Source organism: Macrococcus equipercicus (assembly GCF_004359525.2).
In the GTDB taxonomy this organism is placed as follows: Bacteria; Bacillota; Bacilli; order Staphylococcales; family Staphylococcaceae; genus Macrococcus; species Macrococcus equipercicus.
Genome location: NZ_SCWC02000007.1, coordinates 1 through 85,746, shown reverse-complemented (window position 1 = coordinate 85,746; position 85,746 = coordinate 1). Strand labels below are relative to the sequence as shown.

Genomic DNA, 85,746 nt, shown 5'->3' with positions numbered 1-85,746 from the left:
AATATATATAATATGACTAAAATTAAATATTAAATATGTTGATATTACTGATTTATAAACATAATTTTAACTTTTAAAGTATGTTAAAAAGTTAAAAACAACCTCATGACAAAACAGCCGGATCATTGAAAATCCGGCTGTTCAGTATTTGTCAGTTCATCCAGCAGCACATGTAAAGCGATTGTTTCAGCGCTGCGTATGTTCTGCCCTGACCAGTTGCTCATATATTCTGAGTTATTCTGAACTTTTGCTGCTGCCCTTATATCAGCTGTCATCTGATTCATTAGCGGATAAGGAACAGCCGGCTGCTGCATCAGTTTATTGCGGATGCCTCGGGCTGACTTCCCTGTAATAGCAGTGGTTACTACTGCTGCAGTTTCGTCGGCGTTATTAATCGCTTCTTTATGAAGGGGGTGCGCACTGCTTTCATAAGTGTTGAGGAAGCGGGTACCGATTTGAACATAATCCGCCCCGAGCATTTTCGCGGCTGCGATTCCCCGGCGGTCAGCAATACCGCCCGCTGCAATGACCGGAATGCTGACGGCATCTGCCGCCTGTGGAATAAGACTTAGCAGACCGATGGACGGCTGCTTGAGGAAGCCGCCTTGATGTCCGCCGGCCTCGTACCCTTGCACTGTCACATAGTCCATACCGTGTTCTTCGATAATAAGCGCTTCCTTGACATTTGTCGCTGTGCCGATCACTTGTATGCCGGCGTCTTTCAGCTGTAAGATCAGCTGCTTATCCGGACAGCCGAAAGTAAAGCTGACTACCGGAACATTCATCTTGATGCAGAGCGCAGCATAGTCTTCGATAGACAGCTCACTGGAAAATTGGATATCCGTCACTTCCGGAATGTTCAATATCCGGCGGATGTCGTTAAGCGCGTCGTTCACAGCTGTTATATTATCCGGGACTTCAGGCGTGCGCTGATGCGCAAAAATATTGACGGCATAAGGTCGAGCGGTCCTGAATCGCACCTCTTCAATCTGACGAGCCAGCGTATCAAGAGAAAGGCCGCCTGCAGCTAATGAGCCGAGACAGCCATAATTTGACACTGCAGCCACAAATGCAGGGCTGATAATGCCGCCTGCCATCGGTGCCTGAATGATAGGGAAGGTGATGTCAAGCATAGGAAAACACTCCTTTAAGCGCCTGTAATACCCATTTCGGTATACATACGGATGAGTTTACGGTCTCCATCAATGGTCTTGAACGTTAAAATAGTCAGTGAAGAATCTTCAAGCAGATTATAGTGGTCATCCTCACGGTAAATCCGAATGATGACAATGTTATCTGTCCCGCGCTCTGTCTTGTAGAGAACATCAAAACGCCATTCCTGCTGCTCTTTAAAACGCTCATTAAACACATTGATGATCTGGTCATAATTGTAGATGAGTTCTTCATGAGTGGGAAGAACAAAACTTGCCTTTAATTCTGGCGAGAGTATAGTCTTGATAGTTTCTATATCTTGGTTCTGCCATGCGGCTAATAGACGGACATGTGCCAAGTCATTCACGTTCCTTTTCAGCAATTTGGTTGATTGTGATTTATTATAGCATGAACTAAAGAGATAAACATTTCTTTAATAGAATTTAATATGATAATATAGGATTATCAGATGATAAGAGGTGAAATGAGAATGAAGAGTTTATTAAAAGGATTATTTTTCATCGTATTTCTATTGGCAATCATTATAACAGGTGGAGCAGCTGTATTATTTACGCGTTTTAAAGCTGACTTTGAAGATATTGAGCGTCGTACTCAGGATATTATCGCTAAAATTGAATCAGAAAATGTCTAGAACTTACCATTATGGTGAGTTCTTTTTTATTAAGTGAATTGAGGAGGCGGCCGTTTGGCAGTGACATTGTCGGATGTATCTCTAATAGAAAAGGCACTTGACCAGCTGGTGAAGTTGATGAGTCTGAAACATCCTTGTATTGAAGACATTGTGATTGGTTGTCAAAGAAAACCGGAAGATTATGCGGTGGCACTGTCTATTAAGGAAGCATGGGAACAGCGAGGCGGTTTTAATAGTGAAGGCGGCACAGTGCTTGATATTGTGTGCTGGAATGAGCAGTCGAGTTCGTTCAATAAGTATTGCAGTCGTATTGCCCGGCACCATCCCGATGCTTTTGTGGTCGTCGGGATGACAGCGGGTTTTAAGGAGATCAATAGGCGTCTTCATAAGTGCTCTGAGCTGACAGCTGAGCAGACTTACGTGCTCGGAAATAGAGACGGGTCACTGGACTCATTGTTTTTTCACCAATTAACGGGCGTCAGCTGGACCGGAGAAGCGTGGAGAATGTCACAGCTCCAAACTATTACATAAAGGCAGTCACCTGACGGATGACTGCCTTCTATTACGGCGATGAGGCATAAATAGCAGCACTAGTCCGGTGACGATCATTATATAGGCTGCGTTCAACGGCAGCGGATTTTCTCCGGCGGCCGGCAGTACTGCTGAAGATGATTCTTTCTGCTCATGTGCGTCTTCAGTTGAGGCATCGTGTGAGCTGCTTGTTCTGTTACTGCTCGTCTCTAAGGTTCTCGTGTCAGCAGGAAGCTTGAAACCATCAGGTCCGCTTTCAACCGGCAGCTGAGGCGGCACTTGATCTGCATAGCTGCTAACTTCAGTCTTAACGTCTTCAGCAGGCTGATGCTCATTGATGATTCGGCTGACCGGATCTTTAGAGCTAGAATTAGTCGTGGCTGCAGATACAGTCAAGGGCAGGGTGACAAAGAAAAGGGTTAATATAAAAGTTCGTAAAAAAATTTTCATTTCGCTTCTCCTTTGCAGTTGATTAAACTTATTATGACATATAATAAGCTGCTCCTCTATGATGTTGACGATAATTATCAATATCTTAACAGCTGTCACATGGAATTCATTGTTTCTTCAAGATCAGGAAGCTATGTAAAAATAATTAAAATTTATATAGTATTAACTGGATATAGTGAAGCAAATCTTGAAGCAGCAGCACTTAAAATCAAAAAATTGTCGAACTTGTCTAAAATTTAATGTATGATGATAAAAATGCTGCAGAAACCATATAAAGCTGCAATAGTGAGATATCAGTAAAGTAGGTGATGGGAATCAAGATTATTATGCTGGATGATCAGGAAATGGTGGGACAGGGAATCGCACATCTACTGTCAGCTGAAACTGATATAGATGTGCTGAAAGCATTCTCGGAACTTCATCATCTGGAATATTATATAGAGACATTATTACCTGATATTGTGCTCTGTGAAGCGAAAATCAGCGGAATAAACATGCTGCTCAATTTGCGGGCGCTCGTCGATAAATATGACAAAACGCGCTTTATCATATTGACGGGCTACGACATAGAAGAATATAAGGCAAGAGCATATGATAACGGGGCAGTGGCCTTTATTTTGAAAGAAGAATCCGCCGATTATTTAATTGATTCGCTGAGGAAAGTCTATTACTTCAACCGCAACCTATTGACCGAGATCAAGCCGGAATATCAGCTCCTGACTGTCCGTGAGCGGGAAATACTCGCACTGGTTGCGCGGGATATGACAAACAAGGAAATCAGTGAAGCGTTGTTTGTCAGCAAACGTACGGTCGAATATCAAGTGTCCAGCCTGATCCGTAAGCTTGAGGTGGAATCAAGAGTAGGGGCAGTGATTAAAGGATTGAAGCTCGGCATCATCGAAGAAGATATAAGGATGTAGATGTTTATAGAGATAACAAAGAACCCGGACCGGGTTCTTTGTTATGACTGATTACAGCTGGAGCGAGAGATTGATGACATCGATGAAAGAAACAAAGCACAGCTGCTGGTTATCCAGATTGACACCGATAATCAGCATAGCCCAGTGGTCGATTTTTTCGACGGTAAGTTGCAGCTGCTTAATATAGCCGTCGTGATAAAACTCAATCAGCAGTGGACAATGACGGTGCAGCGCTTCCTGTAATGTGCGGTTGAGCTCTTCAAGCCGGTCATCACAGAGCACCGGCCGTTCTACTTTGTGCTGCTGCTCAAGCTGCTTTTTAATATCCGCATACTGTTCAGGCATCGTCGCAAAAGGCGCCCATTTGATCATGCCGCGTCCCAAAGGAATATTCGGATTCAATTGACTCCGCTCGATGTTACGGTAATCAGTCTCACCATAAACAGGATGAATCATAACATCACTTCTTTCGTGGATGTAACCTCATTATAAGAACATATGTTCGGTATTTCAAGATATTTAATGATTAGTTATCTTTTACAGTTATAACTTCATAAGTGCACAACAAAAAATAGACTGCGGAAAACCTTGTTGTATCAAGGTTTTCCGCAGTCTTTTTATGACGGGGTCTGCTGCTTGAAAAAGTTTGAGTGAATAGAGAGATAAAGCAGCAGCATGCCAATCAGACCAAGAGAAATGACGTAGACCGACATCATTGTGCTGTTCAGCACAGTACCGACAATGAGACCGGAACTCGCCACAAGGCCGGCACCACTATAGCCGAGTGAACCGAAGGCGATATAGCTTGCCCGCTTGTCCTCCGGCATCAGCTTAGCCTGAAAGACCGAGAGAATCGGTGTCTGCATCAGTTCACCGATAGTCGCGATAAGAACGACAAGCAGCAGCAAGTACCAATTCGTCAAATGATGCGCCAGACCATAGCCGCCTGTGTACATGAAAGCACCGAGCATAAGTACAGCAAGCTGATTGCTCTTTTCGGTCACTTTAGCGACTAGAAAAGTGATGGATACAACAAGCAGCGTGTTCTCGATAAGCATCAAACTCATCATCCGGACGCCGTCGACATGTATGCCGAGCAGATTGACCGGCTTAAATTCATCATGCAGCCGGACACCGATGTAGTTCGTCAGCGCAAACTCTGCTGAAAAGATAAAAACGGCTGCCATCGTGAAGAAGACGAATCTTGTATCTTTTAATGCCGCTTGGTAGTTGCTCAAGAGATCCCGCATCCAGTGGGTTGTCACTGCTCTTGGGGCGCGGTCAGTTGTCGGATCGATTAAATACTTCTTAAAGATGAACGTGTTGATGAGCATAATGACAATAATCAATATGAACAGCATCAGGCGGTGGTCCCTGTAGAACAGACCACCGATCGCTGTACCGACAGCAGTCGCTAAGTTATTTGCCCAGTACGTCGTCACGTAGACTGATTTGCGCATGTCTTCAGTCGTTGAATCAATGATCAAAGCTTCAAGTGCCGGGAAGACCATCGCATTGCTGATAGCTGTCAGCATGAACAGAATGGCGACAACCCATGGCATATTGACATGAGGATGGATGAAGATGGTCATTAAGATCATAATGACCGCAAAAATCATCTGACCTGCTAACAGCTGGCCTTTTCTGCTGAAGCGGTCAGCAAAGTAACCGCCGAGCAGGTTGCATAGTAAACCGAAGATGACGTTGATCGATAATAACAGCCCTGATGTAACTTTACCGAGTTCGTCAGCGATATACAGCACCATAAAAGGCATCACACTCATACTCGCTGCATGGTCAAAGAAACCGCAGCAAATACGAAGTTTAACATTGGAAGGGAACTCAGAGAATTTCATGGTGATAGTCCTCTATTTTCATAAGATTAGTTACATTATAATCTAAATATTTCAAAAATAATACAGCTGTTGCAGTGTGGCCGCTCTTATTCGATGTATACTTCGTCCCAGTTGTAGAAACCGTGCAGGACGATGCGTGCACTGTGCAGCTTTTGAGGGACGTACAGCGTCTTCTGATTATTGAACAGCGGGATAAGAAGATGACGTTTTTCCAGTGCGCGGTCAACGATAATATGGCGCCGCGACCAGGTAGCTGTGGGGCTTGTGATATAGCTCTCGAATATATCTTTTAGTGCCGGATACTGCGCAGGCAGGTGATGCTGCATCGCTTTATGCTGAAAGAGCAAGCTGAAATATTCGTAGTGCTCTGCACCGTTTAAGAAAGCCCCGTGCAAATAATAGTCTGCTGAATAATCAAGTCTGGAATGAATCGCCTCGTCAATCGTGACAGGGATAAGCTCTACTTCAATATGATGCCGTTTCAGCAGCTGCCTGACATCGTTCATCAGCTTCCTGATATAGCTCGGATAAACAAGACGAACAGTGAACCCGGATGTCAGTTCAGGTGTCCGGCTGAAGTAACGTGACTGTTTCAGAATAGTGGGTGCAGCCTTGGCGATGTTCTTTCGTTCGGACGTCTGACGTAAATACGTCTGCATGATGTAATGGGTGGTTTCCCGCTGTGCTTGCGTCAGCCGGTTATCCCGCAGTGACAGCATGTAATAAAATCCGTCTGTTACAGTGTGAGCGGTGAGCTGGTCGCCGGCCGGCAGGGAGAATTCATCGTGCTTCTGGTCAGGGATATAGATCATCTCTACTTCATCGAGAAACGGACGCAAGCCGTAATAATTATCAAATGCCTTCAGGATGGAATGCGTGTCCGTGTTCTTGTGAATATAAAAAGGGCCGGTGCCGATATAGCTTTCATCTGCCACTTTATAAATGCTTAAGTTAAGTGTCGATAGAATATCCAGAATGTAAGGACAGTCAGTGAATGACAGTTTGAGCTGATAGTTATTGATAGTCTCAATCGAGTGAAGCGGATCAAGTAAGCCGTGCATATAAGAAGAGGACTTCGCCGTCTTCAGACAGTCACTGACATCGAGTGCTGTCAACAGCTGACCGTCGTGAAAGCGGATGTTCTTCCGTAAATAAATGACAGCTTCAGTCTCCGTCACATGAATATGATGAGCAAGCTGATAATGATAACGGCCTTCTTTAAATTCGACGAGCGTATCATAGAGGTTGCTCAGTACATTAAAGCTGTTAATATCATTCGCAGCGAGCGGATTAAGGGTTAAAGGGGCATAGCGCTTTTTGATGATCAGCCTGTCATTGTCTTTTCTGTCTATACCGAGCAGCTGATTAGCCTGCAGCAGCAGCGACTGTTTCGATGTTTCAGACCAATCCCACGTCAGATAGTGGACGACTTCATCAAGCGGCTCCGTGCTGAATAATGATGTGACTTGCTGGAAATAATGGTCATCGATATTTAACTGCCAGTCAATTTCTGTCATATGGCCGCGGCCTCTGCCACTTGTATAAGTGAGGAACTGCTCAGCCTGCCATCTTTTTAAACTGCGTGCTAAATGTTTCTGGCTGATTTTCAGCTGTTCACTGACTGTCTTCTGGTTGATTGACGCTTTGCTGAGATTATAAAAAGAGAGTAGTAATGATTCCATGGTCACCTCTAAAAGTAGACTGAAATAAAATATTGTCCATTTTTAATTAATTCAGTCTACTTTATCATAAAGTTAAATATAACAGAAGAGGTGAAGGATATGAGGATCAGAGATTTACCGCTTAATATTCATTTGAGGTTGTGGGGGTCGTTCGTCAACCGTTGTACTTACAGTGCGACATTACCATTTTTAGCGCTTTATTTAACGGATCAGGTCAATGCTTCATTCGCCGGACTGTTCCTGGCAGTAGGTGTGTTTGTTCAGTTTGCGAGTAATATATGGGGCGGTTATTTTGTTGACCGTATGCCCCGCAAGAAGATGCTGGTTTTCGGCGCAGTTCTCGAAGCGGCAGCACTTGTGTTAATGTGGGTCACTGTTCTTCAGTCCTGGCTTGTATTATTTCTCGCGTCATATGTGCTGTTTACGATTTTCAGTGCGTTCAGACGGCCTGCCATGAGTGCAATCGTCCAGGATTCAGCGACGCCGGAAAACAAAAAGCTGCTGTACCGCATGGATTACTGGCTGATTAACCTTTCTCTTGCGGTCGGCGCCTTGCTCGGCGGCCTGCTTTACACCACTCATAAAGAGTGGCTGTTCTTTATGACTGCACTGGCCGCATCGATACTCGCTGGCCTATATGCAAAGTACATCGAGGAGACGAACAGCTTCATACGGGAGAAGAAGCATCACAATATTTTTAGGGATCTGCTGTCTGCCTACAGTACTGTATCCCGCGATAGACGTTTTGTCATCATGGTCATCGGCGGCATGCTGCTGGCGACTGTTGAACTGATGACCAGTACTTACGTTGCTGTCAGGCTGCACCAGTCGTTTGCGCCGATTAATCTAATGGGGTTCAGCATTAACGGTGTCCGCATGTTCACGCTGATCAATATGACCAATACATTGACAGTGGTCAGCTGCTCATTGCTGGTCGGCAAATTTGCGGAACGTTTCCCGGTCAACCGTATACTATTGGCAGGGCTCGTTGTTTATGGATTAGGTTATGCGCTGCTGACAGCTGCGAATTTATGGTGGCTGATTATCGTTGCGATGCTGATCGCGACATGCGGGGAGATGATCTATGCACCAATTAAAAGCGCTGAAACGTTAACGCTTATTCCGAAGAATCAGCGGGGGTCCTATAATACATTCAGTTCTTTCACATATAGCGGTGCCCAGCTGCTGTCAAATGGTTCACTCATTATCGGCGCTTATTTAAATCCTTATGCCATGAGCTTCGTCGTCTTCTTCATCGTCATGCTGGGCAGTGTGTTCATGATGAGCAGCTTGTTCGGCACGCACTATAAAAAAATCCCTGGATAGCATCCAGGGATTCTTCTTGTTATTTAGTGATGGCAAGCATCAGTTCGCGTGCGACTTTTGCCGCGACTGCATTGGATACGCCTGATGCATCGTATGGTGGAGAGAGCTCCACGATGTCTGCTGCGACGACATTCAGCTGTTCAAATACTTTGAATGCCGGCTGCAGTTCCTTGTATGTCAAGCCGCCCGGTTCCGGTGTGCCAGTGCCCGGGAAGATAGACGGGTCAAGACAGTCGAGATCTATTGTCACATAGACCGGTGTGTCTTTTAACAGGGCCGGCAGGTCTTTCAGTGTATCGATAGAGAATTTCTCGAGTGTTGTATGAGCATCACTCCAGTCGAACTCTTCTTTCGTGCCTGAACGGATGCCGTACTGATAGATGCGGCCGTCGCCTGTGATGTCGTGAATGCGGCGCACGACTGTCGCATGACTGAGCGGCTCACCCATATAGTCGTCGCGCAAGTCCGTATGTGCATCGAGCTGCACTAATACGACATCTGGATATTTCTCGTGGACAGCACGGAACGGTCCGAGCGTCACTAAATGCTCGCCGCCGATCATAAACGGCAGTTTGCCGGCAGTCAGAATCTCGCGTGCTGTTGCTTCTAATTCATCCAGCACTTTCACTTTATTGCCGATTGTGATGTCAACGTCGCCTGAATCCATGATGCTGACATCTTCTAAGTCTTTATCAAGATAAGGACTGTAAGTCTCAAGGCCGTATGACTCAGAACGGATGGCATCCGCTGCGAAACGTGTGCCTGGACGATTGGACACAGTGCCGTCAAATGGTGCGCCGTAAATCACCGTTGATGCTTCTTCGAATGATGCCTCGCAGCTCATATAGACATGCTTATTCGGCTGCATCTTCAAGCATCTCCTTGACGAATGTCGGCAGGGCGAATGCGCCTGTATGAATATCTGTGTTATAGTACTTTGTTTTAAGGCCGAGTTTATTCCATGCATCTAAATCGGCATCTTTCAATGGATCGTATTTCTTGGATGCGAAGCCGAACAGCCAGTGACCTGATGGATAAGTCGGCATATGGAACTGATACACACGTGTGATCGGGAATAAACCTTTAATTTTTGAATGTGCACGTTTCATTTCGTGTGCGTAGCTTGGGTAATACGGTGACTCATGCTGGTTGATTAAAATACCGTCGTCAGTCAGCACACGGAAACAATTGTTGTAGAAGTCATGAGAGAACAGACCTTCGCCAGGACCGATCGGGTCAGTAGAATCCACAAGAATCAAGTCATAGTAGCCGTCTTCTTTGTTCTTCACGTAAGCAAGGCCGTCTTCAAATAATAAGGTTACACGTGGATCTTCCAGTTTCCCTGCAGTAATCGGCAAGTACTCCTGTGACAGACGTACAACGCGTTCATCAATCTCAACCATATCGATCTGCTCGATAGATTCGTAACGTGCCAGTTCGCGCACTGTACCGCCGTCGCCGCCGCCGATGACAAGCACTTTTTTGATATTAGGATTTGTCGCCATCGCCACGTGCGTAATCATATCGTGATAAACGAACTCATCTTTTTCGTTGACCATCATTAAGCCGTCCAGCGTAAAGAATGTACCGAATTCTTCAGATTCAAAGAAATCAATCTGCTGGAAAGGTGACGTTTCAGTATGAAGATGTGATTTTGTCTTGATTGAAAATTTAACATGGTCTGTGTGATTCTCTGTATACCAAAGGTCTAACATAATAATCCTCCTTATTTAACGTCTACTTCAACAGGTTTGAATGATTCTACAACGATTTCACCTTTAGAATATTTGTGGATTTTATCAGCCATACCGCGGCCGATTTCATATGAGTCAGAAAGTTCGGCTTTTAATGCTTTCTCTAAGTAATCTTCTGCTCTCCACGGGTCTACTGTGTCGCCGCATGTGAAGACGTCAACAGATGCATAGCCGTATTCAGGCCATGTGTGGATGGTTAAATGAGATTCTGAGATGATGACAGCACCTGATACGCCGTACGGATTGAATGTATGAAAACAGCTTTCAACGATTGTTGCACCGGAGACACGTGCTGCTTCGTTCATGATTGCTTCGATTTTATCGTGGTCTTTTAAAATATCCTTGTCACAGTTGTAGTACTCGATTAATACGTGTCTTCCTAAAGTCGTTAATTTCATAATATTATTTTCCTCTTTTCTCTATGATATAAACTTGATTTGAATTTTCAGTGCCGATTTTGATGATCGGCTGGTTGTTGATGAACTGCCAGTAATCAACGATGTCCTGGCTGATGCGTTCGCCTGCCATGACGATCGGTATGCCCGGCGGATAAATCATCAGTGATTCTGCGCAGATTTCTCCGACAGCATCTTCGATATTGACTGGATATTTATCCGCATACAAGACTTCCCGGAGCCCCATCGCCTGCTCGGGGATGGATAGCTGTTTGAGCACCGGCGAGTGGACTTCCCGCTCTGCCTGGTGATGAAGCCGGCTGATGGACTGCAGCGCCTCGAGCAGACGTTCCAGCACCGCCTCGTTATCAGCGATAGAGACAATTCCCATGATTAAGTTCGGTTCAGCGAGTTCCATCTGGATGCTGTAATCGCTTCTCAGTAGTTTGTACACTTCAAATCCAGACAATTCAATGGTTGAATCAATGTAGATAGTCAGCTTGGATTCATCAAGCTGCTGATGATAAAGGTCTTTGAATGCTTTGCCGTCCAGCATATGAAACCCTGGAATGTCATTGACAGCCTGCTTGAACTTCTGGAGAGAAATCATTAACTGCTCAAACTTCTCCGGGCCGTTCAGCGCCAGATTTTTACGTGCGATGTCGAGTGACGACATGAGCAGGTAAGACGCGCTCGTTGACGTCAGCATGTTGATGACACTTTTCACTTTGCGCTTATCCACTAAATCTCCTTGGACGAGCAGTGCGCTTGACTGAGTGAACGAGCCGCCTGTCTTATGAAGGCTGGTCGCTGCCATATCTGCGCCGGCTTCCATGCTGGAAATCGGCAGATGCGGCGAAAATCTGAAATGCGCACCATGTGCTTCGTCTACAAGCACCGGCATGCCGTGTGCGTGCGCAAGCTCTGTTATCGCCTGCAGATCACTGACAGCACCAAAGTAAGTCGGATTCATAATGAAGATAGCGCGCGCATCCGGATGTTTATCGATAGCGGCTTTGACATTGTCATAGCTCAAGTTGTGGGCGATACCGAACTTAACATCGAATTCAGGTGAGACATAGACAGGTGTGACATCAGCCAGTGCCATCGCATTCAGGACTGATTTATGGACGTTACGCGGAAGAATCAGTTTATCACCGGGTCTGCAGACCGCAAGAATCATCGTCTGAATGCCTTCTGTCGTACCGTTGACTAAAAAATGAGCCTCATCTGCTAAATACAAGTCAGCAAGCAGATTTTGTGCCTCCTTGATGACGCCTTTCGGGTTATCGTAATTGTCCAGCTGCGGCATGGAGTTGACGTCGTGCCTTAATGTAGAACGGCCGTAATAGTAAAGTTCCGACTGCTCGTCCAGACCACGTTTATGACCCGGCACATCAAAGCTTGTGACATTTTGGGCTTCGTATAATTTTAATGCATCAAACAGCGGGGTAGCATGATGTTTCGTGCTGTCAATTGCTGTCAATGGCTTGATTTCTGATCGTTTAATCAATTTTGCACCCCACAATATTAGGTGAATTGTAAAATATAGTAATACTTAACCAGAGGTTTTATATATCTGTTAATTTATTTTTACCAAACAAATTGTAATGTATTACTAAACTATTAGCAAGAAAAAATTTCATTTTGCATATGTTTTTTTGAAGCGGGAATAGTCTGATAGAATGTAGAAAACAAGAGGGGGATAATTATGAATACTATCGGCTATATTGGTTCTTATACAAAAGGCGAAGGCAAAGGAATTTACCGTTTTACAGTGAACGAAGAAGCAAAAAAAATCGAGACAGTGGAGACGGCTTTTGAAGTGCCTGCGTCTACTTATGTCGTCAAACATGGAGACTATTTATATGGCATTAAGAAAGAAGATGACAAAGCAGGTGTCGCTGCTTACAAAATCGGAGAAGAAGGACAGCTTGAATACATCAATGACTGCCGTGAATCAGCAGAAAGCGGCTGTCATATATGGGTGACTGACGACGGTAAATATTTGATGGAAGCAGTATACGGGGCAGGAGAAGTACGTCTGTACAGCCTGCAGCCGGAAACAGGCGAAGTGCTGCAGCTGATTGATACAGTCGTGCAGGACGGGAAAGGACCGAATGAGGACCGCCAGGATAAGGCCCATACACATTTCATCCAGCAGACGCCGGACTTGAAGTATGCAGTGGCGATAGATCTCGGTGCTGATGAAGTCATCACGTTCAAGTTCAGTGACAATGGCTTTGAGAGAATCCGCGCATTAAAGCTGCCGGCAGGCGTTGGTCCAAGACATTTGACGTTTAATGAGAACGGGCAGTATGCGTATTTATTCACTGAACTGAGCAACGATGTATTCGTGCTTAACTATAATGACGGTACATTTGAAGTGCTGGAGCAGCATCATGCGGTGCCGGCTGACTTCTCCGGCAATACGCAGGGTGCAGCTATCCGCATGAGCCGTGATAACAAATTCGTCTATGCGTCTAACCGGGGGCATCAAAGTATCGCTGTCTATAAAGTGGAAGAAGACGGCGCTAAGCTTTCTCTTGTAGAAATTACGGACTGCGGCGGTGACTGGCCGCGCGACTTCAACATTACGCCGAGCGACAAGTTTTTAGTATGTGCGCACGAAGTGAGCGGTAATGTCTCACTGTTTGAACGAGACAGCGCGACAGGCAGATTGACATTGCTTGAAAATGACAAGCAGGCGGCAGAAGGTGTCTGCGTACAGTTTTTGTAAGGGGCCGTGGTCATGAAAACAGCAGTCTATCAGATGACAGTCATACCGGGGCAACCTCGAGAGAACTTGAAGAAAGTGGCGGACTGGCTGAATCGGCTGCCGGAAGATACAGATGTCGCGGTGCTTCCTGAAATGTGGAACACTTCTTACACGCTTCAGCAATTAGCCGATTTGATTGATGATGAAGGCAGCCTTGAAATCAGTGCACTCCAGAACATCGCCCGGCTGCGGCGCTTGAATATTGTAGCGGGCTCAATCGCAGTGAAGCATGGTGATAAGTTCCGGAACCGGGCCGTTGTCATTGACCGGCACGGCCATATCATTTATCACTATGACAAAGTCCATTTAGTACCGTTGCTTAATGAACCTGAATTTTTAGAAGCGGGAGACGAATTCAGCACCTTTAAGCTGGATGATCAAAAGATGGGACTCATCATCTGCTATGACCTCAGATTCCCGGAGATTACAAGGAAGCTCGCGCTTGACGGTGCAGAAGTCATCTATGTCGTAGCCGAGTGGCCGCTTGAGCGCATTACTCATTTCACGGCGCTGCTGAAAGCACGGGCGATAGAGAATCAATGCTATATCGTCGCATGTAACGCGTCCGGCGAATGTGAAGATACAGTATTCGGAGGACAATCAATGGTGGTCAGTCCGTCGGGCGCTGTAATAGTGGCAGCGGATATTGACGAAGCAACGATAACAGCTGACATCGACATAGAACAGTCCGAAGCGATTCGTCAGGCGATACCGATACTTAAATCACGCAGAACTGACTTATATTAAGAAGTAGAACCGCTCCTCATGATGAGGGGCGGTTTTTTTGTGGAGTTACGACCGATAACTGAAGAATATCGGTCATAACTCCAAGAAACCCTGTGATTTTGCAGAGTTATGACCGATAAATCCGGAATATCAGTCATAACTTCGCCTACTATTTAAGGATGTACTGACGGTTTTTGTTGGCACCGCTTGTATGGCACAAGTCAGCCATGATTCTTCTAACTGTCTGCTGAGGTATGCCGCTCCATCTGCTGACTTCAGCGGCTGAGAGCGCATCGTTTTTAAGGAGGAACATTTCTTTTATTAATGCCAATAAAGCAGTTTTATTATCCACGCGATAGCGGCAGTTAATGCAGCTGATATATCTTTTCTTGCAGTCAGGAATCATCGACAGCTGCCGGCACTGTTCACAGCGTATACCTTGCCTGTAGTCCTCAAATGCATAGTAATGAATCCGTTCCTTGACCAGCTCATTCCTATGGCAGGCTTTAATTTTGTCAGCAATCGTCACGTGTTCTTGTGAAGGTCTAATTGTGTGAATGTACTGCACGACTTCCTGCACTTGATGAGGAAGCAGCACTTTGTCAGGCACATGAGCGTCAGGCAGTTCATATTGATGATTCACAAATAATACTCTGCTCACTACTTTCATCTGAATAAGCTGAGACTTCAAAAATTCTTCTAACTTATAGTGCGCTTTATTCAACTGTGACAAAACATCTGCATGGACGTAACCTTGCTGTGAGACGAACTGCTGGTTGACTAGCTTGTAAGATCCCGTAAAGTTCTTCACATCAAAATGATAAACGATTCTTTTATCGAAAATGAGAAAGTCATACTGACTGCCTTTCCGGTAATCAAGACTGATATCCCATAGTTTCACGCCGGCAGAAGTTTTAACGAGCTCGTAAAAATACCGTTCTCCTTCCTGACCTCTTAAATAATTGAATAATTGATGCCGGTCATAGTCGTTCAAAGCTGTACGGTGCTCAGCGGCAAGTAGAAACTGCTGATAGCGAGTCGGTTCGTGCAGTTTAATGAACATATCTTCACCCCGCTATCACTATAGTGGCGACGACTTCAAAAATCAAAAAGCAGAAAATGACGAAAACCTCCGATCAGCCTGCAGAAATTCATGAAAAACAGTGATTTCGTCATTTTCAGTAAAGATTTCATCGATTTTCACTAAAATATTTAATTATACCATGTTTTAATATTAAAATGCGGAAAATTTCCAAATTGGCAACTTTTAAATTTTACGCCCTATAATTTGTTATTATAGAAATTTTTACAAAAAAAAACTACCGGTCAGTCGGTAGTCGCTTCTGTGCTTATTTATAGAACTGTCTGATGTACTTAAACTTGCCTTTATAAGGCGGGAACATGAGCCCCGTTTCGAGCTTCGTGCCTTTTGTCATATAGGCTTTCTGGTGGCTGAACAAGTCATAAGAATATTTGCCGTGATAAGCCCCGATACCTGAAGCACCGACGCCGCCGAACGGTAAATATGGATTGGAGACGTGCATCAGTGTGTCGTTAATGCAGCCGCCGCCGAATGACAGACGTTTGAACACGGTCTTGACGAAGTCACTGTCCTCACTGAAAATATAGAGTGCGAGCGGCTTATCATAGCTGCGGATGATATCAAACACTTCATCGCGCGAATCAAAAGTGATGATCGGCAGCAGTGGACCGAAAATCTCTTCTTTCATCACTTCATCGTCAAGCGTGACATCATCGATCAACGTCGGTTCAATGTAGCGTTCTGCTGCCTCTGTCCTGCCGCCTGAAACGATCCGTCCTTCAGCTGATGCAAGTATTCCGCTCAGCCGTCTGAAATGATTGTCATTGACGATCCGGCCGAAGTCCGCGCTTTCTGCCGGATTTTTGCCGTAAAACTCTGCGATTGTCATCCGCATGGCCTCAATGAACTTATCTTTGACTTTACGGTCGATTAAAATATAGTCCGGTGCGACACATGTCTGCCCGGCATTCATAAATTTCCCGAATGTAATGCGTTCTGCTGCTACTTTGATGTTCGCCGTCTCATCGATGATAGTCGGGCTTTTGCCGCCGAGTTCGAGAGCGACCGGTGTTAAATGTCTGCTTGCTGCTTCATAGACGATTTGGCCGACTCTTGTGCTGCCGGTGAAGAAAATGAAATCAAACTTTTCCTGCAGCAGGGCAGTCGTCGCTTCTTTCTCGCCGAGTACAGTCATTACATAATCCGGCGGAAATGCTGCAGCGATAATCTCGCTGATCACCTGGCTTGTATGCGGCGTCAGTTCAGATGGTTTGACGACAGCACAGTTGCCGGCAGCGATTGCTCCGATTAATGGTTCCATGACCAGCTGGAATGGATAGTTGAACGGTCCGATAATCAGCACGGTGCCGAGCGGTTCACGCATGACAAAGCTTTTCGCAGGGAACTGCAGCATCGGCGTCGTGACGGTTTCTACTTTATTGTACGTTTTAATTTCTTTTAAGAACATGCTGATAGATTTCAGGATGATGCCGATTTCAGATGCATAGCCTTCGACTTTGCCTTTTCCGAGGTCCTGGTTCAGCGCCGTTAAAATATCGGCTTCTCTATGCTGTATTTCTTTTTTCAGTGCTTTCAGCTGCTTCTTTCGGAACTTAATTTCTTTCGTTGCATCAGTATAAAAAAATGTATTCATTGCCTCGACTTGTGCTTTATAAGTCATCCCATTCACTCCATTCGCCTTTGTCTTCAGTGTACATCAAATTAAAACATGTTAAAATTAATATAGCTTAAAAAGAGGTGACGACATGAGATTTGGTATAGTAGGCACTAACTGGATTACTGACCGGCTGATTGAAGCAGGTCAGACAACAGCAGAATTTGAAGTGACAGCAGTCTATTCAAGAACAAAGGAAAAAGCCGATGACTTCGCTGATAAACATCATATTGAGTATCGATTTGATAACTGGGAGGCGTTTCTTGCGAGCGATACATACGAAGCAGTGTATATTGCAACACCGAACTTACTGCACGCCCGCCAGTCGATAGATGCGATGAAGCACGGCAAACATGTCTTATGCGAAAAGCCGCTGACATTAACTGTCGCACAGGCAAAAGAGATGTTCCAGACAGCCCGCGACAATAACGTTATATTGATGGAAGCAATGAAATCAACAGAATCAGCAGCATTCAGAAAGCTTGAAGAGTGGATTCATGAAATCGGCTTGATCCGTCGTGTGAACTTCCACTACAATCAATATTCTTCGCGTTATGACAAACTGAAAGAAGGTATCATTGAAAATGCCTTCAAACCGGAGCTTGGTAATGGCTCATTAATGGATCTCGGCGTCTATACAATTGCGCCGCTCGTCAAACTGTTCGGCGTACCGGATACGCTGCATGCAGCAGCTGAAAAACTGTCGACTGGAGCCGACGGACAGGGGACAGTGCTCTGCCAGTACAGCGACATGACGGCAGTGCTCAGCTTCAGCAAAATTGCCGACAGCTATATGCCGTCAGAAATTATCGGTGAGGCAGGCATTATAACGATTGATAAGATTTCTGCTCCCAGTCATATCGTCAAGATGACTAGAGCAGGAGAGACACTCGAAGAATTTACGCATAGTGCACCACCGATGTCATACGAAGTCGCGAACTTCACGGAGGCGTGCAAAACGATGAAGCTGACTAATAACAACGAGCAGACCAGTCTTGACACGCTGCGCGTCGTAGAAGCAGTGAAAGAGCAGATTGGCCTGGCATTTTAATGGGAGGTCGCAGTGTGATAACTAACAAAGCATGGATGTTTTTAGTCATCGGCGGTCTGATGGAAGTCGTCTGGGCGGTAGGGCTGAAATACGCACACGGTTTTACCAGCATACCGTGGACTATTTTTACGCTGGCCGTCATGGCCGTGTCATTTTATTTCTTCGCCTATAGTCTGTCCAGGCTTGAAATCGGTACAGCTTACGCCATCTATACTGGAATCGGTGCTGTCGGTACAGTGCTGTACGGTTATCTTTTCCTTAATGAAGGCATGAGTCTGTTAAAAGCACTGCTTCTTATGACGCTGATCGGTTCCATCATCGGGCTGAAGCTTGTGGAAGGAGCTGAATCAGAATGAGCTGGATCACATTGATCGGTGCGGGTATCATGGAAGTATTGATGGTCATTGCGCTGAAAAACAGTAACGGCTTCAGCAATAAAAAATGGAGCGCCATCTGGTTTCTGCTCAGTCTGACAAGTCTGTTTCTGCTGTCGCTTGCTATCAAGGAGATTCCGCTCGGGACCGCGTACGGAGTATGGACCGGTATTGGAGCTATGGGAAGCGTAGTCGTCGGTATGCTGTTCTTCCAGGAGAAAGTGAGCCTGCAGAAAATTATATTGATTACATTGATTATCATCTCGATAGCCGGCTTAAAGCTAGTATGAAATATTGATTATTCTGATAAATAATGCTATTATATAAGTGCCATTTTTTCATTCTTGTAAATAAAGCGCCCAGGCAGCTGCCTGGGCGCTTTATTTACTATCTTTTCAGGACATCATGCGTTGATAAGTCCCGTTCCATAACGATCATCGCATAGGAACAGACGGGAAGAATCTTCTTGTTTTCCTGGCGGGCGTAAGCCACTACGCGGTCGACCAGCTGCTTTGCGACTCCTTGGCCGCGCAGCGATGGATCGACAAATGTATGATCAATCACTAATGTATCACCTTGCGGCACAAAAGTGATCTCCGCTTTGAAAGAAGAGCCTTCGCCGATATAGAAACGATTGTCACCTTGTTTAATATCCATGACTAACCTCCTGATTATGACAGTACATCAGTTAATTGAGGAACTACTTGTTTTTTACGTGATACGACACCTTTAAGGAGCGCTGTATTTTTATCAAGTGCAACATTGAATGCCTGCTCTACAGCTGCCTGTTCCTGGCCGAGCGCCAGCACTTTTGAATCAGAGTTGATGATGTCTGTGACCACTAGGACGAATAGATCATAGCCGTGCTGTGCTGTTTCAGCGTTGATGGCATTTTCGAGTTCTTCCTGACGGGCGAACACCTCGTCGATATCGACAGTATTCACTTGTGCGACACGTACTTCTTTGTCACCCATTGAGAATGATTTCGCATCGATGTTCAATAATTCTTCAACTGTTTTATCCGCAGTAGAAGCACCGGCTTTTAGCATTTCGAGGCCGTATTCTTCTTTGGTGATGCCTGCAATTTTCTCAAGTTCTGCTGCTGCCTGCACATCTTCTGCTGTACATGTCGGTGACTTGAACAGCAATGTATCAGAAATAATGGCAGATAACATTAAGCCGGCTATTTCAGGTTTGATCTCAATGCCGTTCTCTTTGTACATTTTGTTCAGAATAGTTGCTGTACAGCCGACCGGTTCTGCCCGGTAATAAAGCGGCGCTGCAGTTTCGAAGTTGGAAATACGATGATGGTCGACTACCATTAATATCGTCGCTGATTCAATACCTGGTGCTGACTGCTGGAATTCGTTATGGTCAACAAGGATGACTTGTTCACCTTCTATTTTGTCGATTAACCGCGGCGCAGCGACATTGAACTGGTCAAGTGCGTACTGCGTTTCAGCGCTTACTTCGCCAAGTCTCACCGCTTCAACATCTTTACCGGCAGCTGTCTGAAGGTCCTGCATCACAAGAGCTGATGTAATCGTGTCTGTATCAGGATTTTGATGTCCGAAAGTCAAAATTTTAGTCATTGTTCTTCTCCTATTCCTTTAACAAGATAAATATAGTTTATCATGACTCACTATGAACCGTCATGCCGAGTGTGTTTCTGAAGTGAGAGAGTGCATAGCGATGGCCTTCTTCATTGAACGACTGCACGGCTGCTGCATCGACTGTCATGTCGTAACCAAGATTATAGCCGTCCACAGCCGTATGAAACACACAAATATCTGTACATACACCTGTAATTTCAATCGACTGAATACAACGCTCAGCCAGCAGCTGATGTAAGTTAGTGCCTGCAAATGCACTGTAGCGGGTTTTGTCGATCCATATCACGAGCGGGTTATCTTTATTCGCGTCATAGACTTCTTTGACACGTCCGTATAGTTCGCGGCCTGGTGTGCCGGCGATGTTATGCGGCGGAAACAGTTTTGTTTCCGGATGATAAGGGTCATTGTCGTGGTGCAAGTCCATCATGATGAAGACCGGACGTGCTGCCGCGACGTAATCATTGAATTTGTCGGCGATAGCACGATCAATCGACTGACCGGGTCTGCCGCAAGTCAATTTGCCGTCATCAGCGACGAAGTCATACGAATAATCAACGATCAGCAGTGCTTTTTCCATGTAATCATCCTCCAGTTGGGTATATAACAGTAATATCAATTTCATTATATAGGATATGTAGGTGTAAATCGTGAATAAAATTAAAAATACAATTAACGTAAGAAAATACGGTGCCACAGGAAAGAATGTTCTGCTCGATACACTCGGCATTCAGCTGGCGCTGAACCGGGCGAAGAAAGGGCCGGTTACCGTATACATACCGGCCGGTACTTATTATATCGGCAAGGAACTGGTCATTTACGCGCATACGACTTTGCTGCTGCATAAAGATGCCGTGCTCAGACGGATGAGTCCATTTGCAATGCTGAAGAACGGACTGAAAAGTGAAGGCTACAAGGGCTATGACGGCAACGGTCATATTACCATTAAAGGTGGAACATTTGATCAGTACGGGCATGTGTTGAACTATAATAACACGATTATGTCGCTCGGCCATGCAAGAGAGATATTAATAGAAGACGTCACTTTCAAAAACGTTGTGCAGGGCCATGCCATCGATGCGTGTGGGATTGACGGCTTTGAAGTGCGTAACTGTAAGTTCCTCGGTTTCCGCGATGACACTGGGACACGGGCATTTTCAGAAGCCGTCCAGATTGACCTGCAACTGAAAGACTCATTTCCGAAGTTCGGTGAATACGACGGCACACCAACGAAAAACGTCATTATTTCAGGCTGTTATTTCGGCAATTCCGATGAACCGCTGATGAAGCCGTGGAACCGTGCAATCGGTTCGCATGCAAGCCGCTATGAGATTTATTACGAGAATATCTTTATCGAGAACAATACATTTGATAAGATGGGTGACTATGCGCTGACGTTCCTGAAAAGCAAAGTGCTGCGTATTACCGGCAATACATTCAATGACTGCGAAGGCGGTGTCCGGTATCTTGCAGTCAATAAAGGCAAATATTCAGTGGACGCTGATGGCATTGACCAGGGTGTTCAGGCGGGAGAGATGACGATGATTGACAATAATCACTTCCATTCCATCAACAGCAAGTATGCCATTCTGTTTCAAAGCTATGAAGGCGTCCATAATAAAGACATCTTCATCATTGATAATACGTTCAGTGAAGATGAGAGCTGCCGCGTTAAAATCGGTTTCGCTAAAGGGGTCATCTGTGCGCAGAACAGCCATCTGAAGAAACTGAAAAAGCAGGAAGTAGAAGATTTCTACGACGAGCTTACAGAGCGGCAGGAAAGTCACGGAGAGAAATAACGCTTAGTGACAAACTAAAAAAATCTTTGGCTGCGCGCTGCAGGCAAAGATTTAATAATGACACCGATTATGATAGTTACTGCTCAAGCTGCTGCAGAAATGGGCAGCTTTTTTTGCTGCGGTAATAGAAGTTAGGGTTATTGTACGTATTATCATAACCTTTATGGAAATTATGGACGAGCGACGGCGAGATGGGCGGAATGAGCCATGTCCAGTCTCCCGTGACTTTGCGCCCTTCTGCCAGTTCATTCTGTTCAAACTTCTCGAACTGCCTGCTCGCTGTATAGTGGTCGACGATTGAAACACCGGCTGTCTTAAAGGAGTGATAAACTGCATAGTTGAGCTCAACGAGTGCTTTGTCACGCCAGTAAGTGACAGTCGTTGAACGGTCGAGCTGAAAGGTATCAGCGATTTGCTCAAGCAGGTCATAGCGATAAGTGTCAAGCAGGTTGCGGCTTGCAATCTCAGATTCCATATACCAGCCGTTAAACGGCGCGCATGAATAAGTGATGCCGCCGATACGAAGATCCATCGCTGAAATCATCGGTACAGCGTACCATGTTAAGTTGAGCTTCGAGAACGCCGGATAAGCCGGATGAACAAGCGGCACTTCCATAATGACATCCGCCGGAATTTCAAACGTCTTCAGTTCTCCGTCATAGCGGTAGAGCAGCGGAAGGATATGAGAGCGGTCGGCTGTCAGCCGTTCAACCTGCTGTTTGAGCGGCCCTGCTATAGGGTCATCTGCATATCTGACAAGCTGGTCATTGACGATGACAAACGGCGCATCAGCCGCCTTCCCTTGAGGGAAAATAGTAATAGTCGGCCGGATTTTACCACTGTTCGTCGCATAATCAATATGATGGACGACAGCATCCAGCAGCTCTTCTTCAGCCGTCAGATGTCTTTTGTCGAGGACATGGAGCTTATCCCAGAACAAGCGGCCGATACAGCGGTTGCTGTTACGCCAGGCGACTTTCGCTCCGTAATCAAGTTCCTCGAACGTATGGTGATAGGTGCCCGTCGCTTTGATTTCTGACTCAATGCTGTGCAGCCGTTCTGCTGTAATGGTATATGGAATATTCAGTTCACGGTGCATAAGTTCTATAAATTCAACAGCTTCTGCATACAAAAAAATCACCTCTTAATATCATCATAGCATGAAGGAAATTAAGAGGGATATGAAGTTTGTTACCTTTTATTTAACTTTATCGCGAATTTCTAATGACTGGTCGTTTACGCTGTCATAATGACTGCGCCAGTCAGTTACAATACGTGCAAGCTGATTCAGGTTTTCCTCGGTCGAGATAGAATAGCGGACCACTTCCTTTAACAGCGCATCATCAGGATAAGTTCTCGGCAGGAAGCCGTGCGACTCGATGTAGCGGCCGAGTGATAAGGCATTCTCACCATACGTCATAATGAAGTTAGTGTGCGATGGAATGACATTGATGACATCCGACTGATTCAGGAAGATAGCCTGGAGCTGTGCCGCCCGGGCGCGCTGATAAGCGAAGAACTCATCAAGGCTCGGCTGATCACGTAGTAGATGAGTGGCCAGCTGCAGACTGAGTGTATTGATCGGATAAGGATGATGGATGCTGTTCAATAGGGCAATAGTATCAGGGTGAGTGATGACAATACCGATTCTGAGACCGGCGAAACCATAAATCTTGCTCATCGTCCGCATCTGAATGACGTGTTTACCGGCAGGCACTGTGTAAGGCTCACTGAACTCGATGTAGGCTTCGTCGAGCACGAAATAGCCGCCGAGCGCTTCCATTTTGTCGCTGCACTGCTGGATGAAGTCATCGCTGAACAGTGCACCGGTCGGATTGTTCGGCTGACTCAGGATGAAGAATGACGGCTTCAGGTCATCCATTGCTGTCAATATTTTAGTGAGATCAAAGCTGAAATCTTCTTCACAGTTAACATAATGAATCGGACGTTTAAGCTGCGCCGCGTAATCGGTATACATAAAGAAATCCGGATTGATCGTCAGCACGGGACCATCGCCGAGCGCAATCATGCATTTCTGTATCCATTCATCAGAACCATTGGCTGCTGACAGCTGGTTTTTGTCAAAGCCGTTATAAGTGGCATAAGCCTCCAGAAATTCATCGTATTCATCATCCGGATATTCAAAAAACCTGGAATTGACGACGATTTCCTTTAAAGTCTCATCTGTGAAAGCACGGATAGGACTTTCATTTTTGTTGATTCTGATCAATTAAGCCACCCCTTTAAAGTACTGAATTATCTGAAAATTAATATACCATGCTATGTATTATGACGCAATGCCCTGTGATGTTTTTTTAATGAAGAGAAATGTAGCGGCGCTTGTCATGAGAATCAACAGGCCGACAAGTACAAAGTAATACTGATTGCCGGAATAATGGATCATCATACCGCCGATGATAGGACCGGTAATACTGCCTGCACTGAACGCCATGCCGCACATCAAGTTGCCGGCAGGCATCAAATGACTCGGTGTGATGTCGGCCATATAGCTGACGCCGAGGGAGTACAGCGAGCCGACAAATACACCTGCGAGAAAGAAAATCATTATCATCATCCAGCTGCTGCCGATGAACAAGTCGGCACTGATAAAGGTCAGTCCGCCGAGCAGTGTCAGCACCACCATGACATGACTGCGCTGATATTTATCGGTCAGCCCGCCGATCGGCACTTGAAACAAAATTGAACCGAGGCTGAAGGCCGGCAGAATCAGTGTGATATCGCTGAGTGTCAGCTGATTTTTCAAGGCGAACACGGGAAAGTTGCTGTTCAATGTGCTTTCAAGCAGCCCGAATATTAACGGAAAGATAAAGGCAATCCACGACACTTTAATGACTGTCCCGAAGTTGTTGAGTGTCGAGCTGAACGAAATCGCCCGTTCGTCAGACGGCGGGAAACTGTTTTTCAAATTGAACGTCAACAAGAACGCACAGAGCGTCATGACGGCACTCACTAAAAAAGGCAGCGCTGCATGATACTCGACAAGCTTCGCCAGCAGCGGTCCGAGCATGAAGCCGAGAGAGAAACTGAGGCCATAGACGGCCATCGTCTTCCCGAGCTTATGCTTCGGTATGATTTCTGTCAGCCATGACTGCGTTGAAAAGTGAAGCGTGTTATCACCGATTCCGACAATCAGACGCAGAATAAACCAGACCGTCATTGAATTAAAGACGGGGAACAGGACAAGCGACAAAAAGACGAGCAGCCCGCCGCAGACGATGAGCGTCCGGTAGCCGAATGTCCTGAGCAGCCCTTCCAGAAACAGCGAGGCTGCAAACACGCCGATATAGAGCGAAGTGGCATGCAGGCCGTTAATGTGGCTCGGCACATGTTCCCGCTCAAAAATATAGGCGATGAGCGGCAGCAGCATCCCTTGCGACAAGCCTGATATCGACACGACGATAGTTAAGACAACAATAAGTTTTTTCTGTTCCATAGCGTTCTCCATTTTCTGTTAATAGCTTTAGTGTAGCATTATATTCCTCGGATTTTGAATTTAAATAGGGTATGTTAAACTAAATATATCAAAAGTAAATGAGGGATTGAGATGTTTCTAAAAGAAGACGACAGTTTAATGCTACATACTGATTTGTATCAGATTAATATGGGAGAGACATACTGGTTTGATGGTATCCACGAAAATACAGCGGTATTTGACGTGTATTTCCGCAGCATGCCGTTTGATTCAGGTTATGCAGTGTTCGCCGGGCTTGAACGTATTATTGAATATATTAAACGTCTGAAGTTCTCGCCGTCTGATATCGATTATTTAAGAGAGCAGGGCTTTCAGGAAGATTACCTGAGCTATTTAAAGGAACTTCGCTTTACCGGCAATATCCGGTCGATGCGTGAAGGAGAGATCTGTTTCAACAACGAACCGCTGCTGCGTGTCGAGGCGCCGTTAATTCAGGCGCAGCTGATTGAGACAGCGGTGCTGAACATCATCAACTTCCAGACATTGATAGCGACTAAGGCGAGCCGCATTAAACAAGTCGTCAAAGATGAGCTTGTCATGGAATTCGGTACACGACGTGCCCAGGAGATGGACGCGGCGATCTGGGGAGCGAGATCGGCTTATATTGCAGGCTTTGACTCAACGAGCAATGTCAGAGCAGGCAAACTGTTCGGCATCCCGATCTCAGGAACGCATGCTCATGCGATGGTCCAGGCCTATGATGACGAATATATTGCTTTTAAAAAGTATGCAGAGCGCCATAAAAACTGCGTCTTCCTCGTCGATACATTCCATACATTAAAGAGCGGTGTCCCGAACGCGATTCGCGTTGCAAAAGAGCTCGGCGATAAAATCAACTTCGTCGGTATCCGTCTCGATTCAGGAGACTTGAGCTATTTGTCAAAAGAAGCGCGCAAAATGCTCGATGACGCAGGATTTAAAGATACTAAAATCTTCGCTTCCAATGACCTTGATGAAGAGACAATCATCAGTCTGAAGCAGCAGGGCAGCAAAATCACGGCGTGGGGAATCGGTACGAAGCTGATCACCGCTTATGACCAGCCGGCGCTCGGTGCCGTTTACAAGCTTGTTGCTATCGCTGACGATAACGGCGTGCTGCAGGACCGCATCAAAATCTCTAATAACGCTGAAAAAGTGACGACGCCCGGTAAAAAGAACCTTTACCGCATCATCAACAATAAAACCGGCAAATCTGAAGGAGACTACATTACACTTGACCATGAAAATCCTTCAGCAGAAGCAGAACTGAAAATGTTCCATCCTATCTTTACTTACAAGAAAAAACGGGTAAAGGATTTTACGGCAAAAGATCTGCATGTCGATATCTTCAAAGAGGGCGAACTTGTTTACACGACGCCGCGTCTTGACGAAATCGCAGCATACCATCTGGAGAACCTGGAGTTAATCTGGGAGGAGACAAAGCGCCATTTGAATCCGCAGGAATATCCTGTTGATTTAAGTACAGCATGCTGGAACAACAAAAATGACAAAATACACGAAGTATCTAATAAAGTAGAGGACGTGGAATAAATGACATTACAAGAAACTATCATTCAGGAACTGCATGTAAAACCTGAAATCAATCCGGAACAGGAGTCACGTGCGATTATCGACTTCCTGAAGACTTATATGAAGCAGTACGGCTTCTTAAAATCAATGGTGCTCGGCATCTCCGGCGGCCAGGATTCAACGCTTGCCGGTAAACTTGCGCAGCTGGCTGTCAATGAACTGAACGAGGAAGGCGGCGATTATTCATTCATCGCTGTCCGTCTTCCGCACGGTGTGCAGAAAGACGAGCAGGACTGTCAGGATGCACTTGACTTCATCGGTGCATCACAGGAACTGACGGTCAATATTAAGGCGAGCGTCGATGAAAGTGTCAAAGCACTGAAAGAGGCAGGCATTGAGCTCACAGATTTTCAAAAAGGTAATGAGAAAGCACGCGAACGTATGAAAGTCCAGTATTCTATCGCTGCAGCGAACAGCGGCATTGTACTTGGCACAGATCACGCGGCAGAAAGCATCACCGGCTTCTATACTAAGTATGGTGACGGCGGCGCTGATGTACTTCCATTGTTCGGTCTGAATAAGCGGCAGGGCCGGGCTATACTGAAACAGTTAGGCTGTCCGGAGCATCTTTACAATAAACAGCCGACCGCGGATCTTGAAGAAGACAAGCCGCAGCTGCCGGATGAAGTGGCGCTCGGTGTCACTTATGAAGCGATTGACGATTACCTGGAAGGTAAAGAAGTGACAAGTGAAGCGCGTGAAACCATTGAAAAGCATTATCTGAAAACACAGCATAAACGCATGATGCCGATTTCCAGATATTCGTTTGATGAATTAATCAAGTAATATTGCATCCTCTTCGATTGTTTGATAGAATTCGTTAGTACTTGAGGAGGTGCGCCCTTGTTAGATAATCCATTAATCATGATAGCTGTCATCTTTTTAATCAATGTCATCTATGTGACATGTCTGACGATGAGAATGATCTTGACGCTTAAAGGTTACCGCTATTATGCTGCAGGCGTTTCGGTCATTGAAACAGTAATTTACGTAGTCGGTTTAGGGCTTGTTCTGAACAGTCTGGACAAAATAGAGAACGTACTTGCTTATGCGATTGGTTTCGGTGTCGGCATTATTATCGGTATGAAACTGGAAGAGTGGATTGCTTTAGGATATATTGTGGTGAATGTAACAACAGCGGATTATGAGAAAGACATCCCGAGAAAACTGCGCGATCTTGGTTACGGTGTGACGCACTATGCGGCGAACGGCCGTGATGGTCAGCGTATGGTGATGCAGATTTTAACGCCGCGTAAATATGAACTCAAACTGATGGACACTGTGAAGACGCTTGACCCGAAGGCATTTATTATCGCTTATGAACCTAAAAATATTCATGGCGGGTTCTGGGTAAAAGGTTTACGCAGCAAACGGTTGAAAGCCTATGACACAGATGAAGTTTGAAGTGAGAGAACATGAGACGCTTGCAGACTGCCTTGCCCGTATGCGGGAGGCGGGCTATACGCCTGTCAGACGTATGGAGAAACCTATCTTTCACGAAACAAAAGATGGTGAAGTGGCAGTGCTGAAACAGCAGATTGTATTTGTCGGCCGGAAGATAGAAGAATAACAACAGGTTCAGTGATATACTATTGCTGAATCTGTTTTTTAGTTATAATAACGTACATTTTTAAAATTATTGTATTTAATGTACGGTTTTTTGTTATAATGAAGAAGACAAATTAACCATGATAGGAGCTTAATTTATGATCGAGCGTTATTCCCGTAAAGAGATGGCAAGTATTTGGAGCGAGCAGAACAGGTTTGAAGCATGGCTGGAAGTAGAAATACTGGCATGTGAAGCATGGAGTAAATTAGGTTATATTCCTGAAGAAGATGTGAAGTTGATCCGACAAAATGCACGTGTGGATGTGGAACGCGCAAAAGAAATCGAACAGGAGACGCGTCATGACGTCGTGGCATTTACCCGTCAAGTGAGCGAGACGTTAGGTGAAGAACGGAAGTGGGTGCACTACGGACTGACAAGCACAGACGTCGTTGATACGGCGCTGAGCTATGTCATTAAACAGGCGAATGACATCATCGAGAAAGATTTAGAACGTTTCATTGAAGTGCTGAAGCAGAAAGCGCTGAAATATAAGAATACATTGATGATGGGACGCACACACGGCGTCCACGCAGAACCGACGACGTTCGGTCTGAAGATGGCGCTCTGGTACATGGAAATGCAGCGTAATCTTAAGCGTTTCAAAGAAGTCCGTAAAGAAATTGAAGTCGGTAAGATGAGCGGTGCTGTCGGCACATTTGCGAACATTCCGCCGGAAATTGAAGCATACGTCTGTCAGGAACTCGGTATCGGCTTCGCTGAAATTTCTACGCAGACGCTGCAGCGTGACCGACATGCTTACTACGTGGCGACGCTTGCACTGATTGCGACGTCACTTGAGAAATTCGCAGTTGAAGTACGTAACCTGCAGAAAACAGAGACGCGTGAAGTAGAGGAGGCATTCGCAAAAGGTCAGAAAGGGTCATCCGCGATGCCGCATAAACGTAATCCGATCGGGTCAGAGAACATCACAGGGCTGGCACGTGTCATCCGTGGTTACGTGACGACTGCCTACGAAAATGTACCGTTATGGCATGAACGCGACATCTCACATTCTTCAGCAGAACGCATCATGCTGCCGGACGTGACGATTGCGCTTGATTATGCGCTCAACCGTTTTGCGAATATCATTGAGAACTTAACTATTTATGACCATAATATGAAACGCAATATGGATAAAACATTCGGCCTCATCTATTCACAGCGCGTGCTGTTGACATTGATTGACAAAGGCATGGTCCGTGAAGAAGCGTATGACTTAGTGCAGCCGAAAGCAATGGAATCATGGGAGACAGAAACACCGTTCAGAGAACTGCTTGAACAGGATGACAGAGTGACATCCCTGTTATCAGAGGAGGATCTTGATGACTGCTTCGACGAGACGCATCACTTGAATCAAGTTGATACGCTGTTTAGACGTGCAGGATTAGAATAAGAAATGGCAGCACACTGGCGGCAGTGTGCTTTTTTACCGGCGGTTAACAGAAAAATTTCCAGACTTTAATGATTTAATTCGACAAATTGCCTGAAACATGAGAAAATTATATATCGATATACGAAGCAATTTGGTATAACATGTTAAACTGTACTTTAATAGTTTAATGCGTTAATATATCTATATAACAGTTCAAGGGGTTGAAGTAATGCAGATAGAAAAATTAAAGGGCAAGCGTCTTGATGATTTATTTGATGCAGTTCTTACACTTAAAACGCGTGAAGAATGCTATGAGTTCTTTGATGATTTATGTACAGTCAACGAAGTTCATTCACTTTCACAGCGGCTGCAAGTAGCGATGATGATCAAGCAGGGTCATACTTATGCGGTCATCGAAAAGGAATCCGGCGCTTCCACTGCGACGATTTCCCGTGTCAAACGCTCACTGCAGTGGGGAAATGATGCTTATTCAATGGTCATCCAGAGAATGAATGATGATAAACAAGATGAACAGACAGCACACCAGGAAGAATAACAGGGAATACTGAATCAATTTGATTCAGTATTTTTTTGTCTTATAATAATAGGGAAATGAGGGTTAAGATGAAAAGATTATTGACTACAGTGACCGCTGTCCTGTTTCTTGCAAGTTGCAGCACGAAGCCGGTTAAGACAGAATTAACACCATCAACAGACAGCGCGCTGCACTCACTGCCGCTGAAGAAGCTCGCTTCTTTTGGTCATGTGAGAACGGTAAAAGACGGTGTCACATACATCGATGGTATTTTGATTGTTAATAAGCAGATTGCGCTGCCGCCTACTTACGCGCCCGGCGAAAATCCAGCAGCGAAGCAGGCTGTGGAACGGTTGATGGCTGCAGGTAACAGCGGCGGCCTGCAGTTTGTGATTCGCAGCGGCTACCGCAGTTATAGTGAGCAGCAGCATCTTTATACTGAATATGTGGCACGCGACGGTCAGCAGGCGGCTGATCAGTACAGCGCAAGGCCTGGCCATTCTGAGCATCAGACCGGTCTGACGTTCGATATCGGCAGTGTGGCATCAGTCAATGATTTCACAGTGTCATTCGGTGATACGCCGGAAGGTGCCTGGCTGCAGCAGCATGCCCATGACTACGGATTTATCGTCCGTTATCCGGAAGGGAAGACATTTATTACGGGTTATCAGTACGAGCCGTGGCATGTCAGATATGTCGGTACAGCGCTCGCTTCAGAGCTGTATAAGAACAATGAGACACTTGAAGAATATTTAGGGCTGTATAAGAAGAAAAGTCAGTGAGCAGTCACTGGCTTTTTTGTTTCTACAGCAAAGAAATGCACTAAAAATGCTATAATTATAAATATATCAAAAAAGGAGTAGTTCCATGTATGAAGTGAAAGATTGGGAACATGTTTTTAAACTGGATCCTGCCAATGAAATCGATGACAGCACGCTGCAGCAGCTCTGTGAATCAGGTACAGATGCGATTATTATCGGAGGGACTGATAATGTCACGCTCGATAATGTGCTGGACTTGATGTCTAGAGTAAGGCGCTATACAGTGCCCTGCGCGCTTGAAATATCAAATCTGGCAAGCGTCATCCCGGGCTTTGACCGCTACTTAGTGCCCGCTGTCCTCAACAGTCCGGACGTGACGTTTCATAACGGCATGCTGCTGGAAGCGCTCAAGCAGTATGGTCATATGATTGACTTCGATGAATTCACAATGGAAGGCTATATCGTGATGAACAAAGAGAGCAAAGTAGCCCGGCTGACGGCAGCTGATACGACACTTGACGCAGATGATATATACGCCTACGGGCAGATGATCAACCATTTCTATAAGTTCCCGGTCTGCTATCTGGAATACAGCGGAACTTATGGTGATGTCACACTGCTGAAGACGTTGAAGTCAGCTTGTCCCGACACACGACTCATTTACGGCGGCGGCATTGAGAGCCTGAACCAGGCGCTTGAGATGAAGCAGTATGCGGATACTATCGTTGTCGGAAATATTATATATAAAGACTTAAAGCGCGCACTTGAAACAGTGAAAATCAAAGCACAGAAAGGATAACTGATAGTGAACGAATTATTGAAGAGAATGAACGAGGAACAGCGGGCAGCCGTGCAGACGACTGAAGGACCGCTGCTGATCATGGCAGGTGCCGGCTCCGGTAAGACACGCGTGCTGACGCACCGCATCGCCTACTTGATCAGAGAGAAATCAGTCAATCCTTATAATATACTGGCGATCACATTCACGAACAAAGCAGCAAAGGAAATGAAGGAGCGGGTGGAACAGCTGATCGGCGCTGAAGCAGAAGCAGTATGGATCTCAACGTTTCACTCCATGTGCGTCAGAATACTGAGACGCGATATTGACCGTATCGGTATCGAGCGTAACTTCACCATACTTGACCCGACTGATCAGCGCTCTGTGATGAAGGAAGTGCTGAAGCAGGAAAATCTGGACCTGAAAAAGTTTGAGCCCCGCTCACTGCTTGCCCAGATCTCAAACTTGAAAAATGAACTGAAGACACCGGATGACGCAGAACGTGAAGCGAATGATTATATGGCGCTGACAACTGCGAAAGTCTACAAACGCTATCAAAATATTCTGCTGAAAAATCATGCGCTTGATTTCGATGACCTGATTATGACGACACTGCAGCTGTTCGAGCGCATCCCTGAAGCGCTTGAGTATTATCAGAACAAGTTTCATTATATTCACGTCGATGAGTATCAGGATACGAACAGAGCGCAGTACATGCTCGTCAAGATGCTCGCCGAAAAATTTGAGAACTTATGTGTCGTCGGTGATTCTGACCAGTCGATATACGGCTGGCGCGGCGCGGACATTTATAATATTTTAAGCTTTGAAGAAGACTACAAAAGTGCAAAGACCATCTTCCTTGAACGCAATTACCGGTCGACGAAAAATATTCTGCATGCAGCAAATGAAGTCATCAGAAATAACACAGAGCGGAAACCGAAAGCATTATGGACGGATAATGAGGACGGCAGCAAGATTCAATATTTCAAGGCCATGTCTGAACGCCATGAGGCAGAATATATCGTCGCCGAGATCCAGAAAAAACAGCGCGACCATTATCAGCTGAGCGATATGGCGATTCTTTACCGGACGAATGCACAGTCGCGTGTGCTGGAGGAGACGCTCTTAAAATCCAACATCAACTATACGATGGTCGGCGGCACGAAGTTCTACGAACGGAAAGAGATTAAAGATATTTTAAGTTACTTACGGCTCGTCGCTAACAGCAATGAAGATATCAGCTTCACACGTGTCATCAATACACCGAAGCGCGGCGTCGGCCCAGGAGCACTGGATAAAATAGCGGCGTACGCAACAGCTAACGGCCTGAGCTACTTTGACGCGCTGGCAGAAGTTGATTTCATCGGACTGCCGCGTAAGACGACAGAAACACTCGTAAAGTTTTACGAAATGATGGACGGCTTTATGAAACAGCAGGAGTTTCTGTCAATTACAGAGCTTGTCGAGCAGATTATGGAGAAGACAGGCTACACTGATATGCTGAAGGCGGACCGGACGCTAGAGTCGCAGTCGCGCCTTGAGAACTTGGAGGAGTTTTTAAGCGTACCGCAAGATTATGAGAAGCTGACACCGATTGAAGAGCAGTCACTTGTCAACTTTCTGACCGACTTGTCACTTGTCAGCGATGTAGACAATGCCGATATGGGGACAGGCATCACACTGATGACGATGCACTCGGCTAAAGGTCTTGAGTTCAAAGTTGTGTTCATCGCCGGGCTTGAAGAAACCATCTTCCCGCATTCAAGAAGTCTCGCGGATGACAGCGAGATGGAAGAGGAACGGCGGCTGATGTATGTAGCTATTACAAGAGCGGAAGAACATCTGCATATGTCGCATGCCGACAGCAGAACATTATTCGGCCGCAGTCAGTCCAACCGGAAATCACGCTTTCTTGATGAGATTCCGGCGGACTTGCTGGAAGGGCATAAGCCGCGTCCTGTTTTCGGCACGAAAAGAAGTGCATCAAGCAGACCAGCTGCATCCGGCCAGACATATAATATCGGTGATAAAGTCATCCACAAATCGTGGGGAGAAGGGCTCGTCAGCAACGTCACGGAAAAATCCGGTTCTCTTGAACTGGACATCATATTTAAATCGGTAGGCATGAAACGACTGCTCAGCCAGTTTGCACCGATCGAGAAGAAGGAGTAGGCCATGCAAAAAAGAGTAGATGAGTTGCATCAATTGCTGCACCAGTATAATTATGAATATCATGTACTTGATCAGCCGTCTGTCCCTGACAGTGAATACGACAAGCTGCTTCACGAGCTCATCGCGATTGAGGAAGAGTATCCAGACTTGAAGACGGTCGATTCACCGACGGTACGTGTCGGCGGCACACCGGTGTCTGCCTTTGAAAAAGTGCGTCATGATACACCGATGCTCAGTCTCGGCAATGCTTTCAATGAAGAGGATTTAAGAGCGTTTGACAAACGCGTGACCGATAACGTCGGGCAGGTTGAATATATGGTTGAACTGAAAATTGATGGTCTTGCTGTATCGCTGAAATATGAGGACGGCGTATTCGTTCAAGGGTTGACGCGCGGCGACGGCACGACAGGTGAGAACATCACAGACAACTTAAAGACGATCTACGCCATTCCGCTGGTCATTAAAGAGCCGCTGACTGTGGAAGTGCGGGGTGAAGCCTACATGCCGCGTCAGTCATTCCTGAAACTCAACGAGGAAAAAGAACGGCGCGGTGAGCCGCTTGCAGCGAACCCGAGAAATGCTGCTGCGGGTTCACTGAGACAGCTGGATTCCAAGCTTGCGGCAAAGCGTAAGCTGGATATCTTTCTTTACAGCGTCAATGATTTACGGGAACTGGATGCTGCCTCGCAGAGTGAGGCGCTGGATACACTTGATAAAATCGGTTTCAAGACGAACCACGAACGCAGACTATGCGCCTCTATTGATGAAGTACTGGACTATATCAGCCGCTGGACGAAAGAACGCAATCATTTAAGCTATGATATCGATGGCATCGTCATTAAAGTCAACAGTCTGACGAAGCAGGAAGAACTCGGATTTACAGCGAAATCTCCGCGCTGGGCTATCGCCTATAAGTTTCCGGCTGAAGAAGTGATCACGAAGCTGAACGATATCGAACTGTCTGTCGGCAGAACCGGGGTCGTTACACCGACCGCTATTCTTGAACCGGTTAAAGTTGCAGGAACAACTGTCGGCCGTGCTTCACTGCATAATGAAGATTTAATCCACGAGAAAGATATCCGGATTGGTGATGACGTCGTCGTCCGTAAAGCAGGAGACATCATTCCTGAAGTCGTGCGGCCGATTCTTGACAGACGGCCTGCTGACGCTGAACCTTATCACCTGCCGGATAACTGTCCCGCATGCGGCCATGCACTCGTCCGCCTGGAAGATGAAGTGGCGCTCCGCTGTATTAATCCGACATGTGAAGCCCAGCTCATTGAAGGCGTCATTCATTTCGTCTCAAGGCAGGCGATGAATATCGAGGGCTTAGGCGAGAAGATTGTCGCCCAGCTGTTTGAAGCAGGACTCATTAAAGATGTCGCGGACATTTATTACTTGAAGCGGGAAGATCTGCTGCCGCTTGAGCGTATGGCCGACAAAAAAGTTGATAAGCTGCTCGCTGCAATAGAAGCATCCAAGGAGAATTCACTTGAGCGGCTGCTGTTCGGTCTCGGCATCCGCCATCTTGGCACAAAGGCAAGCAGTATTCTGGCGGCGCAGTATAAGACGATGGACAAGCTGATGACGACTTCTGAAGAACAGCTGACAGCCGTTCACGATATCGGCCATAAGATGGCTCAGTCACTCATGACTTACTTGAACAATGAAGATATTCAGGCGCTGATTGAAAAACTGAATGCAGCAGCTGTCAATATGACGTATACTGGTGCTACGATAGATGAAACAGCTTTTAACCCTGAATTTCAGCACAAGACCATTGTACTGACGGGTAAACTCTCTATCATGACGCGGACAGAAGCGACCGAACAGCTGACAAAGCTCGGTGCGAATGTCACAAGCAGTGTCACTAAGAAGACCGATTTAGTCATTGCGGGTGAAGATGCCGGAAGTAAGCTTGAGAAAGCTGAAAATCTTGGCATTGAAGTGTGGACTGAGGAACAACTGATCAATAAACTACAGGAAATGAATTAAGGAGCCTATTATGAAGAAAGTATCAATTGTCATGCTCTCAGCATTGCTGCTGGCAGCCTGTGGCTCAACTAATGATACGGCGCAACAGAAGGATGAGAAGCAGATTGCGACAGATGCCCGGATTTCAGGAGATTACTACCGGACACTGCTGCCGTTCAAAGAAAGCCAGGCGCGTGGTTTGACAAGTGCAAACATGGCGAATGCCTATAATGGTGATGCCTTTGAATCAGGTCTGTTCAGCATCAGCAGACGCGTGTTCTCGCCGGACGATTACTTGTTCCGCGACGGGCAGCTGCTGACGAAAAATGCCGTTGAAAGTTATCTTGAGCCGCAGTTTACGAAAGAAGAAATAGATGCGATGGATGAAGATACGCGCATAGAACGCAATGCCTATGCTAACTTCGGTCTGAATCCATCTCATCACGGTGAGACGGACCCTGAGAAAATCGCCGAGAATTCGCCGGCCTACTTATCTCACCTGCTAGAACAGGATTATTATACGAAGAAGGACGCGAAGAACGAGAAGATCTCCGGCATGACAATTGGTCTTGCGATGAACAGCGTCTATTATTACCAGAAAGAGCAGTACGGTGAGATATACAGTCAAACGCTCGATACAAAGCTCAGTGAAAAGAAAGGGAAGGAAATGGCGGAGGAAATTCTGTCACGACTACGCGCGAAGTCTGAATTGAAAAATATTCCGATTATATTTGCGATTTTTATGCAGAGTTCAGAAGAAAGTATCGTTCCTGGAAACTTTGTAGCGTATGCTGTCAGCGATAAAGGCAGTCAATCTCTAGAGAAGTGGAAAGACGTCAATGAAAAATATGCACTGCTGCCGTCAAGTGATGCAGAAGAACTGAACAAGAAATTGAACAATGATTTCAAGCAGTTCAACGACTCTCTGCAGAGCTTCTTCCCGAACTTCACACAGGCCATCGGCACCGGTCACTTCGTTAATGATAAAATAAAAGAAGTGACAATCAATGTCCCGCTTGATTACTATGGCAAAGCTGAAGTAGTCGGCGTGACGCAGTATATCAGTGACTTATCCACGAAGTATTTTAGTGGTGTTGACAATCTGGAAATCTCAATTGTCGACAGTGATAAACCGCTGGCACTGATTACAAAGAAGAAAGATGATAAAGAACCTAAAATTCATGTATATCAGCAGTAGAACAAGATCAGCTCATTGCAGCTGATCTTGTTTTATAACTATAAATTGATCTTTCTCATGTTGAGCTTCTCTTCTTTTTTGATGAAGAGAAACTGTTACAGTGGATTTACTCGGTCAGTAACAGAAAAAAGCACGCTCCTTTATGGAACGTGCTTTTATTATCGCTGTGGTTATCTTGAATCAGCTTCTGACGATACGTTTCATTTCATCGAATTCATCAAGCACACGCTGTTCCGGTTTGATTGTCAGCATACTCACTAAAATAGTGGATAATAAGCTGATGACGAAGCCCGGGATGATTTCATAAAGATCAAATATTGTCGCATGGTGAGGTGCGGATTTCATGACGATCCAGAAGATGACCGTCAGCGAGCCGAGAATCATCCCGGAAATAGCGCCTTCTTTTGTCAGGCCTTTCCAGAATAATGACAGCAGTACAAGTGGTCCGAATGCGGCACCGAATCCTGCCCATGCATTACCGACTAAGTTCAAAATGGTGTCATTTGGATGCCATGCGATGAATCCGGCAATTAGCGCGACGAGGAGTACTGACAGCCTTCCGACAAGCACGAACTCTTTCTCGCGGGATTTATCCTGAATGTTTGTCTTGCGGAACAGCATATAGAAATCCTGTGTCAACGAACTGCTCGTTACAAGCAGCTGTGAAGAAATAGTGCTCATGATTGCTGCTAAAATAGCAGCGAGGAAAAATCCTGCGATCAACGGATGGAACAAAATCTGACTCATTACAACGAAGATGGTCTCTGGGTTATCCAGTTTCTGGCCGGATTCGTGGACGAATGCGATACCGATCAGACCGGTCATACAAGCGCCGATAAGTGACACGGCCATCCATGAAATCCCGATGCGGCGTGCTGCCGGCAGCAGTCTGTGCGATCTGATAGACATAAAGCGGACGATGATGTGCGGCTGACCGAAGTAACCCAGTCCCCAGGCAAGCAGCGAGATAATGCCGATTGTCGTCGTTCCTTTGAACCAGTCAAGGTTCGTCGGTTTCAAGTCAACGACAGTATCAAATGTATCAAGGCCATTTAATTTGAGCAGGGCGACGATAGGGACGATAACAAGTGCAATCAACATGATGACGCCCTGGAAGAAATCCGTCAGCGAAACCGCAAGATAACCGCCGAACAGCGTATAAAGAATAACGATGCCTGCTGTTAGAATGAGACCCCAGTGATAGTCAAGGCCGAACGCACTTTGGAACAGTACACCGCCTGAGACCATACCGGCCTGTGTATATAGAGTGAAGAAGACGACGATGACAAGGCCTGAAATGATTTTCAGCATCCGTGTATGGTCGCTGACACGTTTCTCGAAGAAGTCGGGAATAGTGATGGCGTTGTCAGCAAGCTCTGTATAAACTCTGAGCCTCGGTGCGACAAGTATATAGTTCAGCCATGCGCCGATCGTCAAGCCGATCGCAATCCATGTGGCAGATAGTCCTGTCGTATAGACAGAACCCGGTAGGCCCATGAGCATCCACCCGCTCATGTCAGCTGCCCCGGCAGACAATGCTGTGACTAGCGGCCCGAGACTTCTGCCGCCGAGCATGTACTCATCAAGCGTGCTTGTCGACTGTTTATAGGCATAGTAGCCGATGCCGAGCAGGATTAAGAAATAGACAGCAATCATGACATACGTCATCCAAGTGGCTTCAATCTTGACATTTTGAAAAGTAGAAGCGAGTATCATAAATGTTCCTCCTTTAATTTTATGAATAATTATAATACTTATGTACTAATTATATACCGCGTTAAAGCGTTTTCATATATCTTTTTTAGTTTCTTTAGATTTTTATATAGAAATTTGATAGAATTTATAGATGTTATATACGTTTAGGAGGATAAACATGACGACCATATTAAATGATCAAGTAAAACACGTGGCCCATCTGGCGCGTCTTGCTATTAATGAACAGGAAGCGGAAAAATTCAGCACCCAGCTGGAAGCGATTCTTAATTTCGCCAATCAGCTCGAAGAAGTAGATACAGAAGGTGTTGCGCCGACATTCCACGTACTGGATCTGCAGAACGTACTGCGTGATGATGTGGCGCATCACAGCTTGACACAAGAAGAAGTACTGAAGAATGCGCCGGTCAAAGAAGACGGCCAGTTCCGTGTGCCTTCAATTTTAGGAGGAGAATAAAATGTCGTTAAGATATGAATCGATTGAATCATTGTCTCAAATGATTCAGAACAAAGCGCTGAAACCGTCAGAGCTTATCGCTGACACATTCAAAAATATTGAACAGGATGACGCGAAGATCCAGTCGTTCCTTGCACTTGATAAAGAACAGGCGATGGCAAAAGCTGCAGCGCTTGATAATGAAACACCATCCGGCCGCTTATTCGGTATTCCGATGGGTATCAAAGATAACATTGTCACTAAAAATGTTGAGACCACTTGCGCAAGTAAAATGCTGACTGGCTTTACTCCGGTATACGATGCAACTGTTATGCAGAAATTAAATAACGAAAACGGGATACTAGTCGGGAAGCTGAACATGGATGAATTCGCGATGGGCGGTTCTTCAGAGAACTCATTCTATAAGAAGACGGTCAATCCGTTTGATCATACAGCAGTGCCGGGCGGTTCATCAGGCGGCAGTGCAGCAGCAGTGGCAGCGAGCCTTGTGCCGTTCGCACTTGGTTCAGATACAGGCGGCTCTATCCGCCAGCCGGCATCATACTGCGGCGTTGTCGGCATGAAGCCGACCTATGGCCGGGTCTCACGTTACGGCCTTGTCGCTTTCGCTTCATCACTTGATCAGATCGGTCCGATCACGCGCAATGTTAAGGACAATGCGACTGTACTTGAAATCATTTCAGGTGTCGACAAAATGGATTCAACAAGTGCACCAGTAGATAATGTCGACTTTACATCAAATCTCGAGAAAGATTTGACGGGCCTGCGTGTTGCTGTACCGAAAGAATATTTAGGTGAAGGTGTCCAGGCAGAAGTAAAAGCAAGCGTAGAAGCAGCAATCAAAGAATTAAGCGCACTCGGTGCAGTCGTTGAAGAAGTGTCGCTGCCTAACTCTAAATACGGAGTAGCAACTTACTATATTCTTGCCTCTTCAGAAGCTTCAGCTAACTTAGCGCGTTTTGACGGTATCCGTTACGGCTATCAGGCAGAAGGTGCGACGAACTTAGAGGAACTGTACAAGAAGACGCGTCAGGAAGGTTTCGGTGATGAAGTCAAACGCCGTATCATGCTCGGGACTTATGCGTTAAGTTCAGGCTATTACGATGCTTACTACAAAAAAGCACAGAAAGTAAGAACATTGATCAAGCAGGACTTCGAGAAAGTATTCGCTGACTACGATATCATCGTCGGACCAGTAGCACCGACACCAGCATTCAATATTGGTGAGCAGATCAATGATCCGCTGACTATGTATGCCAATGATATTTTGACGATTCCAGTTAATTTAGCCGGCCTGCCATCAATCTCTGTACCTTGCGGCGAACATAACGGTCGACCAATCGGACTGCAGATCATCGGTAAACCATTCGATGAACAGAAAGTCTACAATGTCGCTTATCAGTACGAACAAAAATTTAACTTAACAGACCGTTATCAAACGTTATAAGGAGACGATGATATGCATTTCGAAACAGTAATCGGACTTGAAGTCCACGTTGAATTAAAGACTGAATCCAAGATGTTCTCCAGTTCTCCTGCACACTTTGGTGCTGAACCGAACACAAACGTCAGCGTCATCGACCTCGGCTATCCGGGCGTCCTGCCGGTCGTGAATAAAACGGCAGTCGACTGGGCGATGCGTGCTGCGATGGCGCTCAATATGGATATCAGAACAGAGACAAAGTTTGACCGCAAAAATTATTTCTATCCGGATAATCCGAAAGCTTATCAAATTTCACAGTTTGATGAGCCGATCGGTGAGAACGGTTATATTGATATTGAAGTGAACGGCGAGACAAAACGTATCGGTATCACACGTCTTCATATGGAAGAAGATGCTGGGAAACTGTCCCATAAAGATGGTTATTCATTAGTTGACTTGAACCGGCAGGGTACACCGCTTGTTGAGATTGTCTCTGAGCCGGATATTCGTACGCCGGAAGAAGCGTATGCTTACCTTGAGAAATTAAAGGCGATTATCCAGTACACAGGCGTCTCTGACTGTAAGATGGAAGAAGGCTCACTGCGCTGTGATGCCAATATTTCGCTGCGTCCTAGAGGGCAGGAAGCATTCGGTACGAAAGCGGAGCTCAAAAACTTGAACTCATTCAACTACGTCAGACGTGGACTTGAGCACGAAGAGAAACGGCAGGCAGAAGTATTGTTGTCCGGCGGAGAAATTCTGCAGGAGACACGCCGCTTTGACGAGTCGACCGGTAAAACGATTTTAATGCGTGTTAAAGAAGGGTCTGATGACTACCGTTACTTCCCTGAACCGGACTTAGTGCCGCTCGTTATCGACGAAGAATGGAAAGAACGTGTACGTGCTTCTATTCCTGAACTGCCGGATGTACGTAAAGCAAAATACGTCAGCGACTATGGTCTGCCGGCATATGATGCCCACGTCTTGACACTGACAAAAGAAATGTCCGACTTCTTTGAAGAGACGATCAAACTGGGTGCTGATGCGAAGCTCACTTCCAACTGGCTGATGGGCGGCGTGAACGAGTACTTGAACAAACAGCAGAAAGAACTAGGCGCGACCGCATTGACACCGGAAAATCTTGCTGAGATGATCAAACTGCTTGCTGACGGCACGATTTCAAGCAAGATTGCCAAGAAGGTCTTCCAGGAAACTGTTGAATCTGGAAAAGCACCGAAAGTCATCATGGAAGAGCAGGGATTAGTACAGATTTCTGACCCGGCACAGTTAACAGCGCTGGTGAATGATGCACTTGACCAGAACCCGCAGTCTATCGAAGACTTTAAGAACGGTAAAGGTAAAGCGATGGGCTTCCTGGTCGGTCAGATCATGAAACTGTCGAAAGGTCAGGCGAACCCGCAGCTCGTCAACCAGCTTCTTAAGCAGGAGCTTGAAAAGCGCTGATCGTCAATTAATCAATGATCGTTATATAAAAACCTTCGATTCTCATAGCGATGCAGCTTCTTAGAAGAAGTCAGCATTACATGAAAATCGAAGGTTTTGTTGTCTTACAGCATAATTTCTTCAGTCTGCTCAATGAGCCGGTTGAGTCGATGCGGCTGAAAGATAATATATGATAGATCAGTTTCTGCAAATATGAAATCACGGTCGTCAGCCCACTGGCTATAATAATAATGCTTCAAATGATGGAAAAGTTCTTCCCGTGATTCAGCCATATATTGTTTATATAAGCATTCCATTCGACTCACTCGAAAGATTACGTCGGTATATGTCACAAGTCGTCCTCCTTTGAAGTAGCTGTTGGCGTCCATATCGTTAACAGTAATTGTATATGATAAGAATAAACATGGCAACCCAAAGTGCAGGAATATTCAGATAACTTATTCGCTTTATATTTCCTGCTGCGCCGTGTATATTGAAAATAAAGCATGATAGGAAGAGAGGGATTCTAATGGTAGATATACACAACCATATTTTGTTCGGCATTGATGACGGGGCTAAAAATACTGAAGAAGCTCTTGAGATGGCCCGGACTGCTGCAGCGAACGGCATCACGGATATTATTGCGACGCCGCACCATAAAATTGGCGTCTATGAAAACTACGGACCGAAAATCATCGAACTTACTGACCAGGTCAATAACTTGATACGGTCACATCAAATACCGGTCACTGTCCATCCGAGTCAGGAAATCAGAATTTACGGTGACGTCATTGCAGATCTGAAAACCGGAAAAGCACTGCCGTTGATGAAAGACGCACCTTACGTCCTGATTGAACTGCCGACACAGGAAGTGCCGGTTTATACAGAGCAGCTGTTCACTAACATGGCGCTGGAAGGCTATGTGCCGGTCATAGCACATCCTGAGCGTAACAGTGAACTGCAGAAGAATCCGAATAAACTTGCGTCATTAATTGAGCTCGGAGCACTGTGCCAAGTGACGGCAGGTGTCGTCGTCGGAAGGCTCGGAGATTATTCCCAGTCAGTCGCTCAGCAGATGATGAAGCATAAGATGATTCATTTCGTGGCAAGTGACGCCCACAATGTAACAGGCCGGAACTTCTTTATGGATGAGTGCTATGAATATATAGAGGGTCAGTACGGGATTGACCAGGTCAACTATTACAAGGAAAACGCCCGGAAAGTGCTGAACGGTGAAAAGATACGCTACGTCAGCCCGCTTGAAGTGCAGGCCGGCCATTTAGAGAGACAGAAGAAAAAGAAAAAATTTCTAGGATTATTTTAAAAGTGAAGTTTTTGCTGAAAGGCATAGATTTGATTATAAAAACCAGATTCCAGGATGTCCTGGAATCTGGTTTATTTGTTGAATAAGTGGTCAGTTATGGCAGTCGACCAGCGCTTAATACCGCGACTAGTCAGTAACGCGCTTGCTGTATTGTAGTCATCCGTGATGCTGTCATCAGTCGGCCACTCGCCAGCTTGACTGACATAGTTGAAGTTGTTGCCTTTATTGCTGAGATAATCAGCTTCTGCCTGCTGGTAGTCAGCAAATGCGGGATCATTATAAATCGGTCTCGTGCCGATGATCACAACAGGAATATCATGCTGTTCGACGGCATCATTATACATTGTTTCTAGAGCTGCCAGATGAGCGTTCACTGGAATATTTTCGTAGTAATCATTGATTGTCAGTGCATCGAGTAGAATTAAGTCGGGCTTTTTCTCATAGGCTGCTGCTAAGCTTGCGGCAGTTGACGCCCCTGAAACTTCCACAGCATTGATAGCGAGCTGTTTGTCGGCTGCTTTCTCCAGGTCATCTTTGACGCTTGTGTTATGTTCAGATGTCTGGTAGGGTGTCGCTACTAATGTGATCGTCATCTTCCCGCCGTCTTTAGTCTTCTTATTATAGAGCTGTTGAAAGGCATCGTCTTTGAACAGGCTGCCGGCTGATTTAGCAGCTGCTTGTTTTTTAGGTGCTTTCTTGCTGACTGACTGAGTGCTCACGTTGTTTGCTGCAGCTGAATCAGTTACTTTTTGCTGCCAGTAAATGTAGCCGAATGCAATGAGTGCAAGAGCAATCACCACATAGAGCCAGAAAAGTAAGTTTTTCATTGATGCCTTTCCTCCCGACATGATGGTCAATAATTCAATTTTAGCAAACGCAGGAAAAAATTTATACAACTATATTGGCTTTAACAAATAATTTACAACGCCTTGACAGCATGTTTAGCATTTTCATAACGAGGTATTAGTTATTGTCTAGTCCGCTGTAAATGGATTTTTGTTGAAAATATACACAATCTTAATAGAATATTTACATTTATTGTGATAGAATAGCGGAAAAGTAGAGACATACCAAAAGTGGAGGATTTATATGATTGATTATACCCCGTGGAATGTCACAGATTATCATAAAATATTTATAGCTGAAGCTAAGCAGCTGATTGAGATTTTCCGAAATGAGATTGTTGAGATCCACCATGTCGGCAGCACTGCCGTCCAGGATATGCCCGGCAATCAGTCGATGGATATACTGCCTGTCGTCAAAAACATCGATAAAATTGACCAGTATTCAGAAGCGATGACTCTTGCCGGCTATCGCGCGGCAGAGCTGTCCATCTGCGCAGACGAACGCTGCAAATCATTTACGAGAGAAATCGATAATCTGACCCGTGTCATCATTATGGTTGAAAAGACTAATTATGAAGTGGTCGACAGAAGGCTGGCAGTAAGAGATTATTTAAGGGTGCATGCTGATATTAGAACGGCATATGCCTTAAAAGAGAAGCTTGCCTTTCAATACAGCGATGACTCGCCGGACTATCACACTGCAAGGAATGAGTATGTCTCATCTCTAGAACGGGATGCCATCAGCTGGTACCAATCAATGAAACGTTAAAACCCGCATGCGGGTCTTTTTTTTTCTAAAATTGCATAATTGAATAAATTAGGTACAATGATGATAACAATAAAATGTGAAAGAGTGATATAAATGACTGGGCTGAATATAGCGAAAAATAGTAGTGATATTGCTTTAAATCTTAAAATGGCCAATCGCCACGGTTTGATTGCCGGAGCAACAGGGACAGGCAAAACCATTACTTTGAAAGTAATGGCTGAACAATTCTCAAAGGCCGGTGTACCGGTATTCCTGGCTGACGTTAAAGGCGACCTTGCAAGTCTCGCTGAAACGATGACAGTCACTGATAAGATTCAGGAGCGGCTGGATACTCTTCAGCTGATTGATTATCAGCCGCAGCACTTTCCTGTCAGATTGTGGGATGTCTTCGGTAAAAACGGCACACCTGTCAGAGCGACAATCACTGAAATGGGGCCGCTGTTATTGTCACGGCTGCTGCTGCTCAATGACACGCAGGCAGGGCTGCTTAATATGGCCTTTAAAATCAGTGATGATAAAGGACTGGTGCTTCTTGATCTGAAAGATTTACAGGCACTGCTGCGGCATATGGCGGACAACAGCAATGATTATATAAGTCAGTACGGCAACATTTCGAAGCAATCAATCGGTGCGGTTCAGCGTAAGCTGCTTGAGCTTGAAAGTCAGGGTGCCGCTCAGTTCTTCGGGGAACCGGCTTTGAAGCTGGAAGATTTCATGGCGAAGGTCGATGGTAAAGGCGTCATCAATGTTCTGCAGGCGGGCGACCTCTATATGCAGCCGCTGCTTTACACGACATTTCTGCTCTGGCTGCTGACAGAGTTATTCGAAGTGCTGCCGGAAGTAGGAGATCTGGATCAGCCGAAGCTTGTCTTCTTCTTTGATGAGGCACATTTATTGTTCAAGGATGCCAATCAAGCATTTATCACGCAAGTAGAACAGGTGGTACGTCTGATCCGTTCAAAAGGAGTAGGCGTCTATTTCATCACTCAAAATCCGGTCGATCTGCCGGATGAGGTGCTCGGTCAGCTCGGTAACCGCGTCCAGCATGCATTGCGTGCCTTTACGCCGCGCGACCAGAAAGCGGTCAAAAGCGCAGCTGAGACGTTCAGACAGAATCCGGACATTGATGTGGCGTCTGCTATCGGTGAGCTGAAGACAGGAGAGGCCCTGATCTCATTTCTGAATGAAGAAGGTCAGCCGATGATCGTCGAACGTGCATTCATAAGACCGCCGGAAAGTAAGATCGGAGTGATTGAGCCCGATATTGCAGCCGCACTGCTGAAGGCGAATCCGCTGCATGCCGTCTATAATCAGACACTCGACCGCGAAAGTGCGTACGAACTGCTCAAGCAGAAGTTCGAAGATGAGCAGGAGGCGCCGAAAGTCACAGCGAAAAAAGCAAGACCGCAAAAAGAAAAACCATCTGAACTGCAGCGCGTAGCGGCATCTGTGCTGACGAGTGTCGGCAGGCAGATCGGCCGCGAAATTGTCAGAAATATTTTCGGTGGACGCAGACGATGAACAAAAATTTGGTTTATATCGCATTGATTGCTGTCAATTTAGTGCTGATCACGCTTTTATTTATGCAGCTGACTGAAGGCTGGATGCATAAGCTGCTGCAAATACTGATTGTAGTAGTTACTTTCACATTGTTCAGAATGTATGTAAAAGAGCGGGAGTTCATTAAAGAAAATAAAGAAGATGGAGAAAGATAATGAGAAAAAAAGCAAGAATCATCTATAATCCGACATCTGGCCGGGAACAGTTTAAAAAAGCACTGCCGGATGTGCTGATTAAACTGGAACAGGCAGGCTTTGAGACGAGTGCTCATGCGACGACAGCAGTCGGCGATGCAACAGTGGCGGCAAGAGCTGCGTTAAAAGAGGAGTTCGATCTGATTATTGCAGCGGGCGGAGACGGGACATTGAACGAAGTCATTAACGGTGTGGCTGAACAGGACAACATTCCTGACATCGGCATTATACCGATGGGAACCGTCAATGACTTCGGACGAGCGCTTGTGATCCCGAAAGATATTATGGAAGCGGTGGACGTCATTATTGACGGTGAGACAGTGCCGGTCGATATCGGCAAGATGAATAACCGCTACTTCATCAACATAGCAGGCGGCGGTAAGATCACAGAGATCTCATACGAGGCACCGAGCAAGCTGAAGACGATGATCGGGCCGCTCGCCTATTACGTCAAAGGGCTTGAAATGCTGCCTGAGATTAAAGCGTCAGATGTACGCATTGAATATGACGGAGAAGTATTTACCGGAGAAGTCATGCTGTTCTTGATCGGACTGACTAATTCAGTCGGCGGCTTCGAGAAGCTGGCGCCTGAAGCATCGATTAACGACGGCTACTTTACAGTGCTGTTCCTTGAGAAAGTGAATATCGCGGAGTTCGGCCATATATTTACGCTTGCAACGAGAGGAGAGCATTTAAAGCATCCGAAAGTTCATTATGTGAAGGCGAAAGATGTGAAAGTATCGTCATTTGAGAAAGTGCAGCTGAATGTGGACGGTGAGTTCGGTGGCATACTGCCGGCGCACTTCATCAACCTTGAGCGGCACGTCAATGTCTTCAGTCCGCTGGAAAGACTGGAGAAGGAGAATAATGTGCAGAAGAAAAATGAAATCGACGGCCAGTATCAGAAAGAAATCCGAGACAGTAGTCTAACCGGACAGTAATCGGCGTATAGCCGTAACAGTTCGTTAACAAAACAGCCTCCCATCTTAAGCTGCAAAGATGGGAGGCTGTTTTTAAGTTTAGCTGGCAATCCACTAGTTTATTATGACTCTGTTATATTTCGTCAGTAAATTCTGCCGCCAGTTCATCATATTCCCAGTTACGGTGTGATGGATAGAGCGACAGTCCGCCGTCAGAAACGATAGTCTGTCCGGTGATGTACTTAGATTCCTTACTTGCGAGGAAAGCAGCGATGTTAGCCATCTCTGCCGGCTCAGCAACATAACCCATCGGCACAAAGTCCTCTGCGCCTTTTTTCTTTTCTTCAGTATCGAAGTTTGCCGCATTGATCGGTGTATCGACAGAACCCGGCGCAATATTGTTCACGCGGATCTGCACGCGGGCGTATTCCATCGCTAAACTTTGAGTGAGGAGTTTGACGCCGCCCTTACTCGCACAATACTGGGCGTAATGCGGCCATGGAATAATTTCGTGGACGCTTGAAACATTGATGATGTTCCCTTTATATTTCTGCTTCATGAACTGCTTGATCGCTTCTCTGCAGCCGATAAATGTACCGCGGAGATTGACGTTCATGACTTGATCGAATTCTTCCGTCGTCATCTCATGGCTGACGATATCTTTTTGGATGCCGGCATTATTCACCATGACGTGCAGGGCACCGAACGTATCGATCGTTTCTTTGAACATCGCCAGAAATTCTTCTTCTTTTGTTGTGTCAGCTTTGATGGCAATTGCTTCTCCGCCCTGTTCTTTAATGGCCTTCACCATTTCTTCCGCAGCTTCAGAACCTGAATGATAGTTGATTGCTACTTTCATGCCTTCTGCGGCAAAACGCTCAGCAATCGCTTTACCGATACCAGAAGAGCCGCCTGTGACGAGCGCTACTTTATCTTTTAAGTCATTATACATATAACTACACTCCTTTTAATCAGTCTAGCTTCCATATACCCATATCGCTCCCGTGTAATCTATGTGACAATGAATTCATGTTGGAATAAAATAGAATAGAAAGGTGGAGACCGATGACAGACTATCAATTGATGATTTTAGGAACGACAGATGTTCATGCTCATATCAGCTTGTATGATTACTTTATGGACCAGCCGCAGGAAGCGAATGGGTTCATACTTGCAGGCAGTAAAATTAAAGCATTGAAGGCACAGAATGACGGACGTGATATACAGACTATTGTCGTCGATAACGGGGATGTTCTGCAGGGCAATCTTGTGGCGGATTATGCGGTGGGTAATAGACCCGCCGTACATCCGGTGATCAATATCATGAATGAAATCGGCTATGATGCGGGGACGTTAGGCAACCATGAGTTCAACTACGGGCTCGATTTCTTGTTCGACACGATGGCACAAGCAAATTTTCCGGTCGTGAACTGCAACGTTAAAAACAGCGCAGGAGAATACATTTTCAAGACGCATACAATTATCAGCAGAACATTTGCTGACGGCAGGACCGTTAAAGTCGGCGTGATCGGCGTTGTACCGGAGCAGATCTTGATATGGGATAAAGCCATCCTTGATGGTCAGTTGATAGTGGATGATATGTATGAGGCTGCTGGACACTGGGCAGGACAAATTAAGGGCCAGTGTGATATCATCATATGTCTATGTCATTCAGGTTTCGATCCGTCGCAGGGAGAAATACCGGGCCTTGAAAATCAAGTCCATCTGATCAGTACGATTGCTGATATTGACGCCATGATCTTCGGTCATACGCATCAGCAGTTCCCTGGTGGTGACTACAGTGCTGTAGACTACGTCGATGCTGAAAGAGGGACGATTAACGGGACGTTTGCCGTTCAGCCGGTTTCTTTCGGCACGCATTTAGGCGTGATCCAGCTGACGCTCACTTACGGTGAAAACGGCTTTACTATTAAGGACGGGAAGAGCGAAGTCATCGGACTGAAAGGTGAACCTGTTGAGCCGCAGCTCGCTGCAGTCAATGAGCGCACGCATCATGACGTGCTCGCGTTCATCAACAGTAAAGTCGGCTGCACAAGTCATGAGATAGAAAGTTTCTTCAGTCAAGTCGCGCCGAGCAGAGCAGTGGAACTGATTGCTAAAAGCACACGCTCTGCCTTCTCCGCGCGCGTTGGTACAGCCGGTATGAACATTATATCGACATCAGCACCATTGAAGGCAGGGAGAGACGGTGGCGACGACTACGTCATGGTGAAGCCCGGTGATATAACATTGAAAGATGTGATGAGCATCTACCGTTTTCCGAACAAGCTGACGGCGCTCAATGTACCGGGTCGTCTCCTCAAAGAATGGCTCGAGTGGAGTGCCTCTGCATTCAATACGGACGGCGCGCCATATTTACTGAAGGAAAATCAGTCGATAGCGCCTGGTTTTCCGAGCTACAACATGGATCTGTTCTATGAGCTGGACTACACGATCAGCCTTGCACAGCCGCCACGCTATAATCATGCCGGCATAAAAATCAGCGACTCAGAAAGAGTGACAGCCGTCACTTATCAAGGCGCGCCGCTTGATGACGAAGAGATATATATAGTGCTGACCCATGACTACCGGGCAAACTTCACGCCTTTTCTGAAGGATGATGCGGTCTCGGTCGTTCCGCTGGATGACATTGAAGTGCGGGATGCGGTCAGCCATTACGTGAAAACACAGGGCGTTGACTTCACGCCGCATATACCGTTTAAACTGCTTGAGGACGGCCGCTACTTGATCAAGACAAGCCGGCATGCACAAACAGTGGCAGCCCATTACCCCGTCACGCTGAAGTCACAGCTGGCAGACGGCTATGCTTTATTTGAAATAGATACGAAAGAATTGAGGACATAATGAATAAAAACGATATATTGACAGGACGTGTCATTGATTACACCCATGAAGGCAATGGTGTCATCAAGTTCGACGGTTATCCTATATTTGTACCTAACACAGTCAAAGGTGAAAAAGTGACAGTTAAAGTCATAAAAATGAGCAAAGGCTTCGGAATCGGCAGGCTGGTTTCCATTGTCGAAGAAAGCCCGGACAGAGTGACACCGCCGTGTATTTACTATTATCAGTGCGGCGGCTGCAACATTCAGCATTTATCTTATGACGCCCAGCTGCAGATGAAAGAAGAGCAGGTCAGAAATCTCATCCGCAAAATGACGAAGCTTGATATCCCGGTGCGCCCGATCATCGGCATGGAAAATCCATGGCGTTACCGCAATAAAAGTCAGCTTCCTGTGAAACGGGAAGATGAGATAGTGACCGGTTTCTACAGACCGCGTTCACATGACATCGTCCCGATTGAAGAATGCATCATCCAGAAGGAAAGTCACGATGATATCATGAATGAGCTGCGGCGGCTGCTGAACGAACTGAACGTCAGCATTTATGACGAACGGCGTCATAGCGGTAACTTGAGACACATTGTCATCAGAAGCGGTACGCGAATCGACGAGACGATGCTTGTCCTCGTGACGAAAAACAGTCGTCTTGAACAGGCTGATGTCATCGCAGAGCATATGATGACGAAATTCCCGGCTATCGTCAGTGTCAGACAGAATATCAATCCGGAGCGGACGAACGTCATTATGGGCAGCAAGTCAAAGACAATCAGAGGGAAAGATGAGATACAGGATCAGCTGGCTGAACTCAAATTTGAGATATCAGATATGAGCTTCTATCAGGTCAACCATGAACAGACCGAGAAGCTCTACCAGCAGGCGCTTGACTATGCCGAACTGAACGGCCGTCAGAATGTCATTGACTCATACTGCGGTGTCGGTACCATCGGCTTATTTATGGCAGCGCATGCTGAACGCGTATATGGCGTGGAAATCGTCGAGAAGGCCATCAAGGATGCAGAGAAGAATGCAGCACTGAACGGCTTATCGAACACGCATTTTGAGGCAGGTAAGGCAGAGGACATCATCATCAAGTGGCAGCAGCAGGGCGTGAAGCCTCACGTTGTCATGATTGACCCGCCGAGAAAGGGCTGTGATCCACTCTTCATCGATACATTGAAAGCACTGAAACCAGAACGTATTGTCTATGTCTCCTGTAATCCTGCGACATTGATGCGGGATATTCAGAGTCTGGCAGAACTTTATATCATCGATGAAATGACACCTGTTGATATGTTCCCGCAGACAACGCATGTCGAAGCGGTCTGTCGGATGACGCTCAAGGGATGATGCTATGGAAAGAAGAATACTCCATGTCGATATGGATGCCTTCTATGCGCAGATAGAGCAGCGTGATAATCCTAAGCTTCAGGGCAAGCCGGTCATTGTCGGCGGTAAATCAAGCTCAAGAGGTGTAGTCGCGACGGCGAGCTATGAAGCGAGAAAGTTCGGGGTGCATTCAGCCATGCCGATGAGCCGTGCCCACCAGCTCTGTCCGGACGGTTATTATGTCAGGCCGCGGTTTGATGTTTACCGCGATGAATCAGAGAAAATCATGGCGATATTCAGAAGTTACACTGAGCATGTGCAGCCGGTCGCTTTTGATGAGGCGTATCTGGATATCACGCATCTCGTGAGACGGGATATGCCGGCATCACGTATTGCGGCGTTCATTAAACGCGATATTTTTGAAGCGACCCGTCTGACATGTTCAGCGGGCGTCTCCTATAATAAGTTTCTCGCTAAACTGTCATCTGGAATGAATAAGCCGGATGGTCTGACGATTATCCATCACGGGAATGTCCATGACATATTGATGAAGCTGCCGATTGGTGCTTTTCCGGGCGTCGGCCGTGTGACTGAGGAGAAGATGAAGCAGGACGGCATTCACACCGGACTTGACCTTTATCAGCTGACAGAACGTGAACTCATCAAACGGTTCGGTAAGCGGGGGCCGAGACTCTATGACTATGCACGCGGTATTGATCATTCGACAGTCAAAGCAGAGCGCATCAGAAAGTCGATCGGCAAAGAGACGACGTTCGCTGTCGATAAAAACGATGATGATGAAATACTCGGTATCATCCGTCAGCTCTCACAGCAGGTGAGTGACAAGCTGAACCGCTACGGTCTGACAGGCGATGTAGTCACTGTGAAAATGAAAGAGTCTGACTTCCGCTCGACATCCAGACAGCTGAAGCTGCCTTACCGAGTGTCCGATACTACAGATATTTACAATGTATGTTATGATTTGTATACTGCATTAAAACATCCCGACCGGCCGATACGTTTAATCGGTGTTACAGTCGGGAATTTAGAAGAACGTCAGTTCATGAACATGACAATTTATGATTTTATTTGAGGAAACGAGTGATGAGTATGAAATTCAAGTTTTCTATTATAGGAATCACTGCCGTGCTGATAGCGATGTTCATAAAGAACACCATCGACAACGGCTTTGAGCCGCTGAAGCTTCTCGCTATTGTGTTAATAGCAGGGCTGTTGTTCTGGATTGACCAGAAACTGGAACGTCCTGTATCCCGAACACGCATCAAGGACAATATGAGAAACAGGAAGTAACTACTGATAAAACGTAATCAGCTGCTTCAGTTTGTCATCACTGAGGAGTAATATATCCTGACCGGAGGCAATCTTATTTTTAATGATTGTCTCCTTTTTTGATGGTTGATTGCTGCGCTGTCTGCCGAATATAAATATATCGACCGGCTGCTCCAAATCAAGTTCAAACGTGCCGCCGTGGTCAACGATATACTGGACGATGTCTTTGCGTTTCATGTGAAGCGTTCCTGTAATGGCCACTTTTTTGTCGTGGAAAGGATGCGTCATATCGAAGTCACTGCTCGAAGGTTTAATGCTTTTGAGCTCCTTATTGTAACGGTCAAGCTGTGATGCTTTGTTTTTCATGGAAGATAAATAGGACCCGTTCTTTTTCAAGTAATCGTCCAGTGATGGATATGATTTCAATAATCTGACTGTGATCATAGCGCTCGCTTTAGCATCGTTCAGTGCATGGTGATGACCATGGAAGTCAAGGTTATAATAAGCCATCATATTCTTCAGACTGTAGCTGTGATTTTTAACAGTCTTCCTCGCCATATTGCATGAGCAGAAATATTTCAGCGTCGGCATATCAAGATTGTAACGTTCGATGGATGCATAAAGCACATTCATATCAAAGCGTGCAAAGTGAGCCACGACCGGCAGCTCGCCGATGAAGTCAAGCATATGCTGATAGACTTCCGGAAACAACGGTGCATCTGTCACGTCTTCAGGTTTAATGCCATGTACCGCGATGTTCCCTTTTGAAAAATAAGTTTCGGGGTTCACTAGTGTATAGAAAGTCTCAGTCATCATATTGTCCTGCACTTTGACCATGCCGACGCTGCATATGCTCGCCGGCTGCCCGTTCGCTGTTTCAAAATCCAGTGCGATAAATTCAGTCATTGTCGTTGCCCCCTTCATACTACTTATTCTACAAAAAAAAGAAGACAAACGCTTTAAATACGTTTGTCGTCAATCAGTACTTCACATGAGCAGGCAGGATTTGTATCGCAAGTATTGCACTTGCCGGCTTTTGATTTGTTGAAGAACTTCACTAAAGTATAGATGGCATAGCCAAAAATCAATGCAAAGAGCAGTATATTAAATAGTAAAGCCATGTCTTTTCCTCCTAGAACAACATATTTCCGAGCTGGTAGACAATAAATGTCAGACTGTAAGCGGTAGCGAGTGGATAAGCGACTGCAAGTGCCGTCCATTTCCATGAGTAAGTCTCTTTACGAATTGCAGCTACTGTTGACAAGCATGGAATATAGAGCAGTATAAACAGCATAAAGGCATAGGCTGACACCGGTGTGAACTGTTCATGAATGACTCCGATCAATGCATTGTCTTTCACCGCATAGATGATGGCCATCGCACTGACGACTACTTCTTTTGCGAGGAAGCCGGGAATTAACGTCGCGCCTGCCTGCCATGTCCCAAAGCCAAGAGGGAGTAACAGCGGAGCGAGCAGGCCGCCGATCATGCTTAAGTAACTGTGATCGATATCGACGCCGAAGCCTGCTGGTCCTGCATAGTTAAGCAGCCAGATGAGCACGGAACCACCGAATATAAAAGTCCCTGCTTTCTTGATGAATCCTTTTCCTTTTTCCCAAGTGCTGCGCCATAATGTCTTTAAAGAAGGAAGGCGATACGGCGGGAGTTCGATGACAAAGATCGATGTATCTTTGCTCAGTAACGTCCGTGACAGTATAAAGCTGACAATCAGTGCGACGACTATGCCGATGATGTACAGACTCAGTACAATCAGTGCCTGATTCTCCTTGAAGAATACACCTGCGAACAAAGCATATACAGGCAGCCGGGCGGAGCAGGACATAAACGGTGCAATCAGTATCGTTGTCAGCCGTTCTTTCTCTTCCTCGATGCTGCGTGCCGCCATAATGCCTGGCACATTGCAGCCGAAGCCGATAATCATAGGGATGAAGGATTTACCGTTCAGTCCGAACATCTCCATAATCCGGTCCATGATCACTGCGATTCTTGCCATATAGCCGGAATCCTCAAGCAGTGAGATGAAGAAGAACAGGACGAGTATTTGCGGGACGAACACGAGCACGCCGCCGACACCTGCGATGATCCCGTCTGTGACGAGATGCTGCAGAAAAGGGACGATGCCGAGTGACGACATCACTGACTGAGCGAAATCTGTCAGCGGTCCGCCGAAAAAGCCGTCCAGCTTGTCTGATAAAGGTGTACCGATCCATGTGAAAGTCGTCTGAAAGATAAGCCACATTAAAAATAAGAAAATAGGGATACCGAATATTTTATGTGTGACGATTCTGTCGATCGTCTCAGATAAATAACTGGTCCGGTTCTCAGGATAAGTCACTACATCAGTCAGCAGCTCACTGATGAAATTAGTCCGGGCCTGCTGAATATAATATTTGATTGAGCGGTCCAGGGAGTTTTGCAGCGCTGCTTTGATGCTGTCACTTTCTGCAGCGATTGCAGGGCCGATATAGTCGATCACTGACGGATTTTCAAGCAAGTACTGCAGCGCAAGAAATCGCTTGTGCTTCTGGTGGATGGACAAGCTGCTGAACAGTGTCACTAGCTGACTGACTGCGGATTCAATGCGCTTGTCATAATTGATTTTTAGCGGACGGGCAGTCGACAGCTGAGCATCGCCGAGTGCTTTCAGTACTTCATCAGAACCTCTGCCCGTTCTTGCGACAACCGGAATAATAGGTGTTTTCAGCTTGCGCATCAGTTTTTGAGTGTCGATACGAATACCGCGCTTGCTGGCAACATCGACCATATTGAGTCCGATCAACAAAGGAGAGCCATACTCCATCAGCTGGATCGTCAGCAGCAGATTACGCTGCAGCTGAGCGGCATCTACTATATTGATCATTCCGGAGAACGATTCATGCAGCAGAAAATTAGTGACGACTGTTTCGTCCTTTGAAATCGGCAGCAGATCATATGTACCGGGCAGATCGACGAGCTGGCCATAGTTTTTCTTCAGCCGGCCAATTTTCTTCTCGACGGTTACACCGCTCCAGTTACCGACATATTCATAAGAACCGGTCAGTGCATTGAACAGTGACGTTTTACCGACGTTCGGATTGCCTAAAATACAGAATGAATTAGTCATGATTGAGCTCCAGCATAATCTTGCACGCATCACAGTTTCTGATGCAGATGTGCTGACCGTTCATATCCAGCGTACACGGCCCTTTGAACAGGCTTTTCTGACGGACTTTGATCAGGCTGCCTTCTGAGAAACCAAGTGCATTCAATCGGTGGAGCATATGATGATCAAGTATCATTGATTTAATTTTATAAGTCGTACCTAACTGAGCATTTGCTGCATGAAGCATGCGGACACCTTCTTAATTTGTATTGATTATCATTCTCAATTACATAATAACACGGTCTATACATCTCATCAATAAAGTAGCACAAAAATTTATCACAACTTCGTGACAACGGCCAGCCAGCAATAAAACAGTGATACAAAGTTAATCAATTTAATAGGTTCGGTATAATATTTAGCAATGGCTTAACTATGGTATAATGAATTGTTAATCAAGGAGGTTGTTATGAGAACTTTTTCAGCTAAATTAATCGCAAAAGCAGCAAGACGCGCAAGCATCGCTGCCGGTAAACGCGGGACGGATCTGCCGGGTCAGCTGGCGCGTAGAATTGATCCGCATATTTTACGCAAACTCGCATCATCAGTCGATGCCGTAGTCTTTATTTCAGGGACGAACGGTAAGACGACGACATCGAACTTAATCGGTCACACTTTAAAAACTAATCATATTCAGATTGTTCATAATACAGAAGGTGCCAATATGGCAGCCGGTATCACATCAAGTTTTATCGTCCAGACAAAAAGAAATACAAAGCTCGCCATTATAGAAATCGATGAAGGGTCAATTCCACGTGTATTGAGCGAGATGACACCGACTATGATGGTGTTCACGAACTTCTTCCGCGACCAGATGGACCGTTTCGGTGAGATCGATATACTGGTCGATGGTATAGCGGACCATATTAAAGGTAAAGGCATCAAGCTCCTCCTGAATGCTGACGACCCATTTGTGTCACGTCTTAAAATAGCAAGTGACGACGTTGTCTATTACGGCATGAAAGCAGGCATCCATCATTTCGAGGAAAGCACGATGATTGAAAGCAAGTACTGCCCGAACTGCGGCAGACTGCTCGATTACAGTGCCATTCATTATAACCAGCTGGGTCATTATACTTGTGACTGCGGCTTTAACCGTGCTGTGCCTAAATATGAAATCGAAGCACTTGCTGAAAATCCGTATTTAGTGCCGGTTATTAACGGCGAGACATTCAACATGAAGCTTGCCGGTGACTTCAATGTCTTCAATATTATTGCGGCCTACAGCGTCCTGAAAGAACTGGGCTTAACTGATGAAGCCATCAGAAAAGGATTCGAAAGCTATGCATCGGACAACGGCCGCATGCAGTACTTCACGAACGGCCGGAAAGAAGCGATCATCAATCTCGCTAAAAATCCCGCTGGACTGAATGCCAGTCTGTCTGTCGGAGAGAAAATTGAAGGACAGAAGAGCTATTTAATCAGTCTGAACGACAATGGAGCCGATGGACGGGACATTTCCTGGATCTGGGACGCTGACTTTGAAAAACTGGAACGTCAGACGATCAGCCGGATTTACTGTACAGGTAACCGGGCGGAGGAACTGGCAGTAAGACTGAAATACGCTGAAATTAATGTGCCGGTCGAAGTCATCAGGGATATTCCGGCTGCAACAAAAGCGGCGCTTATGGATGACGCCTATACCGTATGTATACCGAACTATACATCACTCGAACCGATGCACCGTACACTGACAAACTTCTTTAAGGAGGGCAACTAATGTCTTCAATCAATGTTTATCACTTTATGCCTGACAAACTCAATTTATATGGGGATATCGGAAATATCATCGCGCTTAAGAAACGGGCGAAATGGCGTGGTATTGACGTCACAGTCACTGATGTCAAAGAGACGTCTGGACTCGCTGTCAGTGAAGCGGATATTTTATTTATCGGCGGCGGCAGTGACCGCGAGCAGGCAATCGCAACACAGGAACTATTCCGCATTAAAGATGAGTTCAAGGCTGCTATTGAAGACGGCGTGCCGGCACTTACTATTTGCGGCGGCTATCAGTTTTTAGGCGAGAAATATGTGACGCCTGATGGTCAGGAGCTGCCGGGCCTGAATATTCTTGATTTCTATACAGAATCGAAGAAAGAACGGCTGACAGGCAACATCGTCATAGAGTCAGAGACATTCGGCCGCATTGTCGGCTTTGAGAACCACGGCGGCAGAACGTATCATCCTTACGGGACGCTCGGAGACGTCATCGCAGGATACGGCAACAACGATACCGACAAAAAAGAAGGACTGCATTATAAAAATCTGCTCGGCACTTATCTGCACGGGCCGATTCTGCCGAAAAATCATGAGATCACTGACTACCTGCTGCAAGCTGCGTGTGACCGTAAGAACATCCCGTTTGAATCAATCGGCGACAACAGTACAGAAGAGAACGCAAAAAATGTCATTATTAACCGCCTGCTCAGTGAGAAGTAAGGTGGACACAAAAGAACGCCTTGACCAGGAGCGGTCAAGGCGTTTCGTCTGTCTGGTAATCGGCGTGCTGTTCTGTCAGCAGTTTCTGAATCATCAGCAGCTCGTATATGTAATGACTTTTCAGCTGATTGTCATCAAATTCTGCCAGGTGCTTGACACTTGACTTGAATGTCGACAAGGCAGTTCTCGGCACCGGCTCATGCTGCTGCATCGCCATGATAATATCCGTATACGCCTGCCGCTCTTCTGCATGAAAATCAAATGCTGTTTCCTGCGGCATATAGATCATGTTGGTCAGATGAATGATATAAAGCCGGTTGAACTGCAGTCGTTTCTCAAGCGTCATCATCAATTTCTTTCTGTTGATATCGCTCTGATGATACTGAAATTCCTCGTGTTCATATTGGATCAGCTGCTCTATTTTAGTGATCATCTTGCTTATTTGAATCAGCTTTCTGACGCTGTCCTTCGAGTGGTAATGACCGATTAAAACTTCTTTTCCCCGGGTGATGAATAACTGCTGCAGTTCGCTCTCGACATTGTTGATCAACGTTTCAATCTGCAGCTGATACTTCGGCGGCAGCACGAGGAAGTTGACAAGCCCTGCTGTCGTTAGACCGATCGTCGTTGTCACTAGTCTTGAGAAGAAGTTGAAGACGAAGTCATCATGGATGTTCGGAATCATGGCAGCAGCAGTCAGACTGGCGACAAGCATGCCGTCATGCAGCTTGAGCTGATAGCAGATGACAATTGTCAGGGTTGCAGCAATGCTGTATGCTAAAGGTGATTCGCCGAGGAAATAAGCGCTGGTCACTGCGATGAATGCCCCGAGTATAGAAGCAGGAAACCTGATGAACGCTTTTCTGAGCGACGCTTTAGCTGTCGGTTCGATGGAAACAAGCGATGCAATAACAGCGAATGTAGCCGGCAGATGAAGCAGCTGGCAGAACAACGCCGTCAAAAATGTCGCAAGACCCGTCTTGATGATCCGGGGACCGATAATTTGTTTTGTCCATTTCATGAGCTCGTACCTATTCGTAGTTTTTTATTAGTATAACATTAATAATTTGTTATAATGAACTATCATAACTAATTGAAAGAAGAGATAATTGATGATCGTAAAAACGAACGAAGAACTTGAGAAATTAAAGGTAATCGGTCAGATTGTCGCAGAAATCCGCGATACGCTGAAGGAAAAAACAGTTCCTGGCATTACGACTAAAGAACTGGACGATATCGCAGGAAAGCTATTTGATAAGCTCGGTGCAAAATCTGCACCAATTACCGAATACGAGTTTCCGGGCTACACATGTATCAGTGTTAATGAAGAAGTGGCTCATGGTATTCCGGGCAGCCGTGTGATCAATGAAGGCGACCTCGTCAATGTTGATGTGTCAGGCTGCAAGGATGGCTATTATGCAGATACAGGCATTTCATTCGTGGTCGGCGAAAGCACAGACCCGCTCAAACAAAAAGTGGTCGATGTGGCCTTGATGGCGTTTGAAGAAGCGATGAAGAAAGTGAAACCGGGCACAAAGCTCAGCCAGATTGGTCGTGCGGTGAATGCGACGGCGAAGAAGAACGATGTCACTGTCATCAAAAACTTGACAGGCCACGGCATCGGCAGAAGTCTGCATGAAAATCCTAAGCATATCTTGAATTACTACGACCCTTTTGAGAAAGAACTGCTGAAAGAAGGCATGGTTCTTGCAGTAGAGCCGTTCATTTCATCAAAAGCGACACTGGTAACAGACGGTAAGGATGAATGGGCCTTTGAAACAAGTGATAACAGCTATGTCGCACAGATTGAACATACCATTGTTGTCACTGAACAAGGTCCCCTGTTACTCACTGAGCGCATCTCCGACTAAAGTATGAGATAAAAATCGTTCCTGAGACGTTTCACGTCATCAGGAGCTTTTTTTATAGTAGAAGATATAGTAAGGAGATGACGAGATGGAGCGACTGAAATCTTATTTAAAGCAGACCGTGAAGAAAAGCGTGAGGCATAGTCTATATTTAAAGTTAAAAGAACTGCAGCAGAGACTGACTGAACTGAATGTGATGAAAGCGATGAAACGTGAAGAACATAGACGTCTGACTGAAGCCTATGACAGCCAGCTAGCTGTCATTGATTCAGAGGACGGCAGCATGCGTGATTTCCGTACGAACCGCTATGCAGCAATCGACGCTTTGAACAAGATTGACGATGAGCTGCAGCAGATTGAAGCATCGCTGCAAATGCTCGACCACATGAAAGAAGAGACAGAATATGAGATAATGATGATTAGAAAACTGAAGGGGAAAGAAGTGAGTACGTGAAGCAATTAGTATCAACAGAAATATTAATCAGCTTTTTAATCCTGCTGCTGTTGTCTAACTTATACTATATCTTTTTTATCAAGACAGGGATGCTCCTCGTACTCGTGCTCGGGGGGCTGCTGATTTACATCAGTCAGTATTTCAGGAAGAAGCTGAGAGGGCTTGTGCTGTTCTGGAGCGGTCTTAGCCTTTTGCTGTTCGGACTGCTGTCCAACCCTTATACACTTATTGTATTGTTCAGCTTTCTCGTCATCATTGCAGTGCGCTATGCGATTACGAAAAGAAAGCCGGTTCATGTGATTGTCACCGCTGATAAAGATGTTCATGTCTACGGGCAGAAGTGGTTCAATACACAGGAGACGCCGAAGACCGTTTACCGCTTTGATGATATTCATCTTCAGCATGCAGTCGGCGATGTGACGATTGATTTGACGAATGCGGCGAACTTGCAGCAGGAAAATTTAATAGTCGTCAATCATATGATAGGAAAGACGACGGTCATTGTGCCGCATCATTATCAGACTAAGATTGATTATTCAGCACTGTATGGACAGCTGAAAGTAGATCATGAGTTCACGAGACGCGCCAAAAATGAGCGCTTGACTTATATTTCTGAAGACTATGAGAACGGCGTCGCAGTCAAAGTCATCGTCTCATCTATTGTCGGTGATCTGGAGGTCGTGCATCGATGAATAACTATACGCGAATGATTGGTGTCATGCTCATCCTTGTTTATTCTCTCGTCTTTATCTTTTATATACTTGACCGTATTTTTACAAATATCATTTATTTCCAGGGGATGCTGTATACACAGATTATCGGTGTCCCGGCATTTTTATTTCTCAATATCGTCGTTATTCTGGCATGCATTGTTATGGGGTCACTCACTGCTTACAAGCAGAACGAGCAGCTGGCATGGATTAAAGGGCAGATGCAGGCTGTTGATTTCGGCGAACCGCTCGATGACAATGAGGAGATGATGATGCAGCCGGAAATATATGAACTGTTTCAGACCATCGTCAAGCTGAATGAGTCAGTCCGGACTATCAAGCATCAGAATCAGCTTGTCACAACAGGTGTCAATGAACAGATTGTCAAAAAAATTGTCGAGGAAGAACGGCAGCGACTCGCCCGTGACCTTCATGACTCCGTCAGCCAGCAGCTTTTTGCAGCGAGCATGATGTTGTCTGCCATTAAAAACCACCCGCTTGATGAACAGCCGGCAAAGCAGGTCGCCATACTCGGGAAAATGCTGCATGAAGCGCAGCTTGAAATGAGAGCGCTGCTGCTGCACTTAAGGCCGCTCGCGCTGCAGAATAAGTCGCTCCGTGCCGGAATTCAGGACCTCATCTCTGAGTTGAAGAAGAAAATACCGCTTACTATACGAATGGATATAGCGGATATCACGATGTCTAAAGGCGTAGAAGACCATCTGTTCAGAATTACACAGGAGGCTATCTCCAACACTTTACGGCATGCGCACGCCAGCCAGCTGGCTATAGAGCTGTTCCAAGTCGGGGATAGTGTGATTTTAAGATTGACTGATGACGGCAGGGGCTTTGATATGTCACAGCGCGATGAATCACGCTACGGCATCAATACAATGAAGGAACGAGCGGTAGAGATCGGCGGCAACTGTCAGATCATCTCTGCTGTTAAGAGTGGTACAAGAATAGAAGTCAAAGTGCCATATACAGGAGGAGAGACATCATGAGAGTATTGTTTGTAGATGATCATGAGATGGTTAGAATCGGGATATCGAGTTTTCTGTCCACGCAAAGTGACATTGAGATTGTCGGTGAAGCAGGGGATGGCATAGAGGGGGTCGCGCAGGCGGAAGCACTGAATCCAGACGTCATACTGATGGATATGGTGATGGATAAGATGAACGGCATCGAAGCGACTACTATTATTAAGAGCAGATGGCCGCAGATTAAAGTCGTCATGCTGACGAGCTTCATCGATGACCAGGAAGTGTATGCAGCGATTGATGCCGGTGTGGACAGCTATATATTGAAGACATCGAGTGCCGATGCTATCGCAGAAGCAGTCCGTAAAACATACAGCGGAGAATCGGTGTTTGAAGCGGAAGTCATGACGAAGATGCGCAACCGGGTGAACCAGAGAGCGGCACTGCACGAAATGCTGACCGAGCGTGAGATGGAGATTCTTATGCTCATTGCCAAAGGCTATTCAAATCAGGAGATTGCCGATGCCAGCCATATCACAATCAAGACAGTGAAAACCCATGTCAGCAATATTTTGAGTAAACTTGAAGTGCAGGACAGAACACAGGCTGTCATTTATGCTTTCAAGCATCATCTCGTAGCACAGTAGAATAACAATAAACCGCTGAGATTTCTCAGCGGTTTATTGTTATTTAATCACTTTATCATAGCCATTTTGAATTAAGTCAAGTTCACCGGTATGTGGATCAATGACTAATCCGTGTACAGGAACTGATTTATCAAACAATGGATGATTGTAAATGAGCTCAATGTTATTATTAACATTTTCTCTGACATCTTTAAATCCTTCAAGGAAATGATGAATATCAATACCTGAATGTTCCAGCGTATGAAGGACTTCTTCTTTAACGCCGCGTGACTTCATCGTCGTAAGCACTGCATCTACATCAAGGTTACCCATGCCGCAGTCTTTATGGCCCATAATAATTATTTCTTCAGCCCCTAATGCATAGATGCCGACTAACAGGCTCCGCATGGTTGCGCCGTATGGGTGAGTGATAGTAGCACCGGCATTTTTGACGATTTTAATATCGCCGTTTTTGAAGCCTAATGCTTTAGAAGATAATTCGACTAACCGTGTATCCATACAAGTCAGGACAACAGCTTTCATCGATGGAACTTTTGAAGTTTCAAATCCTTCATAGTCTTTGTTTGCTACAAATTGTTTATTGTAAGAAAGTACGTCATCAAGTAATGTCATAAGTTCCTCCTAGTTGTTCATACTGCTTGTTTTACCCGTCTTATTCTGGTGGAAGATTGCATTGATCTGTGCACCGATGATAATGATGAAGCCGGTCAGATAAAGCCATAACATCAACACGATAACGCCGCCGATGCTGCCATATGTTTTAGAGTAGTTAGCAAAGTTACTGACATATACTCCAAAAAGAGCGCTGGCACCAAGCCAGACAATGGTTGCAAACAACGCACCGGGTAAGACAGATTTCCATCTAAGTTTAACATGTGGTGCTATAGCGTACAAGGTCATAAAGACGACAAAAGTCACGATTAAAGGAAGGACAACCTTAATCACATTAAATATCCATTTGAACTGACTCTCAAGACCAAGTTTACCGAATAAGAAGTTGCCGATCTGCTCGCCGAATACTGGTAAGGCAAGTGTGATAGCAAGCACTAAAATCATGACGACAGTGAATAAGACTGATAACAGCTTTGCAATAATAGGGTTTCTGCCGTCTTCTACTTCGTAAGCCACATTGAACGCATTCATTAAAGCAGTCATACCGTTTGAGGCTGACCATAAGGCAGCGATGATCCCGAATGACAGCAGACCGCCTGAACTGCTCTTCATTACATCTCCGACGATCCCATTAATCATCTTAGCAGTATCACCCGGCGCGTTTTGAGAAATAGCGTCAGTAATTGTCGTCTGGTCAACATTAAATAATGGAATCAACGTTAATAAGAAAATAAGCAGTGGGAACAACGACAGCAGAAAATAGTAAGCCAGCTGTGCTGCTAAGCCTGATGCATCGTCTTTGCCGATACGGTAAAGTAACTTCTGAAAGAAATTTCCGTCTTTTTTGTATTTTGCCGGTTTATTGATTTTAGAGACGTGGAGTTCTTCGTCAGATTTTTTCGGTTCCTTTGACTGGAACTCCTGTGTCGCTACATAGTTTTCCTCCAAATGACTTGACTCAGACGGATGGGCCGTCTGAGTCAAGTATTTAGAGGAGCTTTTTTGGTCTTTCGCCAAATGACTCACTCCTTATGCTATTAAGTTATTGTTGATTATTTATTGTTTGATTTATGCTGATCAAACGTTTTATTATTGTTGTTGTTATTATTGTTATTGTTATTTTTATTAGAGTTAGTATTGTTGTTATCATTATTTTCAGGTTTAGTCTGCTTTAAAGCATCGCTTAAGTTGTTAACGCTGGCATCGCCGTTACGTAAGCTGACTACTAAGTCTTTCGCCTGAATTAATGCTTTTTCGAGTTCTGGGTTATTGCGGCGGATTTCTTCCACCTGGTCTTTCCAGTAAAGGAACTCATCTTTGATGTTCAATGCTTTATCTTTAACACTTGATGGATTTTTAGTCACTTGGCCTACGTTGTTAACTTGGCCTTTTACTGAGCTGCGTGTTTTTTTGTCTAATAGAGCAACAGCGGCACCAATTGCTGCACCTGCTACTACTGCTGGGACTAATTTGTTATTCATGTTGAATCTCCTCCTGGATAAATGTTTTGTGTTGTTAATGTATGTATATCCACTATCATATATGGATAAACTTCTTTTCGGCAAGAAAATAATTAAAATGTTTCAAGACAGATGTAGTTTTGCTAGAATGAAGTAGAATTCACACTGAACAGAAAGGACTATACAATGACTAAAGAAGAAATGTTGAACGCTATTGCCGGTAAGTTGAAGCTGGTTAATATCGGTGTCATAAAACCTGAAAGTATTGATGACGCAAAAACAGATGAACTGCAGGAACTCTATGAGATGGTCATGAAACGCGATAATATATCACCAAGCGAAATGACAGCTATTACAGAAGCTTTAGGTAGTTTAAGAAAGTAAAGGGGAGTTTTAAGAATGATAACCAAGCGGGATGAGAAGTTACAAACATATGCACGTCTGCTGGTCAATGTCGGCATGAACGTTCAGCCGAAGCAGCGTGTTTATATTAGAGCGACAGTAGATGCGGCAGAATTTGTCCATTTAGTAGTAGAAGAAGCGTACAAAGCAGGATCGGAAGATGTTCATGTGGCTTATAGTGATGACCGGCTGTCGCAGCTTGCTTTCCAGTACCGTCCACTTGAAGTGATTACTAATTTTCCGGATTATGTAGTAGACGAACGGATGGACTATGCAAAAGACGGGGCAGCACAGCTGGCACTGATCTCTTCAAGTCCTGAAAGTCTAAAAGATGCAGATCCTGAAAAATTAGCAGCAAACATGCGTGCTTATGGCACAGCTTTCAAAGAATATATGAAGATGATGCAGTCTGATCAGTTCGCATGGACGGTAGCAGCTTATCCTTCTTATGAGTGGGCGCAGCTTGTGTTCCCGGAACTTGACAAGGAAGCAGCGTTCGACAAGCTGCTTGAACTGATTTTATATACAGTGCGTGCAGACGTTGAAAATCCTGTCAAGGCATGGGAAGCACATAACGAGAACCTTCATCTTAAGGCCGATTACTTAAATAAGAAAAACTACAAAGCGCTTAAATATACGGCGCCCGGCACAGACCTTACAATCGGACTGCCGGAAGGTCATATTTGGTGCGGTGCTTCTTCTGTCAGCGCGGCAGGTATCGATTTTATGGCTAACATGCCGACGGAAGAAGTGTTCACAGTTCCACATAAAGATGAGGTCAACGGCACGGTCAGCAGTACGCTGCCGCTCAGTTACGGCGGCAATATCATCGATAATTTCGTGCTCACTTTTAAAGACGGCAAAGTAGTAGATTACAAAGCGGAGACTGGAGAAGACATACTGAAAGGTCTGTTAGAATCCGACGACGCTGCCGCTTATTTAGGAGAAGTTGCTTTAGTACCACATGATTCACCGATTTCTAACAGCCAGGTGCTGTTCTATAATACGCTGTTCGATGAGAATGCTTCATGCCATTTAGCGCTCGGTTCTGCTTACCCGTTCTGTCTTGAAGGCGGCAAGTTGATGTCTGATGATGAACTGACAGCAGCGGGACTGAACAACTCAATCACTCATGAAGACTTCATGATCGGCAGTGCTAAAATGAACATCAGCGGAATTACAGCTGAGGGCAATGAAGAACCAATCTTCATCAACGGGAATTGGGCGTTTTAATTTAAAGTTAAAAATGATATGATAATAGCTGTAGATGAACAGGAGGATAAATAATGGCTGAAAATCCAATGATGTCTGAACCAATGATGTGGTTTGTAGTATTAGCTTTCCTCTTCTCAATGTTTGTATTCGGTGGAGCGTTGATGTATTTCCTGCGTCATGCGTTCGTTTCATCAGAAGCTGAGAAAATTGACACGCCTGAAGAAGCGCTTGAGAAGAAAGTCTTTGCAGACGACATGTATTAATAAGAATGACAAAAGAGATAGTCCGCTATCTCTTTTTTTATGTCTTTATTTAAATACATCATGTAAAATAGAAGTAATATAAGGGATAAGGGGATCAAGTTATGACAGAAAGACAGCGAAAATCCATGTCCGAATCACGGACCATTAAAACACAGCAAGTATTTCCGACAGATACGAACCATCACAATACATTGTTCGGCGGCAGACTGATGGCGATGATTGATGACGTAGCAGCGATTGCCGCGACAAGACACTGCGGCCGCTCAGTCGTCACTGCCTCGACCGATTCAGTCGACTTCATCAAACCGATCCGTCCGGGCGAGATTGTCTCATTAGTGTCATTAGTGACTTACACAGGCAATTCATCGCTTGAAGTATGCGTCAAGATTATTGCTGAAAATGTGCTTGAGCAGACGAAACAGCTCGCCGCTATCAGCTTTCTGACATTTGTCGCGCTGGACGAGAATAATAAGCCGGTGCAGGTGCCGGAAGTGTACGGGGAGACTGAAGATCAAGTCTGGCTGAATGAAACCGGTAAGGAAAGAGCACAGAAGCGTAAAGAACGTGTGACGCAGAGTAAAGAGCTGCTTAATTTCTTTGCCACGAAATTATATGTTTAACTACTGCCCGGCAGTTTGAGCTGTTCATAAGAGATGACTTGGACGATTGTCCGGGCCGTCTTTTTTTACTGATGGTATGATCCCCGTTCGTGTGTCAAACAGAATAAGATTGAAAGTGATGGCTATGTGGTACATAATAAAGGACGACTAAATAAAAGATTGAAAACTGGAGAGATGAAGATGGCTAATGAATCATTAAATGAAATTAAAGAGAAGTTAACGGATTTTATTGAAGAGATTGAATCTGTGAATCCTGAAACAACGGATCTTGCTGATATCGATGAGTGGCTTGCAATCCTGGATCAATTGGAACAGAAAGTGAAGTCAATTAAATCTTAAGGAGTAATACATGGCAGATATCAATGTAAAAGTAGGACAGAAGTTCCCGCTGACAATTAAACGGCTCGGCATTAACGGAGAAGGCGTAGGGTATTACAAGCGTAAAGCAATGTTCGTTCCTGACGCTCTGCCGGGTGAGGTAGTGCTTGTGCAGGTGACACGAGTCAACACTAAGTATCTCGAAGGTAAAATGCTGAAAATTAGAGAGCGTTCAAAAGACCGCGTGAAAGCCCCGTGCCCTGTGTTTCATCTGTGCGGTGGCTGTCAAATCCAGCATTTAAGCTATCCGGCACAGCTGGAATACAAGCAGCAGATTATTAAAGACTCGCTCGACCGCTACGCCGGGCATATACCGGAAGATAAAGTGAGTCCAGTCATCGGTATGGCAGAACCATTCAGATACCGCAATATGAACTTATTCCCTGTCGAAAAATCAGGACGGACCATACGTGCCGGACTCTATAAGGAACATTCCAATACATTGATTGATATCGATGACTGCATCGTGCAGGACAGCCGGACAATGGCAGTGACTAATGAAGTCAAGCGGATTATGAGCGAACTGAATATTGATGTCGCTAAAAATCCGCAGCGGGAAGACGGTGTCCGTTTTATCGTGACGCGTATCGCGAAAGAGACCGGTGACATTCAAGTGGTGATTGTGGCGACAACTGCTTCACTTAATAAGCTGGATATGCTTGCCGAACGCATTATGCGCATTCCAGGCGTGAAAAGTCTGGCGCTGAATATTAACGCTGACAAAGAATCCCGCGTTCTTGGGCCAGAGACGCTGATTATTAAAGGTGAACCGACGATTCGTGAGCTGCTCGCGCATTTTGAATATGATTTGACGCCGGAAGGATTTTTCCAGATCAATACAGAACAGAGCACTGTATTATACAAAGCGATTAAAGACGCAGCAGCTTTAACAGGAACGGAATCAGTGGCTGACCTTTTCTGCGGCACAGGGGGCAGCGCGCTCTGGCTTGCGGAGCAGGCAGAAGAAGTGCGCGGCGTCCATGTGGACGATGCAGCAATCATTAATGCGGTCTATAATGCAGCACTGAATAATATTGAAAACTGCAAGTTTGAAGCGGGTGAGCCGCTTGATAAGCTGGAAGAGTGGATTGAGGAAGGGTTTTATCCTGATGTTATCACTGTCAATCCGACAAGAGCCGGCCTATCATTCGACGAATTAGATGCATTCAATGATATCAAGCCGAAGACATTAATCTATATCAGCAGAAATCCATCATCTCTTGCTAAAGACCTCGCGCATTTGACGAAAGCATTTACAGTAGACTTTATTCAGCCGGTTGATATGTTCCCGCAGACTGTCCAGGTCGAAATGGTCGTCAAATTCAGCAGAAAAAAACGGCTCGGCTAAACGTATGTTTTATGACATGGCAGACGGGTAAATAATACTATCACTACTTATAGGAGGAATTTATTCATGACTAAGAAAGTAGCAGTCGTATTAGATAATTTGTTCGAAGATGTTGAGTATACAAGCCCGGTAGAAGCACTGAAAGGCGAGGGCTATGAAGTAGAAGTCATCGGTAAAGAAGCAGGTACAAGCGTCAAAGGCAAAAAAGAAAACACAGAAGTTCAGATTGATAAAGGAATTGCTGATGTTCAAGCGTCTGATTATGACGCATTACTTATTCCGGGCGGTTTTTCACCTGACCAGCTGCGCGGCGATAAAGAAGGACGTTTTGGACAGTTCACGAAAGAATTCTTTGCAGCTGACAAACCGGTGTTTGCTATTTGCCACGGTCCGCAGTTACTCATTGACACAAATGAGCTGAGCGGCCGTAAATTAACAAGTTATCTGTCAGTACGTAAAGATCTTGAAAATGCAGGGGCAACAGTAGTCGACGAATCAGTAGTAGTTGACGGTAAACTTGTCACTTCAAGAACGCCTGATGACCTGCCTGATTTCAACCGTGAATTATTAGCACAGCTTAAATAGCATCTTATAATAAGAGCCGTCACGGCTCTTATTTTTATTGAAGATATCCCGGCTTATTCTCTCTACGGCTTAAGTCTGATTTATTGTGTTCCCGAGTAATTAACGTTCCTTCGTGCGGTTATATTTGTTACTATTTAATCAATATACAAAGGAAGGAGAAAGTTGATGAGAAGGAAAAGACGCGGCTGCGGCTGTTTGTTTTTATTCGTTCCTATTTTAGTCATCGCGTTAGTTCTCGGTTTTTATTACTATCAAGGCATGAAAGTTAATATCGATTCACTGCAGGACATTCAAAATGAAAAAACATATGTCGCTGCTTCAAATATGCCCGACTACGTTAAAAATGCTTTTATCGCAGTTGAAGATAAACGGTTTTATCAGCATGATGGTGTCGACTGGCTCGGGACAGGTCGTGCGCTTGTCATATCGCTGAAAAATGGGGAAGCGTCTCAAGGAGGCAGTACTATTACTCAGCAGCTGGTCAAAAATTATTTCTTTAACAATGAGAAATCCATATCCCGTAAACTGAAGGAGATTGTCGTTGCAAAACGAATTGAAAATAACTACTCAAAAGACCAAATTTTGAGTTATTACTTAAGTTCTATCTACTTCGGTGATAATATTTATAATATAGAGCAGGCCGCTAACACATATTTTGGCACGACGACCTATATGAACGGCTATCTGCCTCAAATTACAGTGCTGCAGAGTGCGATTCTTGCGAGCGTCATTAACGCACCGAGTAATTACCATGCCGAGAACTTTGCGGCAGATACTGCACTGCAAACACGCACAAAGAACACGCTGGACAAGATGCTTGAGCAGAAGTTAATCACACAGATGCAGTACGACGCAGCAGTAGCAGGCATCCCGGTGAACTGATAAAGGGGAGAATCAATGAAGATTACGATGATAGAAGTCCAGAAAAACAACAAGGACCGCTTCAACCTTTATATTGATGGTAACTTTCATATGGGAATAGACAGTGCGACTTATGTCCACTTCAATTTAAGAAAAGACGATGAAGTAACAAAAGAACGCCTTGCGGAAATCAAGCTTTATGATGATTACCGCAGGGCGATTAATCGTGCTATCGGCTATCTGTCGTTCAAGAAACGCACTGAAAAAGAAATTCGCGATTATTTGCTGAAAGATGAAGTGCCGGAAGAAACCGTTAGTCAAGTACTGAAATACTGCTATGATAATGGTTATATCAATCACGATGATTACGCCCGGAGTCTGATGAACACGATGATCAACACAACGGACAAAGGACCGGATATCTTTAAGCAGAAGCTGTTTGAAAAAGGGATTGAACGCGATTTGATCGACGCGTACTATGAGTACTATACAGAGCAGATGGATGAGGAACGGATGACCGGGCTTATCCAGAAACAACTCGATAAACATGCGCGTAAGTCATCGAAGCGGCTGGCTGAACAAAAAACAATACAAACCCTTGTCCAAAAAGGTTATAATTTGAATATCATAATCCCTTATATGAAAGAGATATCATATAACGGGGACCGGGATGTCATGCACAACGAACTGGAGAAGCAGGTCGCAAAATGGTCACGTAAAGCTTCCGGCAATGAACTGAAACAAAAAGTCATTACAGCGATGATGCGTAAAGGGTTCTCATATGATGAACTATTACCGGCGCTGAAGGAAAGTGGTATAGCAGATGAGTGAAGACAAAAAATTAGTTGAAATGACGGCGCACGAACTACGTGAAGTCATTGCGCACTATCGAGAGCAAGCACGAAAAGCTGAAACGATGGGTGTCATCAATGAATACGAAGTATATCAGCGGAAGGCACTGATTGCAGAAAGTTATTTAGTTGATCCAGACCTGGTCACAATCGGCCAAGTCTACCGGTTGATCGGTATTGAAGATCATTACTTCAAAGTAGAACGTATTAAAGGAATATTTGCATGGGGATTCAGATTAAACGGCACTTCCAGTGAAGAAGGCATACCGCTGGCCCTGCTGCAGCTGAAAGAGTAAAGGAGCAACGATATGTCCGGTGAGATACTTGTCAGACTGGTTAACGTAACTAAATATTTCAGGGACACAGCAAATATGAGCCCTTTCAGAAGGCTGCATAACAAGGAACAGCGTTATGTGGAAGTCAACAATGTGACCATCCATTTATACCGTGGTGAAACGCTAGGTATCACTGGACTGCCGGGATCCGGGAAATCAGTCATCGGCAAACTGATCTCCAAAGTCATTGAGCCGTCAAGCGGAAAAGTCCGCAATGACTCGCCGACGTTTCTGGCGAGCCATAATCACCGGTTCACAGGGCGGCATTCACTGAATCAGATGATTGAAACGATTTTACTGTCATATAATGTGCCGCTGACAGATTTTCCTGACAAGATAGGGCAGATACTCAGTTATGCTGAACTGCAGGATAAGTCGAAATCACCATTCGATCAGCTGACAGTAAGTGAGAAGTCACAGCTGTTTATAGCGCTTACTTATTTCCTGAAACCTGAAGTGGTGATTTATGATGAACTATCCCGGCATTTAACGCCATTGTTCAAAGAGAAGTTCAGAACCGTGATTGATCTGTTGATGATGGAGAACAAAGCAGTCGTCCTCATTGAAGACGAACTTAAGTTAATCGAAGAGAAAGCGAACTATATGACGTGGATCAGCCATGGTCAGGTGAGGAAGTCGGGGAAACCGGAAGAAGTCATGCCGGTTTATGAGAATTATTTGTCACGTTATAACGAATCACTTAGGACAAAGAACGGAGAGCTGTTTGACCTTGATTACAAGATGCAGCGGCAGGCTGTCGGCAATGAAGAAGCGATGCGCCGCGTATCCAGGCACTCCAAAAGTCTGCTCGATAAAGATGTCAAGAAACTGCTGCTCACAACACTTGTGGTCATGACGCTATGCCTCATTATGTTTATCCTTGTATGGCAGCAGGTGGCTTATGAGCCGAAGACTGAAATGAAGGACGAAACGGCAATCGTCAAAAAGAAAGAAGCGTTTACCGATAAATATGCCTTTGTGGTAGTCGAAGCGGATAATCAGCCGATTATTTATCAGAACAGGCCGGTCGTCAAAGTTCCTGCCGGTACATTGATGGAAGTCACCGGATTCAATGATACTGATTACCGGATCTCCTACGGCGATAAAGCAATGACGATGAAGCGGAGCCATATGCTTTATATTAATCCGGCAGCCTTATATGATGAGCATGACTTTGATGAGCTGAGCGACTATATGTATAGTAACTATGCGAACTTCAAGGATTTCTTTAACAGCTATCTCGGTAAAAGTCATGCGACGATCAATAAAGAGCTGTATCCGGAATCCAGTGACCGGTTCCGCATTAAGCTGACAAAGAATGATATTTTCCTTCACTTCAATGATGCGAATAAAATGACGGGCATCAGCTTCCCGATGCTGAAGGCCGATGAACTGAAAAAGAAATTTAATATTAAGGACAGGCAGTGGATTGTCAAAATCGGCGATGCCTATGCGGTAGCTGATTTTGAACGTAAGCAGTGGCTGTATTTTAAGATGTAGGTGAATTGAATGAATGAAGTGATAAATTTAGTTAAATATGTTCCCTATATGCTGAGAAACATCTGGATAGAACTCCGTTATCATCTGCAGCAGTATATTATCTTTCTGTCAGCCAATATGATCGTCATTGTGCTTGCACTTCTGCTGCTCAACTTAATGGGCAGCATGCCGATTGACCGGTCGACACGTATTTTTCAGCTGAGCGGCTATGTCATGCTGTTATGGATAGCAGGATCGATCATCATCTCGAACTTAATACTGCCGAGAAAAGGATTTATCCTTAATATCACGAACTTACCGGTCTATGTGCTCGTCAATATACAGATCATTAATTTTTTCTTTACTTTTTTAATCTCGTTTCTGCTGCTGCTGGTCATCAAATCAATCAGCGGCATACAGCTTGAAACAAGCTGGCTCGGCGTCGTCTATTTTATCGCGCTAACGTATTTACTGCTCATGCCGGTATGCATTTTGGTCAGTCTCTTTAGACAGAAACCGGTCATCATCGGCAGTGCTATAGCCGTGCTCTTTTTAACACTACCAATACTCTGGGTGCCATCTATGATGCCGACTGGACTGCTCAACATACTGAAGCTGAATCCCTTTTATTTTTTAGTGAACGGCTTTCAGGAATCAGTCGTCCTCGGCACGTCGGCATTTTATAATTATCCGAATCATCTGCTGTTCATTTTTGAGCTGGTGCTCATCTACTTATGGACCGGCTATTTCTACAAGCTGATGAAAGATGAGATCAACATGAATAAAACCAATTGATAGTAAACGAAAAGCCAGATGGAATAATCATTCCATCTGGCTTTTTCAGTGCCGGGCATTCAGCTGGATATTACTTTTGATGACGCTTTGTTTCAGTTTGTCCTGCAGTTTTTTCTCTGAGAATACCCAGCCGGTATAACTATGGGTCACGTTATACTCATGGTCCAGATTAAGGATAGCGACAAAAGAATAGTGACCGTTCTTTAAATAACGCAGATCAATCAATCTCAGTTCATAGCCGAACGGCTGCTCGATAAATGTCCAGCGGTAAATAGAGCTGAAGCTTCGGAAAGCTACTAAGTTCGGATCATCCTTCGCATGAATCATCACTTCGTCCGAAGGATAGGGCTCTCGCTTGAACTTATCACTGAAGTTCACGGTTGTCCCGTAGCTGCGGCCGATGTAGTCAAATTTATCCGTCTGGATGCCGACGCGCCATTCATAGAACTGGGCCGTTGGAGCGACGAACACTTTTTGTACGGTTTCGTGCGTCGCTATTAATTTCATCGCACGCTTCTTAATCATTTGCTGAAGATTTCTTCTAATGATATAGTAAATGACTAGTATTAAGAAGATGATAACGAATGTATAGAACGGAGGGCCTCCCCATGCCCAGATGACGCATCCTGCCAGCAGCAGGGAGAAAATAATCGGGTCGAATGTATTGATGATACCAATCTGAATCCATTCTTTCGAAATAGGTCTTAATGCCTGCGTGCCGTATGAGTTGAATATATCAACGAAAACATGAAGAAAGACGGCGAACTGTGTCCATGCCCATAAATGCATGACATTGATGTTGTGGTTAAAGCAGTAAAGAATTGCAGTTATAAGTACCGGCCACATGAAAGTGAAAGGAATGGAGTGTGTGATCCCTCGGTGATGGGTAATATAGACGGCATTGTTTCTTAACTTTAAGACAGTGTCAATGTCTGGTATTTGAGAGCCGGCAACAACAGCGGTCACGAATACAGGATAGTGGGCTGCAGCTGCGGGATCTATTGTAGCGAGCCCCGCGAGTGCTGCACCCATTGCGAAGTGTGTTGCAGTATCCATACTACCCCTCCTTTCCTATCATTATAATCGAATATATACGTATAAATAAATATTTAGACTTAGAGGTGAAGTTATTGTATAAGATAGAGACATTCTCACATAATCTGCTGGACTGGTTCCATAACAACAAGCGGTCTATGCCGTGGCGTGAGACGAATGATCCATATAAAATATGGCTGTCAGAAGTCATGCTGCAGCAGACACAAGTCGTCACTGTGAAAGGTTACTACAACAGATTCATCGAACGGTTCCCGACGATGACGAGTCTTGTAGCAGCAGATGAAGACGAAGTGCTGAAATATTGGGAAGGACTCGGCTATTATTCGCGGGTCCGGAATTTCCAGGCAGGTGTGCGCGAAGTGCAGGAGCAGTACGGGGGTGTCGTGCCGAAAGACGGCGATGCTTTCTTAAGCTTGAAAGGTGTCGGCCCGTATACACGCGGGGCTGTCATGAGCATCGCCTATAACTTGAAGTATCCGGCAGTAGACGGCAATGTCTACCGGGTATTCTCAAGACTTGATGATGATGCGACTGACATCGCTAAAAGTACGGCAAGAAAACATTTTGAAGCAAAAGTGATGGCCGTGATGCCGGATGCGGCAGGAGATTTCAACGAAGCACTGATGGAGCTCGGAGCGACTGTCTGTACACCGAAAAACCCAATCTGCATGCTCTGTCCAGTGCAGGACCATTGTGAAGCTTTCGCCGAAGGTACCGTTCTGCAGCGGCCGGTGAAAGTCAAAAAGCTCAAGCGGAAGTCATACCGCTATAAAGTGCTGCTCATCGTCAACGATCAAGGTGAACTGCTTATTGTGCAGCGGCCGACTAGCGGGCTGCTGGGCGGTATGTGGCAGTTTCCCGTGGTGGATGAAGAGGCGTCACTTGCAGACATTGAAGAGCTGCTCCATATGAACTTATATCAGGAAGCGGAATTGTTTCATACAGTGACTCATAAATTCACGCATCTAGACTGGCTGCTTGACGTTTATTTGTACCGGACGACTGACAGTGCAACGGGTGATTACCACTTTATAGCACGAGAAGAAAAAGAGAATTACACGTTTCCGGTGTCAATGACGAAGATTTATGAGCATTACTTGAAGACAGGGAGCTAGACAAATTCGTTTCATGCTGCACAATCTATGCTATAATATGTATGCAAATACTATTCATTAGGTGGTGTGGAACATGGTCAAAGAATCCATACCAAAAGAAGGCCAGAGCGTGCAGATTCAAAGTTATAAGCATAACGGGAAAATCCACCGCGTCTGGTCTGAAACAACGATTTTAAAGGGAACGAATCACGTCATCATTGGGGGGAATAACCGGACACTTGTCACTGAAAGTGATGGACGAACCTGGATTACGAGAGAACCGGCGATTGTCTATTTCCATGCAGAGTACTGGTTCAATGTTATCTGCATGTTCAGAGAAGACGGCGTCTACTATTACTGTAATCTGTCGTCACCCTTTGTCTATGATACAGAGGCAATCAAATATATTGATTATGATCTGGATATCAAGGTATACCCAAATGGCAAATATCACTTGCTGGATGAGGATGAGTATCAGCAGCATATGAAACAGATGAACTATCCGGCGGCGATTGATCAGATCCTGAGAAGAAACGTTGATACTTTGCAGCAATGGATTGAACGAAAAAAAGGACCATTTGCGCCTGACTTTATTAAAGTCTGGCAGGAACGTTTTCATCTGCAAAAACGTATGATGGAAGACTGAGTCTGAGACTAATATCTATATTTCTTCGAACATAGAAAGACGTGCCTGCTTCATGGATCGGACAACCAGCATTGCGTCTCCGGTTTCATCGGTGAAGTTCAGTTCGAAGAAGGAGGATGTTATCTCGGGCTCTTACATTTTAAGGAGATGATTGAATGTTCAGAAGGTATCTGCAGTTTGTTAAGCCTTATACATGGCTGATCATACTGACGATCTTAATCGGTATACTGAAGTTTGGTATACCGCTGTTAATACCACTGCTTATTAAATATGTCATTGACGATGTCATCGGCAGTCACACGATGTCACTTGCAGATAAAAAAGATGCGCTGCTGCGCGTGCTGCTGATCTTCGGCTTTATCTTTACGGTCATCCGGCCGCCGGTCGAATATTACCGGCAGTATTTAGCGCAGTGGACGAGCAACAAAATTCTTTATGATATACGTAAAAAGTTATACCGTCATCTCCAGGCGTTAAGTGTCCGCTTCTATGCGAACAATAAAGTCGGCGAGGTGATTTCACGTGTTATCAATGATGTGGAATCAACGAAAGATTTCATTGTCACAGGGCTTATGAATGTCTGGCTTGATCTTGTCACTATCATTATTGCCCTGGCCATTATGTGGACGATGGATGCTAAGCTGACGCTTGTCTCACTTATTATCTTCCCGTTTTACATTTTCAGTGTTTATTATTTCTTCGGCAATCTCCGTAAGCTGACCCGCAGACGGTCGCAGTCACTGGCAGAAGTGCAGGGCTTCCTGCATGAACGGGTGCAGGGGATGACGGTCATTAAAAGCTTCGCTATTGAAGAGAATGAGAACGAACGCTTCAACAAGAGAAACATGAACTTCCTGACAAAGGCGACTGAACATGCAAAGTGGAATGCGAAAAGTTTTGCTGTCATCAATACGGTAACCGATATCGGGCCGCTCCTTGTCGTCGGCTTCGGTGCTTATTTCGTTATCAATGATGGCATGACGGTCGGCAGTCTTGCGGCGTTCATCGCCTATCTTGACCGGCTCTATGGCCCGTTAAGACGACTCGTTTCATCATCGACGACTTTGACACAAAGTTTAGCGTCGATGGACAGAATGTTCCAGCTGTTTGATGAACCTTATGACATCGTTGATAAACCCGGTGCCAAAGCGATGACAATCGAGCATGGCGGCATTACATTTGAGCAGGTCGGCTTCAAATATAATGAAGATGAAAGTGAAGTGCTCCGTCATGTCAGTCTTGATATTGAGAGCGGTCAGACTGTTGCGTTCGTCGGTATGAGCGGCGGCGGTAAATCTACGATGATCAGTCTGATTCCGAGATTTTACGATGTGACATCAGGTAGAATTCTGATTGACGGCCGGCCGATAGATGCTTATACGATAGCAAGTCTGCGCAGTCAGATCGGCATGGTCATGCAGGACAATATTCTGTTCTCAGAATCCATCAGAGAGAATATACTGCTCGGTAAACCGGATGCGACAGAAGATGAGATGATCTATGCGGCGAAGCTTGCCAACGCCCATGACTTCATCATGAGTCTGCCCGCCGGTTATGACACTGAAGTCGGTGAGCGCGGCGTTAAGTTATCAGGCGGGCAGAAGCAGCGCGTTGCTATCGCCCGTGTGTTCCTGAAAAATCCACCGATCTTAATTCTTGATGAAGCGACTAGTGCGCTTGACCTTGAAAGTGAGGCAGTCATCCAGGAGGCACTCGAGATATTGTCTCAGGACCGGACAACAGTCATCGTCGCCCATCGTCTGTCAACAATTACTCATGCAGACAAAATTGTAGTCGTGCAGAACGGTGAAATCGTTGAGACAGGCACGCATCAGGAACTGATGCAGAATGAATCACATTATTACAATCTTTATACGATACAGCATCTGGAAGGTTAACTTCCGGTATACCCCTGATGTATGATAACCATACATCAGGGGTATTTTTATAAGAACACCGAAGTGAAAGAGGAGATATAAATGGACTTAAGTTTTATGGAAGATGACACATTGGCCGCAGCAAAAGCGCTGCTCGGCAAAAAACTGACGACTATCGTTGACGGCACGACGACGTCAGGCTATATTACAGAAGTTGAAGCGTATTTAGGGATTCATGATAAAGCGGCCCATGCATTCGGCGGCAGACGGACGAAGAAAAATGAGATGATGTTCAGGGATTACGGGACAATCTATGTCTATACGATGCATGGCCATCACTGTATGAATTTCATCACGCGTGATCAAGAGTCGCCTGAAGGAGTGCTGATCCGGGCGATAGAACCGCTGGAAGGAATCGATGTGATGCAGGAGCGGCGCGGCAGAACAGATCATCTGACAGACGGACCGGGGAAATTGACGAAAAGCCTTGGCGTGAAGCGTGACCTGCATAATGGTCTGAAACTGAATGAAGGACCGATCTTAATTGAAGCAGGGCGCAGCCCTGAAGTGATCCTTGAATCAAAGAGAATCGGCATCGCCAATAAAGAAGAAGCGGTCGATTATTTGTACCGCTTCACCGTCAAAGGAAATCCGTATGTGTCAAAAGACCGCGTGAAACCGGCACAGCAGCTTGGATGGCTGTAAGGATATTTATAGATAGCTGACAAAAAATAACCCCCCTCACTTTTAGTGTAACTAAAAGTGAGGGGGGTTATTGTGATAACGAATAAGTCATGACAGATTACATATCGAAATTCTCATCTTCGACAGTGATTTTCTTTTCTTCTTTATGATAGTTGTAGAAGCTGTGAGTGAGCGTATCCAAGTGTTCCAGTTTTTCGCGGTATTCAAACATCGCACCGATGACTTGAAAAACGTGCTGCTTGTAGTAATTTTCTTCACGGGCATGATAGCTGTTCAGCTCTTTTAAGTAGACATCAAGCAGGTCTTCTTTGAACTGGTCATTGACGAGTGAGGTATTCGCGGCGCGGCCGAGTGATACTTTGTTCGTCACACGCATCAGCAGTTCCTCGTGATAGCTCATTAGTTCATCCAGTTCAAATTTCATCTGTATTCTTAAGTCTTCCGGCAGATTCAAAATATCGTTTTCATAGCGATTCAGTTTTCTGAGCAGCTCATATGCCTTGCGTGTTGCACTGATCATTTCTTTGAACAATATTTTCTTGCGGGTGTTCTGATAAGCCTGGCGCTTAGTATAGGCCCGCTCATCCTTGTACAGATTGTACTGGGATTCGAGCGATGTAATTCGCGAGTGAAACTCTTCCAGATCTTTTTTTACGATATGATATTCGCTTGTGCCGTTGATGCTGAGCCGGATCCATTTGAAAATATCACCGCACACATTCAAGCAGTTGTAGTAAAGCTTTGTCTCATACTTCGGCGGCAGAAAAACAAGGTTGACGATGGACGCGCTGATCACACCGATCATCACGAAGGCAAAGCGCATGAGTGCGGTCTGAAAGAAATCTCCTTGATGGTGATCCATGATGATCAGCTGGGTGACAACTGCAAGGCCGGTAACGTTCTGCAGTTTGAGCTGAGAGAGCACGGCGATCAGTATAATGGATGACAGCGCGATGATTAAAATATGGACACCAAACAGCTGGACCATGGCGACAGCAAGTAAAGCGCCGATGATATTTCCTTGAAACTGCTCGATAATAGTCTTATAAGATTTGTAGACGCTCGGCTGCATCGCGAACAACGCTGAAATGCCGGAGACAACTGAACCCTGAAGACTGATAAACTGTGCTAAAAACAGTGCCAGTGCTATGGAGACACCTGTCTTGAATATTCGAGCCCCTAGTTTCATATAGTAACCTCATTTATTAAGATGATACTATTCTTATACAGTATCCCTCTTTACTTTACAAGAGAAAGCTGCTTGAAACTGTTTTCAACAGCGAGCAATGTCTGTTTGATATCTTCTTCTGTATGTCTGATGGTGATAAACCATGCTTCATATTTAGAAGGAGCTAAGTTAATGCCTTGATTAAGCATCAGTTTGAAGAAGCGGGCGAACAGTTCGCCGTCTGTATTTTCAGCCTGCTCGTAACTTGTGACTTTCTCAGTCGTGAAGTAGATGGTCATGGCCCCTTTTAAGCGGTTGATGGTCGCAGGGATCTCATATTCTGTGATCAATGCATTGATGCCGTCTTCCAGCTGCTTGCCGAGCCGGTCGAGGTAGTCGTAAGTGCCTTCCTCTTTAATGACTTCAAGTAGGGCGATGCCTGCCTGCATACTGAGCGGGTTACCTGCCATCGTGCCTGCCTGATACGCCTTGCCGAGCGGTGCGACCTGCTCCATAATATCCTGCCGGCCGCCGTAAGCACCAATCGGCAGTCCGCCGCCGATGATCTTGCCGAACGCTGTCAAGTCAGGTTTCACGCCGAGCATATCCTGGGCGCCGCCGTAGCAGAAGCGGAATGCTGTGATGACTTCATCATAGATGACGAGTGAACCATTAGCGTGGGCAATGTCATTCACAGCTTCAAGGAATCCAGATACAGGTTCAACAATACCGAAGTTACCGACAATCGGTTCAACGAGTACGGCTGCAATCTGGTCGCTGAAATGATTCACGGCTTCTTTGAATGACTCAATATCATTGAACGGAACAGTGATCACTTCCTGGGCGACACTTTTAGGGACGCCGGCAGAATCAGGTGTTCCTAACTGGCTGGGTCCGCTGCCTGCTGCCACGAGCACTAAGTCAGAATGACCGTGGTAACAGCCGGCAAACTTGATGATTTTATCGCGCTTTGTATAGGCGCGGGCGACGCGGATCGTTGTCATCACGGCTTCTGTCCCTGAATTGACGAAACGGACTTTTTCAAGGGAAGGAATAGCCTCCTGCAGCATTTTAGCGAACGTTACTTCGTGTTTAGTCGGCGTTCCGAATAATATACCGGTTTCAGCCGCTTTGTTGATGGCTTCAGTAATATGCGGGTGGGCATGGCCGGCAATAATCGGACCGTACGCTGCCAGGTAGTCGATGTATTGATTGCCGTCGGCATCATAGAAGTAGGCACCATCGCCGCGCTCCATGACGACCGGGGCACCGCCGCCGACTGCTTTATAAGAGCGGGACGGTGAATTGACGCCGCCTAAAATATACTGTTCTGCTTCCTGCTGAACTCGTTCTGACTCTGTAAATTTCATACTATAACCTCTTTTGCTTAATATTTTACATAACATATCGTAACATAAATAGGAGTGAACTTTGAACAGGAGGGGCAATTATGAAAGTACCGGCATTCCAGCTGGAGAATCAGCACGGGGAATTTATTACAGAGCAGCAGCTGCTCGGACAAACGAGTATTCTCTACTTCTATCCGCGGGATAATACACCGACATGCACCGCGCAGGCCGTTGATTTCACTGAACATATTGAGTACTTTGCCGCTAAAGGCATCCAAGTATACGGCATCAGTGGAGACAGCCGGAAGAAGCACCAAAATTTTATCACCAAGCATCATATCGGATTTGACCTGCTTGTCGATGACGGGTTTAAGTTATCCGAACAGCTGGGTATTTATCAGCTGAAGAAGAGTTTCGGCAAAGAAGCGATGGGAATTGTCCGGACGACACTAATCATCGGGCCGGATCTTGAAATTATGAGACGGTTTGACAAAGTGAAAGTGAAAGAGCAGTTCGACGATATTACTGCAGCACTGGAGGGACAGTCATGAAAATTGTATCAACAGTCAAGCTGAAACATTTACTCGATGAGCTGAAAGATGAATTTAATGAGCATGAGTTCATTGAGCGGGAATCACTTGATTATTTGACGCCGGAAGATTTATCGTCAGTGGAAGTACTGATTGCTCAGCAGACGAAGCTCGATGAAGCGCTGCTTGGACAGATGCCGAAATTGAAATGGCTTGTCTGGTATGTGGCGGGTGTCAACAAGCTGCCGCTCTCTTATATGAAAGAACGGGGTATTATACTGACGAATGCACGCGGCATACATAAAATACAAATAGCTGAGTTCATATTTGCGTATATTATGGCTGACTACAAGCATCTGGCTGAGTTTCAGGAGCTGCAGGAAAACCGGGGCTACAAGACGGCAATCAGAACTTCAGAACTCTATGAACAGGCCATCTGTTTTATCGGCACCGGGGAAATCGCAAAGAACGCAGCGCGTATCGCCCGCGCTTTCGGTATGAAGACTATCGGCGTTAATACAGACGGGCGGAGTGTCGAACATTTTAACGAGACAGAGCCGCTTACTAATAGAAGGAGTGCATTCACGCAAGCTGACATCATCGTCAATGTTCTGCCTGAAACAGCAGAGACCATTGAGCTGCTGACACGGGAAGACTTCGAAGCTATGGGGAAAGATGCTCTGTTCATCAACGTCGGAAGAGGGACGGTGGTTGCAGAAGATACACTGGTGAAAGTACTGGAGAATCGAGTGATCCGTAAAGCTGCACTTGATGTGTATGAGCATGAGCCTCTCAATGAAGACAATCCGCTCTATCAACTAGCTAATGTCATCATGACGCCGCATATTACCGGATTGAGCAGGCACTATAATGCTAGGGCGACTAATATCTTCAAGGGAAATCTGAAAAAGGGCATCGAGCACAGCAGCGCCTTCATCAATCTTGTCGATTACGACAAAGGCTACTAACATCTACATTGACACAATTTGACTTTTACAGGTATGATGAAAGAAATAAAATAAGTAGAAAGAAGGTGCGAGTATGGCGGTTGAAAGTGTTTCAGCAGAAGCGAAACTGCATGAGGCAGTACAGCAGCTTCGAGACAGTGGTGTCAGAATTACACCGCAGAGACAAGCCGTACTTAACTACTTGATCGAAGCGGATAGCCATCCGACAGCAGATGAAATCTATAAGGCGTTAGCTCCACAATACTCAAGTATGAGTGTAGCGACGGTTTATAATAACTTGAAAGTCTTCAAAGAAAGCGGACTGGTCAAAGAACTGACTTATGGCGATGCAGCTAGTCGATTTGATTTTGACTCACATAATCATTACCATATCATTTGCAGCGAATGTGGAAAGATTAACGACTTCCATTATCCAAGATTAGATGAAGTAGAGAATATAGCAGAACACATCACGAACTTCAATGTCACTCACCACCGGATGGAGATCTATGGTATCTGTCCTGAGTGCCAGCAGAAAGCAGAGCAGTAAAAAATCACCCTTACTTATTGTAAGGGTGATTTTTTACTCAGCTTCACTTTCCTGTTCCAGCTTCTTACTTTTACGTTTGTTATTATAGTCCTGGTCGAATGTTTTGCCGGCCAGAGTCGGATCCAGCGTCAGCGGTTCGTTACAGCGGGCACATATATCAGCACGGCCCAGCATCTTCGTATATTGATTGCAGTTCGGACAGAGCACTGTGACGGCCCTCGTAGATAACATGCCAATCCAGAAATACACGACAAAACTTAATATGAAAGCCAATGTTCCAAGAAGTAAAAACAATGAGAACAGCAGCTGACTTTTCGTGTAGTAAAACAGCACAACACCTAAGTACATGACAATCATCGCAATAAAAATCAGTGCAAGTGCCCATGTTCTAATGCGGTTAATTTTACTTGTTGGCTTTTTAGCGAATTTCAAATAATCATCTCCTTGATTAATTACTGCAAGCATTATAGCATATCTATCTTCATATAATGCAGAAGCCACTGAAAAGTCACAGATTTTTGCTGCTAGCTTCTCAGCGCACTAATAATAAGAAGAAAACTTATAAGCTTTCTTCTATAGAGAAAAGAAGTTAAAAAAATTGCAGAAAAACTGTTGACTCTTTCCAGTCATCTTGTTAAGATATAAAAGTCGCTGAAAACAGCAGACAAACATCGCAAAAGCTTGATAATTAAATGATGAAAAGTGTAAAAAAGACGCTTGTCTTTAGAACAAAAAGCGAGTAAAATTTTTTATGCAAGAGGGAATAAAACACTGACAAGCAGCTAACGCTTGAGTGTAAAACTTCCTAAATAAAAGGCTTGCTTCGAAAGAAGATAGCTGATATAATTTAATCTTGTAACAGCGAAAAATGAACATTGAAAACTGAATGACAATATGTCAACGTTAATTCCAATAATTTGAGTACTTTAGTACTTTCAGAGTGACTGGCTTAAGCAGTCAACGAGCTTTTATCAGACAAACTATTATGGAGAGTTT

At 45.3% G+C, this 85,746-nt stretch carries 93 protein-coding genes; 60 read left to right on the top strand and 33 right to left on the bottom strand.

The annotated features are described in order from the left end of the window. Window positions 1–122: 122 nt before the first annotated feature. Window positions 123–1,133 (bottom strand): NAD(P)H-dependent flavin oxidoreductase, encoded by a 1,011-nt coding sequence (locus ERX35_RS09295; protein ID WP_149459625.1) that lies wholly within the window; start codon window positions 1,131–1,133, stop codon window positions 123–125. A gap of 14 nt (window positions 1,134–1,147) precedes the next feature. After that, on the bottom strand, window positions 1,148–1,519 hold the full coding sequence (locus ERX35_RS09290) for a hypothetical protein (protein ID WP_149459624.1): 372 nt from the start codon (window positions 1,517–1,519) through the stop codon (window positions 1,148–1,150). A 123-nt stretch (window positions 1,520–1,642) separates the two neighbouring features. Here ERX35_RS09290 and ERX35_RS11470 point away from each other — a divergent pair, with 123 nt between their 5' ends. Together ERX35_RS11470 and ERX35_RS09285 are read left to right on the top strand one after the other, a co-directional pair. Further along, the gene (locus ERX35_RS11470; protein ID WP_170234600.1) at window positions 1,643–1,804 is read left to right on the top strand and encodes a hypothetical protein; all 162 of its coding nucleotides are present in this window, start codon (window positions 1,643–1,645) and stop codon (window positions 1,802–1,804) included. A 54-nt stretch (window positions 1,805–1,858) separates the two neighbouring features. Further along, window positions 1,859–2,335, top strand: a complete 477-nt coding sequence (locus tag ERX35_RS09285; RefSeq protein WP_149459623.1) for a hypothetical protein — start codon at window positions 1,859–1,861, stop codon at window positions 2,333–2,335. Window positions 2,336–2,341: 6 nt separating this feature from the next. On the opposite strand, the gene ERX35_RS09280 is transcribed toward ERX35_RS09285, so the two are convergent. Further along, window positions 2,342–2,785, bottom strand: a complete 444-nt coding sequence (locus ERX35_RS09280; protein ID WP_149459622.1) for a hypothetical protein — start codon at window positions 2,783–2,785, stop codon at window positions 2,342–2,344. Between the two features lie 99 nt (window positions 2,786–2,884). Between ERX35_RS09280 and ERX35_RS11465 the strand changes: the two genes are divergently transcribed. Next, entirely contained in the window at window positions 2,885–3,025 is a 141-nt protein-coding gene (locus ERX35_RS11465; protein WP_170234599.1) for a hypothetical protein, read from the top strand. A 68-nt stretch (window positions 3,026–3,093) separates the two neighbouring features. Further along, window positions 3,094–3,705, top strand: coding sequence for a response regulator transcription factor (locus ERX35_RS09275; protein WP_149459621.1), 612 nt, complete (start codon window positions 3,094–3,096; stop codon window positions 3,703–3,705). Window positions 3,706–3,756: 51 nt separating this feature from the next. Here the strand turns inward: ERX35_RS09275 and ERX35_RS09270 are convergent, their stop codons facing one another. The 3 genes from ERX35_RS09270 to ERX35_RS09260 all read right to left on the bottom strand — a co-directional run bounded on the left by ERX35_RS09270 (window position 3,757) and on the right by ERX35_RS09260 (window position 7,243). Continuing rightward, window positions 3,757–4,161, bottom strand: a complete 405-nt coding sequence (locus ERX35_RS09270; RefSeq protein ID WP_149459620.1) for a YolD-like family protein — start codon at window positions 4,159–4,161, stop codon at window positions 3,757–3,759. A gap of 161 nt (window positions 4,162–4,322) precedes the next feature. Then, window positions 4,323–5,561: an MFS transporter gene (locus ERX35_RS09265; RefSeq protein ID WP_149459619.1), complete on the bottom strand. Its 1,239-nt coding sequence runs from the start codon at window positions 5,559–5,561 to the stop codon at window positions 4,323–4,325. An 86-nt stretch (window positions 5,562–5,647) separates the two neighbouring features. Continuing rightward, a complete protein-coding gene (locus ERX35_RS09260; RefSeq protein WP_149459618.1) occupies window positions 5,648–7,243 on the bottom strand; it encodes an ABC transporter substrate-binding protein in 1,596 nt (531 codons plus the stop codon). A gap of 99 nt (window positions 7,244–7,342) precedes the next feature. Here ERX35_RS09260 and ERX35_RS09255 point away from each other — a divergent pair, with 99 nt between their 5' ends. Then, window positions 7,343–8,569 carry an MFS transporter gene (locus ERX35_RS09255; RefSeq protein ID WP_149459617.1) on the top strand — a complete coding sequence of 409 codons (1,227 nt, stop codon included), beginning with the start codon at window positions 7,343–7,345 and terminating at the stop codon, window positions 8,567–8,569. A gap of 19 nt (window positions 8,570–8,588) precedes the next feature. Here the strand turns inward: ERX35_RS09255 and speB are convergent, their stop codons facing one another. The 4 genes from speB to ERX35_RS09235 are packed head-to-tail and all read right to left on the bottom strand — an operon-like array spanning window position 8,589 to window position 12,231. Continuing rightward, the gene (gene speB / locus ERX35_RS09250) at window positions 8,589–9,437 is read right to left on the bottom strand and encodes an agmatinase (RefSeq protein ID WP_149459616.1); all 849 of its coding nucleotides are present in this window, start codon (window positions 9,435–9,437) and stop codon (window positions 8,589–8,591) included. Then, on the bottom strand, window positions 9,424–10,284 hold the full coding sequence (gene speE / locus ERX35_RS09245; RefSeq protein WP_149459615.1) for a polyamine aminopropyltransferase: 861 nt from the start codon (window positions 10,282–10,284) through the stop codon (window positions 9,424–9,426). Before speE ends, speB begins: the two co-directional genes overlap by 14 nt. An 11-nt stretch (window positions 10,285–10,295) precedes the next feature. Continuing rightward, on the bottom strand, window positions 10,296–10,721 hold the full coding sequence (gene speD, locus ERX35_RS09240) for an adenosylmethionine decarboxylase (protein WP_149459614.1): 426 nt from the start codon (window positions 10,719–10,721) through the stop codon (window positions 10,296–10,298). Window positions 10,722–10,725: 4 nt separating this feature from the next. Then, window positions 10,726–12,231 carry an aminotransferase class I/II-fold pyridoxal phosphate-dependent enzyme gene (locus ERX35_RS09235; RefSeq protein WP_149459613.1) on the bottom strand — a complete coding sequence of 502 codons (1,506 nt, stop codon included), beginning with the start codon at window positions 12,229–12,231 and terminating at the stop codon, window positions 10,726–10,728. A 198-nt stretch (window positions 12,232–12,429) separates the two neighbouring features. Between ERX35_RS09235 and pglS the strand changes: the two genes are divergently transcribed. Then, window positions 12,430–13,458: a 6-phosphogluconolactonase gene (gene pglS, locus ERX35_RS09230; RefSeq protein WP_149459612.1), complete on the top strand. Its 1,029-nt coding sequence runs from the start codon at window positions 12,430–12,432 to the stop codon at window positions 13,456–13,458. Between the two features lie 12 nt (window positions 13,459–13,470). Further along, window positions 13,471–14,244 (top strand): carbon-nitrogen family hydrolase, encoded by a 774-nt coding sequence (locus ERX35_RS09225; protein ID WP_149459611.1) that lies wholly within the window; start codon window positions 13,471–13,473, stop codon window positions 14,242–14,244. A gap of 148 nt (window positions 14,245–14,392) precedes the next feature. Here ERX35_RS09225 and ERX35_RS09220 read toward each other — a convergent pair whose 3' ends face one another. Both ERX35_RS09220 and ERX35_RS09215 read right to left on the bottom strand, forming a co-directional pair. Further along, a complete protein-coding gene (locus ERX35_RS09220) occupies window positions 14,393–15,286 on the bottom strand; it encodes a nuclease-related domain-containing protein (RefSeq protein WP_149459610.1) in 894 nt (297 codons plus the stop codon). A 286-nt stretch (window positions 15,287–15,572) separates the two neighbouring features. Further along, window positions 15,573–16,946, bottom strand: coding sequence for an aldehyde dehydrogenase (locus ERX35_RS09215; protein ID WP_149459609.1), 1,374 nt, complete (start codon window positions 16,944–16,946; stop codon window positions 15,573–15,575). Window positions 16,947–17,031: 85 nt separating this feature from the next. Here ERX35_RS09215 and ERX35_RS09210 point away from each other — a divergent pair, with 85 nt between their 5' ends. The 3 genes from ERX35_RS09210 to ERX35_RS09200 are packed head-to-tail and all read left to right on the top strand — an operon-like array spanning window position 17,032 to window position 18,655. Then, on the top strand, window positions 17,032–17,991 hold the full coding sequence (locus tag ERX35_RS09210) for a Gfo/Idh/MocA family protein (RefSeq protein ID WP_149459608.1): 960 nt from the start codon (window positions 17,032–17,034) through the stop codon (window positions 17,989–17,991). Window positions 17,992–18,026: 35 nt separating this feature from the next. Continuing rightward, window positions 18,027–18,347 (top strand): DMT family transporter, encoded by a 321-nt coding sequence (locus ERX35_RS09205; protein ID WP_246143149.1) that lies wholly within the window; start codon window positions 18,027–18,029, stop codon window positions 18,345–18,347. Beyond that, window positions 18,344–18,655, top strand: a complete 312-nt coding sequence (locus ERX35_RS09200; protein WP_149459606.1) for a DMT family transporter — start codon at window positions 18,344–18,346, stop codon at window positions 18,653–18,655. Before ERX35_RS09205 ends, ERX35_RS09200 begins: the two co-directional genes overlap by 4 nt. A gap of 97 nt (window positions 18,656–18,752) precedes the next feature. Here ERX35_RS09200 and ERX35_RS09195 read toward each other — a convergent pair whose 3' ends face one another. Genes ERX35_RS09195 through ERX35_RS09185 form a run of 3 tightly spaced genes read right to left on the bottom strand, consistent with a single transcriptional unit; the run spans window position 18,753 to window position 20,555 of the window. Continuing rightward, complete coding sequence (locus tag ERX35_RS09195) at window positions 18,753–19,022, bottom strand: GNAT family N-acetyltransferase (RefSeq protein WP_149459605.1); 270 nt, start codon at window positions 19,020–19,022, stop codon at window positions 18,753–18,755. 14 nt (window positions 19,023–19,036) lie between these two features. Then, window positions 19,037–19,957 carry a manganese-dependent inorganic pyrophosphatase gene (locus tag ERX35_RS09190; RefSeq protein ID WP_149459604.1) on the bottom strand — a complete coding sequence of 307 codons (921 nt, stop codon included), beginning with the start codon at window positions 19,955–19,957 and terminating at the stop codon, window positions 19,037–19,039. A gap of 40 nt (window positions 19,958–19,997) precedes the next feature. Next, complete coding sequence (locus ERX35_RS09185) at window positions 19,998–20,555, bottom strand: cysteine hydrolase family protein (protein ID WP_149459603.1); 558 nt, start codon at window positions 20,553–20,555, stop codon at window positions 19,998–20,000. Window positions 20,556–20,634: 79 nt separating this feature from the next. Between ERX35_RS09185 and ERX35_RS09180 the strand changes: the two genes are divergently transcribed. Beyond that, window positions 20,635–21,774: a glycosyl hydrolase family 28-related protein gene (locus ERX35_RS09180; RefSeq protein WP_149459630.1), complete on the top strand. Its 1,140-nt coding sequence runs from the start codon at window positions 20,635–20,637 to the stop codon at window positions 21,772–21,774. 76 nt (window positions 21,775–21,850) lie between these two features. Here the strand turns inward: ERX35_RS09180 and ERX35_RS09175 are convergent, their stop codons facing one another. Genes ERX35_RS09175 through ERX35_RS09165 form a run of 3 tightly spaced genes read right to left on the bottom strand, consistent with a single transcriptional unit; the run spans window position 21,851 to window position 25,228 of the window. Then, window positions 21,851–22,912, bottom strand: a complete 1,062-nt coding sequence (locus ERX35_RS09175; protein ID WP_425463269.1) for a nitric oxide synthase oxygenase — start codon at window positions 22,910–22,912, stop codon at window positions 21,851–21,853. Between the two features lie 60 nt (window positions 22,913–22,972). Beyond that, window positions 22,973–24,004: a pyridoxal phosphate-dependent aminotransferase gene (locus ERX35_RS09170; RefSeq protein ID WP_149459602.1), complete on the bottom strand. Its 1,032-nt coding sequence runs from the start codon at window positions 24,002–24,004 to the stop codon at window positions 22,973–22,975. 57 nt (window positions 24,005–24,061) lie between these two features. Further along, a complete protein-coding gene (locus ERX35_RS09165) occupies window positions 24,062–25,228 on the bottom strand; it encodes an MFS transporter (RefSeq protein WP_149459601.1) in 1,167 nt (388 codons plus the stop codon). A 111-nt stretch (window positions 25,229–25,339) separates the two neighbouring features. Between ERX35_RS09165 and ERX35_RS09160 the strand changes: the two genes are divergently transcribed. The 11 genes from ERX35_RS09160 to ERX35_RS09115 all read left to right on the top strand — a co-directional run bounded on the left by ERX35_RS09160 (window position 25,340) and on the right by ERX35_RS09115 (window position 37,235). Then, window positions 25,340–26,797, top strand: a complete 1,458-nt coding sequence (locus tag ERX35_RS09160; RefSeq protein ID WP_149459600.1) for a nicotinate phosphoribosyltransferase — start codon at window positions 25,340–25,342, stop codon at window positions 26,795–26,797. Then, on the top strand, window positions 26,798–27,622 hold the full coding sequence (nadE, locus tag ERX35_RS09155; protein WP_149459599.1) for an ammonia-dependent NAD(+) synthetase: 825 nt from the start codon (window positions 26,798–26,800) through the stop codon (window positions 27,620–27,622). A 78-nt stretch (window positions 27,623–27,700) separates the two neighbouring features. Continuing rightward, window positions 27,701–28,240: a DUF2179 domain-containing protein gene (locus ERX35_RS09150; protein ID WP_149459627.1), complete on the top strand. Its 540-nt coding sequence runs from the start codon at window positions 27,701–27,703 to the stop codon at window positions 28,238–28,240. Then, window positions 28,230–28,406, top strand: coding sequence for an NETI motif-containing protein (locus ERX35_RS09145; protein WP_149459628.1), 177 nt, complete (start codon window positions 28,230–28,232; stop codon window positions 28,404–28,406). The genes ERX35_RS09150 and ERX35_RS09145 overlap by 11 nt, the downstream gene beginning before the upstream one ends. Before the next feature lie 136 nt (window positions 28,407–28,542). Then, window positions 28,543–29,838: an adenylosuccinate lyase gene (gene purB, locus ERX35_RS09140; RefSeq protein WP_149459598.1), complete on the top strand. Its 1,296-nt coding sequence runs from the start codon at window positions 28,543–28,545 to the stop codon at window positions 29,836–29,838. Window positions 29,839–30,046: 208 nt separating this feature from the next. After that, window positions 30,047–30,373, top strand: a complete 327-nt coding sequence (locus ERX35_RS09135; protein WP_149459597.1) for a YerC/YecD family TrpR-related protein — start codon at window positions 30,047–30,049, stop codon at window positions 30,371–30,373. Window positions 30,374–30,441: 68 nt separating this feature from the next. Then, complete coding sequence (locus ERX35_RS09130) at window positions 30,442–31,134, top strand: M15 family metallopeptidase (RefSeq protein ID WP_149459596.1); 693 nt, start codon at window positions 30,442–30,444, stop codon at window positions 31,132–31,134. A gap of 85 nt (window positions 31,135–31,219) precedes the next feature. Further along, the gene (pcrB, locus tag ERX35_RS09125; RefSeq protein WP_149459595.1) at window positions 31,220–31,912 is read left to right on the top strand and encodes a heptaprenylglyceryl phosphate synthase; all 693 of its coding nucleotides are present in this window, start codon (window positions 31,220–31,222) and stop codon (window positions 31,910–31,912) included. A 6-nt stretch (window positions 31,913–31,918) separates the two neighbouring features. Then, the gene (gene pcrA / locus ERX35_RS11460) at window positions 31,919–34,063 is read left to right on the top strand and encodes a DNA helicase PcrA (protein WP_170234597.1); all 2,145 of its coding nucleotides are present in this window, start codon (window positions 31,919–31,921) and stop codon (window positions 34,061–34,063) included. A 3-nt stretch (window positions 34,064–34,066) separates the two neighbouring features. Continuing rightward, the gene (ligA, locus tag ERX35_RS11455; protein ID WP_170234596.1) at window positions 34,067–36,058 is read left to right on the top strand and encodes an NAD-dependent DNA ligase LigA; all 1,992 of its coding nucleotides are present in this window, start codon (window positions 34,067–34,069) and stop codon (window positions 36,056–36,058) included. A 10-nt stretch (window positions 36,059–36,068) separates the two neighbouring features. Beyond that, complete coding sequence (locus tag ERX35_RS09115; RefSeq protein ID WP_149459594.1) at window positions 36,069–37,235, top strand: CamS family sex pheromone protein; 1,167 nt, start codon at window positions 36,069–36,071, stop codon at window positions 37,233–37,235. Window positions 37,236–37,415: 180 nt separating this feature from the next. On the opposite strand, the gene putP is transcribed toward ERX35_RS09115, so the two are convergent. Continuing rightward, on the bottom strand, window positions 37,416–38,951 hold the full coding sequence (gene putP / locus ERX35_RS09110; protein ID WP_149459593.1) for a sodium/proline symporter PutP: 1,536 nt from the start codon (window positions 38,949–38,951) through the stop codon (window positions 37,416–37,418). A 157-nt stretch (window positions 38,952–39,108) separates the two neighbouring features. Between putP and gatC the strand changes: the two genes are divergently transcribed. The 4 genes from gatC (at window position 39,109) to ERX35_RS09090 (ending at window position 43,595) form a co-directional block, all read left to right on the top strand. Continuing rightward, a complete protein-coding gene (gene gatC / locus ERX35_RS09105) occupies window positions 39,109–39,405 on the top strand; it encodes an Asp-tRNA(Asn)/Glu-tRNA(Gln) amidotransferase subunit GatC (protein ID WP_149459592.1) in 297 nt (98 codons plus the stop codon). Window position 39,406: 1 nt separating this feature from the next. After that, window positions 39,407–40,852: an Asp-tRNA(Asn)/Glu-tRNA(Gln) amidotransferase subunit GatA gene (gatA, locus tag ERX35_RS09100; RefSeq protein ID WP_149459591.1), complete on the top strand. Its 1,446-nt coding sequence runs from the start codon at window positions 39,407–39,409 to the stop codon at window positions 40,850–40,852. A 12-nt stretch (window positions 40,853–40,864) separates the two neighbouring features. Continuing rightward, window positions 40,865–42,292 carry an Asp-tRNA(Asn)/Glu-tRNA(Gln) amidotransferase subunit GatB gene (gatB, locus tag ERX35_RS09095; protein WP_149459590.1) on the top strand — a complete coding sequence of 476 codons (1,428 nt, stop codon included), beginning with the start codon at window positions 40,865–40,867 and terminating at the stop codon, window positions 42,290–42,292. 508 nt (window positions 42,293–42,800) lie between these two features. Further along, complete coding sequence (locus ERX35_RS09090) at window positions 42,801–43,595, top strand: tyrosine-protein phosphatase (RefSeq protein ID WP_149459589.1); 795 nt, start codon at window positions 42,801–42,803, stop codon at window positions 43,593–43,595. Window positions 43,596–43,666: 71 nt separating this feature from the next. Here ERX35_RS09090 and ERX35_RS09085 read toward each other — a convergent pair whose 3' ends face one another. Beyond that, window positions 43,667–44,422: a hypothetical protein gene (locus ERX35_RS09085; protein ID WP_149459588.1), complete on the bottom strand. Its 756-nt coding sequence runs from the start codon at window positions 44,420–44,422 to the stop codon at window positions 43,667–43,669. 262 nt (window positions 44,423–44,684) lie between these two features. Between ERX35_RS09085 and ERX35_RS09080 the strand changes: the two genes are divergently transcribed. The 4 genes from ERX35_RS09080 (at window position 44,685) to ERX35_RS09065 (ending at window position 47,904) form a co-directional block, all read left to right on the top strand. Next, the gene (locus ERX35_RS09080) at window positions 44,685–45,209 is read left to right on the top strand and encodes a GrpB family protein (RefSeq protein WP_149459587.1); all 525 of its coding nucleotides are present in this window, start codon (window positions 44,685–44,687) and stop codon (window positions 45,207–45,209) included. 93 nt (window positions 45,210–45,302) lie between these two features. Further along, window positions 45,303–46,730 (top strand): helicase HerA-like domain-containing protein, encoded by a 1,428-nt coding sequence (locus ERX35_RS09075; protein ID WP_149459586.1) that lies wholly within the window; start codon window positions 45,303–45,305, stop codon window positions 46,728–46,730. Further along, window positions 46,727–46,924, top strand: a complete 198-nt coding sequence (locus ERX35_RS09070; RefSeq protein ID WP_149459585.1) for a hypothetical protein — start codon at window positions 46,727–46,729, stop codon at window positions 46,922–46,924. The genes ERX35_RS09075 and ERX35_RS09070 overlap by 4 nt, the downstream gene beginning before the upstream one ends. Then, on the top strand, window positions 46,924–47,904 hold the full coding sequence (locus ERX35_RS09065; protein WP_149459584.1) for a diacylglycerol kinase: 981 nt from the start codon (window positions 46,924–46,926) through the stop codon (window positions 47,902–47,904). Before ERX35_RS09070 ends, ERX35_RS09065 begins: the two co-directional genes overlap by 1 nt. A gap of 112 nt (window positions 47,905–48,016) precedes the next feature. Here ERX35_RS09065 and ERX35_RS09060 read toward each other — a convergent pair whose 3' ends face one another. Then, on the bottom strand, window positions 48,017–48,835 hold the full coding sequence (locus ERX35_RS09060; RefSeq protein ID WP_149459583.1) for a glucose 1-dehydrogenase: 819 nt from the start codon (window positions 48,833–48,835) through the stop codon (window positions 48,017–48,019). A 113-nt stretch (window positions 48,836–48,948) separates the two neighbouring features. Here ERX35_RS09060 and ERX35_RS09055 point away from each other — a divergent pair, with 113 nt between their 5' ends. Genes ERX35_RS09055 through ERX35_RS09040 form a run of 4 tightly spaced genes read left to right on the top strand, consistent with a single transcriptional unit; the run spans window position 48,949 to window position 53,384 of the window. Continuing rightward, window positions 48,949–50,748 carry a 5'-nucleotidase C-terminal domain-containing protein gene (locus ERX35_RS09055; RefSeq protein ID WP_149459582.1) on the top strand — a complete coding sequence of 600 codons (1,800 nt, stop codon included), beginning with the start codon at window positions 48,949–48,951 and terminating at the stop codon, window positions 50,746–50,748. Continuing rightward, window positions 50,748–52,094 carry a 23S rRNA (uracil(1939)-C(5))-methyltransferase RlmD gene (rlmD, locus tag ERX35_RS09050; RefSeq protein ID WP_149459581.1) on the top strand — a complete coding sequence of 449 codons (1,347 nt, stop codon included), beginning with the start codon at window positions 50,748–50,750 and terminating at the stop codon, window positions 52,092–52,094. The genes ERX35_RS09055 and rlmD (ERX35_RS09050) overlap by 1 nt, the downstream gene beginning before the upstream one ends. 4 nt (window positions 52,095–52,098) lie before the next feature. Then, on the top strand, window positions 52,099–53,166 hold the full coding sequence (dinB, locus tag ERX35_RS09045; protein WP_149459580.1) for a DNA polymerase IV: 1,068 nt from the start codon (window positions 52,099–52,101) through the stop codon (window positions 53,164–53,166). 17 nt (window positions 53,167–53,183) lie between these two features. Further along, on the top strand, window positions 53,184–53,384 hold the full coding sequence (locus ERX35_RS09040; protein ID WP_149459579.1) for a hypothetical protein: 201 nt from the start codon (window positions 53,184–53,186) through the stop codon (window positions 53,382–53,384). Here ERX35_RS09040 and ERX35_RS11595 read toward each other — a convergent pair whose 3' ends face one another. From ERX35_RS11595 to ERX35_RS09020, 4 genes are read right to left on the bottom strand one after another with little or no spacing between them, the layout of a single operon-like run. Next, a complete protein-coding gene (locus tag ERX35_RS11595; protein WP_149459578.1) occupies window positions 53,385–54,269 on the bottom strand; it encodes an exonuclease domain-containing protein in 885 nt (294 codons plus the stop codon). It lies immediately after the preceding gene. A 53-nt stretch (window positions 54,270–54,322) separates the two neighbouring features. Further along, window positions 54,323–54,484, bottom strand: coding sequence for a FeoB-associated Cys-rich membrane protein (locus tag ERX35_RS09030; protein ID WP_149459577.1), 162 nt, complete (start codon window positions 54,482–54,484; stop codon window positions 54,323–54,325). A gap of 11 nt (window positions 54,485–54,495) precedes the next feature. Then, the gene (feoB, locus tag ERX35_RS09025; RefSeq protein WP_149459576.1) at window positions 54,496–56,487 is read right to left on the bottom strand and encodes a ferrous iron transport protein B; all 1,992 of its coding nucleotides are present in this window, start codon (window positions 56,485–56,487) and stop codon (window positions 54,496–54,498) included. After that, window positions 56,480–56,713: a FeoA family protein gene (locus ERX35_RS09020; protein ID WP_149459575.1), complete on the bottom strand. Its 234-nt coding sequence runs from the start codon at window positions 56,711–56,713 to the stop codon at window positions 56,480–56,482. Before ERX35_RS09020 ends, feoB begins: the two co-directional genes overlap by 8 nt. Window positions 56,714–56,935: 222 nt before the next feature. Here ERX35_RS09020 and murT point away from each other — a divergent pair, with 222 nt between their 5' ends. Together murT and ERX35_RS09010 are read left to right on the top strand one after the other, a co-directional pair. Next, entirely contained in the window at window positions 56,936–58,246 is a 1,311-nt protein-coding gene (murT, locus tag ERX35_RS09015; RefSeq protein ID WP_149459574.1) for a lipid II isoglutaminyl synthase subunit MurT, read from the top strand. After that, entirely contained in the window at window positions 58,246–58,965 is a 720-nt protein-coding gene (locus tag ERX35_RS09010) for a type 1 glutamine amidotransferase (RefSeq protein ID WP_149459573.1), read from the top strand. Before murT ends, ERX35_RS09010 begins: the two co-directional genes overlap by 1 nt. A 34-nt stretch (window positions 58,966–58,999) precedes the next feature. Here the strand turns inward: ERX35_RS09010 and ERX35_RS09005 are convergent, their stop codons facing one another. Then, a complete protein-coding gene (locus tag ERX35_RS09005) occupies window positions 59,000–59,986 on the bottom strand; it encodes an FUSC family protein (RefSeq protein ID WP_149459572.1) in 987 nt (328 codons plus the stop codon). A 91-nt stretch (window positions 59,987–60,077) separates the two neighbouring features. On the opposite strand from ERX35_RS09005, the gene map reads away from it, so the two are divergent. From map to ERX35_RS08980, 5 genes are all read left to right on the top strand, one after another. Further along, window positions 60,078–60,836, top strand: a complete 759-nt coding sequence (gene map, locus ERX35_RS09000) for a type I methionyl aminopeptidase (protein ID WP_149459571.1) — start codon at window positions 60,078–60,080, stop codon at window positions 60,834–60,836. A gap of 85 nt (window positions 60,837–60,921) precedes the next feature. Next, complete coding sequence (locus ERX35_RS08995) at window positions 60,922–61,287, top strand: hypothetical protein (RefSeq protein WP_149459570.1); 366 nt, start codon at window positions 60,922–60,924, stop codon at window positions 61,285–61,287. Then, a complete protein-coding gene (liaF, locus tag ERX35_RS08990) occupies window positions 61,284–61,979 on the top strand; it encodes a cell wall-active antibiotics response protein LiaF (RefSeq protein ID WP_149459569.1) in 696 nt (231 codons plus the stop codon). The genes ERX35_RS08995 and liaF overlap by 4 nt, the downstream gene beginning before the upstream one ends. Further along, window positions 61,976–63,001: a sensor histidine kinase gene (locus tag ERX35_RS08985; protein ID WP_149459568.1), complete on the top strand. Its 1,026-nt coding sequence runs from the start codon at window positions 61,976–61,978 to the stop codon at window positions 62,999–63,001. Before liaF ends, ERX35_RS08985 begins: the two co-directional genes overlap by 4 nt. Then, window positions 62,998–63,624: a response regulator transcription factor gene (locus ERX35_RS08980; RefSeq protein WP_149459567.1), complete on the top strand. Its 627-nt coding sequence runs from the start codon at window positions 62,998–63,000 to the stop codon at window positions 63,622–63,624. Before ERX35_RS08985 ends, ERX35_RS08980 begins: the two co-directional genes overlap by 4 nt. A gap of 39 nt (window positions 63,625–63,663) precedes the next feature. Here ERX35_RS08980 and ERX35_RS08975 read toward each other — a convergent pair whose 3' ends face one another. From ERX35_RS08975 to ERX35_RS11705, 3 genes are read right to left on the bottom strand one after another with little or no spacing between them, the layout of a single operon-like run. Continuing rightward, window positions 63,664–64,236, bottom strand: a complete 573-nt coding sequence (locus ERX35_RS08975; RefSeq protein ID WP_149459566.1) for a beta-class carbonic anhydrase — start codon at window positions 64,234–64,236, stop codon at window positions 63,664–63,666. A 9-nt stretch (window positions 64,237–64,245) separates the two neighbouring features. Continuing rightward, a complete protein-coding gene (locus ERX35_RS08970) occupies window positions 64,246–65,253 on the bottom strand; it encodes a YihY/virulence factor BrkB family protein (protein WP_149459565.1) in 1,008 nt (335 codons plus the stop codon). Window positions 65,254–65,288: 35 nt separating this feature from the next. Beyond that, entirely contained in the window at window positions 65,289–65,717 is a 429-nt protein-coding gene (locus tag ERX35_RS11705; protein ID WP_425463268.1) for a hypothetical protein, read from the bottom strand. Window positions 65,718–65,882: 165 nt separating this feature from the next. Between ERX35_RS11705 and ERX35_RS08960 the strand changes: the two genes are divergently transcribed. The 12 genes from ERX35_RS08960 to ERX35_RS08910 all read left to right on the top strand — a co-directional run bounded on the left by ERX35_RS08960 (window position 65,883) and on the right by ERX35_RS08910 (window position 74,828). Beyond that, window positions 65,883–66,080, top strand: coding sequence for a DUF1128 family protein (locus tag ERX35_RS08960; RefSeq protein WP_149459564.1), 198 nt, complete (start codon window positions 65,883–65,885; stop codon window positions 66,078–66,080). Between the two features lie 15 nt (window positions 66,081–66,095). Next, on the top strand, window positions 66,096–67,331 hold the full coding sequence (locus ERX35_RS08955; protein ID WP_149459563.1) for an aminopeptidase: 1,236 nt from the start codon (window positions 66,096–66,098) through the stop codon (window positions 67,329–67,331). Window positions 67,332–67,384: 53 nt separating this feature from the next. Then, window positions 67,385–67,576 carry a hypothetical protein gene (locus ERX35_RS08950; RefSeq protein ID WP_149459562.1) on the top strand — a complete coding sequence of 64 codons (192 nt, stop codon included), beginning with the start codon at window positions 67,385–67,387 and terminating at the stop codon, window positions 67,574–67,576. A gap of 101 nt (window positions 67,577–67,677) precedes the next feature. Then, a complete protein-coding gene (locus ERX35_RS08945; RefSeq protein WP_149459561.1) occupies window positions 67,678–68,196 on the top strand; it encodes an acyl-CoA thioesterase in 519 nt (172 codons plus the stop codon). A gap of 180 nt (window positions 68,197–68,376) precedes the next feature. Beyond that, window positions 68,377–68,535: an SE1561 family protein gene (locus ERX35_RS11450; protein ID WP_170234595.1), complete on the top strand. Its 159-nt coding sequence runs from the start codon at window positions 68,377–68,379 to the stop codon at window positions 68,533–68,535. Between the two features lie 10 nt (window positions 68,536–68,545). After that, window positions 68,546–69,922: a 23S rRNA (uracil(1939)-C(5))-methyltransferase RlmD gene (gene rlmD / locus ERX35_RS08940; RefSeq protein ID WP_149459560.1), complete on the top strand. Its 1,377-nt coding sequence runs from the start codon at window positions 68,546–68,548 to the stop codon at window positions 69,920–69,922. A gap of 66 nt (window positions 69,923–69,988) precedes the next feature. Then, window positions 69,989–70,507 carry a type 1 glutamine amidotransferase domain-containing protein gene (locus ERX35_RS08935; protein ID WP_149459559.1) on the top strand — a complete coding sequence of 173 codons (519 nt, stop codon included), beginning with the start codon at window positions 69,989–69,991 and terminating at the stop codon, window positions 70,505–70,507. A 162-nt stretch (window positions 70,508–70,669) separates the two neighbouring features. Next, window positions 70,670–71,389, top strand: a complete 720-nt coding sequence (locus ERX35_RS08930; protein WP_342779912.1) for a glycosyltransferase — start codon at window positions 70,670–70,672, stop codon at window positions 71,387–71,389. A 15-nt stretch (window positions 71,390–71,404) separates the two neighbouring features. Further along, window positions 71,405–72,199 carry a recombination regulator RecX gene (gene recX / locus ERX35_RS08925; RefSeq protein WP_149459557.1) on the top strand — a complete coding sequence of 265 codons (795 nt, stop codon included), beginning with the start codon at window positions 71,405–71,407 and terminating at the stop codon, window positions 72,197–72,199. Next, window positions 72,192–72,515, top strand: coding sequence for a YfhH family protein (locus ERX35_RS08920; RefSeq protein ID WP_149459556.1), 324 nt, complete (start codon window positions 72,192–72,194; stop codon window positions 72,513–72,515). The genes recX and ERX35_RS08920 overlap by 8 nt, the downstream gene beginning before the upstream one ends. 12 nt (window positions 72,516–72,527) lie before the next feature. Beyond that, window positions 72,528–74,054 (top strand): ATP-binding cassette domain-containing protein, encoded by a 1,527-nt coding sequence (locus ERX35_RS08915; RefSeq protein WP_149459555.1) that lies wholly within the window; start codon window positions 72,528–72,530, stop codon window positions 74,052–74,054. Window positions 74,055–74,063: 9 nt separating this feature from the next. After that, a complete protein-coding gene (locus ERX35_RS08910) occupies window positions 74,064–74,828 on the top strand; it encodes a hypothetical protein (protein WP_149459554.1) in 765 nt (254 codons plus the stop codon). A 45-nt stretch (window positions 74,829–74,873) separates the two neighbouring features. On the opposite strand, the gene ERX35_RS08905 is transcribed toward ERX35_RS08910, so the two are convergent. Continuing rightward, a complete protein-coding gene (locus ERX35_RS08905) occupies window positions 74,874–75,884 on the bottom strand; it encodes a metal-dependent hydrolase (RefSeq protein ID WP_149459553.1) in 1,011 nt (336 codons plus the stop codon). 74 nt (window positions 75,885–75,958) lie between these two features. On the opposite strand from ERX35_RS08905, the gene mutY reads away from it, so the two are divergent. From mutY to ERX35_RS08885, 4 genes are all read left to right on the top strand, one after another. Further along, entirely contained in the window at window positions 75,959–76,999 is a 1,041-nt protein-coding gene (gene mutY, locus ERX35_RS08900; protein ID WP_149459552.1) for an A/G-specific adenine glycosylase, read from the top strand. A 73-nt stretch (window positions 77,000–77,072) separates the two neighbouring features. After that, entirely contained in the window at window positions 77,073–77,624 is a 552-nt protein-coding gene (ntdP, locus tag ERX35_RS08895; RefSeq protein WP_149459551.1) for a nucleoside tri-diphosphate phosphatase, read from the top strand. A gap of 155 nt (window positions 77,625–77,779) precedes the next feature. Next, window positions 77,780–79,522 carry an ABC transporter ATP-binding protein gene (locus ERX35_RS08890; protein WP_149459550.1) on the top strand — a complete coding sequence of 581 codons (1,743 nt, stop codon included), beginning with the start codon at window positions 77,780–77,782 and terminating at the stop codon, window positions 79,520–79,522. An 81-nt stretch (window positions 79,523–79,603) separates the two neighbouring features. Continuing rightward, the gene (locus ERX35_RS08885; RefSeq protein ID WP_149459549.1) at window positions 79,604–80,206 is read left to right on the top strand and encodes a DNA-3-methyladenine glycosylase; all 603 of its coding nucleotides are present in this window, start codon (window positions 79,604–79,606) and stop codon (window positions 80,204–80,206) included. Between the two features lie 97 nt (window positions 80,207–80,303). Here the strand turns inward: ERX35_RS08885 and ERX35_RS08880 are convergent, their stop codons facing one another. Continuing rightward, window positions 80,304–81,395 (bottom strand): FUSC family protein, encoded by a 1,092-nt coding sequence (locus tag ERX35_RS08880; RefSeq protein ID WP_149459548.1) that lies wholly within the window; start codon window positions 81,393–81,395, stop codon window positions 80,304–80,306. A gap of 50 nt (window positions 81,396–81,445) precedes the next feature. Further along, on the bottom strand, window positions 81,446–82,744 hold the full coding sequence (locus ERX35_RS08875; protein ID WP_149459547.1) for a glutamate-1-semialdehyde 2,1-aminomutase: 1,299 nt from the start codon (window positions 82,742–82,744) through the stop codon (window positions 81,446–81,448). An 80-nt stretch (window positions 82,745–82,824) separates the two neighbouring features. Here ERX35_RS08875 and ERX35_RS08870 point away from each other — a divergent pair, with 80 nt between their 5' ends. From ERX35_RS08870 to perR, 3 genes are all read left to right on the top strand, one after another. Beyond that, window positions 82,825–83,274, top strand: a complete 450-nt coding sequence (locus ERX35_RS08870; RefSeq protein WP_149459546.1) for a peroxiredoxin — start codon at window positions 82,825–82,827, stop codon at window positions 83,272–83,274. Beyond that, the gene (locus tag ERX35_RS08865; RefSeq protein ID WP_149459545.1) at window positions 83,271–84,221 is read left to right on the top strand and encodes an NAD(P)-dependent oxidoreductase; all 951 of its coding nucleotides are present in this window, start codon (window positions 83,271–83,273) and stop codon (window positions 84,219–84,221) included. Before ERX35_RS08870 ends, ERX35_RS08865 begins: the two co-directional genes overlap by 4 nt. 73 nt (window positions 84,222–84,294) lie before the next feature. Then, complete coding sequence (perR, locus tag ERX35_RS08860; protein WP_149459544.1) at window positions 84,295–84,750, top strand: peroxide-responsive transcriptional repressor PerR; 456 nt, start codon at window positions 84,295–84,297, stop codon at window positions 84,748–84,750. A 33-nt stretch (window positions 84,751–84,783) separates the two neighbouring features. Here the strand turns inward: perR and ERX35_RS08855 are convergent, their stop codons facing one another. Further along, complete coding sequence (locus tag ERX35_RS08855) at window positions 84,784–85,182, bottom strand: DUF2614 family zinc ribbon-containing protein (RefSeq protein WP_246143146.1); 399 nt, start codon at window positions 85,180–85,182, stop codon at window positions 84,784–84,786. Window positions 85,183–85,746: the final 564 nt, after the last annotated feature.

Excerpts from the sequence above, each read along its gene's own strand:
- ERX35_RS09160 (WP_149459600.1), top strand. The coding sequence starts at position 25,340 with ATGTTTCTAAAAGAAGACGACAGTTTAATGCTACATACTGATTTGTAT.
- ERX35_RS09270 (WP_149459620.1), bottom strand. The coding sequence starts at position 4,161 with ATGATTCATCCTGTTTATGGTGAGACTGATTACCGTAACATCGAGCGG.
- ntdP (WP_149459551.1), top strand. The coding sequence starts at position 77,073 with ATGGTCAAAGAATCCATACCAAAAGAAGGCCAGAGCGTGCAGATTCAA.
- ERX35_RS09030 (WP_149459577.1), bottom strand. The coding sequence starts at position 54,484 with ATGGCTTTACTATTTAATATACTGCTCTTTGCATTGATTTTTGGCTAT.
- ERX35_RS11595 (WP_149459578.1), bottom strand. The coding sequence starts at position 54,269 with ATGACTGAATTTATCGCACTGGATTTTGAAACAGCGAACGGGCAGCCG.
- ERX35_RS08865 (WP_149459545.1), top strand. The coding sequence starts at position 83,271 with ATGAAAATTGTATCAACAGTCAAGCTGAAACATTTACTCGATGAGCTG.
- ERX35_RS08910 (WP_149459554.1), top strand. The coding sequence starts at position 74,064 with ATGAATGAAGTGATAAATTTAGTTAAATATGTTCCCTATATGCTGAGA.
- pcrB (WP_149459595.1), top strand. The coding sequence starts at position 31,220 with ATGTATGAAGTGAAAGATTGGGAACATGTTTTTAAACTGGATCCTGCC.
- ERX35_RS08945 (WP_149459561.1), top strand. The coding sequence starts at position 67,678 with ATGACAGAAAGACAGCGAAAATCCATGTCCGAATCACGGACCATTAAA.
- map (WP_149459571.1), top strand. The coding sequence starts at position 60,078 with ATGATCGTAAAAACGAACGAAGAACTTGAGAAATTAAAGGTAATCGGT.
- purB (WP_149459598.1), top strand. The coding sequence starts at position 28,543 with ATGATCGAGCGTTATTCCCGTAAAGAGATGGCAAGTATTTGGAGCGAG.
- ERX35_RS09060 (WP_149459583.1), bottom strand. The coding sequence starts at position 48,835 with ATGTATAATGACTTAAAAGATAAAGTAGCGCTCGTCACAGGCGGCTCT.
- ERX35_RS08960 (WP_149459564.1), top strand. The coding sequence starts at position 65,883 with ATGACTAAAGAAGAAATGTTGAACGCTATTGCCGGTAAGTTGAAGCTG.
- ERX35_RS08890 (WP_149459550.1), top strand. The coding sequence starts at position 77,780 with ATGTTCAGAAGGTATCTGCAGTTTGTTAAGCCTTATACATGGCTGATC.
- ERX35_RS09135 (WP_149459597.1), top strand. The coding sequence starts at position 30,047 with ATGCAGATAGAAAAATTAAAGGGCAAGCGTCTTGATGATTTATTTGAT.
- ERX35_RS08880 (WP_149459548.1), bottom strand. The coding sequence starts at position 81,395 with ATGAAACTAGGGGCTCGAATATTCAAGACAGGTGTCTCCATAGCACTG.
- ERX35_RS08875 (WP_149459547.1), bottom strand. The coding sequence starts at position 82,744 with ATGAAATTTACAGAGTCAGAACGAGTTCAGCAGGAAGCAGAACAGTAT.
- ERX35_RS09005 (WP_149459572.1), bottom strand. The coding sequence starts at position 59,986 with ATGAAATGGACAAAACAAATTATCGGTCCCCGGATCATCAAGACGGGT.
- ERX35_RS08995 (WP_149459570.1), top strand. The coding sequence starts at position 60,922 with ATGGAGCGACTGAAATCTTATTTAAAGCAGACCGTGAAGAAAAGCGTG.
- ERX35_RS09145 (WP_149459628.1), top strand. The coding sequence starts at position 28,230 with ATGAAGTTTGAAGTGAGAGAACATGAGACGCTTGCAGACTGCCTTGCC.
- ERX35_RS09085 (WP_149459588.1), bottom strand. The coding sequence starts at position 44,422 with ATGAAAAACTTACTTTTCTGGCTCTATGTGGTGATTGCTCTTGCACTC.
- ERX35_RS09280 (WP_149459622.1), bottom strand. The coding sequence starts at position 2,785 with ATGAAAATTTTTTTACGAACTTTTATATTAACCCTTTTCTTTGTCACC.
- ERX35_RS09010 (WP_149459573.1), top strand. The coding sequence starts at position 58,246 with ATGTCTTCAATCAATGTTTATCACTTTATGCCTGACAAACTCAATTTA.
- speB (WP_149459616.1), bottom strand. The coding sequence starts at position 9,437 with ATGCAGCCGAATAAGCATGTCTATATGAGCTGCGAGGCATCATTCGAA.
- ERX35_RS09295 (WP_149459625.1), bottom strand. The coding sequence starts at position 1,133 with ATGCTTGACATCACCTTCCCTATCATTCAGGCACCGATGGCAGGCGGC.
- ERX35_RS08920 (WP_149459556.1), top strand. The coding sequence starts at position 72,192 with ATGAGTGAAGACAAAAAATTAGTTGAAATGACGGCGCACGAACTACGT.
- ERX35_RS11465 (WP_170234599.1), top strand. The coding sequence starts at position 2,885 with ATGGAATTCATTGTTTCTTCAAGATCAGGAAGCTATGTAAAAATAATT.
- ERX35_RS08985 (WP_149459568.1), top strand. The coding sequence starts at position 61,976 with ATGAATAACTATACGCGAATGATTGGTGTCATGCTCATCCTTGTTTAT.
- ERX35_RS08955 (WP_149459563.1), top strand. The coding sequence starts at position 66,096 with ATGATAACCAAGCGGGATGAGAAGTTACAAACATATGCACGTCTGCTG.
- ERX35_RS09055 (WP_149459582.1), top strand. The coding sequence starts at position 48,949 with ATGACAGACTATCAATTGATGATTTTAGGAACGACAGATGTTCATGCT.
- ERX35_RS08870 (WP_149459546.1), top strand. The coding sequence starts at position 82,825 with ATGAAAGTACCGGCATTCCAGCTGGAGAATCAGCACGGGGAATTTATT.
- nadE (WP_149459599.1), top strand. The coding sequence starts at position 26,798 with ATGACATTACAAGAAACTATCATTCAGGAACTGCATGTAAAACCTGAA.
- ERX35_RS09275 (WP_149459621.1), top strand. The coding sequence starts at position 3,094 with ATGGGAATCAAGATTATTATGCTGGATGATCAGGAAATGGTGGGACAG.
- ERX35_RS09190 (WP_149459604.1), bottom strand. The coding sequence starts at position 19,957 with ATGACTAAAATTTTGACTTTCGGACATCAAAATCCTGATACAGACACG.
- pglS (WP_149459612.1), top strand. The coding sequence starts at position 12,430 with ATGAATACTATCGGCTATATTGGTTCTTATACAAAAGGCGAAGGCAAA.
- ERX35_RS09150 (WP_149459627.1), top strand. The coding sequence starts at position 27,701 with ATGATAGCTGTCATCTTTTTAATCAATGTCATCTATGTGACATGTCTG.
- ERX35_RS09215 (WP_149459609.1), bottom strand. The coding sequence starts at position 16,946 with ATGACTTATAAAGCACAAGTCGAGGCAATGAATACATTTTTTTATACT.
- ERX35_RS09255 (WP_149459617.1), top strand. The coding sequence starts at position 7,343 with ATGAGGATCAGAGATTTACCGCTTAATATTCATTTGAGGTTGTGGGGG.
- ERX35_RS09220 (WP_149459610.1), bottom strand. The coding sequence starts at position 15,286 with ATGTTCATTAAACTGCACGAACCGACTCGCTATCAGCAGTTTCTACTT.
- ERX35_RS09070 (WP_149459585.1), top strand. The coding sequence starts at position 46,727 with ATGAACAAAAATTTGGTTTATATCGCATTGATTGCTGTCAATTTAGTG.
- murT (WP_149459574.1), top strand. The coding sequence starts at position 56,936 with ATGAGAACTTTTTCAGCTAAATTAATCGCAAAAGCAGCAAGACGCGCA.
- gatA (WP_149459591.1), top strand. The coding sequence starts at position 39,407 with ATGTCGTTAAGATATGAATCGATTGAATCATTGTCTCAAATGATTCAG.
- ligA (WP_170234596.1), top strand. The coding sequence starts at position 34,067 with ATGCAAAAAAGAGTAGATGAGTTGCATCAATTGCTGCACCAGTATAAT.
- ERX35_RS09065 (WP_149459584.1), top strand. The coding sequence starts at position 46,924 with ATGAGAAAAAAAGCAAGAATCATCTATAATCCGACATCTGGCCGGGAA.
- ERX35_RS08885 (WP_149459549.1), top strand. The coding sequence starts at position 79,604 with ATGGACTTAAGTTTTATGGAAGATGACACATTGGCCGCAGCAAAAGCG.
- ERX35_RS09130 (WP_149459596.1), top strand. The coding sequence starts at position 30,442 with ATGAAAAGATTATTGACTACAGTGACCGCTGTCCTGTTTCTTGCAAGT.
- ERX35_RS09205 (WP_246143149.1), top strand. The coding sequence starts at position 18,027 with ATGTTTTTAGTCATCGGCGGTCTGATGGAAGTCGTCTGGGCGGTAGGG.
- ERX35_RS11705 (WP_425463268.1), bottom strand. The coding sequence starts at position 65,717 with ATGAATAACAAATTAGTCCCAGCAGTAGTAGCAGGTGCAGCAATTGGT.
- rlmD (WP_149459581.1), top strand. The coding sequence starts at position 50,748 with ATGAATAAAAACGATATATTGACAGGACGTGTCATTGATTACACCCAT.
- recX (WP_149459557.1), top strand. The coding sequence starts at position 71,405 with ATGAAGATTACGATGATAGAAGTCCAGAAAAACAACAAGGACCGCTTC.
- speD (WP_149459614.1), bottom strand. The coding sequence starts at position 10,721 with ATGAAATTAACGACTTTAGGAAGACACGTATTAATCGAGTACTACAAC.
- putP (WP_149459593.1), bottom strand. The coding sequence starts at position 38,951 with ATGATACTCGCTTCTACTTTTCAAAATGTCAAGATTGAAGCCACTTGG.
- ERX35_RS09080 (WP_149459587.1), top strand. The coding sequence starts at position 44,685 with ATGATTGATTATACCCCGTGGAATGTCACAGATTATCATAAAATATTT.
- gatB (WP_149459590.1), top strand. The coding sequence starts at position 40,865 with ATGCATTTCGAAACAGTAATCGGACTTGAAGTCCACGTTGAATTAAAG.
- ERX35_RS11450 (WP_170234595.1), top strand. The coding sequence starts at position 68,377 with ATGGCTAATGAATCATTAAATGAAATTAAAGAGAAGTTAACGGATTTT.
- ERX35_RS09090 (WP_149459589.1), top strand. The coding sequence starts at position 42,801 with ATGGTAGATATACACAACCATATTTTGTTCGGCATTGATGACGGGGCT.
- ERX35_RS09185 (WP_149459603.1), bottom strand. The coding sequence starts at position 20,555 with ATGGAAAAAGCACTGCTGATCGTTGATTATTCGTATGACTTCGTCGCT.
- perR (WP_149459544.1), top strand. The coding sequence starts at position 84,295 with ATGGCGGTTGAAAGTGTTTCAGCAGAAGCGAAACTGCATGAGGCAGTA.
- ERX35_RS09165 (WP_149459601.1), bottom strand. The coding sequence starts at position 25,228 with ATGGAACAGAAAAAACTTATTGTTGTCTTAACTATCGTCGTGTCGATA.
- ERX35_RS09020 (WP_149459575.1), bottom strand. The coding sequence starts at position 56,713 with ATGCTTCATGCAGCAAATGCTCAGTTAGGTACGACTTATAAAATTAAA.
- ERX35_RS09040 (WP_149459579.1), top strand. The coding sequence starts at position 53,184 with ATGAAATTCAAGTTTTCTATTATAGGAATCACTGCCGTGCTGATAGCG.
- ERX35_RS09210 (WP_149459608.1), top strand. The coding sequence starts at position 17,032 with ATGAGATTTGGTATAGTAGGCACTAACTGGATTACTGACCGGCTGATT.
- ERX35_RS09075 (WP_149459586.1), top strand. The coding sequence starts at position 45,303 with ATGACTGGGCTGAATATAGCGAAAAATAGTAGTGATATTGCTTTAAAT.
- speE (WP_149459615.1), bottom strand. The coding sequence starts at position 10,284 with ATGTTAGACCTTTGGTATACAGAGAATCACACAGACCATGTTAAATTT.
- ERX35_RS09265 (WP_149459619.1), bottom strand. The coding sequence starts at position 5,561 with ATGAAATTCTCTGAGTTCCCTTCCAATGTTAAACTTCGTATTTGCTGC.
- ERX35_RS08980 (WP_149459567.1), top strand. The coding sequence starts at position 62,998 with ATGAGAGTATTGTTTGTAGATGATCATGAGATGGTTAGAATCGGGATA.
- ERX35_RS08905 (WP_149459553.1), bottom strand. The coding sequence starts at position 75,884 with ATGGATACTGCAACACACTTCGCAATGGGTGCAGCACTCGCGGGGCTC.
- ERX35_RS09195 (WP_149459605.1), bottom strand. The coding sequence starts at position 19,022 with ATGGATATTAAACAAGGTGACAATCGTTTCTATATCGGCGAAGGCTCT.
- ERX35_RS09225 (WP_149459611.1), top strand. The coding sequence starts at position 13,471 with ATGAAAACAGCAGTCTATCAGATGACAGTCATACCGGGGCAACCTCGA.
- ERX35_RS09115 (WP_149459594.1), top strand. The coding sequence starts at position 36,069 with ATGAAGAAAGTATCAATTGTCATGCTCTCAGCATTGCTGCTGGCAGCC.
- ERX35_RS09260 (WP_149459618.1), bottom strand. The coding sequence starts at position 7,243 with ATGGAATCATTACTACTCTCTTTTTATAATCTCAGCAAAGCGTCAATC.
- ERX35_RS09200 (WP_149459606.1), top strand. The coding sequence starts at position 18,344 with ATGAGCTGGATCACATTGATCGGTGCGGGTATCATGGAAGTATTGATG.
- dinB (WP_149459580.1), top strand. The coding sequence starts at position 52,099 with ATGGAAAGAAGAATACTCCATGTCGATATGGATGCCTTCTATGCGCAG.
- ERX35_RS08915 (WP_149459555.1), top strand. The coding sequence starts at position 72,528 with ATGTCCGGTGAGATACTTGTCAGACTGGTTAACGTAACTAAATATTTC.
- ERX35_RS08935 (WP_149459559.1), top strand. The coding sequence starts at position 69,989 with ATGACTAAGAAAGTAGCAGTCGTATTAGATAATTTGTTCGAAGATGTT.
- rlmD (WP_149459560.1), top strand. The coding sequence starts at position 68,546 with ATGGCAGATATCAATGTAAAAGTAGGACAGAAGTTCCCGCTGACAATT.
- ERX35_RS08975 (WP_149459566.1), bottom strand. The coding sequence starts at position 64,236 with ATGACATTACTTGATGACGTACTTTCTTACAATAAACAATTTGTAGCA.
- feoB (WP_149459576.1), bottom strand. The coding sequence starts at position 56,487 with ATGACTAATTCATTCTGTATTTTAGGCAATCCGAACGTCGGTAAAACG.
- ERX35_RS08950 (WP_149459562.1), top strand. The coding sequence starts at position 67,385 with ATGGCTGAAAATCCAATGATGTCTGAACCAATGATGTGGTTTGTAGTA.
- ERX35_RS11470 (WP_170234600.1), top strand. The coding sequence starts at position 1,643 with ATGAAGAGTTTATTAAAAGGATTATTTTTCATCGTATTTCTATTGGCA.
- gatC (WP_149459592.1), top strand. The coding sequence starts at position 39,109 with ATGACGACCATATTAAATGATCAAGTAAAACACGTGGCCCATCTGGCG.